Source organism: Acidobacteriota bacterium (assembly GCA_033549365.1).
Lineage (GTDB): Bacteria > Acidobacteriota > Aminicenantia > Aminicenantales > Saccharicenantaceae > JAWSUF01.
The window spans coordinates 1-108791 of record JAWSUF010000010.1 but is presented as its reverse complement, the minus strand read 5'-3'; the positions used below and the strand labels follow the sequence as shown (position 1 = coordinate 108791).

The following is a 108791-nucleotide window of genomic DNA, read 5'->3' as shown; positions in this document are numbered from 1 at the left end:
CGGCAGACCCGCCATGCCCGCCGGGGAAGACCTCGCCCGGGGGCGCCTCTTCGAGAGTTCCGGATTCGCCGGTTGACGCTTTCGGTATCCCGGAACAAGGCCGCTCTTCGGGCCGAAGCCCGGACCGACGGCGTCTTCCCCTTGACCACAAACCTGGAGACAACCTCCCGCAAAGGGGTCCTTCTCATCTACAAGGATCAGCCCTACGTTGAAAAACGCCATGCCCTCTTCAAGACCGAACTCGGAGTCGCTCCGGTCTACCTCAAGAAACCAAGCCGGGTCGCAGGCCTGATTCATGCGACCTTTCTGGCGATGATGGTCGACGCGCTCATCGAACGGACGGTCCGCCGGTCCATGGCCCGACGAGGAATCGACCGGCTGCCGATTCTCCCCGAAGGACGATGGTCGCCGACCCCCACGACGGCCCGCATCCTGGAGACGTTCAGCGATGTGGCCTGGTACGAATTCGAACGCCCCGCGGACCAAGTCGTCTTTCCCATCCGGCTTTCGCCGCTGCAAAAGGATCTTCTTAAGCTTCTTGAAATGGATGCATCTGCTTATCGCTGAGTGATAGAATGGACGGCGAATTAAATGCCGATATTCAGCCCCGGCTTCGTGCGGAATGTAGGCTACACCCGCGACCTATATTGTTTTATAGTTGACGAAAAGGGAGAGGGATCATGGGAAAATTCTTGAAATGTCCTCGCTGTCATTCCGATAATCCCGAGTCCTCGCGGTTTTGCAATGACTGCGGATCCAGTCTCGATGGCAAGGCCGCGCCGGACCCGAAAGTCCAACCGTCCTTCACGAAAACGCTCGATACGCCCACGCCCGCGCTTAAGAAAGGGACGCTCTTCGCGAACAAATACAAGATCGGCGGCGAGATCGGCCGGGGCGGCATGGGGGTCGTGTTCAAGGCCGAGGACGCGAAGCTCAAGCGCTCGGTCGCTCTGAAGCTTCTCCCCCTCGAACAGTCGCAGTCCCCCGAGGCCAAGGAACGGTTCATGCGCGAGGCCCAGGCCGCGGCCGCCCTCGACCACCCCCACATCTGTACGGTCTACGAGGTCGAGGAGCAGGACGGCCAAATGTATATCGCCATGGCCTTTATCGACGGGATGAGCCTCAAAGCGAGGATCGTCCGGAAGCCGCTCGAAGTCGCCGAAGCCATGGACATCGCCCTGCAGGTCGCCGAAGGGCTGGGGGAAGCCCATCGCAAAGGCGTCGTCCACCGGGACATCAAACCGGCCAACATCATGCTGGCCGCCCGGGGCGGGGTCAAGATCATGGATTTCGGGCTGGCCCGGCTGGCGGGCGCCGGGGACTTGACGCGAACGGACGCGGTGATGGGCACGGTCGCCTACATGTCGCCCGAACAGGCCTTGGGCCAAAAAGTCGACCACCGCACGGACATCTGGTCTTTCGGATGCCTGGTTTACGAGATGCTGGCCGGCCAGGGCCCGTTCCAGGGCGGGCACGAGCAGGCGGTCTTTCAGGCCATTGTCCACGGCGAGCCCGAGCCGATCGCGGCTCTGCGGAGCGACATCCCGGCCGGCCTCGCCGGGGTGCTGGAGCAATGCCTCCAGAAAAGCGCCCTCAACCGTTATCTGGATTTCCAGGCCCTGATCCAGGACCTCAAGGCCGTGGATCTCCGTGTCATCGCCTCGGCGCCCGCACCGTCTTCGCATAAGCCGTCCACATCCATCGCCGTCCTACCCTTTACCAATATGAGTTCGGAGAAAGAGCAAGACTATTTCGCCGAGGGAATCGCCGAGGAGCTTCTGAACGCCCTGGCCCATATACACGACCTTCGGGTCGTGGCCCGTACCTCGGCTTTCGCTTTCAAAGGCAAGGACATCGACATCCGGGAGATCGGCCGGAAGCTCAACGTCAAGTCCGTTCTCGAGGGCAGCGTCCGGAAGGCCGGGAACCGCCTGCGCATTACAGCCCAGCTCATCAACGTCGAGGACGGGTTCCATCTCTGGTCGGAGCGCTACGACCGGGACATGGCCGACATCTTCGCCATCCAGGACGAGATCACGACGGCCATCGTGGACAGCCTGAAAGTGACCCTGAAGGTCGGCGAGAAGACCGCCCTTCGGAAGCGCTCCACGGAGAATATTGAAGCTTACAACCTCTATCTCCAAGGCGTTCATTTCTGGAACAAGAGAACACCCGAGGGAGTGAAGAAAGGCATGATATACTTCCGGGAGGCGATTGAAAAGGACCCCGGCTTTGCTCTGGCCTACGCGGGGCTGGCGAACAGCTACAATGTCATCGGCTATTACGGTCCCTTGTCTCCCAGGGAAGCGTTTCCTCAAGCCAGAGACCTGGCCCTGAAAGCGCTGGAATTGGACGAGTATCTGGCCGAGGCCCATACCGCGCTGGGCACGGCTCTCGGGACTCATTATTGGGACTGGGCGGGCGCCGAAAATGCATTCAAGCGGGCGATCGAGCTCAATCCGGGCTATCCCTCCGCCCGCCAATTATATGGGATATTCCTGATGTTTGTCGGCCGCTATGATGAAGCCATTCAAGAGCTCAGAAAGGGCCAGGAACTTGATCCGGTGTCCGCCTCGATAACCTGGGTTTTGGGAATCGCTTTTGCCCATGCTAGGCATTATGACCGGGCCATCCGGGAATACAAAAAGGCGATGGAACTCGACCCGGCCGCGTATCTACCGTATTTATGGACGGTATTTCCTTATTCAATGAAAGGAATGCATGAGGAGGCCATCGCCGCCGCTAAGAGGATGCTGGAGCTTCTGGGAGAAGAGATATCGCCCTGGAATACCGTGCTCGCTCAAGTCCATGCTGCGGCGGGAAATCAGGATGAGGCCAGGAGGATCCTTACCGAGGTCATCGCTCTTTCGGAGAAAAGGTATGTATCGCCGGCATATATCGCAGGTGTCTATAGAGAACTCAATGAAAGAGATAAGGCCTTTGAATGGCTGCATAGGGCCTATGAGGAGCGTGACCACTGGCTTCTTACGATCATAGCCCGTCCCGGCCTTGACAACTTGCGCGAGGACCCGAGGGCCAAAGCCCTGCTCAGGAAAATGGGACTGGAGTAGATCCATCGATCCGGGAATTTTGCAACCTATTGAAGGAGGAGGCCAGCTCCTTGACCTTCGAAGTTCATTATTGTTAAAAATTTCATTTGGGGAGGTGAGACTCTAGGAAAATCGGCCAACCCGGGCGGCCCGGCCTGTTTATCGGGCCGCCGCCGCGCTTGACACCGCTTGTGGGCCGAAATATCGTTATTGAATGAAAAACCTGTATCTGGCCATCATGGCCTTGTTAGCCGTTGGATGTTCATTGCAGCATGAAAAAAAAGAAATGGACCTGCAGCAACTATCTCAAGAATTCGTCGATCCCCCTGTTTCTTCAAGACCCGGAGCTTACTGGTGCTGGCTGAATGGTGATGTCACCAAAGAATCCATCACCCGTGACCTGGAAGAGATGAAAGCCAAAGGGATGGGAAGGGCCGAGATTTGGGATGTCGCCGCCATGTTCAATCCAGACGAAGCCTTCGGGGTGGGGCCTGAGTTTCTGGGTGATGAATCGGTCGATCTGATTCGCCACGCCCTGGCTGAAGGGAAACGCCTGGGGCTCTCCATTGGCATGGTTGCCTCAAGCGGCTGGAACGCAGGCGGTTCATGGGTGGAACCCCACTGGGCATCGAAAGCGCTGTATATTTCGGAACTGAACATTTCCGGACCACAATCCTTCTTCGGTGCATTGCCCTACCCTGCATTTCCTGCACGCAGTCCGAAGGATGAATCCGGACTACCGGTTTTCTACAAAGAAATAGCCGTGCTGGCAATCCCGAACAATCCGGAGAAAAAGATACATGACCTTTCAGATATTGTCATCCTTAACGATCGTTATGATGGGATGGTTTTAAATTGGGATGTGCCTGAAGGCGACTGGAACATACTAAGGGCTGTCTGCTCCAACACAGGACAACACCTCATCGTTCCCAGTCCCAACTCCAATGGACTCTTTATTGACTTTCTCGATCCAAAAGCAACCATAAAGCATTTCGAATATATCCTGGGCCGCCTGGGCATTACCAGGGAGAATGACACTGAATCAGGATTGGACTACCTTGAATTTGACAGCATGGAACTGGATCAGGCAATACCCTGGACTGATGTCATGGACAGCATTTTCAAGGCCCATCACAATGATGACATCATCCCATATTTACCCGCTTTCGCAGGATGGGAATTACCAGGTGGCAATGATGATTTTCTCTATCAATTCAGAAAAACGGTAAGCGATCAACTTATTTATAGTCATTATACCACCGGTCGCGACTTTCTTGCTGAGTTTGGCCTCGACCTGGTTGCCGAGGCGGGAGGACCCGGTCCGCCGATCTGGAACTCCTGTCCGGTCGATGCCCTGAAAGCCCTCGGCCATGTTAGCATCCCGCGTGGTGAGTTCTGGAAACGCTACCGGCTCAATATATTTCTCGTAAAGCAAATTGCCAGTGCTTCAAACATCTACGGACTTAACCTTGTTGATGCTGAGGCCTTTACCACCTGGAGGAGGTGGACAGACTCCCCTTATGCATTGAAGAAATGGGTCGACCGTGCTTTTTGTGAAGGCCTGAACATGGTTACCATCCATACGTTTGCCAACACACGACCGGAGCATGGGTTTCCCGGCAGGTCATATCATGCCGGTACCGACATCAATCCCACGGCAACCTGGTGGGATAAGGCAAAACCATTTATGGATTACCTGGCCAGATGTTCACACATCCTGAGGCAAGGGAAATTCGCTGCTGATGTTTTGTATTATTATGGTGACAAGGCCCCGAACTTTTTTCCGGAATTACAAGGCGATCCCGGCAAGCCCCGGCTGGAAGGCCTCAGTCACGGATATGATTTTGATGTGGTCAATACCGATGTGATCCTCAACCGCCTGGAGTCTTCAAAAGGCAGGTTGGTACTGCCCGACGGCATGAGCTACAGCTTATTGGTGCTTCCCGACAGGGAGGATATCCCCGAAGAAGTGGTGAGAAAAGTTGAAAAGATGATGGCTGACGGGGCCAATGTGTTGATCCAGAGTCCGGATATCGCAAGTAGAATAGGAGGAAATGCATTCCGGAACATCAGCATGGATGAAGCGCTGAATCGTTTATCCATTGCCAAAGACTTCACTGCCAACTCCCTTGCATTCGATTATATCCATCGCAGGGGCGGCGATGTGGAAATCTATTTTGTCACAAATACAACCGATGAAAATGTCGCTGAAACCTCTGTTTTCAGAACAACCAACCGCCAGGTTGAGCTCTGGGACCCGGTAACAGGCAAACAATATGTCATGAAAGACGCCGTCAGTAAGGATGGGAAAACAACCATAAACCTGCATTTACCACCCTATGGCTCCTGCTTTATTGTATTCAGTCCTCAAAAACGGAAGCTCGAAACTTACGCCGGTCTGGTTGAAGGGCCGGCAACAGAGGTTGAAGGCCCCTGGACACTGACCTTCCCGGAAGGTTGGGGAGCCCCTGCATCTGTCACACTCAACGACCTGATTTGCTGGACTGAACATGAAGATGAAGGCATCAACCATTTTTCTGGTACCGCCACCTATTCCAACAATTTGCATTTTACGCAAGAGGTGCTTAACGGCAACAAAAATATCACCCTCGATCTTGGAGAAGTCTTGGATGTAGCAGAAATCTTTATCAATGGTGAATCTGCCGGGGTGCTCTGGACACACCCCTACAGCTTGAATATTAAGGACTATTTAGAGCAAGGAAACAACGACCTCAGGATAGAGATCACCAATCTGTGGATCAACCGCCTGGCCGGAGATATGCATCTGCATCCGGAAGAGAGATTCACCAAAACCAATCATCCCTTTATAACACGTGATTTTTCAAATTGGTGGGCCGATGCGGCATTCAGGGTTCAGCGATCAGGCATGATGGGGCCGGTTACCTTAATCAAACACTAACCTGAATTATCTTATTCTTTGCCATATATTTAATCAAAAATATGGTGAGCTGGTCGGAGTCGCTCGAAGCGACCATCGAGGGCGATTCCTCCGGGTCCTTAAATGAGGCCCATTTTCGTCAGGGCGGTCCGGCCCGGATCGTCCTGGGGATCCTCGCCCGGAAGATAAAGCCGGACGCCGCCTTTCGACGGCCGGATGACGATTTTTCCCTCCTCGGCCAGGCGGGTTGTCGTCCGGACGGGGTCTTCGCCGTGGTAGTACATTTTGAAGGCGGCGTTGAATCCACTGAAGACGGAGTGGATTCCCTTGAAGGATCCCGTCCGGAGCTTTTCGACGGCCAGTTTGACGAATTCCTCATGATTCAATCGACGAGTCATGCGCGTTCTCCCTTCAAGGGAATAGACGCGCCGCGGGCCGCGGCTTTCTCGCTCTCAGAAAGTGTCTTTCTGGACGAAATTCAGGCTGACCTTGTTCCGTCCCCGCCACTTGCTGTGCATCATGAGTTTGTGGGTGCGGTTGACCAGGCTTTCGGGTGTGTCGTATCTCTTAACCAGGCAGGCCCCGATGGAAACCGTGGCGTTCAATGTCTCGGTCTCCGTCATGAGATAGGATTCCGCGACCATGAGTCTCAGTTTGTTGGCCACGATATCCAGGCGGTTTTCCCCGATGTTGTGCAGAAGGACCAGGAATTCGTCGGCGTTCCAGAGGCCCATGACATCAAGATAGCGGATGTTCTTCTGGAGGTTCCGGGCGATGATCCTGAGGATTTTTCCGGCGTTGAAATTCCCGTGTTTTTCCTTGAATTGGCCGTATTGGTCGATATCGATATAGAGAAGGCCGAAGGGGATTCCGAATTTCTTGTATTCTTCCAAACGTTTTTTCAGAATCGTCTCCAGAAAACTCCGGTTGGGAATTCCGATTTCGGCATCCAGAAAGCCGCTGTGTTCCAGAAAAGCCGGGCCGGGGGGGACCATGATCAAAGGGGTGGTCGGGGAGAAGAGGACGGCGGCACCCATGAGGTTTCCGTCGTCGCTGTCGACGGGCAGAATGCGGAGATGAATCGGAATGCGGTAGCCCGCCTTATGGGGTAGAAAGGCATCGACCGTAATGATCGTGCTATCCCGAACGGCTCTTTCGACGGGACAGGCCGAGTCTTCTTTGCCGGCGTTTACCGGCTCCATGTGCAGTCCGACGTCGTCGCTCCAGGATTTCCCCGACATTTCGTCTTCCGAAAAGCCGGTCATCATTTCCGCTGATTTGTTCCAGCCGAGGATTTTGAGATCCTTGTCGATATAACAGATTCCGTCACCGACCTGATCGGACAGAATTCCGCAAAATCGGTGCGAAATGGTTTCGAAAAAGGGATGTGTCTTCAAATCCGACATGGCCGACCTTCCTTTCCCACCATCGATCCAGCTCTCTTATATCAAAGGCAAGGGCCTCCTGTCAAAAACAATCGGCATCATGGTTTCCTAACCTGCATCAGAGTCGCGACTTTGCGGCAAAGAGCAGGAATAATAACAGTTGCGGTCGGTTGACAGGTTGGGGACTGCGTGTTATTCTCGCCCACGCCGAGGGGCAGGCGGGACATGCGAAAAATCATCGGCGGCCGGATCAAAAGCGCCAGGGAGGCGTCCCGGCTCAGCCAGGGAGACTTCGCCAAGGCCGTCGGGCTGTCCGCCGAGTACATTTCCCTTCTTGAAAAGGGAAAACGAACCCCCCGTTTCGAAACGCTGCAAAAAATCTCGGCCTTCCTCAACAAGGACATTTCCTTTTTTTTCAAGGATCGGGAGCCGGGGTTCGGGGCTCTTCTGGGGGATCCCGGCCTCGATCCCGACATCCGTCAGGCCGTGGTCAAATTCCGCCGCTATTGCGAGCGCTACCTCGGACACGAGGACATCTGCGGGCGCCATCTCGATCTTGCCCCCGCCTACGGTGCGACGTCCCCCGAACGCATGGCGGACGAGGAGCGCCGGCGACTGGGGATCGGCCGTGAACCCATCCGCGACATCTTTGCGCTTTGCGAAAGCAACGGCTGCCGCATTTTCAGGCATCCTCTCCCCGAGCCCTCCCGGGTTTCGGCGATTTTCGTCTTCATCCGCGAGAAAAACGCCGCCTTCGCCATGATCAATTCCCTGGAAACGCCCGTTTGCCAGATGCGCATTGCGGCCCATGTCTATGCCCATTTTCTGAAGGACCGCTATGAGACGCCCATCATCGACAAGGACGATGTTTTCGTCGACGAGTATGTCACGCTGTACTCGCCCCGGGAGGCCTCGGCTCAGGCCTTTGCTCTCAGGTTCCTTGTGCCGCCGGACAAGGTGGCGGACATCATGGACAGGGATCTCAAGGTCGGTCGATGCGGTTTCGAGGATGTTCTTTACCTGAAACGATACTTCGGCGTGTCTTTCCGGGACATGTTGCGGGTCTTGAAAAATCTGGGAGGGTTGCCCGGATCGCGTTTTGAGGAATATTTCCAGAGGGACGAAAAAGCCCGCGAAAAGGAAATCTTCAACGCGGCGGCGTCCGGAGGGCGCCGGGGATCCGGCCGGGAAACCCGGTTTCCGGGCCTCGGCCGCTCCATGCCTTCCGACAGATTCAAGCTTCTGGCATCGGAAGCCCGCAGCCTGCATGCCAAAAGGCAGCCCCGGCTCATCGATCTCGAATGAACGGAATGCGCGCCGTCAAGAAGGAGGAAACCATGAGGATGAGTTGTCTCGTCGCCGGTCTGGCGGCCGGCGTCTTTCTGCTTTTCGGATGCTCGGGAGGGCCGGGCAAGACTCCGGCCGCAGATTATGAATGGGTGACCATCGACGAGGATTATGAGCCGCGCGACATCATTGAGGAATTTATCAAGGCGGACACTTTGCGCCAGGGCATTGCTCAGGTCGAGATCCGGAATTACGGCCGGAACGCCGGTGTTCTCAAGGCTTTTCGCGGGGCCCGGTTCGCCGGCCCGAATCCAACGGTCCTGTCCATGACCTGGCCCGGACTCGATGACTGGATGCTCGTGGACATCAAGCACCCTCATGAAACCGGCCGGGAGATCGAAAGAACCATTCTCTATGTCATGGTTCGCGGTCAGTGGATGGTCGGAGACAGCGGAAAACTCGAATTTTAATCGGGACGAAAGGCGGGAGATGAGTATGGGCGTGAAGACGATTGAAAAAGATGTGCTGATCATCGGCGCCGGACCGGCCGGGTTGACGGCCGCTCTCTACACGGCCCGGGCCGGAAAATCGACCCTCGTTCTCGAGGGCCGGGCGGCCTCGCGCATGGCCGTCGGTTACGAGCTGGAGAATTATCCCGGATTTCCCACCATCAGCAGCCTTGAACTTCTTGACAAATTCAAGGATCAAGCGAAGAGCCACGGCGCCGAGATCATGTCGGGAGACGTCCTGGCTCTGTCCCTGGAATCGGCGGAAAAATATGTCACGACCAAGGACAGCTTCATCCAGGCCCGAACGGTTATTATCGCCACGGGAAAGCCCTTTCAAAAGGGGCGCATGATCCCGGGTGAGGAAAAGCTGACCGGGAAGGGCGTGAGTTATTGCCCGATCTGTGACGGCCCCCTGTTCCGGGGCAGGGACGTGGCCGCCTACGGCCGGTCCGAAGACGCCGTTGAAGACGTCCTCGCCCTGCATCAGGCCGGTTGCCGTGTTCATTGGATTCCCGGCGGAAAAGGGGAGGCCTTGACGCCGGAAACCGAAGAGAAAGTAAAAAAAGACGGTATCCGCATCTATCCGGGTGTCGAGATCGCCGAGATTTCCGGATCTGACCGGGTCGAGGGCCTGAGCCTGAAAGGCGGCGAGCCGGCCTCGCTCGACGTCGCTGCCGTTTTTATTTTCCGCGAGATTCCGGCTGCGCCCCTTTTCGAAAAAGCCGGGCTCATTCTCGACCACAAGCAGTGTTTATCCGTGGACCGCTTTCAGAGAACAAACCTGGAAGGCGTCTATGCGGCGGGAGACGTCACCTGCGGAGGTCTTCAAGTCGTCTCCGCCGCCGGGGAAGGCTGCTTGGCCGCGCTTCAGGCCCTCGCCTATTTAAGAAAATAACGGCGGATCAATAGGCCTTCAGTTTTCTTCCGGGAGCGGTCTGTTGAAGCGCCCGGAGCGCCTTGATTTCGATCTGCCGGATGCGCTCGCGGGTCAGATTGAAGTGCCGGCCGACTTCTTCCAGCGTGTATTCGCGGCCGTCGTCCAGGCCGTATCTCATCTTGAGGATGGTGATCTCCCGATCGGACAGGGTTTTTAAAGCTTCGCCGATCTGTTCCTTCAGGCTGACATGAATGACGGTGTCGGGAGGGGAGAGTAGGGCGTCGTCCTCGATGATGTCGCCCAAAGATCCTTCGCCGTTTTCGCCAAGGGGGGTTTCCAGGGACAGAGGGTCCTGAACGGAGGACAGCATCTCCTTGATCCGAACCACAGGGAGATCCATCGCTTCGGCGAGTTCCTCGGGAGTTGCGGGCCGGCCTTCGGACTGAAGAACGGCCTGGGAAATGCGTTTCAGGCGATGCATGGTTTCGGTCAGGTGAACGGGAATCCGAATGGTCCGGCCCTGGTCGGCGATGCCCCGGGTGATGGCCTGACGAATCCACCAGGTCGCGTAGGTTGAAAACTTGTGGCCCCGCCGGTAGTCGAATTTTTCCGCCGCCCGCATGAGTCCGATATTGCCCTCCTGAATCAGGTCCAGAAGCTGCAGGCCCCGGTTCTGATATCTCTTGGCGATGGACACGACCAGCCTCAAATTGGCGGCAATGAGATCATCCCGGGCCCGGTCTCTCATGAGTTTGCCGCGGCCGACTTCCCGAAGGATGTCCCCGGCGTGTTGTCTTTCGGACGGGCGCCCATCGAGAGACAGGCGCTCAAGCCGTTCGAGGATCCGAAGGACGGCCTCATCTTTCCAGTCGGAGCGGAGATCGAGGTCGGCGACAAGATGCATCATGCGGACGACGATTCGGGCGCGCGCCCGGCGGTTCCGGACGGCCGGCCTGACCCCGCGCAGCCGGGCCTCCTCATTTCTGATCCGGCCGAGAATGTCGAGAATCCGCCTCCGGTGAGTTTCCGGGTCTCCGGCGTCCGCACCATCCTCCGGGGTATTGACGAAACGCGACGGCTGTGCTGAGGACTCGCGGATCTCTCTTTCCATACCGGCCAGCTCCTCCAGAGTCAGGCGGGTTCGGGCCAGGGCTTTCTCGAGAATTCTTTCGCCGCGCTCCTTTTTTCTGGCGAGCGCGATCTCCTCATCCCGAGAAAGAAGCAGGATGCTGCCCATATCCTTGAGATAGACCTTGACCAGGTCCGTGCTCTGTTCCAGGCCCTCCGGAGAAAACATCTCTCGGGGGCGTTCTCCCGGCTCGAAACGGGACAATGTCTCCAGGACTAAATCGGGGTTTCGTCTGGAACCGTTCCTGGGGATCACCGTTTCGTGGTTATATGCGAACTCGTTTGCCATTGTCGGCCTCCTCAACATACATATTACATAGGTATACTAGTAATATATGATTTCCGTTGCAAAAATCAAGCTTTTTTTTCATGATATGACCAAAAATTATTACGATGGGGAAAGGCGGATCGTTGCATCAGCCTGATCGGGGCGCGAATTGATCAGGCTAGGAGCCGGCCGGGTCGAGGATTTCGAAGTCCGTATACTCCTCCTCGACGACGAGACGCATGGTTTTCAGCAGAAAACCGGCATGGATTTTCATTTGGGACGCCTTGAGGGCGAGACTTCCGATGCCGGGCTGAAAACGAATATCCATCTCCAGGTGTTTGACGAATCGGGGGTTTTTGGACGGCCGGAGCTCGACGCGGAGAACGTCCAGGGTCTCCCGGTCGATGTAATAGCGGCCTTCAAAGACCTCGGAATCCTTGGCCCGGGCTTCGGCCGAAAGGACCCGGGCGGGGCGTCCGGAGACTTCCGCGTCCGGCAGAAAGGAGAACGAGTATTTTATCCGGTTTTCCCGGGAAAACGGAGCCAGATCGGCGACGCTCATATCCCGCCGTCCGCCGGAACGCTCTCTGTCCCGAGCGGAATCTCTGCGGCGTTCTTCGGCTTTTCGGCGTCGTTCCTCGGCTTCCAGGACGTAGGTCTCCGTGATGTCTTTCGTTGTCCCTTTTTCCGTCTCCAAGACCTCCAGGATCTCTTCTCGGGAAAGGCCCTCAGTGACGGTTGTGATTTTTCGCACAACCGTCGTTTTCTCGGGTTTCCAGTTCTTGTCCATCTCAGTCACGGAGGATCGGACGGCGGCCCGCCAGTTTTTGAGGTCGGAATACGAATCGATGCGGGTCGAGAGCGCGTCGAGAAAATCATCCCAATCGTGATCCGGGTTTTCAGCGTGAGAGCGGACTTCCGGGGCCGCGGAAAGAAGGCCCGCGAGAATCAGGGCTGCGGACAACACGGCGGCGGTCTTCATCTTGTCTCCTGCGAACGCAGATATTATACCACCCCATAATAACGCCGCCGGAAATTCCGGAACCGCTTGTATGCCCGGGGCGATGCCGGGATTTTCAAGACCGCATCAATATCCGGGCAGGCTTGCACGCCTCTTTTTGGTGCTGAAAATCACGTTCTAACGATGATGCAAAACTTTAGAGAAAGGCCAAGTCATGATTTATCAATCAAATACCAAAGCCAAGCAAGGCTTAGAAAATGCCGGCCCGGATGCCCGCCTCGATGAACCGGCCGCGCCAGGGAAAACCGGGCTCGGTGTAGAAGGCCTTGTTAAAAAGGTTGGTCACCCGTAAAAACGGTTCGACGGGCCCGGCCTTCAGGGACACCACGACATCCATGGAGACGAAGGACGGAATTTCAAGCAATTTCTGGGCGTTGAAGTCATACCAGTTGGTTTTCGAATTGATAACCCCGAAGATCCCGGCCCGAAGATTCCGCAAAGGTTCGAAAGCCAGTTCAAAGTTCGCGCTGTGGGCGGGCGTAACGTCCAGGGGGCGGTCGTCGGTCTCGTTCCGGTGGTCGAGATAGGTGTAGTTGACCGTGGTCCGAACGATGTTCCAGTCCTTCTGGGCCTGGATTTCGAAGCCGTTGATGCGGGCTTCCCCGATGTTGAAATACCGGCGCGAGCCGTCGGGCAGGCGCTGGCTGTCGATGAGGTTGCGGAGGCTGTTGGCGAAGACTGCGCCGCTCAGGAAGACGCCGCGGTTGTAGGTGAAACCGAGTTCCCAGCATTGCCCGTATTCGCTGAGAAGATCGGGATTTCCCGATGAGAGTGAATACAGGGACCTCATGTTGGGGAACCTGGATTTCCCGGAGAAGGAGAACCGGAGATCCATATCGTCGATCGGGTAGTATTTCAGGCCGATGAGGGGGTTGACCTTCGTGACGGCTCCCCCTGTATCTTTATGCAGGGAATCAAGACTCAATCCCCCGATGATTTGCCATTTTTCGCTCAGTCTGAAATGATCTTCGAGACCCGCGGAATAGACTTCCTGGGAGAACTCGATCCAGGGAAGCCCGACATCGTCCTGTTGGCGGGCGACGTCCCGCTGGGCGTACACGCTGGCTTTCAGGCTGTGCCGGTCCGACAGAAACAGATCGGCCAGCGCGAAAAGCCCGGCGTTCGAGTTGTCGAATGTGCTTTCGAACTGACGCCGTGTCATCTGGGCGTCTCTGAACTGTTCGAGGATGTTGAAGTAATTGACGGAATAGGCCCGGAAGCGAAGTGTGGAGCGATCGCCGAGAGCCGTGAATCCACCTGCGCTCAGAGAGGTTCTATTCCAGTCCTTGAATTTCCAGTACCGGGCGCGTCCGAACAGGTCGGGCGGCATGCCGTAGTCCGAGCTATAGGTCCCGACGGAGGCCATGATCTCCGTCCGTTCCGAAGGATTGTAATAGACCTTCGCACCGAGATTCAGCCGCCGGTAATAGGTGTTCGTCCGTGGCACAAGTTCGCCGTTGTCATCGACGTAGTCGAATCCTTCGGAGTCCTGGTAGAGGGCGCTTCCCGAAAATCCCCAGTCTCTCCATGTGAATGTCGAATCCAGGCCGAGGGCTTGAGTTTTTCTGTTTCCGGTCGAGGCGTTGAGGGTCAATGTCGGCTTGGCCGAGGGCCGACGGGTGATGACGTTGACGATGCCGCCGAGAGTGTTGGGTCCGTAGAGGACGGAGGACGGTCCCTTGGTGACCTGGAGGGACTGGATTCCCCCGGCCGAAACGGTTTTGATGTCGAAGTTTCCGTAATAGGGTTCGGAGACCGGGACGCCGTCCACAAGGAGGGCGATCCGCCGGGAATCGACGCCGCGGAGTTTCAGATTGTACTCTTCTTTCGATCCCACGGTGACCATGGCGCCCACCGCGTGCCGGACGACGTCGACGAGGTCGCGCGGGCGCATCAGAGTGACGGTTTCGGCCCCGACAGTGGTTACGGTCGAAAGCGGCGCTTCGCGGGGCGCCTTGCCGACGACCAGGATTTCCTCGGTGATCCGGGTTTGGGCTTCCTGCTCTTTCGGGTCCTTGGTTTTTTCTTTCGAGGCGGGAGTCTCTTGCGGTGCGGCGATGCCCCAGATCAGAAGGACGGCGGCCAGACACAGGGGGAGTGGTTTGATGGTGCGGAGGGTAATCCCGAACATGATATCTCCTTTTCAAATATGGAAGGATGAGCCGTTTCCCGCTCATCCCTGTCGGTCAAAGGGCATAGCCCAAGAGGCTTTAGCGCCTTTGACTCGGAGCGAAAGCGAATTTATCAAAATGTGACGCAGGTGTCAACTTGCGCTTCGATTTTGCGTGGCCGGCTTAGGATCCGGCGGGGGACTCATAGAAAACGGCGTCTTCTCCGTGCTTCCGAATCAATTCGTCGAGTTCATCGAGGATGAGATCCCGCCTCTTCAAGACGGCCTGGATCTCCTTGGGGTTGAGGTATTTGCCGACCGAAGTCCGGATTGTTTTGGCATCGAGTCCGCGGAGGCGCTCGACAAAATTCCGGGGCAGGGGGGCGATCGGTTTCCGGCTCATGCCTTTATCGCCGTACACGAGCTGATCGACATAGAAGTTGTGCGTGCGGAACGCACGGGAGTGATCGAGCAGGATCACGCGCCAATCCGCCGTATAGGCGATGTTCTCCTGGGTGCGGTCGATGTTGGCGATCAGGCAGTCGAAGGCATTGGCCAGTCGCTGCCTCCTGTCGCATGCGTCCTGCCGGTCTTCAGGAATCTCCCGGTCCTCGCTGTTGAGGGCGCGCTTGGTTGTCAGGCCTTCGACCCAGTATTGGAATGAACCTTTTCTCATGCGGAAACGCCGTTCCACGGTCGGCGGAATCATTCCCACCCCGAGATGGTCATCCAATCGGTAGGCGGCGATTTCGTGGCGCCAGCCCTCATGGAAATCCGAATCTCCGGCGGACGGATCTTTCCAGATGCCGGAGATTTCCCGGTCTCCAAGGCGGACATGCATCCGCAGAGGCTTGGTGACGCCGATCCCGACCTCTTTCCAGTGAAGAATTTCGCCTTTCAGCAGAATGTCTTCGATCTTGGCCCTCTGCGCCAACTCTTCAGGCGTAAACTGGGGAATGACGGAGGCCGGGATTGCGCTCAGAAAAAACACCACGATGCCGGAAACAATGAATCGTTTGATCATTTGATGCCCCTTATCCATTCGACAATATAAAACCGCATATCCCGGATGTCAACCACTCTGTCTTGTCTTGACATCATCCGGTGTGCCGAATACGATGAGGGATCGCCGGGGATTCCCGCGACCTGCTGCCGGGAACCCATCGCATGAGGAGGCCGGAATGAACCTGAGCGCCCTGGATATTCTTGTTTTTATCGCCTTCTTTGCCGTCGTCCTCGGTGTCAGCATGTTCAAGAGCCGCCGCGAGGAAACGGGGGAGGATTTCTTCCTGGCCGGCCGGGGGCTTGTCTGGCCCATGATCGGCCTGTCCCTGATTGCGGCCAACATTTCCACCGAGCATTTTGTCGGCATGGCCGGACAGGGTGCGGGCATCGCCGGGATGGCCATCGCCAGCTATGAATGGATGGCGGCCATCACCCTTGTCGTCGTGGCTTTTTTCTTCCTGCCGAAGTTCCTCAGAAGCGGCATCTTCACCATCCCCGAATACCTGGAGTACCGGTATAATGCCGCCGCCCGGGCCATCATGGCGTTTTTTACGATGGCCATCTATGTCGGGGTCACGATCGCCGCCGTGATCTATTCGGGAGGGCTGACGCTTCAAACGCTGTTCGGCAACATCGAGAATCCCGGCCACCTCCTTTACGGTGTCCTGACCATCGGGATCATTGCCGGCCTCTACACGATCTGGGGCGGTCTCAAGGCGGTCGCCTGGGCCGATCTCTTCCAGGGTTCGGCTCTCATCATCGGCGGCGTCATAACCATGATTCTGGGTTTTAAGGTCATCGGCGTCGGGGAGTTTTTCAGCCACAATGCCGACAAGTTGCACATGATTCTGCCCCGGGATCATCCGGTGCTTCCCTGGACGGCGCTTGTGATCGGCCTCTGGATTCCGAATTTCTATTATTGGGGTCTCAACCAATACATCACGCAGAGGACCCTGGCCGCGAAATCCCTGCGCCAGGGACAGTTGGGCATCATTTTCGCCGCGCTGCTCAAGCTCATCATCCCCTTCATCATCATCTTCCCGGGCATCATGGCTTTCCAGCTTTACGGGGACCGGATGACCGGCTCGGGAGGAACGGACGCCGCTTATCCTCTCCTCATCCGGAACCTGGTCGGTCCCGGCGCGCGGGCCTTCATCTTCGCCGCGATCAGCGGCGCCGTGATCAGCTCGCTGGCCTCCATGCTGAACTCCGCCTCCACGATCTTCACGATGGATCTTTTCAAGCGCCATCTCAAGAAGGACGCGACCCAGAAAACCCTCATCCGGACGGGGCGGATTTCGACATTCGTTTTCGTTTTGATCGGATGCGCCATCGCGCCCCAGCTCGGGAATCCTGCTTTGAAGGGCATCTTCACGTACATTCAGGAATTCCAGGGCTATATTTCTCCGGGTATTCTGGCGGTCTTTGTCTTCGGAATGATTTCAAAACGGGCGCCGGCCGCCGCCGGAGTCACGGGCCTGCTTCTCAGCGTGCCGATCTACGGCTTTCTTCAGTGGCAGTTCAAGAGCGTGGCTTTTCTCAACCGGATGGCCCTGACTTTCGTCGTCATCCTTGGCGTCATGGCCGTGATGACTCTCATCCGCCCGCTCAAGACTCCCAAGGTCATGCCCGTACGGCAGAATTTCGACATGAAGCCGACCCGCTCCGTCTTCTGGCTCGGGATCTTCGTCGTGGCGGCGACGATCGCCCTCTATATCATCTTTTGGTAGGGTTGCGGCGCTTTTCCAAATAGCGCTGGTGATACTCTTCCGCCCGGTAGAAGTCCTGGGCCGGCACAACCTGAGTGGCCACGGGCTTTCGCCAACGCCCGGAGGCGTTGAGTTCGGCGATCTTCTTCAGGGCGGCCGCCTTCTGGAATTCATCGTGGAAAAAGACGGCCGACCTGTACTGGGATCCGACATCCGGACCCTGGCGGTCGACCTGGGTCGGGTCGTGGAGGCTGAAGAACAGGTCGAGGAGTTCCTCGTAGGTCGTTCGGGCCGGATCGAAGACGACCTCCACGGCTTCGGCATGGCCGGTCCTGTCCGAGCAGACCTGGGCATAATTGGGATTCGGGACATGCCCGCCGGAATATCCGACTGCGGTGTCGACGACTCCCGGATGACGCCGGATCTTGTCCTCGACGCCCCAGAAACATCCGGCGGCGAACGTCGCTTTTTTGGGACCGGGTTCGGCTTTTGCGCATGTCACGGCCGCTTTATCCGGCGGCCTGGATCCCGGCCCGTTTCCGCCCGCGGCCGTGTCCGCATCCCCGGACTGAAATTCAAGAGCTTCTGAATTGATGCAATAGCGCAGATGCGTCGGTCCCGGCCCGTCGTTGAAGACATGGCCCAAGTGGGCGTCGCAGACGGCACACAGGACTTCGGTTCTGTCCATCAGGAGAGACCGGTCCCGACGGTGGGCGATATGTTCGGTCCGGATCGGCGCCGTAAAACTGGGCCAACCCGAACCGCTGTTGTATTTGGTTTCGGAGGAAAACAGCGGCGTGCCGCAGCCCGGGCAAACGTAAAGGCCTTTTTCGTAGTGGTCGTTATGTTTTCCCGTAAAGGCCCGTTCCGTGCCCTTCTTGCGCATCACGCGGAACTGTTCCGGGGTCAGAATCTTTTTCCATTCGTCCTCGGATTTTATGACTTTGTCCATCACTTGGGGATCTCCTTCCGGAAGGGACGTGGTGTTTTTGAGATCGGCATGGATGAGGCTGTTCATGCCCCTCCAGCCGGCCAGGCTGAGCAGAACGGCGGCGGCGACGGCCGCGATATGGATACGGCGGATCATCGGTCCTCCTGTTGTTTATAAATCCTATATAAACAGTATACATTAGAGGCAGGAAAAAGCAACCCGGGCGGTTTGCCGGCATCAGACTCCGACAACCGCTCTAGTCTTGGGACTTCTCGGCCTTGGGATCCTCCGGCTTCGGTTTTCCGTCCTTGAGAATCAGATCTCCGGCTCTTTTCTTCAGGTGGTCCTTAAGATCGAGGTGAGACACGCCTTCGCGGAGCCAATCGGGCGCTTCGCCGCCGAGGAGATGGTGGTCGAAAAATTCCCGCATGCGGACGCCGTAGTCTTTCCGGTTGGGCGGTTTCCGGAGGCCGTGGTTTTCCCCGCTGTACTGGAGCATGACGACGGGCTTTTTCAGCCGCCGGAGGGTATTGAAGTATTCGATGCCCTGGTTCCAGTCGACCGCCCCGTCCTTGTCGTTGTGAAGGAGGAGCAGCGGGGTGACCACCTTTTCGGCGAAGTAGACGGGTGAATTGCGGGCATAGGCTTCAAGATTCTCCCAATAGCCGCCGGTGAATCGGCCCTGGCTGCTTTCGAAGATCGGCTGGTTGGCCGATCCCGTATTCCAGTAGATCGAGCTGTACATGGAAATCATATTGGTGAGGGGCGCTCCGGCCGCGGCCGCGGCGAAAGCGTCGGTCTGGGTGATCAGAAACGATGTCTGGTAGCCGCCCCAGGAATGGCCTTGAAGACCGACCCGCGTCTTGTCCACGACGCCCGTCGCGACGGCCGCGTCGAGGGCCGGCAGAACACACCATACGGCCGACATTCCCGGATCATTGATGGTGTAGACGATGTCGGGCATCAGAACGGCGTAGCCCCGGCTTGTGTAGGCCGCGGCGTTAAAGCCATAGGGACTCGGCATCAGATAGCGATTGAGGGATTGAGAGAGTTTTTCGTAGATGTAGACCAGGGTCGGATAGCGTTTGCCCTCCTCATAGCCGGCGGGCAGGAAGAGCGCCGCCTGAAGCCGGGCCCCTTTGGCGCTTGTGTAGTCGACGAGCCTGGCCCCCGAGGACCATAGGAAATCCGATTGTTGCGAATTGGCCTCCGTGAGCCGCCGGCCGTTTTTCAGCATGGCGCCGGCGGCATAATAATCGGGAAACGTTCCGGAAGTCTCCCGGGTGTAGAGATAGACGTCCGCTTTTCGGGCTTTCTGGAGACGGCTGAAGACGGCGTCGTCCCAGAGAAGCCGGGCTGCTCCAGGACGTCCCATTTCGATCCGGGCGATCCCGGTTTTTTTCGTCCATTCTCCGTAAACCGAGAAATACTGGGGAACGGCCGGATCGATGCCCTTTTCTTCGGGATCCAGCCGGATGCGGCTCTGGTACCGGATTTGTCCGGCGCGGCCGTCCGCGGTCAGATTGACCGCGCGCCCTTTCCCGGCCGGAACGTTCCAGACGTCCCATCCATCGGAGAGAAGAACGGAGAGGCCGTCTTTGGTCCAGCCGACGGGCGGTCGCGGCGGGTCGATGACGTTGTGGTCGTCCTCTTCGTTGACGAAGGAGACGGGAACCTCCGCGGTGATGTTCACCGAACGCCCTGATGGCATGTCATAGACATGGAAGTGGCGGTCCCTGAAGTAGAGAAGACGCGTTCCGTCGGGCGACGACCCGAAATACCAGCGGCAATTTTCGATCGCTTTTTTTCTTTCCCCGGTCGCCATATCGACGGCATAGACGTCCTGATGCCGCCGTCCGTCAAGATTGCCGTCAAGCTCATAGGGCGAGTTGTCGAGACCCACGGCCCACCGGTCCCGCGGCGCCGCCTCGATGCGCCGCAGATCATCGTCCGCCAGCCGGATGAATCGATTCTCTTTGGCCCGATAAACGGACAGGAAGCTGAACGCGGCGTCCCGCCTTTCCTCGACTTGTTGTTGGGATTGGAGGCGCCGGTCGAGCCAATGCCAGACGACCAGGCCGGGAATCTCCTCATCATCCAAAGCCGCGACCGGAGTTTCGGCTTTTTTCTCTTCGCTTGCAGGCGCCGTCCCGGCTTTTTTCTTTGCTTCGGCGATGCCGAAAACGAGCCCGTCCAGGCTTTCCGTCCAGCGCGGTGCGCGTTGGGAACTGATGGTCATGCCGGCGGGGAAGGCGGGATCGTCTTTCGGATCGTAGTGGATCTTCCGGATTTTATTGGTTCCGGCCTCGAAGCCCGAAAATCCCAGGACGGCCTGGAGCTTGTCCTCGAAGGCTTTGTCCTCGACGCCTTTCAGAAAAGCCAGCCCTTCACCCTTTTCAGACCAGGTCAGCCCTTTATAGAATGCCTTGCCGCTGTCCAGCGCGAAGAGCGCACCTGTCGTCATGTCGCGGATCTGGACGCCGTTTCCTTCGCCACCGAACGTGTCCACGACCAGGGCCAGCCTGCGCCCCTTGCGGTCGAAGGCGAATTCCGCGATGTTACCGAGCACAATGTCTTTTCCGGATCGCAGTTCACGAAGAACGAGATCGGAGCCGGTCCAGGCATCTTTTTCCTTTTCCTGACTCTCGGGAACATATTTATGGAGGGCCAGCCACCCCGGATTTTCCCCGGAGAAGGAAAAGCCGCGGATGGCCTGGAATTCTGTTTTTTCTCCGGAAGCCAATTCGACCAGGACGGCCCGGGTTTGGATACGCTTTCTTTCCTTTCTCAGTTTTTTGGCCTCCGACGTTGTCGGATGGGCGAGGAAACACAACCATGTTCCATCCTCGGAAAAGGCGATATCCCTTCCGGAAACGAAGGAGGGAGCATCGCCGGCGGGGAAACGCCATTCCCGGTCGTCCCGGATTCTCCGGGCGACGACCTCGGAATCGCCCTCAACCGGGCTCAGGCGATAAGCCAGCCAGGTGCCGTCCGGTGAAATCGTCGGCGCTCCGATCGATTTCCAGGCCAGAATGTCCTGAAGTTCCAGGGGGCGCGGGCGGCCCGGCGCCTCTTCGGTTTGTGTTCCTGCGGCGGTTGCGAAGAAGAAAGAGAAAATCAGAACCATGAAGACTGCGAAATTCCTCAAAGATTTCATGAGAGGCTCCTTTGCGGGATGGCGGTCGGGAATGACTTCATAACGACTTCGGAAACTTTAACAAAGCAGGGATCGCCTGTCAAAGACAGGCGCTATCAGGAGGGAACGGATTTCATGTATATTAAAAGTCATGAAACCGGAATTGTGAGGAAAAGAGGAAACGGGAGGCCGTATGAAAGGAAAAAATCTTATTTTGACGATGGCGGCCGCGACGGCCGGACTTGCTTTCTTTTTTCTGACCGTCTCCTGTGCGACTCTTCCCGGCCCGGGACCGTCCCCGCCGCCCGATATCGAGGAGCGGCTGACCGAAGCCGACGCCCTCCTGGAACGCGGGGCGTATGTCACCATCCGCGAGGCCGCCCGGATCTATGCCGAAGCCTATGCCTTTCCCGGCCTCCGAGGCCGTGCGGCCGCGCCGTTTTTCAAATCCCTTCTTCTCCTTTCGCTCCGTGAAGGAGAGATGGGGATGAAAGGCCTCCGGAATTTCGAGGCGGCGCGTCGGGTTTTTGAGGCCAACGCCTCCCTTGCCGGTTATCGGCCCTATCTCGAAATGGCCTGGCTTGTGCCGAAGAGTACGCGAGGCATCATCACCGAGATCGATATTGTGCCGGAATTCGAAACCGATTTCCAGGAGGTCCGGAAAAGAGTCTTGGTCATGGAGGAGGACCTCGCCGCCCGGTCGCTCGCGGACGAGTTCTTGGGCTATATTTTTACGGCCTGGAAATGCTCCCAGGGGATCTTTGCCGAACGGCGGATCGATCCGGCGGCCTATGTCGAGGCTTTTCCCGGGTCGATGCTCCTTCTCTATCGGAATGCCGTCTGCGGCGGAGAGGACCCCGAGGCTCTCAAGGGCCTTCTCACCCGGGAATCCGCCTTTTATGAAGCGCACTACCATCTCGGTCAGGAGGCTCTTCGCCGGGGTGCCGTTCTCGAGGCCGAATCCCATCTCCTCCGGGCCTTCGAGGGCATTCCCGAGTCGCCCCAGACACGAATCCTTCTGGCCGCTCTCTATTTTGCGACGGAAGAGATTGAGAAGAGCCTGGAGTTTTATGATCTGACGCTGGACATCGAGCCGGGCTATCGGGATGCGCTGCTCGGCAAAGCCGTCTGCCTGAGCGCCATGGGAAAACACGAGGAGGCGATCGCGGTCCTGGAGAAAAACCTGGAAATGGGATTCTACCTTGTCGGGGAGAGCCATTACTGGATCGCCCGGAACCTCTCGGCGCTCAAGGAACCGGAAAAAGCGGTCGGACACATTCAGGAATCCAAGGGCCGCCTGCCGACCAACACCGAAGTCTTCGGCCTCTCCGGCCGCCTGAATCTCGAGCTCGGGCATCTGGACAAGGCCGCGGCCGATTTTCTCGAGGCGCTCGAATACGGCCCCAGGAATACCGATGCGCTGTTCGGGCTGGCCAACATCCGGGCCCGGGAAAGCGCCTGGCTTGAATCGGCCGGATGGTTCGCCAAGGCCGCCGCGGCCACGGAAAGCGGCCTTCAGGCCGGCCGGGCCCGGCTCGGTGAAATCGAGAGCGCCCCTCTGGCTGAAAACCGGAAGTCCCGGATGCGGACAAAACAACAGGAAAAAATACGCAAGCTCGACGAGGCGCTGGCCGGTGCTTGGTACGGAGCCGCGGCGGGCTATGCCAACGCCGGGAAAAAGGACGACGCCCTGTCCGCCGCCGAGAGGGCCGCCGCTCACCCCTCATATAAGGAAAGAGCCGAGGCTCTCGCCGCCAAACTCCGTTAAAGCGTATCGACTTTGAAGTTTCCGCCGCCCTGGTGCTTGACGCTGTAGAGCAGGGCATCCGCGGCGAGGCGTTTCATGCATCTTAAAGAATATTCATTTTCCGGCCGATTTCAACATTTTTCTATGCCGAAGTCATGAATCGCAATCCGCGATGTCACAGGGAACCCTTTCGCGGCAGTTGATTTCCGGTCGCGGGATGCATACAATAGGCGAACCCGGAACACGCGCCTGTAGCTCAGTGGATAGAGCGACGGACTCCGGATCCGTAGGTCAGAGGTTCGAATCCTCTCAGGCGCGCCATCCGATTCCCTTCATTTGTCTGTTCTTTGCGGCTTTGATAAACTATCGACAGGAGGGCGGCATGAAAAAACTCAGTCCCTGGATCATTTTCGGCATTATTCTGATTGTGATTGCGATCATTGTTTTGATTATTTTTCTTTTGTTTTCGGAGGTCGAGACGGCCGAAGAGCCTGAAAACGGGCGGCCCGCCGCGCTTCACCCTGCGGAGCCCGACGGGAATCTTTTCATGTGGGCTTCGAAAAACGCGACAAACGCATCGTGGGGAACGGCGATGTTGATGCGGGCGTATCCCGCCGTCTGATCCTTCCGTGTTTCGGTGAAGGCGGCCAGAGAGATGGCGCCGATCCGGGACTCCAGAAGTTCCTCCGGGGTCCGGTTGATGATCGCGAAAATCCCCAGGCATTTTGCCTCCCGGTAAAACTCCGCAGCCAGTAAACCGCGGGTTTCCAGAAAAGCGAGATTTTTTGCGGTGTGTTCCGCGGTCGCCGTCCGGTAGGTCTCGGCCGCGGCCCTCCCCTCAGGGCGGGCCAGGAAATGCTCGATGAAGGCCTGGGCGATGTTGTCGACACCGTTTGTGGGAAGGGCCAGGCGCAGGGAAAACTCGGACAGGAAGTCCGGGTCGGAGGCGTGAACGAAACCGACGCGCAGTCCGCTGAGGCCGAGAGACTTGCTGAAGCTTTCGACGATGACGACGTTTTCAAGCCGAGCCAGGGCCTCATAGAAACCGTCCGAGGGGTCGAGAAAAAGACGGCGGTAGGGGCAATCGACCAGAACGGCGGCCCCGGCCGCTCCCAGATTGGCCGCCGTATCGATGACCCGCCCCGCGGGCTGAAGAGAGCCGAGGGGATTGTCGGGATCGCAGATCACCACGGCGGAACCGGTGAATCGCTCCGGCCGGACGGTGAATTCGTCGAGAGAGGCATAATAATCCCAACTGCGGTTCCGTATTTGCAGGATCTTGCGGTATGTTCCCCAATGAAATTCCGGAAGAAAGACCTTGTCGACATCCAGGATTTGAAAGGCGATATCGAGTCCCATGGAACCCCCGGGGGTGACGATGATGCGCTCGGACCGGGTTTGCCCCGCGAAATAGGAGGCGTTGACGGCCGTCTTGAGATCTTCGCGGCCGGTCGAGGGCGGATAGGCTTGAAGTTGAGGGGCATTGAAAGGAATGAAAGGCAGGGCGGATTGAAGGTCGATGGGTCGAACGCCGGGGATGCCGCGTTCGAGACGCAGGAACTCCACATTCCGCTCCCGGCTCATCCGGGTGATTTTCTGAGACAGGGCTACAATGGCCGAGGGTGTCGCGCCGCTTTTCAAAATTTTCATGGCGGCATTGTATCATCGGATTCGGGGGCCGGACAATGGAAATCCAGGCCAATGCGTTGTGTTCTCCTCCGGCCATCGGCTATAATCGGAAAAACGAAGGACATGTCGTGAAAAGCCGAAAACGGGTGATCGTTTCCGCCGGGTTATTCCTGACGGTCTGTGCTATCGGTGTGGGCGGCTTCAAAATCCTCGGTGGGGAATCCTGGTCTCTTCTCGATGCCGCCTATATGACCGTAATCACGGTGGCCACAGTGGGATATGGGGAGGTCCACGATCTTACCGGAAATCCCGGAGCTCGCCTTTTCACTCTCATCTACATTATCCTGAGCTTGGGCACGATCGCCTTCGCCGTGACCTCCATCACGGCTTTCATCGTGGAAGGGGAGCTCAAGAGTCTCCTTGGGAGAAAACGCATGGACAAGGACATCGGCCGCATTTCCGGCCATATCATCGTCTGCGGTTCGGACGAAACCGCGGAAACCGTTATCCGGGAGCTCCGGGCCACGGGACGGGATTTCGTCGTTGTGGACGTCTCGGCGGAGCGGATGGAAAAGTTTATGGAATCCGGACGGTTCCTTCATATCGTCGGCGATCCCGCGGACGACGACGCGCTCCGTCAGGCAGGGATCGAGAGGGCACGGGGGATCATCCTCTCTCTGCCGACCGATGAGGCCAATCTCTTTGCGGCCGTCTCCGCCCGAAGTCTCAATCCCCGGCTTCGCATCATCGCCAAGGGCATCGATGTCCGATCGCACGATAAGATCAGGAAAGCCGGCGCGGATTATGTCGTTTCCCCGGACTATATCGGCGGCATGCGGATGGTCTCCCAGATGGTCCGGCCCGCCGTTGTCTCTTTCCTGGACAAGATGCTTTACGGAAAAGACCAGGTCCTTCGCGTCGAGGAATCGGTGATCCCCGAGGATTCGCCGCTTGCGGGCCGCACACTGGCCGACTCGGGCCTCAAGGCGGTTCCCGGGGCCCTTCTCGTTTCCATGCGGAAGGCGGACACGGAAGAATTCCGTTTCCAGCCGCCGGACGACACGAGTCTCAGTCCCGGAGATGTTCTCGTTTTCATCGCCACCGCCGAAGGATTGTCGGCGGTCAGGAAGACGGCCGGATCAGGCTGAGGGATCCGAGAGCCGGCCTCGCGGTTATCAATTGACTCTCCGGATTTTTTGTTCATAATATTGAGGAAGATCATGAACAAGACAATGAAAACCGGGATCGCCGCCTTTGTTGCGCTTCTATTGACGGCGTCCTGTTCCGTGGAAAAACTGGCCTTGAAAAAAGTCGCCGGAATGATGACGTCGCCGGGATCGGGGGGCGTGTTCACACAGGACAATGATCCCGAACTCGTCGGAGACGCCCTGCCCTTCGCCATCAAGCTCTATGAAACGCTCCTGACCTCGCTTCCCGATCATGAAGGGCTGCGTCTGGTGACGGGCAGTCTCTATATCACCTATGCCAACGCCTTCATCCAGACCCCCGCGGACATGACGCCGAAGCGCGATCTGGAAACCCGGGAGTTCCTGTTCCGGCGGGCCAAGAATCTTTACCTGCGCGGCCGCGACATCCTTCTCGTTCATCTTGAAAAAAAGAACCCCGCACTCCTGGATCAGCTCAAGAACCGCCGATACCGTGACGCGCTGGCCGTGTTCGGACGGCAGGACGCCGGATTTCTGTACTGGACGGCGCTCGGCTGGGTCGGCGCCTTCGGCTCCGACCCCTTCGACATGAAATTCGGCCTGACGCTTCCACAGGCCGCCTCGCTGATGGAAAGAGTGCACCAGGTCGATCCCGGTTACGACCCGGCGGCCGTGGAGCTTTTCTACATTTATTACTACGGCTCTCTTCCAGAATATATGGGGGGAGATCTGCAGAAGGCTCGCGAGCATTTCGAACGGGCCAAGACCGTGTCGGGAGAGACCAACACCTCGCATCTCGTGGCCCTGGCCGTGACCGTCTGTGTCAAGGAGCAGAACGCCGCGGAGTTCAGGGATCTTCTCTCCCAGGTCCTGAAATTCGATGCCGACCGGCTTCCGGATAACCGCCTTGTCAATGTCCTCAACCGCCGAAAGGCCAAATGGCTGCTTGATAACATCGACGATTATTTCATCGAGCTTGACGGGAATTCCGACCCGGCCGGACAGGAAGATATTCAATGAAAAAATTCATGATTCTCTGCACGGCCGCAATTCTTCTGATTGCGGCCGCGGCCGACCTTCGGGCGGCCGTCGTCATCAAGATCGGATCCGTCGCCCCGGCCCGATCGCCCTGGGACCGGGCGCTTCAGGAAGTTGCCCGCGAGTGGGAAAAGATCTCCGGCGGGCAGGTTCAGGTCAAAATCTACCCCGGGGGAATCGCCGGAACGGAAATGGACATGATCCGCAAAATCCGCCTGGGCGCGCTCCAGGGCGGGGTCTTCACCAACATGGGCATCACCAAGATCGAACGATCCGTCCTGGTTCTCAACCTCCCCTTTATATTCGATTCCCAGGAGGAATTCGAATTCGTCTTCGATCGCATGAAATCGGTCTTTGAGAAAGAGATCGAGGACAAGGGATTCAAGGTCATTTTGTGGACACTGGCCGGATGGGTTCACTTTTTCGCCAAGGACCCGGTCATCTACCCGGACGATCTGAAAAAATTTAAAGTGAGCGTCACTCAGGGCGACCCGGAACTGGAGCAGATTTGGAAAAAGTCCGGATTCCAGGTTGTCCCGGGCGATATCAAGGATTTTATGGTGCAGCTCCAGAGCGGGGCGGTGGGCGCCGCCTATTTGCCGGCGCTTATCGCGGGATCAGGGCAGTATTTCGCCCTTATCCCGCATATGCTGTCGATGACCTTGGCGCCTCTTGTCGGCGGCATGTTCCTCAGCGATCGGGCCTGGGAAAGCATTCCCCGCGAGTTCCGGCAGCCGATGATGGATGCCGTCGAAAGAATATCCCGGGATCTCTACAAACAGACCATGAACCTCGAAAAGGAAGCCCTGGCCACCATGAAGGAACATGGACTGGTCGTCCATGACCCGCCGGACGACGCCATGGTCAAGTGGCGGGAGGTGTCCGCCCAGGGCGTCGAGGATCTCATCGGCCGGGCTTTCCCCAAGCCGGTCTACGATGCGATGATCGGGCATATCCGGGAATACCGAAAAAACCGTGGCCGGTAAAATCATCCGCGCCGGCCGTCTCTTCGAAGATGTTCTTGTCGCTCTCTGTCTTGTTTTGCTGGCCGTCCTGTTGATCGGCGAAGTCGTCGCCCGCAAGTTTTTCAACACGGGCCTGCCTCATTCGACCGCCTATATCCAGCACCTCGTTTTGGCCGCGACCTTTATCGCCGCCGCCGTCACGTCGCGGGAGAAAAGGCACCTGTCACTGGCCATTGACTGGAAGCTTCCAAAATCCGTCCAATCGGTCCTGGATATTACAGCGGCCGTTCTCTCGGCCGCCCTGGCCGCGGCGTTCGCCTTCACCGCCTGGTCCTTCGCCGGCATGGCCTTCGGTCCGGGGGAAAAAATCGGATTCATCCCCAAGCGCCTCATGGCCCTGGTCATGGTCGCGGGATTCCTTCTGATGAGTCTCCGTTTCGTCACCGGACTCGAGTCAAAAAAACGTCGGTTTTGGGTTGCGGCCGTCGCCGTGCCGCTGGGAATCCTCTTTGCCTTCGGGCCTTTCTCCCAGGTCCTGGGCTCCGCCCGCGAAACCTGGCTGGGCCCCCTGGCCTCGATCCAGGAAATCCTCCAGCCGATTCTGGCTTCCCTGACAACTCCCCTGATTGTTCTTCTCGTCGTCATGGCCTTTTTCGGCGTCCCGATTTTTATTGTCCTCGGCGGCATCGGGTTTTTTCTGTTTGTCCATGCCGGACAACCTCTGGAAATCATTCCCAATCAGGCTTACACCGTGCTGACCGGTCATGCCATCCCGGCGATTCCCCTGTTCGCCGTGGTGGGCTTCCTTCTTTCGGAAAGCAAGGCCGGGGAGAGAATGGTCCGGTTCTTTCAGTCCCTTTTCGGCTGGATTCCCGGCGGACTGACCATTATGGCCGTTCTGGTCTGCGCCTTCTTCACGACATTCACGGGATCGTCGGGTGTGACGATCCTGGCCCTGGGCGGGCTTCTCTCCTTCATTCTGATCGATGCCGGCTATCCCAAGAGATTCGCCGTCGGACTTCTCACGGCCTCGGGCAGCATCGGACTCCTGTTTCCCCCGAGCCTGCCCGTGATCATCTACGGCGTGACCGCGCAGACCAGCATCAAGGACATGTTTGTCGGAGGGATCATCCCCGGCTTGATTCTGGTGTTGTCCGTGGCCGGAATCGGGATCGTGTATTCCATCAAGAAGAAAATTCCGCGGCCGCCGTTCCAGCCGGGCCAAGCGATTGTTTCCCTCGGACAGTCGGCCTGGGAGCTCATCCTTCCGGTCGGCGTTTTCGGACTCTATTTCGGCGGGATCACCAACCTTCAGGAGAGCGCCGCCCTGGCCGTTCTCTATACCGCCTTCGTGGAGATTGTCATCAAGCAGGATCTGAGCTTGAAAGATCTCCGGCGGGTGGCGGCCAAATGTGTCCCCATCATCGGAGGCGTTCTGATTATCCTGGCCCTGGCCAACGGGCTCTCCTATTACATCATCGATGCCCAAATTCCGACCCGGCTCAGCGCCTGGGTCGAATCCTCGATGCTGTCCAAATACGCTTTTCTTCTGCTCCTCAATCTGGCCCTGCTGCTGGTCGGGTGTTTTATGGATATCTATTCCGCGATTCTCGTGGTCGTGCCCCTGATCATCCCCCTGGGTCAGGTTTTCGGAATCGACCCCGTGCATCTCGGCGTCATTTTCCTGGCCAACCTGGAACTCGGTTATCTCACCCCCCCCGTCGGCATGAACCTGTTCCTGGCCTCCTACCGATTCAACGAACCCATGCCGCGCGTCTACCGCGACGTCCTGCTCTTCATGGCCGTCCGGATCCTGGCGGTTCTCCTCATCACCTATGTTCCGTTTCTGACCCGGGCCCTTTTGTGATCGAGGGAGACCGATCAGAGATCGAGCCGTGGATTGAAAATGCCGGTGATTCTTGAACCGAACGTGTACGACAGTCCGATGTTCGCGCTGAACTGATACGAGGTCGCCCTGCGGCGTTGTTCCAGAAGAATTTCTTCAAGCGACAGATCGGTTTTCGGGATGGCCGCAAGATCGTTGATGAGATTGAATCGGGAACTGAGGCTGAGCGACAATCCGGCCACGATCCGGAGATTCAAATTGGCGGACAACTCCGTTCTGTTGGATCGGATGTCATGGAAGTGGTGAAATCCGACCAGACTGGCCCGGACATCGCCCCAAGGCTGCCTGAAAGCGGCTGAAGCCACAAGCGCCTGTCCGAAAAGGACCTCCCGGGTCTTGTCGAAGATCGTTTCTTCCACATAGTCGTAATATCCCGCTCCGATTCTCCAGGCCAGCGTTATCGAACGCCGGGTGGCTTGATCGTAGGGAAAAAGGCTGTATTCAAGGGCGGGGGAAAGGACGGCGCTGAAGTTCATATTGTCGAACGTGCTGATGAAAATATCTCCGAAAACACCGGCCGCCCAGTGGTCGCTGAGACTGATAATGTGATAACTGTCGAACCCTCCCCGGACGGTTGTCGACGTGATGGTGCCGTCGTCGGTCACATAATTTCTTTCATTGTAATTGCCGTAAGGGCGCAGCCGCGTTCGGGACTCCCGGGTGATCCTGTCGGCGAACAGGCCATACCGGATATGGAGCGAGTTTCGGGTCTCCTCCCTGCTGAAGTTGCCTCCGCCGTAGATCTCGAAGACCCAGGCGTTCCACGGGTCCTTCAAGGGCTCCTCTTCGTCGGCAGGCCCAACGAGAACCGCGTCATAGGTGACCCGCATCCTGCGGGCCGCGCCTGTTTCGGCCAGATAGGGGGTGAGCCCCATTTTGATCATCTCCGTGTATTCGCGGCGAGTCATATCGGAGGAGTTCGAGGCGGGGGCCCAGCAATTCAGTTCGTAGTTTTTATCCTTGAAGTTCCCATAGCCGATAAACGAGATGCAGTACGTCTCCCCGGTTGCGCCGACCCGATGGCGTGAGATGATGATATGGACGTCGGCCAGCTCCTTGTCCCGGACGTAATCCACGACGGGAATTTCCTGCCGGATGAAATCCGCATCGATGGATCTCTCGACGTCGAGAAACACATTCAACCTTTTGGTGTTGTTGATCGTCTGATTTTGGGCCGATATCGCGTTTCCGGCGAAACCGACGACCACGGCAAAAAGAATCGCAGCTTTTAACTTCATGATCTCCGTCCTTTAAACCATCATTATAGCAAACCCGTCACCGTTTCGGGGAAAAACCGAGCGTTTGACATCGGAGTGCGACTTGTCTAAACTAAGGGGGATTTTTCGGCCCGTTAGCTCAACTGGTAGAGCAGCAGACTCTTAATCTGCGGGTTGTAGGTTCGAGTCCTACACGGGTCATTCCCCTCATTTCCCCGTTAAGGTTTCCGAGTTCGAGCCGGGTTTTCCGTTCTATCCCGAATAGTAAATGCCGGCGCCGGGTCCGAGGGGAAGGTTGAGCACGACCCAGAGGATCAGCAAGATCGACCACAGGATGGTAAAGACGATGGAGTACGGCAGCATGGTTGAGATCAGGGTGCCGATGCCGGCTTTCTTGTCGTATTTGGCGAAATAGACGATGATCAGCGCAAAGAAACTCATCATGGGCGAAATGATATTGGTCACGCTGTCGCCGATGCGATAAACCGCCTGGGAAAGCTCCGGCGAATATCCCAAAAGCATGAACATGGGAATGAAGATCGGCCCGAGGATGGCCCACTTGGCCGAAGCGCTGCCCATGAACATGTTGATAAAGCCCGACAACACAATGAACATGAGGAGAAGCGGAATCAGGCCCAGGTTCATGTTCTGTATGCCCGCGGCCCCTTTGATGGCGATGATGAGTCCCAGGTTGCTCCATCGGAAATAGGCCACGAACTGGGCGGCGAAGAAAACAAGCACCATGAAGGGGGCCAGAGTTTTGAAGCTGTCGACCATGCCCTTGACCACGTCGGCGTCGGATTTGAACTTGCCCGTGATGAATCCGTAGATGACGCCCATGGATCCGGCGAAGAAAAAGAGAAAGGCGATGAAACCCTTGAGAATCGGCGAGCGCAACAGCGAGTTGTCCGGACCGCGCAGGAAACCTTCGGAAGGGATGAGTCCGATCAAAAGCAAAATCAGCCAAAGGCCGATCACCGCCAGCACCCATCTGAGCGCCTTTCTCTCTTTTGATGAAGGAGGTTCGAGCGCCTCGGCCTTCACATCGCCCTGATACCCGCCCAACCGCGGCTCAATGATTTTTTCCGTGACCCATGTTCCGGAAACGGCGATGATGAACGTGGAAGCCGCCATGAAGAAATAATTGGCGGTCGGAAGAACATAATAGGCCTCGTCGAGAATTCTGGCCGCTTCGGTGGAAAGACCCGCCAGCAGGGGATCGATGGTGCCGATAAAAAGATTGGCGCTGAAGCCGCCCGAAACCCCGGCGAAAGCGGCCGCCATGCCTGCGATGGGATGGCGCCCCACCGAATGAAAAATGACGGCTCCCAGGGGAATGATCAGCACATAACCCAAGTCGGACGCGATGTTGGAAAGAATTCCGGAAAACACGATGACGAAAGTCAGAAGCCGGGCCGGGGCTTTGAGAACCATGAGCCGGATGGCCGCGCTGATCAGCCCGCTGCTTTCGGCGATGCCGATGCCCAGAAGCGCCACCATGACGATTCCCAGTGGCGCGAAGCCGGTGTAGTTGTCGACCATTTCAAGAATGATCCGATGAAGACCGTCCTTGGAAAGGAGGTTGACGATGTTCACCTCCGCGCCCGTTCCCGGGTGCACGGCCGTCCAGCCGAGACGGCTGCCGAGCATGGAAAACACCAGGGCCGAAACGGCCAGGCCGGCGAAAAGACTGGCCGGGTGCGGCAGGGCATTGCCCGCACGTTCAACGAAGCCCAAAAATTTTCCGAATCCGCCTTTTTTTCCGGTCTTCTTTTTCGAAATGGTCTTCATGACATGGTGAGCGAAATCATAAGCGGAGGTGCGCGGGATGTCAATATCGCCCGGCCGGGTTTTTCCGAATCGAGGATATCTGTATAATGATGAACCGTGCACCCTCGAATCGTCTATGATCTCGCCGTGTCCCTCGATTGGGAATACGATTGGGATTTTGTCCGGCTCATCGAAGCGTCCGCCCGGGCCCACGGACTGACCACATATGTCGTTCACCCGGGAAATCTCGATGCCGCCCTGGCCGAATGGGATGCCGGAAAGATCGACTTCCGTGTGCTTTTCGACCGGGCGGCGGCCACGTCTCCCGAGTTCGTTCCGCTCCAGAACAGGATGTTGGGGTGCGGCCGCAAGGTCATCGATTCTCTGAACAGGCTTCGCTGGGCTTCGGACAAGGCGACCATGCACCTCGAATTCATCAGCCGGGGGGTCCGGACGCCTCACACGGTGATCCTTCCCGATCATCGTTCCGTCCCGGATATCGAGATCGACCCGGAGGACATGGAGCCGCTAAGAGCGCCGTTTTATATCAAGCCGGCCAATACGACCGGAGGGAGCATCGGCGTGATCCGCGGGGCGCGGACGCCTGATGATGTCCGTAAGGCCCGCCGGACCTATCCCAACGACAAGTACCTGATCCAGGAATGCATTGAGCCCGAGGAGCGGGACGGAAAGCGGTTTTGGTTTCGGGGCTACCACGTTCTGGGCAGATTTCTGGCCGCCTGGTGGAATGACGTCACGTTGCTCTATGCGGAACTGACTCCGGAGGATATCGAGACCTACGACCTCATGCCGCTCTTTGCCGTAGTTCAAAAAATCGCCGGAATCTGCCGTGTCGGTTTTTTCTCGACGGAGATCGCCCGGGACCTCGAGGGCCGCTATGTCGTCGTGGACTATGTCAACGAATCCTGCGATATGAGACTTCAGTCCGTTCACCCGGACGGCGTACCGGATGCCGTGGTCCGAGCCGTGGCCGGCCGCATCGCGGAACATGTTCGGGACATGGAACGGGAAAGGAGACGGTCGTGAAAATGCGCGGATTTCTGGCCCTGCTGGTCCTGGGTGTTGTTGTTGTCTATTTCATCTGGTTTGCCAAAACGGGGACTGAAAGCGGCATCGAGGCCGAGATCGGAGCCTTCGACAGGTCCCGCGAAGATTTGACGCGGGCCAACCTGTCGGCTCTTGCCCAACAGATTGCGGCCTATGCGGCGTCGCAGGGCGATCTGCCACGCAACTTGGCCGCTTTCGAGCGCGGCATGCGTCCCGGATCCGGCCTTCTCGACGGCTGGGGAAAGCGGGTTCGGTACGAAAAAACCTCCGAGGACGGCTTTCGACTGATCTCGGCCGGTTTCGACGGCGTGTTTGGAACCGACGACGATATTGCATTGGATTATTAACTCCGGTTTTCCGGTTTGCTGGCGGCATTCCCGACGGGACATTGCATTTTTCCCGGATTTCTGATATTTTACCGGAAATCCGTAAATGACGACTCAAGGAGACATTGTTCTGTGGAGACCTTTGGAAATGTCGACAGCAAATTCCGATTTATCATCCTGGCTTCGAAACGGGCCAAACAGATTCTGAAAGGCGCCAAGCCCAAGATCGAATTGAAATCCCGGAATGCCGTCCGGATCGCCCAGGCCGAAATCATGGAAAACCTTGTGGAATATGAGATCCTTCCCCTGACCGCCGATGATTCCCGCGAGCCGGAAGACCGCGTTTTGGGTGAAGATGGAATTCCCGACGATATCGGCGACGGCGATGCCGACGACCACGTTGTCGCGGGGGCCGGAGACGACGACGTAGAGGATGAACATCCCGAGGAGGACCCGGCCGCCGATTCCGAGGACTCCGACGAAGACGACTAATCCCTGTCCGCCGCCCGAATCTTATTCCGATCGGCGGTCCAGACCAAGCAGACGGATATAATCGAGGGTGATGAAATCTTTTCGGGAGTAGCCCAAGGCTCGGGCGAAGCGGACGATCTCATGCCGCCGGCCCTCGAGTTCCAGGAAAATCCCCGCCGCGGTTTCGTCCAGACAGATTTTCAGGCGTCCCTTGCGGAAAGCCGTCCGATGTTTGGCGTAACGGATGACGGGGCGGAATCCCAGGGATTTCAGGATTTTTCTCATCTGCCCGCGATCGTGGAGGCCGGTTTCGTACTCTTCCCTCACTTTGAACGAGCGGGCCTTTTGAAGCGGTCCCTTGAATGTCATCCGGGTTTTTTTCCCGACCGTTCTCAACCTCAGGGCCGCGCCGGCCTCCTTGAGATGTCCCTCCGGAGAATCATAGAGGATGTTCTCTTCGAAAAGACGCTCCCTTTCCAGGACGGCCCCCGCGGCAAGAAGCTTCCCCCGGATCTGCCGGAGATCGGCGACGGCCAGCTTGACTTCGGTCTCAATCACGGCCGCATCTTATCATCGGCCCGAGGGTTTTTCAAACGGAAACAAGCGAAAAAAATTCTCCGTTGTGATTTCGGCCGTTTCGGCCGGCGTCAGGTTCTTGACCCCGGCCAGAACTTCAGCCGTCACGGCCGCAAAAACCGGCTCGTTTCTCCGGACCCGTTTGCGGAAAGGCGCCGGCGTCAGATAGGGGGCGTCCGTTTCGACCAGAAGGCGGTCGGCGGGGATTCGAGCGGCCGTCTCGCGCAAAGCCGAGGCGCCGGGAAAGGTCAGGATTCCGGAAAAAGAAATGAGGAAACCCCGGGCGATCATGTCCTCCGCGACGCCCGGATCCTCGGTAAAACAATGAAGAATCCCGCCGCGCGAAAAGCCTTCGGCTTCGACGGCTTCACGGAGCGCATCGCCCGAGTTGCGGCTGTGGATGACGGCGGGGAGACCGAGCCTTTGGGCCAGCGCCAACTGTCTGCGGAACACGGCGGTCTGGACTTCCGGAGGAGACAGGTTGTAGTGAAAATCCAGCCCGATTTCGCCGACGGCCCGGATCGCGCCGTTTTGGGCAAGATCTTCGATTTGCCGCTCATGGGCGTCTCGGAATGACGAGGCCTGATGGGGATGGACACCCGCCGCGGCGACAACGGCATGATTTCGGGCCATGCTCAAAACTTTCTCCAGGCTTTCCGGGTGAATCAGATCCGCAGGGCAGAGAATGGCCCGGAGACCGGCCTGAAAGGCCCGCCGGATGACGTCATCCCTGTCGGTATCGAATTCTTCCATGTCGAGGTGGGCGTGGGAATCCACCAGGCCGGATGCGTCGGGGATTTCCTCGGGATCGATCATGTGTTTCAACCTGTCATGCCCGTTCCGGGAGAAAAAAAAAGCCCGGAGGGCGGCCACCCTCCGGGCTTGGGCATATCTTTGTCGTCGTTCCCTCCCGTTATTGGGTGAGTTTCATTTTCAGAGTTCTCAACGGCACCGCGCCGTGGTTGAGAAGGGCCTTGAGGAAGTCCCGGGCTTCGAAATCGGCGCCCTTGACGGCTTTGTAATCCTTCTCAAGGTCGAGGATTTCCTGAAAACCGATATAGGCCAGAGCCGCATCTCCCGGGTTGAGGAGGATGTGATTCCACTTGTTTTCGGCTTCCGCTTCAGTCTGGAATCCCCGGCGGGTCATATAAGTGACGACCTGCTCCTTGGTCATTTCGCCCTGATGGATATTGAGTTCCATCTGGAAGTCGATGACGTTCTTGAGCATGAGCTTGAGCTGGTTCAGGCGGACCCGCAGATCGAAATCCTTATACCCGTTGGTCACGAGCATTTCTTCGATGTACACGGGCCAGCCCCTTAGAAGGGCCTGATTGGGGGCGGCTTTGCGAACGAGAGAGCCGGTCTTGAAGTTGACAATGGCGGGAACGAACATTCCGGGGAAGACTCTCTGCACGGTGAAGAAATCGATGAAGAAATCGTTATATTCCCGGAGGAAGGCTTCGGCCTTTTCGGCGCTCCAGCCTTCCGGAATGGGAGCAATCTGGAACGTGGAGGAACCGGCGGCCTGGAAAGGCCCGGGAAGGATCAACCGATTCATGGCGATGCCCCGGAAATAGGCCGGCATGGTCTCGATGGCCAGCGTGTCGGCCGGAAGCTCGACGAGATTCTTTTCCGTAAGGAACTGCCGGACGCCGTCGGCCGCCTTTTGGATTGCGGCGATGAATCCGTCCCGGGGGGCGTGTTCGGTCTGGATCTTGTTGAACACATTCTGGATGATGTAGTCCCTCATTTCCTCTTCAGGCTTCTGCAGCCGTTCGATGTCGATTTCGGGATACATGATCTTATGGAAAGAGATGGCCACAAGCAGCATTTCCCGGCGGATGTTGTTGAAGTCGGCGCGGGACCGGGCCACAAGTTCGTCCTGGGTCAGGTTGCCCTGGACCAGGAGACGCATCAGGCGGGTGTGGGCCTCCGCCCAGCGGAAATTTCCGGTCGAACGGGGGAGGACTTCGGTCTTGAGAAAGTTCAGGTAATCTTCGAGAGCCGCGACGGCCTTGGCCTGCTCCACGGTGAAGGCGGCGGAACCGGCGGCGCCTTGGGCCAGTGCGGGGGCTTCGTCCCGGAAGAAGGCGAGAATCGCAGGCATTTGCTCGATGGCGGTCTCGGTGTAGATCTGGGCCGGTGTTTTCAAATTGTCTTTGGCCCGCCGGACCAGATTCGGAATCTGTTTGCATCGTTCCGCGGCGCTCTTGACGCGGGCATCCAGGGGCGCGAAGTCTCCGGTCAAAACGCTGTGGACGCTGTTGATGAAAATCGCGTTGTAATACAGGGGGTTGTATTCCCAGGGCAGGAGGTTTTCGAAATCGATGTAAACCCTCTCGAGGGCTGTCACCATGATGTCATAATCGATCTGGCCTTCGGGAGAGAGCTTGGTCTTGTCGATCTTGGCCACGATTTCCTGATTGAAGCCGTCCAGCGCATCATGGAACCTGTCGACCGCGCGGCTGCTGAAATCCTCGAGCGTATCATTGTACTTGTAGTAGCCGGCCAGGGTCCCGGACGTCGGGAAAAACTTGAAATAGGCATCAAAGTAGTTATCCAGGAATTTCTTGAACTTGCCGTCCTCGGCCGTCTGTTGGGCCGATAGCGTGTTCCAGCCGAAAGCGCATACGGCCAGCATCGTCAGAAAGATCATCATTTTCTTCATTGGCTCCTCCTGTCCAATATCGTCGATTTCCTGAAAAATCCTAGCATAGAACCGTTGTCCCGCGCAACCTCATCCTCATTTTGCCTACCAACGGATGAGGGCCGAGGCCCAGGTGAAGCCCGATCCGAAGGCCGTCAGGGCGACCAGATGGCCTTTCCGGATCCGGCCCGTCTCGATCGCTTCGTCGAGAGCAATGGGAATGGAGGCCGAGGTTGTGTTTCCGTAGCGGTCGATGTTGCGAATGACTTTTTCGACGGGGATCCCGAGATTCCGGGCGACCATTTGCGAAATCCGGTCATTGGCCTGATGGGGAATGAGAATGTCGACATCTTCCACGGTCAACCCATTGCGGTCGAGGGCGGCCCGAACCGCCTCGGGCATGCGCTGAGAGGCGTTCTTGAAAACGTTTTTACCGTCCATTTTTGGAAAAAATCTCTTTTCGTCGAAGAATTCGACCTGGAAGGTGGGGTTGTCCCGCGGGCTCGGTTTTTCCATCCAGAGATCCCGGACGAACCGGCCGTCCGAGTAGAGGTGCGTCGAAAGCAAAAGGGCGCCGTCTTCCGGCCCGCCCGGTTCGAGGATCACGGCGCCGGCGCCGTCGCCGAAGAGGACGGCCATGTCGCGGCCGTCGTCGGAATAATCCAGATTCGAGGACTGAACTTCGGAGGCCACGAGAAGGATTTTTTTGTAGGTTCCGGCCCGGATGTATTGATCGGCGGCCGACAGGGCGTAAATGAATCCGCTGCATTGGTTCCGGACGTCGAGCGCCCCGATCGAATCCAGTCCGAGTCCGGACTGGACCTGGACACCGATGCCGGGGAAATAGTGATCGGGAGAAAGCGTTGCGGCTACGATGAAATCGATCTCCCGGGGATCGACTTCCGCCGAGGCCATGGCCCGCCGCGCGGCTTCAACGGCCAGCTCCGAGGACCCCGTTCCTGGATCGGCATGGCGGCGTTCGACGATGCCGCTTCTCTGGCGGATCCATTCGTCCGAGGTGTCCATGCGTTTTTCGAGATCGGCGTTGGTGACGACCCGGGAAGGGACATAACGGCCGGTTCCGGTGATGACGGTGTGGAGACTCATGCCGGAAATTATATGAAAGAAAGAATAAAAAGGAAAGAAAAAAAGTGAGGTCGTCTTGACGGGCGGAATTTCCAGGGATATCCTTATCTTGAAATGAAGACGCTTCTCTCTCTTCCGTCGGCCCGTGCCTTGGCCGCTGTTTTTTTCGCTTTCGCCCTGTCGATCCCTCTCGGCGGCGATGATCTCCTGAAAGTGGAGGGATCCATCCGTCCCCGGCGGCTGGCTCCCGAACAGGAAGGCCGCGTCGTTTTGAAATTGAGCATCCCTCCGGATATCCTCATCATTCCCCAGCCCTACTTCATCATTGAATTCACCTCCGTTCCCGAAATCGCGTTTCCCAAGACATTTTTCACGGCCTCGGACCTCGAAATGGAAGTCAGGGAAGATGAGGACGTGCGCTACCTGGTCATTTCGGTGCCGATTGAAATCCCCTTCCGGGTTCTGCCCGCCGCCCGCAGGGGAAGCCATGTTCTTGAAGGGCGGATCCGTTACTTTGCGCTTTCGACGACCGAAGGCTGGTTTCTGAAAACGGCTTCGAAGTTTTCCATCCCGTTTGTCACCACCTCGCCTGCGCCGAGAAAAAAATAGAACGCGGCCCGCGTTAAAGGAGGTTGTTTTTCCGGTACCAGCGGAGGGTTTTCTCAAGACCGGCTTGCAGGCTCCAGGCGGTTCTGAAACCAAGAAGGCGCTCCGCCTTGGAAACGTCGGCGACCCACCCCGGTTGGCTCATGTCGCGGATCTTGCTGCGATTGAGTGCATCCCTGCGTCCGGTGATTCGGGAGAGCGCCTCGCTCAGTGCGGCGGCCAGGTGAACGCCGGCCCGGGGCAGTCGGAGATGACGGCAGGTCCGGCCCAGGATGCGGGAAGCCGTTTCTCCGATTTCATCCCAGGTCACCGGATCGGGAGACGCGATATTAAAGATCTCTCCGCTGGGGAGATCCGTTTGAAAGGCGAGATCAAGTGCGGTCACAAGATCGTCGACCAGACAGAGGCTGAGAAGCCTCGCCCGTCGGCCGTAGCAAGGAATGATCCCCCGGTTGACGATTCGGAAATATTTCAGGAAGTCCTCGTCCCGGGGGCCGTAAACGGCCCCGACGCGAAGAATGGCCAGAGGGAACATCGAGGCGTGGTCGAGGGCCACCTCTTCGGATTCGAGCTTGCTTTTTCCATAGGGGGAGACGGGCTTCGGCGGATCGCTTTCTTTCCGGGGCGATCCATCCGGCAACGACGGGCCTCCGGCGGCCAAGCTGCTCAAGAGGACGATCCGGGGACGGGCCGGGAGGCCGGCCAGGGCGGTGAACAGTCTTGCCGTTCCTTTTCGGTTTACGGTATAATAATCTTCTGTTTTCAAGGCTTTTGTCAGTCCGGCCAGGTGAAACACGCCGTCCAGATCCGGGGGAAGGGGCGGCGGATCGAGAATATCGCCCCGGTGAAAACAGATTCCCGGGATCTCTTGAAGGTGGGGGGCCTTTTTCGGATCCCGGACGAGCGCGTGGACTCTGACCCCGGGTTTCGCGGCCAGCGTTTCGACGAGATGGCCGCCGATGAATCCGGTCGCGCCCGTGATGAGGATGTTCACGGGCGGCATTTTATGTCAAGACATCACCGCGGTCAACGGACAGGGACGGCGCGAAGCCGGGTTGAACGATTCGTCCGGACCGCCGGAACCGCGAGGAGGACGCATGAACGGATTGAACGTCGGTTGGGTTTCCCGGCGGGCGTGGGCCTGGATTCTGCTTCTGGCCGGGTTGTCCGCCCCCGCGGCGGCCGTTGCCGAGATCATGCCTCTCTCGCAGATCCAGCCCGGGATGACGGGCAAGGGACGGACGGTTTTTCAGGGTGAACGCATCGAAGAATTCGATGTCGAAATCCTCGGCGTCATGAGAAATGTTCAGCCCCGGAAAAACATGATCATGGCCCGATTGAGCGGAAACGGCCTGGAAACGACCGGCGTCATCAGCGGCATGAGCGGCAGTCCCGTCTATATCGACGGCCGGATTGTGGGTGCGGTCGCCTACAGCTTTGCTTTTTCCAAAACTCCCCTGGCCGGTATCACCCCCATCGAGGAAATGATGGCCATGGACTCCGCAACATCCGGGGCTGCAAGTTCTGCGCCGGCCCGGTCGATGACGACAATTCCGTCCATGACCTTGGAAGACCTGGCCGCCGCCTACCTGTCCACGGCGCCTCCCCTTGCGCCGGTTCCGCCGGTCGAACCGGACGGACGCGGGATGGCGCCTCTTCACCTGCCGCTTGTCGTCAGCGGGTTTTCTCCGCAGGGTTTCGAGAAGGCCCGCGGCTTTTTCGCCGCCGCCGGATTTCACCCCTTGATGGGAGGCGGGGGACAAATCCCCGTTCCGTCGGCCAAGCTGCCTTCCGCGCCGGCTCTCAGACCGGGCGATGCCGTCGGCATCCAGCTCATCGGCGGTGATCTCGATGTCTCCGCTGTCGGAACGGTGACCCATGTCGACGGATCCCGCGTCCTGGCCTTCGGCCATCCGTTGTATAACCTCGGTCCCGTTGATTTGGCCATGACCCGGGCCGGCGTCCTGGCCGTGGTGCCCAGCCTTCAAACATCCTTCAAGCTGGCGACGAGCGGAGAGGTTCTCGGTTCCTTCTCTCAGGACAGCGCCGCGGGGGCCGTCGGAGAAATCGGGCGCATGCCCCGGCTCATTCCCGTCAACATCAGCCTGCAGAGGTCGCCGACGTCCCGCCGGGAATTCAAACTGAAAATGATCCGCGACAGAATTCTGACTCCGGCCCTGCTCAATATGGCCCTTTACTCCCTGCTGACGGGCGAAGAGCGGAACCACGGCGATCTGGCTCTGGAGTTCGACGGCGAAATCTTCCTTGACCGGGGAGGCAGCGTCAAGATCGAGGATCTCTTTTCAGGAAACTACAATGCTGCCGTGACCAACCTTTCGGGCCTTATGGCCGCGGTGGTCTATTTTCTTTCCAACAACGAGTTCCAGGATGTCGGCATTTTCCGGGTGGACATCAACATCCGCTCCACCCAGGAGGCGCGCTTTTGCCAGATCGAGAAGGTTCTTCTCGACAAGTATGAAGTCTCCCCGGGCGAGAGGATCGGCATCCAGGTGCATTACCGGGCGCACGGCCGGGAAAGCCGCGTCGAAGAGGTCCAGGTCCAGGCCCCCATTCTTCCGGCCGGTTCACAGTTCCATCTGATTGTCGGCGATTCCGCCGCGATGCAGAGTGTGGAACGCAGCCAGTACCGGACCCAGGAATTCGTCCCCCGCAGTCTGGATCAGCTCGTTCGCATCCTGAGCAACCTCCGGAAAAACAACCGCATTTATTTCAAGATCACGGCTGCCAAGCCCGGACTGTTTCTCAAAGGCGAGGAAATGCCCAACCTGCCGCCGACATTGAAGACGATGTTCGCATCGCCGCGCGCCGCGGCCTCGTCGGCGACCGATCTCAGCCGGTCCACTCTCAACGAGTACCAGCTCCCGGTCCCCTATGTGGTTCGTGGATCGGCCGTCATTCCCGTTCAAATCCGCCGTTAGGAGACCCACCATGAAAAGACGTCTTGTGATGGGATTGTCATGGGCGGCCCTGGCCTGCCTGACCCTTTTTGCCGTCACGCCCCGCTTTTGGGAATTCCGGTCCATGCCGGATTTCCTGAAAGGGAAATTCGACGGCGTCTCCGTTTCCCCTGAGGGGCGGATCGCGCTGGCGCCCCGGATCGAAAACTTGGCCGCGCCGGCCGAGGAATTTTACCTGTCCTTTCTGACAGCCGCGGACGGCGGCCTGTTTCTCGGAACGGGCCACGGCGGAAAAGTTTACCGAATCGGGAAGAACGGTGAGGCCGAGCTCTATTTCCAGACGGCCGAGATGAATGTCACGAGCCTGGCCCGCGACGGGAAAGGTGTGGTTTTCGCGGCCACGTCGCCCAACGGAAAAATCTACAAGATCACGGCGAAAGGCCAGGGGCAGGAATTTTTCAATCCCGGTGAAAAATACATCTGGGATCTGATGTTCAGGGAGTCCGGGTCTCTCCTGGCCGCGGTGGGGGAGAGGGGCGGAATCTATGAAATCACTCCCGAGGGACAGGGCAAGATCCTGATGAGGTCGGATGAAAACCATGTCCTGTGTCTTTTGAGCTCGGGCAAGGCCGGAGGGTTGCTGGCCGGGAGCGGGGGCGGCGGCGTTGTCTATCGGGTTGCGGCCGACGGACGAAGTTCGGTCGTCTACGAATCCCCCTTCGAGGAAATCCGCTCCCTGGCCGTCGACGGTCAGGGACGGATCTATGCGGCGGCCGCGGGAACGCGCTCGAAAATTCGAAAAGAGGATGCCCCGGCCATTTCTCCGCCGGTTCCGCCGGCTGTTTCAGGCGGCGCCGTTTCGGTGTCCATCAGCGTTTCCGCTTCTCCGGAAACTCCGTCCGGACCGCCCGCTCGGACCGGGGAAGGCGGCGCCGTCTTCCGCATCGCTCCGGACGGCGTGGCCCGAAGCCTTTGGAATTCCGAAGACGAGATGGTCTATTCCCTGATATTGAGAGAGGACGGAACCGTTCTCTTCGGAACGGGTCCCCAGGGCCGGATTTATGCTTTGGATGGGGACGGCCGGGCATCGCTCTGGCACCAGAAGTCCTCGGAACAGATCTATCTTCTGATTCCCGACGGACCGCGGACCTATATTCTGGCCAACAATCCCTGTTCTCTGGATCTTATGCATTCCGCCCAGGGCGCCGCCGGCGAATACATGGGATCGGTCCTGGATTCCGGCACGGTGTCCTCGTGGGGCCGGGTGGAATGGGATGCCGACGTGCCCTCGGGCACGACTCTCCAGGTCCAGACACGGAGCGGAAACACCCTTGAACCCAACGCGGCCTGGAGCGACTGGTCGCCTCCCTACCAGAAAAAAGATGAGCCGATTCTGAGCCCCCGGGGCCGCTATCTCCAGTATCGCGTCCTTTTCAAATCGACATCCGGAAATGTTTCCCCGGCGCTGAACAGGATCCGCCTGTTTTATCTCCAGACGAACATCGCTCCGGTGGTCCGAAGCCTGGAGATCCTTCCGCCGCACGAGGTGTTCATCAAGCTCGGCGATCAGGACGAGGTCATTCACGGCGTCGAGCCCCATTTGCCCGGACCTCCCGTCTCCGGGACGCCGTCCCGGGGTTTTGCCATGACCAAGAAAGCCGACCGGAAAGGTTTCCAAACGGTGGTCTGGACAGCCTCTGATGAAAACGACGATTCCCTGATTTATCGCCTGTTTATGAGAAAGGATGGGGAGACCGCCTGGAGAAAAATTCAGAACGCGTGGACGGAGAGCCTTTATACGTTCGATACCATGTCCTTTCCCGACGGCATCTACCATTTCAAGGTCGAAGCTTCGGACGCTCCCTCCAATCCCCCGGGAACCGAACTTGCCGGAGAACGCATCAGCCGGGCCTTCGTCATCGACAACACCGCGCCTGAGATCGTCAATTTCAAGGCCGCCCGAAATCGGGATGGTCTGGAGGTCTCCTTCGAAGCTCAGGACGCCTTCTCACATATTGAAGACGTGCGCTACCAGATCCGCCCGGACGCCTGGCGGGTGGTTTTTCCGGTCGACGGCATCTCCGATTCGCGCCGCGAGGCCTTCAAGTTCACCGTCAAGCTGCCGCCGGGCGCCGACAACATGATCGTCGTCAGGGTTCGGGATGCGGCCGGGAACGTCAGTGTCTTCCGGCAGGTTTTCTGAAGCCCTTCCTCTCCATTGACAGGCCGATCGCAGAATGATTACAAATAAGAACATGACCGTCGAAAGCCTGACCGTTTCCGCACCCGGACGCATCTGCCTGTTCGGGGAACATCAGGACTACCTCGGCCTGGCCGTCATTGCCGCCGCGATCGACCGGAGAATCGTCATCCGCGGAAGGCGGCGCGAAGACCTTGCGGCGTCTTTCGATCTTCCCGATACCGGCGAGACCGATGCCTTCTCTCTCGGGCGGGAGGTTCCCTATCTCAAAGACCGGGATTATTTGAGGAGCGCGGCCAATGTCCTTCGGCGTTCGGGCGCCGTGTCGCCCCGCGGTTGGGATCTCCATGTCCACGGGAGCATCCCCATCAATGCCGGAACATCGAGTTCCTCGGCGCTCGTCGTGGCCTGGGTCCGGTTTCTCCTGGAGGCCGCAAGCGATGCGAGGGCCGGTGATCCCGCAACCGTCGCCGAACTGGCCTATCTGTCCGAAGTGGCCGAATTCGGCGAACCCGGCGGCCGCATGGACCACTATGCGTCAGCCCTGGGCGGGGTTCTTCGGATGCATTTCGTTGAACCGATGACCATCGCCCCGCTCCCGACTCCTCCGGGGGAGTTTGTTCTGGGGAATTCGCTCGAAAAGAAAGATACGACGGGCATGCTGGCCCGAATCAAATCGGGAGTCCGGCGGGGTGAGACCGAGGTCGGAGGACACATCCCCGGCTTCTCTCTCCGTTCGGCGCTGACGGATGACGTCGAGGCGGTCATCTCCCGTCTGGATTCGGATGCCGCCCGTCTCTTAAAGGCCGCGCTGCTCAATCGGGATCTCACGGAAGACGGCACCCGTCTTTTTATGGAGGACACATTCGACGCCGTCCGCTTCGGCGCGCTCCTGACCCGCCAGCAGGATATCCTGAGGGACGGCCTCGGCATCTCCACGCCCCGGATCGACGGAATGATCGACGCGGCGCTGGCCTCGGGCGCCCTGGGTGCGAAAATCAACGGCTCGGGCGGCGGCGGCTGCATGTTCGCCTACGCGCCGGGACGGGCCGAGGTTGTAGCCGAGGCGGTCCGCCGTACGGGCGCGGAGGCCGTCGTCGTCCGTATCGACGAAGGAGTCCGGCGGGAACCGCCCGCCTCACGGATAATGCAGGAGGACGCATGATCAACGCGACGCAAATCCGCAAAGGCATGCTCATCATCATGGACAAAGAGCTCTACCGCGTCATGGAAGTCTCGCACATTACGCCCGGCCGCCTCAAGGCCAAGGTCCAGACCAAGCTTCGGAACATCCGGGACATGTCCCAGATGGAATACCGCTTCCGCTCGGAGGACCGGGTCGAACCGGCTTATCTCGAGGAAATCGAGATGGAGTTTCTCTACAAGGAGAACGACGGCTACATTTTCATGAATCTGGAGAACTACGAGCAGATCAAGCTCGACCGCGAGACGATCGGCGATGGCGTCAACTTCCTGACGCCCAATATCGTCATCAAGGTCGAGCGTTTCGAAGGCCGGCCCGTCGGCGTCAGCCTGCCCACCGCGGTCGAACTCGAGGTCGTCAACACCGAGCCAACGATCAAGGGCGCCACGCAGTCGGCCATGTACAAGCCGGCCGAGCTGGAGACGGGGATCACCATCCAGGTGCCGCCGTTCATCAAAACCGGCGACCGCATCCGCGTCGACACCCGCGACAACTCATACCTGGAACGGGCCAAAAAATAACCCGACCCATGAACGACGCAAGCGTATCGCCCGCGGCAGGCCGCATCGGAACGGACGAATCGGGCAAAGGCGATTATTTCGGACCGCTTGTCATCGCCGGGTTTTTTCTTCCGGAAGGCCAGGAGGCCGTTCTCGCCGAAATGGGGGTGCGGGATTCCAAAAGGATGACCGACAACCGCGTCCGCGAGACGGCCGCCGTGCTGCGGCGCGGATACCCGCACGCGGTCGTGGCCATCGGACCGGAGAAGTACAATCAACTTTATGCCAAGATGAAGAATCTGAACCGGCTTCTCGCCTGGGGTCACGCGCGGGTCATCGAGAACGTTCTGGAGCATGTTCCGGCCGGACGGGCCGTCACCGACCAGTTCGGCGACGCCTCGCTGGTCAGGAACGCACTCATGGCCAAGGGGCGGACGATCGAACTCGAGCAAAGGACCGGGGCGGAAGAGGATCCGGCCGTGGCCGCCGCCTCCATCCTGGCCCGGGACGAATTTCTCCGGCGTCTCCAGGCGCTGTCCGCCGAGGCCGGCATGGATCTGCCCAAGGGAGCATCGGCCGCCGTCGAGGAGGCCGCCGTGCGCCTTGTCCGCCTCCATGGTCCCGATTCCCTGGAGTGCTATGCCAAGACCCACTTCCGCACGACCCGGCGCGTGCTTGGGTTGAAATAGCGTGATCCCGTTACTTAAAGTTGCGCTTCTGATCGCCGTCTTCCTGGTTCTGCTCCGGAAAAAGGTCGATCTCGGCCTTGTCCTGGCCTTGAATACCGCGCTGACCGCTCTTCTTTTCGGCATGGACGTTTCCGGATTCGCCGTCTCTCTCTGGAGCGTCCTGTCCTCTCACGAGACGCTCGTCCTTGTCGCGATCGTTGCGCTGGTTCTTTACATCGGCGCCTACCTACAGAACGGCGGACATTTCCGGGTGATGCTCGACGCCCTGAAAAACCTGGTGCGTGAGCCCCGCTTGACCCTCGCCGCACCCTCGGCCTTCATGGGTCTTCTTCCGGTTCCGGCCGGGGCGATGATGGGCGCGCCCATCGTGGAGGAGGCGGCGAAGCGGTGGGGGCTTTCCCCGGCCTGGAAAACGTTTCTCAATTATTGGTTCCGCCACATCTGGGAGTACAGCTGGCCTCTCTATGTCAGCCTGCTCATGACCGCGACGATCACCCGGATTCCCATCAAGACCTTGAGCCTCGTCCAGTTCCCGTTCACGCTCCTTGCGGCCGGGACAGGCCTCGTCATCCTCTTCCGCGGCGTTCCTGCACTGTCTTCCGAGGAGAACGGGGGAAAACCCTGGCCTGAAATCCGTCGCATCCTGTTCAGTCTTTGGCCCGTCCTCCTCACGATCGTCCTGGTCTTCGTCTTCCGCCTGAGCATCGAGGCCGGTCTCGGTGCGTCTTCGCTTTTGGCGTTTGCCCTGTCTCGGGAATCGATGCGGGACCGGACCCGAACCCTGCTTCGAAGCCTGTCCCCCAGAATCATCCTCCTCGTTTTCGCCTTGATGGCGTTCAAAGGAGTTCTGGAATCTTCGGGCGCCCTGGAGGCCTTGGCCGGGACGCTGCGGCCCGGCGGTGTCTCGGCTTATGTTCTTCTCTTCGCCGCGCCTTTCAGTGTCGGGCTTTTGACCGGCATGAACCAGGCTTATGTCGCTATCGCCTTCCCGCTTCTTCTCCCGCTCTTCGGCGAAAGCCGCATGGATCTCGTTCCCGCGATTTTCGCCTTCGTCAGCGGCTTCGCGGGCATCCTTCTCTCTCCCGCGCACTTGTGTCTGGCCCTGACCGTCAACTATTTCCGGGCCGATTGGCGGGATGTCTACAGGCTGCTTGTTCCGGCCGTGGCCGTCGTCTTTTCCGCGGCGCTCATCCTGCTTGGTGTCTCATTCCTGTGATGGGCTCACCGAAGCGGCGGGGAATAACCCGCTTTTGCATCCTCGATGAAGCTTATGGCCGGCGACACTCCTGCCCGGCATGATTATCATCTAAAGCGCGACACTCGCCGCTTGAACCACGTGTCGATTTCGGATTTGAATGAGAAGACTCGGGAGCGGGCCGAATAGGGGTCAATACGCCTCACCTTTTTTGTCGCGCAAATTGGAAATAATAGGAAAAAAATGGAAATAACTTGTTTTTTCTATCCGGGTCTTGACGCCCGGACCTCTCGATCTTATCTTAAATTCGCATCAATCGGTGTGATAGGGGCATGATCGATCGATGAGGATTGTGAATCGGAAATGTCATCCCTCTTGGGGAGGAGGTCGGCAAAACTTAAAAAGGGAGGTGTTTCATGAAAAAACAGGTTTGTTCGTGCTTGCTCATGATTCTCATCGGTTTCGGGATCGTGATGAGCGTTTTGAATTTCAGCACAAAAGCCTATGCCGGTCAAAGTACTGTATATGGAACAACAACTAAGGGAGAATATCTTCTTCAGACTTCTTGGTGGCATCTGAACAACAGACACTTGGGAGGTGACTATTATTGCGTTGACGATGAGAGTAACTGTGCGATAGTTTTCGCTAACTGAACACTGAAAAGATCTCCTCCCCATGAGATCATCATTAAGAAAGAGATCATCACAATGAGAAAAATGTTTTTCATAGGTTTGCTTTTGATTTCGGTGAATCTCTGCTTTTCCTGGGAGGTTAAACTTATTAAAACCATTTCCATCGATGAGCAGGCCTTGTTTGTTGCGGGCTTTTTTGTGGTTATGGAAGACGGGAATCTTCTTTTTCCGGATATCAGAGATAAAAACAATCAAATCAAGGTGTTCAATGAAGAGGGCAAGCTAATCAAGGCTTGGGGAAAAATGGGACCCGGGCCTGACGAATTCGGCGGCCTGGGTTTTCTCGATTATCAAAGCCCTTACTTGGCTGTTGCGGATGCAGGCAAACATCGAATCCATGTGTTTGAAAATATCAAGAATGACGAGTTTATAAAGATAAGCGATTTTCTTACCTGGGAAATCAATGACCACATCAAGATTTACAAGAAAAATGTTTTAATCAATGGATACATCGTTTCACCGAAGGGGGAAGGGCATGTGCTGTTTATGAGAGATTTCGGCGGCAAGAAGACAAAATATATTCTGCCTCGTGAGAAGCGTTTTGGGGCCATGTCGGCGCGAGAATACGAAAGAACAAAAGAAGCGGTTTCAGGCATATCGTCCATAGCCTTTATTGATATTTATGAAGATACGGCTTTCTATGTCAGCGATGTGAGACTCGGGATCGCAAAGATCAACTTGAGGTCAAAGACAATCGACTTCATCGGAAAGGAGCCGAAGAATTTCCGAGCTTTGGCCATGAACAAGAAAACAAGAGAAATGTTGCTGAATCCTCAAGATGGAGTTGATATCATTGGGGATATTCTGACAAAGCATTCCTTTGTCAGCGGCATCTTTGCGGATAAGGATTTCGTGGGTGTCTTGTATGTCAACAGGGAGAAAAACATCGACGGTGTGCTCTATTTTGCGCCCCACATTCAGATCTACGACCATTCCGGAAACCTGTTGCATGAACAGCCGCTTCCTCAGTTTTATTCCGAGGAGAGGTTTACCCCATTGTATTATCAAAAGGACAAGCGCCGTCTTTATCTGTGCTCAATCATCCACGGGCTGGATGCAACAAAGTATGTCATTTATCAGTTTTCCATCGATCCATGAGAAAAAAGACTATTTCTTTCATGCTTCCCTGCGTGGGCTTGGAAGATGTTCAAGGACAAGACCGGGATGTGCGCCGCTTGAACCACGTGTCGATTTCGGACTTGAATGAGAAGACGCTGGAACGGCTATTGACAACCGGGCCTCTAGAATTTATCTTCTAACCATCCTGAAGGCAGCAATTATGAGTATGGGGTGACATGAGCGATTCTGGATCCCGGCGCACAGTTGGATCCATACACTGTCGTTCTGGACCGACAAAGGAATGTGCTTTACAGCGAGGATTGTACCGGGGAAAAAGATGTCGTTAAAGACATCGAGAAAATTCTTACAAGGAATGCTCCATGAGACCTCACAATCTCCTCATACCGTTTATTCTGGCCTTTCTGGTCTGTTCCGCATTCGGGAGCGAGTCGCTCCCCGAAAGAGAGATTCCCATTACCCTATTATTCGAGTTTGATAAGCGAAATCCGAAGCCTAATCAAAGCTTCACTTTTGCGGCGAGAAGATATTTGGATACAGATCACAAGCGTTGTGTATACGTCCTGGACAAAGAGAATCATCGCGTCCTCAAGTATACGGAAGATGGGACCTTCATAACCCAAATCGGGAGCATCGGGAAAAACGCCCCTGATCTCTATTATCCAACGGCCATCAGAATATCCGGAGACCATCTCTATATCGTCGACGGAGGGATATGGATAAAAAAGTATACGTTGGACGGGCAATTTGTTTCGCGAATCGAATCGCGCCGCCCGAGGGAAATCATAGATTGCCTCGACGTTGAACAAGGCCGGGTCTTCGTCAACCTTCGGAAAATCTCAGATGACTTCAACCGGCACAAATTGATAACGGTTTTTGATTCAAGCGGAAAAAAGGTCGCCGAGTTTGGAGATGTTCTGTCTTGCCTGAATATCTATGCTTTCCGCGTTTTCAATAGAACTAGCTTTTCTATCGTCGACGGGAATCTCATAGGAACATTTGTAAGTCCCCCCGTCATTTTTAGGCATACGACTTCAGGCAAAAAGATTTATCAAAAAGACCTGCGCGAATTGGGCCTCGATGTCATAAGGAGAATCACGGAAGAAGCGGTCTGCATGAATATCTATGACACTCCGGAACGCCAAATATCCCCGGAGGGACATATTCGCTCCGCCAATTATTGTCGGGGTTTTGATGTCGACGAAAAATCCGAGGCGTATTATGCGGTGGGGGGTGAGCTCGAAATACCGCCTGTTATTTACCGTTTCGACCGGCAGGGCATGCCCCGTGAGAGTATCAAGCTGAAGCTCGGCATAAATGATGTGGCGGCCGTGGGAATCTTCATCAATCGCGGGCTGAAGACACGGTATGGAGTCGGACATGTCTTGGAAGGAGATACGGCCTTCAAGCCGTTTTTCTTTAAATTTTAACTGGGAGGTTTTGTGATGTTAAAGAGGATTCTTTCCGGAGTCCTGGGGGCAAGTGTCTTGCTGTTGTTTGTTGTGCTTGTGCCAAATCATTCAGCTGGCTCAGAAGCTTGTTCAGAGACCATAACCTGCTCAAACGGTATCACCTACGGGTGCGTGGCTTGGGGACCTGAGCATACGTGCACTAAAGATGAAGATGCCGGCACCATTTCCTGTTCATGGGCAGGTGGGTCGATGACTATAGAATGCCCCCTAGCCGTTTAGCCGTTCATTGAAGAGAAGTAGTGAGCAGCCGAAAGGCCGCTCACTGCTTTTATCAAAATGAAGACAATCAAGCCCGCCTTCGCGGTTATGTTTCTTGTTTTAGGGGCATGGTCTTGCGTTTCGCAACAGGAAAACGATTGGAAGCCTCTCCACGGCACCGTGGATATTGAATTCACCGAAAACGATGTTGTCATCGATTACGAATGGGGACGAACCCATCTCCTGGCGCGGATCCTGGATCTTAAGATTGACCAAGACGAAAACATCTACCTGGCCGATGCCAAGAGAGCCGGCGTTATCAAGATATCGCCCTCGGGGACCTTGCTGGCGGAAATCGGCGGCCGGGGGCAAGGGCCGGGCGAATTCCGGGAACCGAGCCGCCTTTTTCTATCCCGCCGTAACGATCTTTACGTTTTCGACAGCCAGTCGCGGAAAATCGTCAAGTTCGACGATCGGGGCGCCTATGTCAATAGGATCCCGATAAGAAACATATCCGGTTTCCCCCCTCCGGTATGGACGGATTTCTTCGTCGATTACCGCGGACACACATTTTTGGTTTATCGTGAATTGATCTATGACAAGAGTTCTTTTCATTCCGTCTTCGAAATCGATGCCCGGGGCAACAGTGTGAGAACGGTTGCCCGTTTTCTCGAGGAAAGCATGGAGAAGGGCCTGTCTTCCGGGGGCGGCGTGATGGGCAGTGCAATCCACCAGTATACCCCCCGGGTTTTCCTGTCGTCTTCGGGTCCGCACTTTTATTTCGGGTGCAGCGATGACAGCCGGATTATCATGATGAACAACTTGGGGGAAGAGGTACAAGTCGTCGTGATCGCGGATAAGACCGTGCCCATAAGCGCCGAGGAAAAAAAGCACTTCGAGCACGCGTTTCGCAACCATCCCGGCATGTTGAAACTCCCGGATGCCCGGCCCCTTTACTCGAATCTTCTCTGCGACGAAACGGACAGATTGTACCTCGTCCGGACAAAATCGGTACTGGATAAAACCCCCGGGGCGATCATCGACGTCCTGTCCGCCGAAGGAGACTTCCTCTCGCGCATCCGATCGCCGATCGCGCCCCACGCCGTGCGGTTCGGCAGGATCTATGCCGTTGAACTCAACGATCTCGGCGAATACCGCATCCTGAGTGCGGAAATCCCCGGCGTTTCATCCTGGAAAGACTGATTTCGCAAGACGGAAGCCTCCAGGATCACGTTTGGCGAATGGGGTGTCAATCAACGCGCGGGATTTGCGAGGGTGAACGGCGCAGAGGCTTACTTTTTCAGGCGGTTGGCCCAGGCATCGAGAAGGAGCACGGTGCCGCAGCCGGCCAGGGCCAGCAGGAGGGCGGCAACGATCTCCATGTTGAAGGCGCCGCCGACGAAGGCCTCCGGCAGGATGTTTTTCTGAACCGAGGGAACCAGTTGGCCGTGCCGGTCGGTGACGAAGGCCAGGTCGAGTTTCCATGGCCAGACCTTGCGCAGGCTGCCCAGCATCAAACCCGTCAAAACGGCCACGGTCGCGTCATGGTATCGCTTGAACAGCCAGCCGAGAATTTGGGCGAACGATACGATGCCGATGACCGCCCCAGCGCCCACCAGGGCGATCGTCTGCAGGTCGCGCTGGTTGACGGCGCTCAGGACCGCCTGGTACTTGCCGAGCAGGACGAGGATGAAGGCGCCGGAGATTCCCGGCAGGATCATGGCGCAGATGGCCACGGCGCCGCTCAGAAAGAAAAACCACCAGGTCTCGGGCGTTTGAACAGGGACGAGACCGACGATCACGTAGGCGCCGGCCGCTCCGGCGATCATGGCCGCAGCCAGCGGGACTGTTCGTTTTTGAAGCCGTTTGCCGACGACGACGATCGAGGCCAGGACGAGGCCGAAAAAGAAACTCCAAATCAAAACGGGCTTGTTGACGAGGAGCCATTCCAATCCCCGGGCCAGGGTCAGAACGGCCAGAACAATCCCGAGGCTCACGGCGGCCAGGAACGGCCAATTCAGGATCCTCAGCATCTCGCGGATGTTCAGGCGGAGCGCCGCCCGCAGAAACGGAGGCCGTCCGACGGCCCGGATGGACTGGATCAATTCCTCATAGATGCCCAGGATAAAAGCCATGGTTCCGCCGGAAACGCCCGGCACGACGTCGGCGGATCCCATGCAGAAACCGCGAAAGACGAGTCCCGGGTATTCGCGCAGGGATCGTGTCCGGCGGTCATCGCCGTTATCACGCGGCGCATGTCCCTCTCCATCTCCATGTCCGGTTTTTTGGGTTGTGTCGGATGCTGTGGGCGGCATGAGCTTGGGATTCTCCTCGGCTGAACGTTCGGTCCGCGGCGCGGCGGACGCCCATCATGCCGCAAACGGCGAATCGAAGTCAAGACGGCCGCTTGAAAGAAAGGCCCAAATCGCTTATCGTGATCTCATGATCGAAAGTGACATCAGCGGGACGACGCGCCGCCTTTATTTCGAAGATCCCTATCGAACGGGATTCGAAGCCGAGGTCGTGGAAAAATCCGTCCGTGACGAACATCCCGCGGTCGTTCTCGCCGAAACCTGTTTTTATCCCGAATCAGGCGGGCAGCCCGCCGATAAGGGGACGCTGAACGGGACCGAGGTCCTGGACGTCCGTGACGAGAGCGGCCGAATCGTCCATGTTCTCGCCAAGGATCTCGACGGGACCCGCGTGAGGGGAGAGATCGACGGCCGGACGCGCTTCGAGCGCATGCAGCAGCACACCGGGCAGCACATCCTGTCCCAGGTATTCGTCGAGATCCTGTCCGGAGAGACCCGCTCCTTCCACATGGGCGACGACGTCTCGACGCTGGAAATCGGAATCGGAACCGTTTCCGATGAGGACGTGGATAGGGTCGAGGATCGGGCCAACGCGGTCGTTTTCGAAAACCGGGATGTCAAAACATATTGGGTCGACGAAAACGACGTCGATCGGGTTCCGTTGAGGCGGCCTCCGAAGAAGTCGGGGACGCTCCGTATCGTCGAGGTCGACGGCTTCGACTTTTCGGCCTGCGGCGGAACCCACTGCCGCAGAACGGGCGAGGTCGGCCTGATCAAGATTCCGGGGTGGGAGAAAATCCGGGGCAACGTCAGGTTCCGGTTTGTCTGCGGCTTCCGGGCCCTTCGCGACTATGCGGAGAAGACCCGGGGCCTGCGCCGTGTGGCAGGACTGTTTTCGACCTCGGAGAGCGAGGCGCCCGACTGTGTCGTCAAGGCCCTGGATGAGGCGAAAGAGGCGAAAAAGGCGCTGCGCCGGCTGGAAGACGGTTTGGCGGCCTTCGAGGCCCGCGACATGTGTGCCGAGTCTGACGGCCCCGTCGTCCGAGCCGCCTTCTCCGACAAGTCGCCGGAGGCCGTCCGCGCTCTGGCCTTGAACATCATTCGCGGCGGAGGGCATGCCGCCGTTCTCGGCTTGGCCTCACGGGACGTCGCCCGGCTCTGGCTGGCCGCGCCGGAATCCCTCGGCCTTGATGTGCGCAAGGCCGTGCCGGCCGTTGCCGCGGTTGTTCCCGTCAAGGGAGGAGGACGATCCTCTCTTGTTGAACTGGTCCTCGAGGATGCCCGCTTCCTGGAAAAAGCCCTCGATGCCGCCGCCGCCGAACTCCTGAAGTTCCTTTATTCGTAGCGGAGGGATTCGATGGGATCGAGCCGGGAGGCTTTCTGGGCGGGAAAGATCCCGAAGAAGAGCCCGATCGAGATCGAGACTGTGAGCCCCGCGACGACCGACCAGGCGGAGACCGTGGCCGGAAGGGGCGTCGCGGCCCGGACGAGCATGGCCAGGCCGAAGCCGATGACGACCCCGATGATCCCTCCGATCCCGGTCAGGAATATCGCTTCGATGAGAAATTGTTTCAGGATGTCGGCGGACCGAGCCCCGATGGCCTTGCGGATCCCGATCTCTCGCGTCCGCTCCTTGACCGAAACCAGCATGATGTTCATGACGCCGATGCCGCCGACGAGAAGTCCGATGGAAGAAATGACGATCATGACCAGGTAGGCGGCGCCGGTCAACTGATTATAGAGATCGACGAGGGTGTCCTGGGTGAAGACCGCGAAGTCGTCCGGCTGCCCGAAACGGACCTTGCGGCGCTGTCTCAGAAGGTTCCGGATTTCTTCGATGGCCGCGTTCAGCTCCTCCGGCCTCCTGGGGACGGCGGCGATCTCCAATCCTTCGGGATTGTACGGGAAATATTTCATCAAGGTTGTTAGGGGCATGCCGACGAAATTGTCACGGCTCTGGCCGAACATCTGGCCTCTCTTTTCAAGGACGCCGACGACGGTGAAATTTTCAGGTCCGATCCGGATCTCCCGGCCGACGGCGCTCGTGAAAGGGAAGAGGGTTTCGGCCGTTTCGAAGCCCAGGATGGCGCTCCGGGCGCTGCGGGTAATTTCGGATTCGGTGAGAAACCGTCCTTCCTGGGGGAGATAGAGAGCGTAGACCGTGGGCCAGTTCTCGTTCATGCCGATGATGATGGCGTTTTCACTGGTAATGTTGCCGGCCTTGACGGGAATGGGCTGAAAAATATCCGCCGTCATGGAAACGGCAACGGATCGCACGGAGGGACATTCCTCCTGGATGGCCATGGCGTCTTCAAAGGTCAGGTCCCGGCGCCGACGCTCTTCCTCGCTTCGTTGTCCCATCTGGACGGGATCGTATTTGCCGACGAGAATCAGATCGGCCCCCGCCGAAGCCAGCTCCTGGAGGAAGGATCGGTTGAGTCCCTGGATGACCGAAACCATCCCGATCACGGTCATGACGCCGATGACGATGCCCAGGACCGTAAGGAGCGAACGCATCTTGTTGGTCCGGAGGGATTCGACGGCCATCCGGAAGACCTCGCGGATGATCTGGAGTCTCACAGTTCCGACCTCAGGGCTTCCACGGGATCGAGCTTGGCCGCCTTGTTGGCCGGGTAGATCCCAAAAAACAGACCGACGCTCCAGGACATGACGATGGCCAGGATGATGGATACGGGTTCAACGCGCGAGGGCATGGCCGTTGCCGCGGTGACGATGCGGGCGACGCCGATTCCCAGAAGGATGCCGATGAGGCCTCCGACGGCGGCGATGATGGACGATTCGAGCAGGAACTGCAGAAGAATGTCCTTACGGCGGGCTCCGACGGCCATCCGGATGCCGATCTCCTTGGTTCTCTCCGTCACCGAGACGAACATGATGTTCATAATGACGATGCCGCCGACGAGAAGAGCGATCGAGGCCACGGCGATCATGGCGAAGTAGACGCCCGACGTCGCCGACTTGTAGATCTGAATGAAAGTCTCCGACGTCTGGAAGGAAAAGTCGTCGGGATCCTTGTAGGTCCGCTTTCGCCAGGCGCGGAGGAGCGTCCGCACCTCCTCCTGGGCCTGGATCATCTTTTCCTGGGAGGCGGTGTGGATGTTGATGTCAAGAGAGCGGCGGGAGCCGTAAATCTTTAAAAACGTCGTGATCGGAATGCGGACGTAGTTGTCCTGGCTGAATCCCAGGATTTTTCCCTTCCTTGTCCCGACGCCGATGACCTGGAAATCGCGGTTTCCAACCTTGATGCGGCGGCCCACGGGATCGATGCCCTGAAAAAGATTTTCCTCGACGTCCGCCCCGATGATGCAGACCATCCGGGAGTGGCGCTCATCTTCGATCTGAAGATGGCGGCCTTTTTCGAGTTCGAGGGTCGAACCGATGAGATGATCGACGGAGGTCACGCCCCGGACCTGGGTGTCGCGGACGGACCGGTTGCGGAATTTCACCTCGCGGCTGGTGCCGGTCGAGGCGCCCACAAGTTCGCAGGACCGGCAGGACTCCCGGAGAAAACGCATTTCTTCGAGCGTAAGGTCGCGCCGTTTCATCTGGTCGGTGAAGTCCTTGAGGGACATGTTCATCATCGAGAATTTGGAGATGGAGAAATCATTCGCTCCATAGAAGGCCATCTTGGTGTAGACGTAGTTGTTGAGCCCCTGGATCACGGAGACGACGGCGATGATGGTCAGCACGCCGATGATGACGCCCAGGAGAGTCAGGAACGTCCGCATTTTGTTGGCGCGCATGGACGATACGGCCATCTCCAGGGATTCGGTGATATGCATTCGGGCCATGTTTCCCAATACGAACCGGAATGGAAAAAGTTCAGCCCGTCTTGACTTTGCCTGTCCGGGGCCGCACAATGATCGCTGAGGAGGGCGCCATGGCCAAAAGAAAGACTCCGGAATCCCCGGCGCGCATCAGCGCCTGCCTGTCTTTCGATGCGCCGGGGCCGCAAAACACGGACCGGACGCTGGCCTGGGCGGCCCGGTGCGCCGGAGAACTCGGCGTGGGCCGGGTTCTCGTCGCCACGACCTCGGGGAAAACGGGCGTCAAGGCGCTGGAGCACTTTCCCGCCGATCAGCTCGTTGTGGTCACTCATTCCACGGGCTTCTCGGGCCCCGATGTCCAGGAGCTCGAAGAAAAACACCGAAAGCGGATTGAAGCCGCCGGCGCCGAAATCCTGACCTGCCAGCACGCCTTCGGCGGCGTGGGGCGGGCCGTGCGCCGGAAACTGGGCACGTACGAACTCGATGAAATCATGGCCTACACACTTCGCATTTTCGGCCAGGGAACGAAAGTCGCCGTGGAAATCGCCCTCATGGCGGCGGATGCCGGACGGGTTCCGCACGGCATCCCCTGCATCTCCATCGGGGGAACGCAATCCGGAGCCGACACCGCGCTTCTTCTGCAGCCCTGTCCCGCCCAGTCTTTTTTCGACATGAAAGTGATGGAAGTTTTGGCCCGTCCGGCCTGGAGAATCCTTCCGGATCCGCCGAAAAAGGGGATGAAAGCATGAGACGAACATTGTCCGGAATCTTTGTCGCCCTCGCTTTTATGGCTGTTCTGTCGCTTCCGGCAGAGGCCGGATTCTATCTCGGTCTTCAGGGAGGGGTTTCGTCCCAGAAAGCGAAGCTGGACGGAATATCCTTTGACCGGGACCAGACGTTTCTCTACGGCGCCCGTGCCGGTGTGAACGTCCTGGCGTTGGCCTTTGAAGTTCAATGGCTCCAGGCGGCCCACAATCTTGATTTTCAGGATATCACTCCGGAAATGTGGAAAAACCGCAAATTGGACTACAGTCATCTGGGTCTTTGTGCCAAATTTTTCCTTCCCATGCCCATCCTAAGTCCCTATCTGACTTTGGGATATGGGTATTATTGGGCGCATATCCCCGGCGTCGAAACCGAAAAAAAGACGGGATTTAACGCCGGCGCCGGCCTGGAAATCCGGCTGGCCCGGAAATTCGCCCTTGCCGCGGAAGCCCGCTATCACCGCGTGGGACTCGGTTTGGAGGAGGGCAAACTCACGCTCGGCAACCTGGCTCTAACCGGAGGATTCAACATCTATTTTTAGGGTCTGAAGAGATGACGGTCCGTTTAAATAAGTACCTCTCGATGGCCGGCGCGGCTTCCCGCCGGGAAGCCGACCGGTTGATCGTCGAGGGAAAGGTCAAGGTTAACGGCCTTGTGGTCACGGAACTGGGAACCAAAATCGATGAAGAGACGGACAGGGTGGAGGTCGGCGGCCGGCCGGTCAGCCGGGAAAAGCTCGGCGTGACCGTGCTTCTTCACAAACCGAAAGGCTTTGTCACAACCGTTAAAGACCCCCTGGGACGGCGGACGGTCATGGATCTTCTTCCCCAATTGAAAACCCGCGTCTTTCCCGTGGGCCGGCTGGATGCCGACAGCACGGGCGTTCTGCTTCTCACAAACGATGGGGAACTGGCCTTCCGTCTGACCCATCCGCGCTACGAAGTCAAAAAACGTTATGTGGCACAAGTCGACGATGTGCCCACGGACGAAAGCCTGGCGAAGCTGAGAAAAGGCGTATTCCTGGAAGGCCGGCGCACGGCTCCGGCCAAGGCCGATATCCTCTGGAGGGCGGACGGACGGAGTATCTTGGCTCTCGAAATCCACGAGGGCCGCAAACGAGAAGTCCGAAAAATGATAGAGGCCGTCGGGAGCCGGGTCCGCGAACTGAAGCGGACGCATTTTGCCGGGCTGACCGCGAAGGGATTGAAATCCGGGGACTGGCGTTTTCTGACAGAAGGGGAGACGGCCCGGCTCAGGAAGGTCGCCGGTCTCGACGCGCAGGAGAGCCGCCCGAAAAAAAACGCCGCCTCCCGCAAAAAACGAACCTAACCGGCCGTTGCCGGATTCCCCGTAAAACCTTGACGAGACTGGAAAGCTGGTGATATACAGAAACCGCAATTCATGAAGGGAGGACCCATTGAGAATCGCCGTTTGCATCAAGCAGGTTCCGGATACCGCCGATGTCAAGATCAATCCAGAGACCAACACCCTGATCCGGGAGGGGGTGGCCAGTATCACGAATCCCTTCGATGAATACGCTCTGGAAGAAGCGCTCCTCCTGCGGGAAAAGCATGGAGGCGAAGTCCATGTCGTCAGCATGGGGCCGCCCCAGGCCGTCGAGGTTCTGAAAAGCGCCCTGGCCGTCGGTGCGGACAAGGTCCACCTGGTTTCGGACAGGGCCTTTGCCGGCGCCGACACGCTGGCCACGGCTTACGCCCTGGCCCGGACGATCGAGCATATCGGCGGCGCCGACCTCATTCTCTGCGGCAAGCAGGCCATCGACGGGGATACCGCTCAAGTCGGTCCGGGAATCGCGACCCGCCTGGGCATCCCGCAACTCACATATGTCTCGAAAGTCGCAGAACTCGACCCCGAAAAAAAGACCATCCGGGTCGAACGCCTGCTCGAGCACGGCCGGGAAATTGTGGAATCCTCCCTTCCGGCCCTGCTGACCGTCGTCAAGGACATCAACAAGCCGCGCCCGCCTTCGCTCATGGGCATAAAAAGAGCGGCTCGGACCGAAATCCCCGTGTTGACGGCCGGGGATATCGGCGCCGACGAAAATCGGATCGGACTCAAGGGTTCGCCGACCTGGGTGTCGAAGATTTTCACGCCGGAGGCCCGGAGCCGGGGCGGAGAGATGCTCAAGGGCGATCCGCAGGAGGCGGTCTCCGCCCTTGTCGACAGGCTGATGGACACGAAATTCGTCAAGTGAGGATGAGGAGAAACCCATGGCCGAATTGAAAATCGACGCCGAAAGCTGCACCGGTTGCGAAGCCTGCATCCCGACATGTCCCTTCGGAGCCCTGAGCATGAAAGACGGAATCGCCGAGGTCGACGACGCCTGCACCTTCTGCGGTGCCTGCGTCGACGTCTGCCCGGTCGGGGCCATCGTTCTCGAAAAGGAGGAGAAAGCCGCCGCCGCCGATATGTCGGCCTACAAGGATGTCTGGGTCTTCATTGAACACGAAGAAGGCCGGGTTTCCGCCGTTTCATTCGAGCTTTTGGGCGAAGGACGGAAACTGGCCGACGACCTGGGCTGCCGGCTGTGCGGCATGCTGTTCGCGGATGCCGGGGCCGCGCCGGGATATGCGGCCGAGGCGGTCGCCCATGGCGCCGAAGCCGTCTATGTCATGGAAAGCCCCCTGCTCACACAATACCGCACGGATCCCTATGCCCGGGCGGCCGTCGAGTTGATCCGGAAATACAAACCTGAAATCGTTCTTTTCGGAGCCACGGTCCAGGGCCGGGATTTCGCAGGGGCCGTGGCCACGACTCTGGAAGCGGGATTGACGGCGGACTGTACCGGACTGTCCATCGATCCCGAAACGAAATTCCTCAAACAGACCCGCCCGGCCTTCGGCGGAAATATTATGGCCACGATTCTCGACTATCCTCAATACCGGCCTCAGATGGCCACGGTCCGGCCCAAAGTCTTCGCTCTGCCTCCCCGGGACCCGTCCCGGACGGGAGACATCATTACGGAAACCCTTCAAATGACCGAAGAGGAGGTCCGGACCCGGATCGTGGAGTTCATCAAGGGAGAAGAGACCGTCAATCTCCCCGATGCCGAAATCATCGTTTCCGGGGGCCGGGCGATGGGAAGCGCTGAAAACTTCGCCGTCCTCCGGGAACTTGCCGATGTTCTCAAAGCCGCCGTGGGCGCTTCCCGGGCGGCCGTCGATGCCGGCTGGATTCCCTATAAACATCAGGTCGGGCAGACCGGACGGACCGTCCGGCCCAAGATTTATGTCGCTTGCGGGATTTCAGGTTCCGTCCAGCACCAGGCCGGAATGAAGACCTCCGACGTCATCATCGCCGTCAACAAGGATCCCGACGCGCCCATTTTCCAGATCGCGACTTACGGCATCGTCGGCGACCTGTTCGAAGTCGTCCCTCTCCTCACACGCGAACTCAAAAAGCAGCTCAATCGTTAAGCGTCTTTCGGCTTGTCGGACGGTGCGGCGGCGGAAAAATCCTTCCAGGAGCGGGCCAGCCTCTTGAGCTCCTCGTCGACGAGCCGGTTGACCGTTCCTTCCTCGAATCGCCCGTCCTCAATGCGGGCGCCCGCCGGAACGCCGGAAAGGATCTCGATGCCCTCATCGATGGTTTTGACCGGGTAAATGTGGAACTTTCCTTCGGCCACGGCTGCCACGACATCCCGGCGGAGCATGAGATTGCGGATGTTCTGGGGAGGGATGAGAACACCCTGGCTTCCCGTCAGACCCTTGGCCCGGCAGACGTCGAAGAACCCTTCGATCTTTTCGTTGATGCCCCCGATGGGCTGAATCTCGCCCTTCTGGTTCAGGGAACCGGTCACGGCGATGTCCTGGCGGAGAGGCAATCCCGACAGACTGGACAGGATGGCATACGCCTCCGTCGATGAGGCGCTGTCGCCGTCGACACCGGCATAAGACTGCTCGAAAGCCAAAGAGGCCGACAGGGCAAAGGGTTTGTCGGCGGCGAATTTTCCCCGGAGATAACCCGAAAGAATGAGAACACCCTTGTTGTGAGTGCTTCCGCTGAGGTCGGCTTCCCGCTCGATGTTGATGACCCCGGCCCGGCCCACGGAAGTCCGGGCCGTGATCCGCGTCGGTTTCCCGAACATGAATTGGCCCATGTCGTAGACGGACAGCCCGTTGACCTGCCCGACGACGGTACCCTCCGTGTCGATGAGAATCGTGCCTTCCTCGATCATCTCCTGGATCTTGTCCTCGATCAGGCTGACGCGCTCGAAGCGCTCCCGGACGGCCCGCTCGACGTCGTCGCTTCCGACGAGGGTTTTGCCTTCCTGAGACGCCCAGTAGCTGGATTCGCGGATGACGTCGGCAATGACGTGAAAGCGCGTGGACATCTTTTTCTGACGGCCGGCGATCCGGGTTGCATATTCGACGAGTGCCGCCAGGCCGTCCCGGCTGAAGGCCAGAAGATTGTCCTCCCGGCAGATTTTCTTCACAAAGCGCACATAGTTGTGGACGGTTTTTTCGTCGCGGGGGGTTTCGGAATCGAACTCGGCCTTCATCTTGAAGATTTTCTTGAAATCCTCGTCCAGGAAATAAAGAAGGTTGTAGAGGCGGGCGTCGCCGATCATCACCACCTTGACGTTGCAGGGCACGGATTCCGGCTTGAGACGCGAGGTCGAAATCAGATACATGGACAGGTAGTTCTGGATTTCGAACAACTGGGTTCGGAGAGTTCTCTTCATGGTTGTCCAGACCCCGGGTTCGACAAGGGCGTCGAGCGCGTTGACGATGAGATACCCGCCGTTGGCCTTGAGAAAAGAGCCGGCCTTGATCCGGGTGAAATCCGTCTGGCCGATGCCGAACCGGCTGTAAGCGAATTCGATGGATCCGAACAGGTTGAGGTAGGTCGGATTGTTCTCCATGATCACGGGGGCGCCGTCGAGTTCGGAATTGTCGACCAGAAGATTGGCCCGGAAGGCCAAAAATTCATCCCGGGGTTCCGGATTCATGTCGTCTTTTTCTTTTTTCTGCGGCTTGAAGAGCTCGATCGTTTGGATGAGATTCTGCTCCACCTCGGACAGATATTCCTCGATCTTGGGCACCGGGAAACGGGTTCGGATTTCATCGACGCTGCCCTTGATCAGGGGCGTGATGGATTCCTCATCCCAATTTTTCAGGAGGGCCCGGGTTTCTTCATCGATCTCGCGGAGTTTGACGAAAACCTCCTCGAGTTTGACCGTCAGTTTTCCATATTTCTCCTTGAGAGAGTCGAGAGCGGCCTTTTCGAATTTCTTCTCCTTGACCATGGCCTCGAGCTTCGGGAAGGGTGTCGGCTCGCCCTCGATGACCGGAATGAGGTCGGGCCTTGTGAACAGACCCACCTGCACCTGAATCACGTTGAATCCCTCGGCGGACACTTCGTCTTCGAAGGCCTGAAGAATGTCTTTCTGTTTTTTCTGCTGGCCCTCGACGATCATGTCGCGCCGTTCGGAGTAATACTTGCTCTTGAGAAGCTCCGGGATGTTGGCCTTGAGCATGTCGATCAAGCGGTCCAGGGCCTGCCCGAAGGATCGGCCTTGTCCGGCCGGAAGGGTGATCAGGCGCGGCTCGTCGGGGTTTCTGAAATTATTGACATAGAGGATGTCGTCGGGGATATCCCCCTTGGTGCGGAGCTTTTCCAGGAGACCCTTGATGGTTGTTGTTCTCCCCGTTCCGACCAGCCCGGTGATGAAGATGTTGTAACCCAAACTCTTGATATCGAGACCGGTCCGGATGGCCTTGAGGGCCCGCTCCTGGCCGATGATCTCTTCACAGGGAGTGGCCTCATCGCTTGTCTCAAACGGGATGATGTCCGGGGTGCAGACCCACCGCAATTCGTCCGCGGTCAGCTCCGGGAATCGGGTTTCAGGCTTGTTCTGATTCATGGCGTCTCCTCGGATGGAAATGACGGATTCCTACTACTTAACACAAACGGCGTCCGGCCTCAAGGCGTCCCCGTGCAAATCGGAAGGAGTTCTGCTACAATAAGCCCACTTCGAAATCAGGAAGGTGACAGAGTGAGCGACATCCAAGTCATCCGGGTTGCGACGCGGTCCGAATTTCGGGAATTTCTCAAGTTCCCGAAAACCGTCTACCGGGAAGATCCGAACTGGGTGCCCCCGTTGTTGATGGAGATGAAGGAAAAGCTCGACCGGAACCGCCATCCGTTTTTCGAGCATGCCGAAATGGATCTTTTTCTCTGCCGTCGCGGCGGGACGACGATCGGGCGGATCGCCGCCGTGATCGATGACAACCACAACGCCTACCAGAAGGAAAAAACCGGGTTTTTCGGACTGTTTGAATGCCTGGACGATCCCGAGGCGGCCCGCGCTCTTGTGAATGCGGCCGCGGACTGGGCGGCGACGCGAGGCATGGAACGCCTCCGGGGACCCGTGAACCTGTCCCTCAACGATGAATGCGGCCTTCTGATCGACGGATTCGACTCACCCCCCGTCATCATGATGCCCTACAATCCCCGGTATTATGCGGACCTTCTGGAATCCTGCGGCCTGGCCAAGATCAAGAATCTTTTCGCTTATGCCATGAAAAAAGAGGACGGCGTCGAGCCCCGGGTTCGAGGCCTCGTCGATAAGATCCGGTCCGAGAACAAATTCGCCCTGCGTAAAATCAATCTCGGCGATATTCAGGAGGAAGCGCGCCGCATTGCCGTGATTTACAACGAAGCCTGGTCGAAAAACTGGGGGTTTGTGCCCTGGACCGAAAATGAAATGAAACACATGGCCGCCGGCTTGAAAAAGCTTGCCGACCCCAACCTCGTCATTTTCGCGGAATATGAGGGGCAGCCCGTCGGATTCGCTTTCGGCCTGCCGAACTACAATGAAATTCTCATCCGGATGAACGGCCGGCTTTTTCCTTTCGGCATTTTCAAGCTGTTGCTGGGCCGGAAAAAGATCAAATGCGTCCGGGCGCCCGTTTTCGGGGTGACGGAAGCCTTCCGGAACACGGGTCTGAGTTACCTGCTGTTTGACGAACTCTATCAGGCGTCCTGGGACAGGGGTGCCGACTGGGGAGAGATGTCCTGGATGCTCGAAGACAACGACGCGGTCAATCGATTCTGTCTGTCCCTCGGCGCCCGGCAATACAAGATCTACCGCATTTATGAAAAACCGATCGAAGCTCGCGGCTCAGTCCGCGGACATTGGGGGGAGGAACCCGCATGAAGATCTATGAAGGGACTCTTCAGGCCGGCGGTTTGAACATCGCCGTCGTGCTCAGCCGTTTCAATGCGTTTTTGTCCGACCGGCTTCTTGAGGGCGCCCTGGACGCTCTTCGCAAAATGGGCGCGGACGACGGGAATCTTGCCGTCTACAAGGTTCCGGGATCCTTCGAGGTTCCTGTTGTCGTCAAGAAAATCGTGTCTCGGAAAGACAAGAATGACAAACCTGTGGACGGGGTCATCTGCCTGGGCGCTTTGATCCGTGGAGATACGCCGCATTTCGACTACATCAGCGCCGAGGTCACCAAGGGCCTGGCCCAGATCTCGCTGGACACCGGCATTCCCGTCGCCTACGGCATTCTGACCGTGGACACCATCGAGCAGGGAATTGAGAGGGCCGGAACGAAAGCGGGCAACAAGGGCCATGATGCCGCGCTCGCCCTGGTCGAAACCCTGACGCTGCTCAAGAAAGCCGGACTGGACTGAATCGGGTTCGGAAGACCTTAAGATGGGAAGACGCAGGCGGGCCAGGGAGTATGCCTTACAGATCCTGTTCCAGATGGAATTCGAGACCGGCGGCGCCGATGAGGTTCTGCGGATGTTCTGGGAACGGGACGATCCGCCTTCCCAGCCCATCCGGGAGTATGCCGAATGGCTTGTCCGGACGGTTCTTGAAAACAGATCCGACTTGGACGGATTTCTTCAGGAAGCATCGGACAACTGGCGGCTGTCCCGGATGGCCGTCGTCGACCGGAACATTCTCCGCATTGCCGTCTGCGAATTGCTGACCGCACCGGATCTTGTCCCGGCCATCGTCATCAACGAAGCCATCGAAATCGCCCGGAAGTACAGCGGCGACCAGGCCGCGGTTTTTGTCAACGGCGTCCTGGATGCCGTGCGGAAAAAAAAGGATGAGAGCGATGACTCAGAAAAAGGATAATCCGGAAAACCCGGCAACGCCCGGCGAGGCCGGCCTGACGGACCAGGAACAGGCCCGGCGGGAAAAATTGGCCAAACTCGCCGAACGCGGCATCCCGCTTTTCCCTCATAAAGCGGAGATCACCCATACGGTGGACGAGATCGTCCGGGAGTTTTCGCAACGGGAGCCCGATATCCTGGACCGGGAGAAGACCCGCGTCGCCGTTCCGGGCCGCATCATGACCGTCAGAAAAATGGGCCGGGCGACGTTTTTTCACATCTCGGACAGCCGTTCCCGGCTCCAGGCCTATCTCCGCGAGGATACCGCGGGAAAAGAAGCCTATGAGATGTTTTCCCTCCTGGACATCGGAGATCTGGTCTGTATCGAAGGTCCGGTGTTCAAAACCCGGACCGGGGAACTGACGGTTCTCTGCGAGAAGCTGGTTTTTTTGGGGAAGTGTCTGCACCCGCTTCCGGAAAAGTGGCACGGTCTGCAGGACGTCGAGATTCGCTATCGGAAAAGGTATCTGGACATCCTCATGAACCCCGAGGTCGGCGAAATTTTCCGCCTGCGCAGCGCGCTCGTCTCCCGGATTCGAAAGTTTTTCGACGACCGAGGCTACATGGAAGTCGAAACGCCCATGATGCACGTCCTGGCCGGCGGCGCCCTGGCCCGGCCGTTTCAAACGCATCACAATGCCCTCGATCTGGATCTCTATCTTCGGGTCGCTCCCGAATTGTATCTCAAGAGGCTCGTCGTCGGCGGCTTCGACAGGGTCTACGAGATCAACCGGAATTTCAGGAACGAGGGAATCTCCTCGGAACACAACCCCGAATTCACGATGCTCGAGTTCTACCAAGCCTACAGCGACTACGACGACATGATGAATCTGACCGAAGAACTCTTGACGGACTTGGCCCTGTCGGTTCGGGGTTCCGATGAGCTTCCTTATGGAAATTGCACTGTTTCGCTGCGCCGCCCCTTCCGGCGCCTGTCCTTCATGGATGCCCTGGCCGCCCATTCCGGTTTATCCCCGGAAAAGCTCCGGGACCGGGCCGCTGTCATCCAAACAGCCGCGGCTCTGACACCTGATACGGCCGGATTGACCTACGGCAAGGCTCTCGACGTCATTTTCGACAAGCGCGTCAAGCCCGGCCTCGTTCAGCCGACCTTCATCACTCACCCGCCTCGGGAGATTTCTCCCCTGGCCAAGGCCTCCCGGGAGAATCCCGATACGGCCGAGCGTTTCGAACTCATGATCGCCGGCATGGAGGTCGCCAATGCCTTCTCGGAGCTGACCGATCCGGCCGAGCAAAAACGCCTCTTTGAAGAGCAGGCCGAAGCCCGGCGGAGGGGCGATGAAGAATCCCACAGCGTCGATCTCGATTATGTTGAAGCTCTGGAATACGGCCTGCCTCCCACGGGAGGCGAGGGTATCGGCATCGACCGGCTGGTCATGCTGTTTTCCGGAAAACCGTCCATCCGGGAAGTCATTTTGTTTCCGTTGTTGAGGCCCCGCTGAGAGGCGTCATGTCCCATTATTCCTTTTTCATCGCCCGGCGCTATCTGACGGCCAGGCGGAAACAGGCCTTTATCTCCGTCATCACCTTCATTTCCATGCTGGGCATCGCCATCGGGGTCATGGCCCTCATCATCGCCATCGCCCTGATCACCGGATTTCAGCAGGATGTCCAGGATAAGATCCTGGGCACGACGTCCCACCTGATGATCTCCGACCTGATGGGGGAGGGGATTGCGGATCATCGCACCATTATGGACAAGGCCGGGCGGGTTCCGGGAGTCGTATCCGTCTCTCCCGTGGCCTACAGCACGGTCTTGATCACAGGGCCCGCGCAGACGTCAGGCGTCTTGTTCAAGGGCATCGATTTCGAGGCGGAAATGGCCGATGCTCCCTGGCTGAGACGTCTGGATATGGGCCGCCTTCCCGAGTCCGGGACTCCCGAGGAAATCCTGCTCGGCAGGGAGGTCGCCTTCCGGCTGGGCGCCGGGGTGGGGGACATCGTCACCGTCATGCCGGCCCGTTCGCGCATCTCTCCCATCGGGCCGATCCCGAAGCTGAAACGGTACCGGGTTTCGGGTCTGTTCAACGCCGGCCTCTATGAATTCGATGCCTCGACGGTTCTGGCTTCGCTGGAGACGGCTCAAAGTCTTCTCGAACTCGATGACAAGGTCAGCTACCTCCATGTCCGGATCGACGATATTTTCAGGGCGGACCGGATCGGAGAGGCGCTGCGGGAGGTCCTTCCTCCGACGATCTATATCACAACCTGGATGGAGCTCAACCGCTCCCTCTTTTCGGCCCTGAAACTCGAAAAAACGATTTTATTCCTGACCATCACCCTCATCGTCATCGTCGCGGCGTTGAACATCATCGCGACATTGATTCTGATGGTCATGGAGAAAACCCGGGACATCGGCATTCTCATGGCCATGGGGGCCACCGCGGCCGATATCCGGAAGATTTTTTTCCTTCAGGGCGCCATGATCGGCTCTCTCGGCACCACGGCCGGCGTTCTGTTGGGGCTGGCCTGGTGCTGGGCGGCCAACACGTTCGAACTCATCCGGATTCCCGTCGACATCTACCAGATTTCATTCGTTCCCTTCAAACTCCGCGGCCCGGATTTGGCCCTCATCGTCGGCGTGACGGTGGGCATCAGCCTCTTGTCCACCCTGTTCCCGGCCGGCCGGGCCTCCCGGGTGGATCCTGTGACGGCGTTGAAATATGAGTGACATTCTGAGAACGGAAAAATTGGGGAAACACTATCCCATGCCCGGCGGGGGAAGCCTTCGGGTTTTCGAGGATGTCGATTTCACCCTGAAAAAAGGCGAATTGGCCGCGGTGATGGGAGCGTCGGGCGCGGGCAAAACCACCCTTCTCAATCTCCTCGGCGCCCTGGATCGGCCTTCCCGCGGCCTGGTTTACCTGGAGGGAGAAGACATTTTTTCCGGAACCGATCGGGACATCGCCGCGGCCCGGAACCGGAAAATCGGTTTTGTTTTTCAGTTCTTTCATCTCCTTCCCGAGTTCACCGCCCTGGAAAACGTCGCCATCCCGCTCATGATTCGGGGTGTCCCGAAAAAAAAGGCTCTGGATACCGCAAAAGAACTCCTGCGGGAAGTTGCTCTGGAGAGCAAGTTTCCCTGCCGGCCGGCCCAGCTTTCGGGAGGAGAACAGCAGCGGGTGGCCGTCGCCCGCGCCCTGGTCAATGCTCCGCGGATTCTTCTGGCCGACGAGCCGACCGGAAATCTGGATTGGAAAACCGGAGAAAATGTCCTGAGACTGGTCCTCGATCTTCATGCCGGCAAGGGGCTGTCGTCGATCATCGTCACCCATAACGAGAGAATCGCCCGATCCTGCCACAGCGTCTATGTCCTTGAGGAAGGACGCCTGAAACGATCCGCGGTCTGAAGGCGTTATAAGGGAAGAGGCGTTTTCGACCGTTCCGATCGGTCCTTTTGAAAAAAGAAAACCGATATGGTATAAGGATGTGAACATGAGAAGAGTACTTTTCGCCGCCGTGTTTATCCTTTTTCCCCTGTGGGTGTCCGCTCAGGAATCGGTTGAAAGAATCGATGTGGAAGGAAACACCCGGGTCACACGGGAAACCATCCTTTACTACATTTCCATGAAAGAGGGCGACCCGTTCAACCCGAATCTTCTGCGCCGGGATTTCCGGGTTCTGTGGAGCACGGGATTTTTCTCCGACATCCGGATCGAGGAGGAGGACGGCGAGAAGGGCAAGATCGTTCGGATTGTTGTCGAGGAGAATCCGGTGATCCGGACCGTGTCGTACAAAACGGGCCGGAAAGTCAAAGAGGACGATATCGTCAATAAACTCAAGGAAAAGGACGAATACCTTCTGCCGTACTCCTACTTCAGCCAACATCGGGTCCAGAGAATCCGCCAGACGATTCAGGATCTGCTTCAGGAGAAAGGACTCCCCGCCGCAACGGTCGATATCGAGACCGCCCGGAGAGGCAATAACGAGGTCGAAATCAACTTCAAGATCGACGAGGGGCCGAGAATGAGGGTCGGCGAGGTCGTCTTCGAAGGCCGGACGAAAATCCCCGGAAGCTATCTCCGGGAGGCCATGAAGGAAAACAAGGTTCACAGCTTTTACTCATGGATCGCCGCCAAGGACGTCTTCAAGGAAGGCCGGGTGGAAAGCGATCTGGCTTTGATCCGGAAGAGGCTCCAGGAACACGGTTACATGGAGGCCATTGTCGGGGAACCTCGTTTCGAGGAGATCGAAAGACGGACGGTGCTTTTCCGCCGGCAGAAGATGATGCGCATCATTATCCCCGTTGAAGCCGGATATCTCTATCGGGTCGGCGAGGTCAAGGTGGACGGCAATAAAGCCCTGTTGACGGGTTATCTCCGCAGCCTGGCCAAGTTCGATACGGGTGACATCTACAGCACCAAGGTCCGGGAAACCGCCATTGAAAAAATGGGAGAGATCTACCGCGATTTCGGGTATCTTTATGCCAACATCATTCCCGTCGAAAGCCTTGACCCCCGGAAAAAAATCGTCAACATCACCTTCAATGTCTACGAGGGCGAGGTCGCCTATCTCAACAGGCTGGAATTCCGCGGCAACCAGTATACCAAGGACAAGGTCATCCGGCGGGAGATGCTCATCCGGGAGGGAGATCGTTTCAGTCTGGCCATGTTCAAGGACAGCATCCTGCGGATCAAGCAGCTTGGGCTTGTGGATCTGGAGAGGGATCCCGATATCCAGCCGAATCCCGAAGATCCGACCCAAATCGACGTCACCGTCAATGTCAAGGAACTGCAGAGGAACAACATTCAATTCACGGCCGGTTACAGCGGCTATGAGGGTACGTTCGTCGCTTTGAGCTACTCGACGGTGAACTTTCTCGGAGCCGGGGAAACTCTCGATCTGACTCTCCAGCACGGCAAAAGGATCCGCAATTACAGCTTCGGCTTCACCGAACCCTACCTGTTCGACAATCCGATCACGGCGGGTTTCAATATCTTCAGCCGCAAGATGTTTCTGCCGGGGTTGTACAACCAGGACAGCAAAGGCGTCGATGTGACCGTGGGGGCGAGGATTTTCGGTTACTGGCGGACGAATCTGACCTACAGTTACCAGGATATCAATATCACCCTGCCGGGATCTCAAGGCTCGATGTTCGATTCCGGAGAATCCGGTGCTCCCATGTTCGATCCGGTTTATCAACAGATGTTCGGTCTCGGAAAATACAAGGTCAGCTCCCTGATGCCCATGATTTTCCGATCGACCATCGACAGTCCTCTGACGCCGTCGCGCGGGACCATGTATTCGGCCTCATTGAAATTCTCGGGTTCCTTTCTCGGAGGGGAAATCAGCCTGATCAAACCGCGCCTGGAATTCACCCGCTTCCAGCCGTTCATCTCCAATCACGTCATCGGGGTGCACGCCGAATACCAGTTCGTCCGATCCATCCGGGGATCGGAGATCCCCTTCTGGGAGAAATTCTATCTGGGAGGGGAACGATCGGTCCGGGGATACGAGATCTACACGATCGGACCGAGAAGTGAACGGGGAACCGTGATCGGCGGCGAAAAATCGCTGGTTCTCAATGCGGAATATATCATTCCGGCCGGGGGACCGCTCTATGCGATATTTTTCCATGACAGAGGCGTCGCTCTTTCCAATGACAGGACGTTCAACTTGAGAAATATGTACACATCGACGGGCCTCGAAGCCCGGATCTTCGTCCCGGCGCTGAGAGTTCCCTTCCGCCTGATTTTCTCGTATAATAGCCCGAAAATCCTCCGCGACGAATCGAATTTCGCTTTCCGGTTCGCCGTGGGAACGACGTTTTAATCGCAGATTGACCAACCTGAAAACAACAAGGAGGAAACAATGAAACGACCTGCGACACGAATTCTGGCCCTGGCCGTTTTTACCGGCCTGATCCTGGCCAACGGCTTCGCCCAGACGGCAAAAATCGGCGTGCTCAACTCCAATGAAGTGCTCGAGAAATCGGCCGAAGGCAAAAAAGCCATTGCGCAGCTCATGGAGAGAAACAAGAAGCTCGAAGACTCCATCACCAAGATCGACGACCAGATCCGCCAGCTCGAAACGCGGTTCAATACCCAGAGAATGACTCTCACCGAAGAGGCGGCCCTGCAGCTCAGCGCCGATATCCAGAAGAAAAGAACGGACCGGACCCGGATGGCCGAAGACGGAAGCCGGGAGATGCAGGATCTTCAGGTCCGGCTTTTCACCCGGCTCCAGAATGAGCTTCTGCCCATCATCGAGCAGTTGGGCAGGGAAAAGGGCATGGATCTTATTCTCGATCTGGAAAAGAGCGGCGCCGTTTATTTCAGCGATGCCATCAATGTGACGGACGAAGTGATCCGCAGGTACGACGCGTCCAAGGCCGGACGCTGACCGCCGGACCATGATCAGCATCGAGGGAATTCTGGGTTTTCTTCCCCACCGTTATCCGTTTCTTTTCGTTGACAGAATCCTGTCCCTCGAACCGGGCAAAAGCATCGTCGCGCTGAAAGGCGTCACGGTGAACGAGCCCTTCTTTCAGGGCCATTTTCCGGCCCGGAAGGTCATGCCCGGCGTCTTGATGGTCGAAGCCATCGCCCAGGCGGGAGGCGTTCTGCTGTACCATTCCGTTGAAGAACCCGAAAAGAAGTTCGTCGTCCTGAGCAAGATCGACAACATGAAGTTCAAACGCATGGTCGTTCCCGGAGACTGTCTTCGGCTCGAAGCGGAGATCGTGAAATTGAGAGCCAACTTCTGCCATATCCGGGGCCGGGCGACGGTCGAGGGCGACCTGGCGGTTGAAGGGGACATTATGGCCGCGCTTCTGGATGCGGCGGCGCGTGATGAGTGATCCTGACATTGTCATCCATCCCGCGGCCGTCGTCCAATCCGGCGCCCGGTTGGCGTCCGGGGTTGACATCGGTCCTTACTGCGTGGTCGGGCCCGATGTCGAATTGGGCCGGAATGTCAAACTCGAGGCCCATGTTTCCATTTGCGGGCACACCCGGATCGGGGACGATTGCCGCTTCGCCCCCTTCACCTCCATCGGCACGGCGCCCCAGGACGTCGGATACAAAGATGAACCCACCCGGGTGGAGATCGGCGCGGGCAACGTTTTCAAGGAATTCATCACCGTTCACAGGGCCACTGTCAAGGGAGGCGGCGTCACGCGAATCGGCGATCGAAACTATTTCATGGCCTACAGCCATATCGCCCATGACTGCCTGATCGGAAACGAGACCATCTTCACCAATGCCGCGACCCTGGGCGGACACGTCGAGGTGGGGGATTACGCCGTCATGGGCGCCTTCTCCGGAGTCCACCAGTTCTGCCGGATCGGAAGATACGCCTTCATCGGCGGTTTCACCGTTCTGACCCAGGACGTCCCGCCTTTTATCCGGGTCGCCGGCATGCGTCCCACTCATATCTATGGGCTGAATGCCGTCGGGCTCCGGAGACGCGGGTTTACGAAAGAGCGGGTCGGGGCGCTTTCCGACATGATCAAAATCCTCTTCTTTTCCGACTTGAACACGACTCAGGCCGCCGACCGCATCGCAAAGGATTTTCCCCCCGGTGAGGACCGGGACGAACTTCTGACATTTCTCGGATCCTCGAGAAGAGGCATCATTAAAAAGGCCGGCGGTCGATGGGATCCCGAATCGGAATAGTCGCCGGTTCGGGCCGATTCCCCGGCCGGGCCGTCGAGGAAGCGCTCAAGCGCGGATTGGATTGCGCCGTCGTTTCGGTCTCCGGAGCGACTTCCAAGGAATTCCCTGTATCCAAAGACGTTTTCCTGGCCGCCGGTCCCGGCGATCTGGAAAAAATCACGTCGTTCTTCAGGGACCGGGACATCAAGGACATCCTGCTGGCCGGAAAAGTGGATCCGGGAATCCTTCTCGATCCCGCGGCCTTGGATCGGGAGGCCCGAACTCTATTCGAAAGTCTGGGGTCCGAGAGGGGGCCGGAGGTCGTCCTTCAGGTCCTGATCGAATATCTGGCACGGCAGGGATTCCGGGTGATCGATCCGCGACCTTTTCTTGAGCCCTATTTCTGCGGGCTCGGTGTCTTGACGGCCGCGACACCGTCTCCACGGATTCTTCGGGACATGGAGTTCGGCTGGACCCGGGCCAGGACGCTGTCCGACCTCGATGTCGGACAGACCCTTGTCGTCCGGCAGGGCATGGTTATTGCCGTTGAAGGCCTCGAAGGCACCGACAAAACCCTGGAAAGAGCCGGAAAACTGGCCGGTCCGGGAATTGTCGCGATCAAGGTGGGACGGACGCGTCAGGATCCCAGGATCGATCTTCCCGCAGTCGGGTTGGAAACGGTCCGGATTCTGATTGATGTCCACGGTGCGGCTCTCTGTTTCGAGGCGAAAACGGTTCCTTTTTTTGACAGGGAGGAGGCCGTGAGGCTGGCCGATGAGGCCGGCCTGGCGATTGTCGCCCGCTGAATACGGAGGCATTTTGAGCAAGATAAAAATCGGCATCGTCGGCGTCGGCTACCTGGGAACCCAGCACGCCCGGATCTTATCTTACCTGGAAGGCGCGGAACTGCGCGCGGTGGCCGACATCGATTTTCAGAAAGCGCTGCAAATTGGAAACCGTCACGGTGTCAAGTACTTCGAAAACTACGAGGAGATGATCGACGATATCGATGCCGCCATCGTGGCCACGAATACATCGGACCACTTTGCCGTCACGTTGCGCCTGTTGGAGAACGGAAAACACGTTTTGGTGGAAAAACCCATCACCGAGACGGTTGAGCAGGGCGAAAAACTCATCGCCGCGGCCGAGGCCAACCAACTGATCCTTCAGGTCGGACACCTGGAACGTTTCAATCCCGCGGTTGAAGCCGTGGAAAACATGATTTCGGATCCCCGCTTCATCGAAGTTCAGCGTTTGGGATCCTTTTCGGCCCGGTCTCTCGACATCGATGTCGTCCTGGATCTCATGATCCACGACCTGGATATTATCCTTGCGCTGATCGGCGATGAGGTGGTGTCCATCAAGTCCTCGGGCATTCATGTCCTCTCGGAAAAAACCGACATTGCCAACGCCCGCCTGGAGTTTCGGTCGGGATGTGTGGCCACGCTGACTGCCAGCCGGGTTCACCAGGGAAAGGTCCGGAAGCTGAGGATCTTCGAACCCACGTCCTATTATTCCATCGATTACATCGACCAGGAAGTCAAGGTTTTCCCGCTGGACGGACGACAGACGGATATCAAGACGCTCAAGATTCAGAAGGAAGAGCCTCTCAAAAAGGAATTGCTGAACTTCCTGGCCTGCATCAAATCGGGCCGTACCGAGAAAGTCAGCGGGTATGAGGGGTTGCGGGCGTTGCGGCTTGCGCACCAAGTCATCAACGAAGCCGAAGTCTAGCCGGGACTGTACGTTAAAACACCGGAGATTTTAATTCTTTCCTATTTCCGGTGTTTTAACCCTTCGGGCGTGCCGATCTCACCGCATCGATTTCGTCGCGGCCTTTTCGACGTAGCTTAACTACGCCTTCAAAGTCCGCTCCTCATCGCTGAGGCAATCTCGACCCGCGCACAGCCCCGGCGCCGAGGCCGTGCGCTGAAATGCCATTTTTTTCTCTTAATAATAATGGCATTTCAGCCCTTCGGGCGTGCCGATCTCACCATTCCGGCTTCGTTGAAGCCCACTCGACGTAGGTCAACTACGCCTTCGTGGGCCTCTTCCTCGCCGGAACGGCAATCTCGACTCGCGTACAACCCCGGAACCGGAGTGGACGAGACTCGCCGGAGCTCGGACACGTCTTGTGAAGGGATTCACCCGAGCCCGAAAAGCGGAAGCCGACGAAGCGTACGGCAATCTCGACTCGCGCACGGCCTCGTCTGCCGGGACTGTGCGTTAAAAGAGCCGGGTCAGCGGGCGACTTTGATGATCTGGCCGCGTTTCGGCGTGTCCTTGAGATCGTACGCGTTGACGACGGCGAATTTCGGCCGGACGTCTTCAGGCATCCCGGCGGCGGCAAAAATGGCATTGAGCGGGGTCTTCCCGTCGGCCGTCACCAGGCGAATCCGTATCGGCTGCCGGTCGATGTATCTCCGGTCGGTCAGCTCCCGGAATGACGCCACGGCACTCTGGAACGTTCCTTCGTACTTGGGAAATCCCGACACCGAGCTCAGTGCGGAAAATGTGTAAATGAAATCTTTTTTCCTGACAAAGGACAAGCGGACACGCAGAGCTTCCTGTTCGCCCTGGGGCACATCGTAGGTCCGGTGGATGAAGGTCAGACCGCTGATGCTTCGAGGACCCTCCTCCCGGATCAGTTTTCGGCCCTCGATTTCCTCGGCTTTTTTCCCGGCGTATTCCTCGACGGCGAGCCCGGTTTTTTCGAGTTGCAGGAGAAGGGCGGCGTTCTCATCCTTGGAAACCATGGCCACGCGCGAAGGGGTGTTCTGCACGGTCCATCCCTGGGGGATCGCAACCTGGAACCGGAGGTCGGGGTGATAGAAGACGGCGTTCTCGACATAGCCCTGCCGGGGATCTTCTCCATAGATCATGTTATCGATGCGGCGGAGGTAGGCATCCTGATTGATGGGCAGGCGGGCGTCGTCCTCTTCGATCATGGCCTGGACGTTTTTGATCCGTTCTTTGGTCAGGGGATGCGTGGAGAGAAATCCCGGCAAAGCGTGGCGGTTTCCGGACAGGTCGCCCAGCTTCTCGAGCGAACCGAAAAAGCCGACCATCTCGGCGGGATTGTATCCGCCGCGCCGTGCGTAATCGACGCCCAGGGCGTCGGCTTCCCTCTCATCGTCGCGGCTGTATTTCAGAAACAGGAGCTGAACGCCGATCCCGGCCACGCCCGCGACCTTGGCGAAGGTTTCGCTCAAGGCGCTGCCGACGGCCAATCCGGCCTGAACGAGGATCATCCCGCTCAGTTTCCGTATGCTGTGGCGGGCGTTGACGTGGCCCAGTTCATGGCCGAGGACCGTGGCCATTTCGGCCTCCGAGATCATCATGGCCAGAGCGCCCCGGGTGATGTAGATATAACCGCCGGGGACGGCGAAGGCGTTGACGACGGGGGTGTCGAGAACGGCAAAATGATAGGTCAGGTGCGGCCTGTGAGTGTAGGGCGCCAGGGCCGCGCCGACCGAGGCGAAATAGGCGTTGAGCTTGGGGTCGTCGTAGACGCCGAATTGACTGCGGATTTCCCTGTCGGTCTGCTCGCCCAGAGCGATTTCCTGGGCCTCGGAAAAGAAGCTGAGTTCCTTTCGTCCGGAGACCGGATTGACGGCGCAGGCGGCCAGGAGAACGACGAGGACCGCGCATCCAAGAATCTGAAGGCGAGGTCTTGTGCGCGCCGTCATTTCATTTTGAAGAAATCGTTGTCGAGGCCCTTGTTGTAGCTCACCTGGGAGATGTTCATTTTCAGGAATTCGGAACCGTCCTGCATGATGGTCATGGCGAAAGCGACCATGGTGTCGTCAACTTTCCGGTAATCGGAGAACAGCGTCTCGCCTTCGACTTCCATTCCCACCTGGTTTTGGGTCTTGGCCTTGGCCTTGTGGACGAGAAAAGTCTCGGGGTCGATGTAAAGGATGGAAGAGTGGCCGTCCGCCAGGGTTTGCTCGATGACGTAATAGTCCTTGCCGTCGAGGGGTTCTTTGTCTTTCAATGTGTACGAGATTCCGTGTTTCTCCGGGTTGAGCAGAGAGTCATTGCCCATGGCCTGGCGCTTGAAGTCCGCGGCCTGGCTTTCGGGAAGCTCCTCGGCGACTCCCGTCATGGGGTTGATCATCCAGGCCTTCTCTCCATCGAACGCCTGGGTGATGACCATGCCCATGAACTCCATGTCCATCCGCATCTTGTCCGGCTCCTTGAGATACATGGTCAGGGATCCGGAAAAACCCATCTGGATCATCTCCAGGCTTCCACTCATGGTCGTGTCGGTGATCTTTTCCAGGTTTTTACGGCCGCCCTGGGCGTCGATCATCTTTTCCAGGATATCCTGGGCTGTCTGGGCCTGGGAGAACGAGGGCATCATCGCGGCCGTCAACAACACGGTCAGAACGAAGACAAAGCTCTTTTTCATATAAGTCTCCTTCAGATGAAAATCTCAGGATTTACTACGGATATTCTACGATAAAGTTTCCGCACGGTCACCTCTCCCCGTCGGATAGGGGCGGCCGGCTCCGGTGGAAGGAGATGCGGATGCGGTCGCGGACCTCTTCTTCGATGCGGGCGGAGGCATATCGGGCTTGGGACAGATAGCGGACATGGGCCCGAAGGTAGATCAGGCCCTGTTCGCAGATCGCGTTCAGCCAGGGCCCCACGGCGGTTTCGTCCATGACTTCGGGGGTCTGTTCGACAAAGGTGATCCGACTCCGGAAGGTCATCCGGTTTTCCTGGGAGGATCGGCGCTCGGCATAGAGATTCCATCCGTCATAAAGCTCCAGATAACCGATGTGAGGCTGCCAGCGCTCGGCCCAGCGCCGATACCGGTCGGTCAATCTCCGGTTGGTTTCCAAAAATCGCTCGTCGGCCGACATGTCCCGGGTGATGAACCCCATGAGTTCCCGGGCGGCCTTTTCCCAGGGAGCGTAGATCGGCAGAGCCAGCATGCGGTAATAGGCGAACCAACCCCTCGGAATCCAGTAATCTCGGAAGAGAAAAGGCGAATAATTGGAAAACGGCTGGACCCATTCGTGGGAGGGGTAACCGTGAAGGTTCAGGTGGATATCGGGGAGCCAGGTCCTGAAAATGTGAGGCCGGACCAGCGCCTCGGGCAGCAGGTCGCCGGCCGAACCCGCCTGGTAGCCGATATCGACGCCCAGGGCGCCGTAACGGCCGGCGTGCAGGCTGTGCAGGGGGGCGATCTTGTGGAGTTCACGGACCAGGGCCGCACCGTCCGGATTTTCCATCGGTTGAATGACGATGTTGATTTTTTTGGCCGTATCCCGGTAAGCCTTGTCCCTGGCGATGAGTTCGGCGAATTTCAAGCTGTAGTTCGTGGCGGCGACCTCGTTGGCGTGCTGGCGGGCGGTGAGATGAAGAGTGGGCTTGAAAGTGATCAGTCGGGGAATGGAGACATAGCGGTCGAGGGGCGTGTAAATCTCGATAATGGGAATATCCCGTTTTTCAAACGATCGGCCGGCGATATGGGTTTTCAGAACGGGAAACCGGCCGAGGCGTTCGACAATCTCCAGACATGTTTCGGGATCGATGATCTCCGTCGTCGGGACCAGGCTTTCCTGGAGTTCGGGCGGCGGATGCGGCGCGGCGGAGACCGGCTCGACTCCGACGACCGGAATCGTCTCTTCCTTTTCCAGGTCCTTGTGGCGGATCCGGGCCCGGATCGACGCCAAATCCGGATACGCAAAGGTTTCGGCCGCCAGGCTTTTTGCGGAAAGCTCCCTCAGCGATCCCAGGATATCGATGAGATCGCGGTATTCTTTTTCGCGTTCGAACTCGATTTCGACGAACAGGCTCTCCAGTTGGTCCCGCCAGCCGCTGTAAAGAAGGCCGGGGACGGACATCTTCATGGGTTTGAGAGCGGGAAAGGCGAGCGTTCTTGCGGCCGGCTCGCGGTTTGTCTCCTTCCAACGGACTTCGAGTTCGGGAGTCCGGGCGGCCCAATCCTCGAAAACGACGGAGACCGAGCCGGGCCGGCCTTCCCGTGAGGCATGAATCATGGGCAGGACGTTGCCCGGCGCGGATGACCGCGAGGCGTCCGGGGGAAGGTCGTCGTCATCAGGATCGAAACCGGTGATGCCCCGCAGGAAATCCAGCGTGTCGAAGTAGATCTCGTCATGCAGGGCCTCGAGGGAGCTGACGATTTCCTCGTCGAGTTCGTGGCGGAAATCGGGCTCGCTGAAGCGGGCTTCGACAAGGAGCCGTTTGAAGTACGGTTGCTTGGAAAACGTGGGAGCATTTTTTGTTTTCTTCTGGATAAAGGCGTTGAGGGGTCGGAGGACCTCTTCCTGGAAGAAGTCCCAAAATTTCTCCAGGTCGGTTTGGAGAGACCTGTCCAGAAGGATGTCTTTCCCGCTCCGAACGGTCAGCCAGCCCGTCGTGACCGTGGCCGATCCCCACTCGGGCAGAATGTTCAGATACGGGATCTCCCGCAACCTGGGCTGGAAACTCTGTTGAAGAATAAGACCGTTTCTGGAATCGTAAACCGAAACTTCGTAGACCGGATCGGCGGCATCCTTGATTTCGACCGCGATGCGATCCAGAGGAACGTCAAGGTCACGGGACAGAATATCATCCACGGGATAGAGTTCCTGAAGCCAGCGCGAAGGTTCGGAATAGAATCTTTTCGGCCGGGAGCGGTCTTCCTTGACAGCGGCCGCCCGTATGACAATCCGGTGAACCGGCTTGTCTTTGAGCAGGGGCAGAATCCGTTCGTGCAGCCAGAAAAACCCGGGTTTGTAGGCCGAAAGGACCTCAACCTGGGGATCCCGTACGCCCTTTTCGATCAGGAGATCCGCGATGCGGCCCTCGACCTCCCGGCGGACGGCCGGCGATTCGCTGACGCCTGCGCTGACCTTGAGATCGGCGGGGACACTTTCCAGAGCTTCGATCGTTTCCCGGACGGCGGTGAGAAGGTCGTCCACCTCCCAGACGAAATCCTTGTCTTTGCGGAAGACGGTTTTGCCGTCCCGCAAGGAGGCGCTCTCGAACGAGAAGGCGCCGGGCCGGAGGTCTTTTTCCATGCGATCTTTGAGAAACGATTCGAAATCGGGATTGGCCGCCGGGAGAACCAGACGCAATTCCAGCGATTCCAGATTTCTGTTTTTTAATTCTTCGATCAGTTTTTCGGCCTGAAGAAGAAAATAGGCTTCGGCGCCTCCCTTCTCCCCCTTGAGAAGCGATTCGAAATCCCGGGCGACGTTCTCCAGAGCCGGTTGTCCGGATTCGAATTTTTGGAGATGCGGAAACGTCCTTCCCATGTAACGTAGAAGTTTGTTCAATGCCGACCGGTCGGTTGCGGTCAGGACCAGGGCGTGGGATTTCCCGAAGGCTCGAGGAACGATCCGGACGAATCCCTGAGCGTTTTCGAGAACGGGGATGCTGAGCCGTCCCAGGCGGACCAGATCACGGGTCAGGGCGGTGTCGCCAACCAGAAGAGGTGCGGTCAGGGATTTCGGACTCCTGACTTCGGAATCCAGCATGACGGTCGGGAAAGAAGCCCCGGCCGTCGACAACATGAGACGCGTCGTCAAATCCGGCAAACCGGAAACGGGAACGGAGGCGGGGATGATGACGGATGCGACCAGGTCGTCGGGAATGCCGTCGTTCTCGACATCGGCATAAACGCCCTTGACGGTGAACACGTCCCTGAGATCGAATTCCCGTTCGGAAGCCGTCCGGGGCGGCTGGCGGAAGGCGGGTGTCAGAAGTCTTTTCACGGCTCCCATCCGGGGCAGGGAAACGTGCAGGGATTTTCTTCCGTGACGGAGCTCAAAGTCGATACGGGCGCATCCCGGATAAGACAGGAGCTCGGTTCTCTGTCCCTTCAGACGCTGGCTCTGCAGGATGTCGAGCATTCTGTAGGCTTTTTTCTGGTCGTCCTCGTCCGGGAAGTGGATTTCGACAACGAGCCGGGCGATTTCTCCGGAATCGAAGGATAAAACGTCGAGCGGCGATCCTTCCGGCGGCCGGCCCGGAAAGTCATAGACCGCTTCGCGAAGAATGGTTCTCTGGAAGAGGATATTCTCCGCCGCCAGAAATTCTTCCAGGTCCTTTTCCAGTTTCATGTAGGTCGGGCCTGTTTCCCGGCCCCAGATCTCCCAAAAATACGGCCAGCGGAGAAAGAAAGCCCGGCCCGTCTTCAACAACGCGTCCTCCGAGCCGGCCAGACAGGCGATCCCCCTGCGCCCGCCGTGGGTGAAGAGAAAAACGCGCCCCTCGTTCGGACCCAGTTTTTTGAGATCGATCCTGTTGTCCCGGGCGATTTCCTGAACCCATCGCAACCGGGAGCCGATGAGAATGGGAATGGCGTGACCCGGCCGTCCGCCGGCTTCGGATTCTTTGCGGACAAGATCGAAATCCAGAGCCAGGCTTTCCAGGTTGGCCCGGGCGGCGATATCGGCGGCCAGGGCCAGCTCGACGGGGGAGGCTTCGTCGGGAATGATAATGGAGAGGGCGATTTTTTCTCCGAAGCCGTCGCCGTCCATATCCAAAATGCCTTTGCCGGGGGCAAAGACCTGGGAGAGGCTGGAGACATCCGCCGCCAGCGGCAAAATTCCGCAGATCAACACCGCAAGAATGGGAAGGGTTTTTTTCACGACCGTCTCTCCTTTGCCCGGCACTCAAGGCATTGTAACATCATCCGCGCGCAGCCTGTCAAATCCGATGACTTTATCTACAACAGGTTGTGGGGGGCTTTGTTCTTAGCAGCATATATTGATTTTTTACTTGACAACAGTCCCTTTTCTCCCTATAATATTATCAGAAAATTAGTCAGCGAGAACAAACAATGAGTTTCAGGCATATCCGGTACTTTATCATCTTGTTTATGGCCATCTTTTTCCTGGCCGGAAGCCCACCGGAATTCGGGCAGGAAAACGAGTTTTTTCACGGGTTCCTGATTCCCAAACCGGTGATCAGCATCGGCTTGGGAGACAATCTTCAGGATATTCTGATCCGATCCTCCTCGGGCATGACGATCTATGAAATTCACGGCGGATACACCCTTCTCGCCGAGGACGCCGACGAGGTCCGGGTGCGGGGGGCCGGGGGCAAACTTGCCGAAAAGTATGTTCTTCTCGCCGGCCAGGCCAAGGAGCGGCGGGAAGCGGATCTTCTGGCCGAAGACCTCAAGATGCGGACAAAGGCCAGGATCTATGTCGAGGAAGACCGGCAGGCCGATATCGGCGGAGTCTTTCAGGTGAAAGTGGGGGATTTCCTGACTCGCGGCGAAGCCCTCGAAGCCCTGACCGCCCTCAAGAAGCAGGATTTTTCCGACATCTGGATCATTCGGGAGATCCTCGGCGAGCGGGAAACCCGGCCGAACTGGATTCTCCTTGACGGAGAAATCAAGCCCCTGAGCGCCGAAACGGTGCTTTACTTCGTTCCCAGTCATCCCGAGAGCTTTCTGTCCTATAACGGACGAAGCTACAGAGGGTTGTTTATCCTTAGGGGGACAAGGAAGGGCGTTGTCCTCGTCAATCTGTTAAATCTTGAGGATTACCTCAAGGGGGTGGTTCCCGGGGAGCTCTCTCCCTACCAATTCGGCAAAATTGAAGCCCTCAAGGCTCAAGCCGTCGCCGCCCGGACCTATGCCATGAAGAACCTCGGCCAGTACCGGGATCTGGGCTACGATCTGGTCGATACGCCCCGATCCCAGCTTTACGGAGGAATGAGCGCGGAGCACCCGCTGAGCACCCGGGCCGTCGAAGAGACCGCCGGGGAAGTGATTCTTCACCGGGGCGAGCTCATCAACGCCCTCTACACCAGCACCTGCGGCGGTATGACCGAGGATGTGGAGAATGTCTTTTCCGGCAGCCCCTCACCCTACCTGAAAAGCACGGAATGCACATATGAAAAACAGGCCGAATGGCTTGTCGAAGGCTGGAAAGGACCTGCGGTCATCGAAGCGGGCGGGCGGAACATTTCTCCCGATATCGCGTTTCTTGCGGCTTGGGGAATCATTCCTTTCTCCTCAGGCGCCGCGTTTTTTGCCGAAGAGATTCCTCCCACGGAGGCCGCGGACTGGATTTCCGGAGCCCTGAAAACCCTGGGGATGAACGGCGATGCTTATGACCCGGGTCCGGATCCTCTGAGCTTCGCAAACCTGGCGAAGATGATCGTTCGCTCGTTTCGTTGGCGGGACCGGGTGGAGAAGCTCATGCTTGCCGGCGAAGTGAATTTCGTTTTGCGCGATTCTCCATCCGTTTCGGCCGAGGATCGGCCGGCTCTGGCCTATCTTCTCCAGGCCGGTTTCTTTCCCTCTTTGAGGCAAACAGGCGATCTCGACAAACCGGTGACCCGGGCCGATCTCGCTCTCAGCCTTTCGCGGATCATCGCTTCATTGAAGGAGCCCTGGCAGCAGGGCGTTTTCCGCGGGCGGGACAAGGAGACGGGCATTTTCGAGATGTCCCGGGGTTCGGAAAACATAACGGTGACAGCCGTTCCCCAGCCTTTTCTGATACGGAATCTCGACGGCGACCGGTCGCTGGCCTCACACCTTGTTCTTCTGGGAGGAGAGACTCTGCGCTGGTTTGAGAAAGAAGGTCGTGCTCCCGTCATCGAAGTGGTTTTCCCCGTGCAATCGAACGTCCTCGACCGGACATCCCGCTATCATCGATGGCAGGTCCGGAAATCGATCCGGGAAGTCGAGGCCTTGATCAATCAGTTTCACCCATCCTCGGACGAACTTCTCGATGTCGTGGTCCGCAAGCGCGGCAAGTCCCGCCGGGCCGTGGAAATCGCCGTCCGGAGAAAGGGCGGGGATCTCACGGTCCGGGGTCTCAGAGTCCGGTACGTGCTCGGCCTCCGGGACACCCTATTTGTCATCGACCGGGAATACGACGCCGACGGACGCGTGACACATTTCACTTTCTCGGGTCGCGGCTGGGGACACGGCGTCGGTCTCTGCCAGGTCGGCGCTTACGGTATGGCCCTGTCCGGCGCCTCCTATAAGGATATCATCAAAAAGTATTACACCGGTGTGAAAATCGACAGGCTCTGATTCTTCCCTTTGCTTTTTTCCCGTCTCCGTCTTACAATCCTAAACTTGGATTTGGAAGATGAAACGACCGACTGAACCTGTTCCCTTGGCGACGGCCCTCATCCCCATCCTGTTTCTCATCCCGGCCCTGGCGGTCACGATCATCATGTTCAAGCTGCCGGCCCATATCCCTCTTGTCTGCGCTTCAGCAGTGGCCGCGGCCGTTGCCATGTCGCGGGGGCATCCTTGGCAGACGGTCGAAGACGGCATGATCCGCGGCATCACCCTGGCTCTGCCCGCTGTTCTGATCCTGCTTGTCGTGGGGATCATGATCGGAACCTGGATTCAGGGTGGAATCGTCCCGGCCATGATCTATTACGGGCTCAATCTTCTTTCTCCGGGCCTCTTTCTGGCCGCCGCTTTTGTCACGTGTACGGTGGTCGCCCTCGGCACAGGATCTTCCTGGTCCACGGCCGGAACGGTCGGGGTGGCCCTTATCGGTGTCGGCGGCGGGATGGGCATCCCGCTGCCCATGGTCGCCGGAGCGATCGTTTCCGGAGCGTATTTCGGCGATAAAATGTCGCCGCTTTCGGATACCACGAATCTGGCGCCGGCCGTTTCGGGAACCGACGTTTTTTCCCATATCCGGCACATGGTCTACACCGGTCTTCCGGCCTATCTCATCGCGCTTGTGCTCTACGTCATCCTGGGCTTGAAATTTTCCTCCGGCAATCTGGAAAGCGGAGGCATCGACCTCATTCTGCGGACGCTTCAAGACAACTTCACCATCCATCCGGTTCTTCTGGCCCCGCCTCTCCTGATCATCGTCATGGTCGTTCTGAGGATCAAGCCCCTGCCCGCGCTCTTCGGGGGAACCGTGATCGGTTCGATTTTCGCCGCGGCATTTCAGTCCCGGGGGTTGCGGGAAATCGTCGATGCCGCCCAAACGGGATTCCCCTCGGCCACAGGGGTTGCGGCGGTTGATGATCTCCTCACCCGGGGAGGTCTGGAGAGCATGATGCCCACGGTCGGACTTGTCATCTGCGCTCTGTCTTTCGGCGGAATCATGGAGAGGACGGGGATGCTGGGCGCCGTTGCGGCCGCACTTCTCCGCAGGGTCAAACGGCCCGGGGGTCTGGTGGCCACGACGGTTTTCAGTTCTCTGGGCATGAATATCGTCGCCTCCGATCAATATCTGGCTATCGTCATTCCCGGCCGGATGTACAAAGAGGCCTACGACAAAATGGGACTTCATCCAAAGAATCTCTCCCGTGCTTTGGAGTCCTCCGGGACGCTGACTTCTCCGCTTATTCCCTGGAACAGTTGCGGGGCATTCATGCATGCCACACTGGGCGTCAGCCCCCTGGCCTATCTTCCCTATGCTTTTCTCAACCTGCTCATTCCCCTGATCACGATCGGATATGGTTACGCGGGAATCTCCATGGCCCCCGCGGAGGGCCCGGTGGAATTGCAAAAAAACGGCGGATCCGGCGCAGCCGGCAAAACAGGAGAACACCATGAAAAATAGCGGACTGAATGCCGACAAAACCGAAGCCCGGGAATACCAGACCCCGTCATCCGGGATCTTTTTCAAGGCGGACCGTGTTCTTTGTGAAAAGACGACGGCTTTTCAACAAATCGAAATCATCGATAATAACGCCTTCGGGCGCGTCCTTCTGCTTGACGGGCTGGTCCAGACCACGGAAATGGATGAATTCAACTATCACGAAATGCTGGTCCATCCGGCTTGCTCCTCCCATCCGGCACCCCGCAATGTCCTGGTTATCGGGGGAGGGGACGGAGGCGCGTTGGGCGAGGTTCTCAAGCACCCGGTGGAAAAGGCCGTCCTGGTCGAAATCGACTCCGGCGTCATTGAGGCCTGCCGGGAATTTTTTCCCTGGCTCGACAATGCGCTGAAGGACCCCCGGTCCGAACTCGTCATCGGCGAAGGAAACGCTTTCGTCCGGGATACGGATCTCCGCTTCGATGCCGTTCTTGTGGATTCTTCGGATCCCGTCGGCCCCTCGACGGTGCTTCACGATGAAGGCTTCCACGCCGGACTCAAAAGAATTCTCAACCCCGGGGGTGTCATTGCCGCCCAGGCCGGTTCTCCTGTTCTTCACCTGGACGCCCTGACCGCAAAGAGCCTTTTCCTGAAAAGGCTCTTCAAATATTCCCGCTACTATCTGGGTTCCGTCCCGACATATCCCGTGGGGACGTGGTGCTACCACTTTCTTTCCGACGCCGTCGATCCGCTCGCCGTGAGGGACCTCCGCATTCCCTCCGGCCTCAAGTATTACAACGCCGAAATCCACAAGGCCGCCTTTGCCCTTCCCAATTATCTCCGTTGCTTGGCTTAGGGAAAGACTAGCGCTTGTTGAGGGCGCCGAGCATGTCCTCGGTCATGCGGGCCAAGTCGTAATCCGGACTCCAATCCCATTCCTCACGGGCCGCCGTATCGTCGATCGAGGCGGGCCAGGAATCGGCGATGTCCTGCCGGAAATCCGGCTCGTAGGTGCAGACGAAGTCGGGCCGATGTTTTTTGATTTCCGCGGCCAGCTCGCCGGCCGAGAAACTCATGGCCGTCACGTTAAAATTCGCGTGGTGGCGGAGCCGCCCGAAGTCCGCCTCCATCAAGTCGACGATGGATTTCAAACAGTCGGGCATGTACATCATGGGCAGTCGCGTGTCTTCTTTCAGGAAGCATTCGTACCGGCCGGTCTTGACGGCTTCGTAAAAAATGGCCACGGCGTAGTCCGTCGTTCCGCCGCCGGGAAGAGTTTTGTGGCTGATGATGCCGGGGAAACGGCAACCGCGGACATCCAATCCATATCTCCGGACATAATAATCGCAGAGCATTTCTCCCGCCACCTTGGTGACGCCGTAGATCGTCCGGGGATCGAGGACGGTGTCCTGGGGTGTCGACTCGCGGGGAGTGGCCGGCCCGAAAACGGCGATCGAACTGGGACAGAACATGCGGACGCCGTCAAGCCGTCGGGCCGCTTCGAGAACATTGTAGAGGCCGTCGATATTGACCTTCCAGGCTTTATCGGGTGTTTTTTCTCCGGAAGCGGAAAGGATGGCCGCCATATGATAAACACCTTCCGGGCGGTGCTTTTGAAAAAGCGCCGCAACGGCATCGCCGTCCGTGACATCGAGACGTTCGAAAGGAATGCCGGCCGTGTTTTTCGGATCGGGAAGAGCGATATCCGTGGCCAAGACATGATCGGCACCGTGCTTTTCGGCCAGAAGCGCCGTCAATTCGGAACCGATCTGGCCGGCGGCTCCCGTCACAAGGATTCGTTTCATCTGAGCGGCCATGGACACCTCGATATGTGGAGTCAAAAAAACAAGGCTATCTTATATCCCGGGTGGCGGGGGGAAGTCAAATTTCCCCTGATCCGCATGTTTCGGTATAATATCAACCGGGATCCGCCCGGAGTCGAAAATGCGGAGGTTGTAAACGCGGAGATGTCGAAATCGCGCATCGCCCTTGTGACGGGAGCCGGCCGGGGAATCGGCCGAGCCGTGGCCCTTCGTCTGGCCGGTGAACCCGAAATCACGGCCGTCGCGATTCATTTCCGGAGCATCGCCCGGGATGCTGAGACGACGGCCGCCGAGGTTCGAAAGCTCGGCAAGGAGGCGGAGACCTTCAAGGCTGATTTCACCCAAGCGCCGGCCGCCGCCGCGATGATTGCGGATGTCGAAACCCGCCTCGGCCCTATCGATATTCTTGTCAACAATGTCGGGCCGTTTTTCCTCAAACCTTGGGCGGAGCTTGAAGACGGCGACTGGGAAAAGGCCTTCAACGACAACCTCCTTTCGACCTTCCGAGCGGTCCGGGCCGTGCTGCCGGGGATGAGATCGCGGCGATGGGGCCGCATCGTCAACCTGGGATTCAGCCGGGTCGGGCAAAACGTCGCTTTTCCCAATATCGCGCCCTACGCCGCGGCCAAGTCGTCTCTCCTCATTCTGACCCGGACGGCGGCCGTGGCCGAGGCGGATCGCGGCATCACCGTCAACATGGTCTCTCCGGGTCTTATTGAAGGCGGTGTTCTTCCCGCCGGGGCGAAGCTCAAAGCCATGGGTGTCGGAAAACCGGCCGATGTGGCCGAAGCCGTGGCCTTCCTGGCGTCGGACAGAGCCGCGGCCGTGACCGGAACGAATCTCATCGTTTCGGGAACCTGGAAAATGTGATCATTCGGCCCCCGGGCTTTTTCGGGGATGGTATAATAAATAAGTCAAGGGAATAACGATGAAGAGATGTCTTGTCTTTGCCTCGGGACTTTTTTTGGTCCTCGGACTTGCCGCCCAGGACATCCGCCATGTGAGCCGGGTGGTCAACATCGAGATCCCCGTGAGGGTTTTCAAGGGCGATGTCTTTATCGAGGACTTGAACCTGGACGATTTTGAAGTCTTCGAGGACGGCGTGCCTCAAAAGATCGAGGCCGTCTATCTGGTGAAAAAGACCCATGTCGAGCGCAGCCAGGAGCGTTCCAAATTCAATCCGGCCACCGGGCGCCATTTCTATCTTTTCTTTGAATTGAGCGATTACGATCCGAGAATCGGCGGCGCTTTGGAGCATCTCGTCCGGAATGTTCTCATTCCCGGAGACAACCTGGCCATCGTCACACCCATGAAAACCTACCGGATGAAAAGCGAAACCTTCGAAATTCTGGGGCCGGACAGGGTCATCAGCCAGCTTGTCGGGCTGATCCGGAGGGACGCCATGGTGGGCAATTCCCTCTATCGCGACACCCTGAAGGAATTGACCGGATTGTCCCGGGCCATGGCCTCCGCGGTGTCGCTGGCCGCCCAGGACCCCGCCAATCCCACGAACCGGATCGTCGAAATGACCGCAACGTCCTCGCCTGTGGATCCCTCGGTCACGGTGGACGAGCTGCTTCAGAGATACGCCGATGTTCTGGAACGCATCAACCGGATGAGATCCGTCGACCAGAAGAAGCTGTTGGAATTCGCCTCCCATCTTCGGGAACTTGACGGCCAGAAGGCGGTGTTCCTGTTCTATCAAAGGGAGTATATCCCCAAAATCGATCCCAAGATCCTCAACACCTACAGCAGTCTCTACATGGACCGCCCGGACATTCTCCAGACCGTGGCCGGCCTGTTTGATTTTTTCCGCCGGGAATCGAGCCTTGACGTGGATTTTGTCAAGAAGGCCTTCGCCGCCGCCTCGACAGCGGTTCACTTCCTGTTCTACTCCCGTCCCATGGAATCCGTTCCCGGAGTGATCATGGAAGAGCAGTCCGAGGATATCTACGCCCCCTTCATCGAGATGGCTCAGGCCACCGGCGGCTATTACGACGCCTCATCCAACCCGCTGATGCTCATGCGGAACGCTTTGACGGCCTCGGAAAACTACTACCTGCTGTATTACATGCCCAAGGAATTGACGGCTGACGGCCGGTTCCGGTCCGTCGAGGTCAAAGTCCGAAGCGGCGGTTATCGGGTCAGCCATCGCGCCGGCTATATCGCCGACTGATTCCGCCGATCCCTTATCTTAACGGCAATCCCGGCCCGCCCACAACTCAACTTTCCGTGAGAGTGCGGGTCTGAAGGCGTTGCAGGATTTCGGGAATCACAGGCTGGGTTTTTCGGCGGCCTTCCTCGATCATGGATTTGGCCTTGTGGAAATCGAAGATGCTGGCCGAATGGAGGGCCGGACGGATCAAGAACTCCGGCGGATGTTTTTCGAGGGTATTTTTCGTCAGTTGATCCTGCATCAGAAAAACCGAATTTTCGATGACGTCCAGGATATTCGGCCGGGTCGGGGCCAGCTTGTCCAGCCAGCTCTTTTTCCCATAGAACTTCATGGCCGAACGCTTTTCGCGGATGAAATGGTGGTTCAGGTCCACCGCGATCACGATATCCGCACCCAGGCGGCGGGCCACGGTCACCGGAAGAGGATTGATGACGCCGCCGTCGACCAGATAGCGTTTTCCGATCCGGGCGGGTGTGAAGATGCCGGGAATCGAGATGCTGGCCCGAATCGCTTCGATCATATCGCCCGTCTTGAGAATCACCTCGCGGCCTGAATACAAATCCGTAGCCGTGGCGGCGAAGGGAATGCGGCAACTCCGGAAATCCGGGTCCGGGATGACGTCTTTCAGGAGGGTTTTGATCTTTTCCCCGTCGAAAAAACCGCGTTTGGGAATCACCGGATCGAAATGCCGGATCACGTCATTCCATTTGATTTTCAGCAGGTAATCCGTGAATTCCTTCCAATCTCCGGCCGAGTAAACCGCTCCCATGACAGAGCCGATACTTGTGCCGGCCACGCAATGGATGGGAATTCCGGCTTCCTCGAGTCCGTTGATGACTCCGATATGAGCACAGCCGCGGGCGCCTCCGCCTCCAAGCGCGAGTCCGATCCTGGGCGTGCCGCGGCGGCCGCCGTTGTTCATTTTCGTCCTCTATCCCGACTCAACTCCGGATCTCCCGAGACCACGGCTTCACTCGAAGCCGGGTTGAACCGTTTTCATCATGAGGCTCCTTCTTGATCGGATATTATATCACTTCCCGTGAGGTCTTTCTTGAATTGGACGAGCGACGGCATGTGAATGTATATTTTATCCATGCCCAAAATGAAACGGCGTCCCATCCGTTATGAAGCGGCCCCGGATATCCAGGCGCTTTTCCTGGATATCGTCCGGACTCTGGATCTCCGCCATATCGACAGGGACAGGGTCGTCTGTCTCCGGAGCCGGGGATCGTCGGCCCGGCGGACGATCGCCCGGTGCCACGGTATGAGCAAGGTCCTCCAGATCGCGATGGGAAACAAGGCCTTCTACGTTCTCGAATTCCTGTCGGAGAGGTTCGACAAGCTGGGGGAAAAGGAGCGCGAGGAAACGGTCATTCACGAACTGATGCACATTCCCTTGAATTTCGGCGGCGGGTTCCGGCGCCACGACCGCGTGACGGCCAAAGCCGTCACCGCCATGCACGACCGCTACCGGAAGGCGAAAATGCGGAACGCGCCCTGAATCCCGGAACGGCAGGGCTTTTCAGGGGGAAGGCGTGATCACCCAACCCTGAGGACTTTGGCGCCCCTGATTTTTCTTTCCCGGATTTCCACCAGGGCGTGATTGGCGTCCTTGAGACCGAACTCGACGACTTCCGGCCGGATCGGAATTTCGGCGGCCAGTTTCAGAAACTCCGCAACGTCCGACCGGGTCACGTTGGCGGTGCTGACGATGGATTTTTCCATCCAGAGATCGTAGGCATAGTCGAGATCAAGAAGTTCGTCTTTGTCCGCGTCTTCTTTACCGATGGCGTTGATGACAAGCCGTCCGCCTCTTTCAAGATGCCGCAGAGACCGGACGATGGGTTTCCAGGCCGGCGTGGTGTCGATCACGGCCTGCAGACGTTCGCCGGGATCCTCCTCGATGTCTCCGGCCCACGCGGCGCCCAGCGCCAGGGCAAGCTCTCTCTGCTCGGAACTCCTGGCGAAGACAAAAATCCGGGATCGGGGATGGGTTCGGCGAACAACCTGGATGACCAGATGTCCGGAAGCGCCGAACCCGCTCAGGCCGAGATTCCCGCCGTCTTCCAGACCCGCGAGTTTCAATGACCGAAAACCGACAGCTCCGGCGCAGAGAAGCGGAGCCGCCTCGGAATCCGAAAAGACACCGGGAATCGGATAGGCGAATTCCTCGGGGACGACCATGGCTTCCGCATAGCCTCCGTCGGCGTCGCGGCCGGTGGCCTTGAAATCCGGACAAAGGTTCTCTCGGCCGCCGCGGCAGAAACGACAGTTTCCGCAGGTCGAATAAATCCAGGCGACACCCACCCTGTCTCCGGTTTTGAATCGAGAGGCTTTCGGACCGTTTCCCGCCACAGATCCGACAACTTGGTGGCCGGGGATCACCGGAAATCCGGGCGGCGGCGTCCGGCCCTCGATCTCATCGATTTCCGTGTGGCAGACACCGCAGGCGGAGACGCGGATGAGGATTTCGCCCTCGGCCGGACTCGGATCGGGAACATCCCGGAACGACAGGGGATTGCGGTTTCTTTTCAAGTCGCCGAGGCCGGACAATATCATGGCTTTCATGTTCGCGGCTTTCGTTTCGGTGATATTTTAAGTATAATACCACAATGCTGCTGGAATGTTTTCCCCCGCCCCCCGTCGGGCAGACCTCAATCCGGAGAAAAAACCATGCTGTCGAAGCAGGACACTTTTATCAAGGATAGACTTCCTCCCCGCCTGGCCAGGCTGGAAGACGTGGCCTACAATTTCTGGTGGTCGTGGAACCGGAGCGCCCGGGACCTGTTCAAGGCCGTTGATCGGATGCTCTGGTTCAACACACGTCACAACCCCGTTGTCATCCTCCGCGAAGTCTCTGATGAAAGGCTCAAGCAACTGGCGGCGGATCCGGCTTTTCTCCGTCGAATGGATGCCGTTCTCCTGGAAATGGATCGGCACTTGAAAGAATCGGAACACTGGTTCCATGCCAATTTTCCAAATCATGCCGGGGGACCCATCGCCTATTTTTCCGCGGAGTTCGGTCTTCACCGGTCTCTGCCGATCTATTCCGGAGGTCTCGGCGTTCTGTCCGGAGACCATCTGAAGGAAGTCAGCGATCTCGGGCTTCCCCTGATCGCCGTGGGATTTCTCTATGAGCAGGGCTATTTCCGCCAACACATTCAGCCCAGCGGCTGGCAGGAGTCCGTATACCCAAAGCTTTCGCCTGAGAAAGTCGCCCTGAGACCTCAGCTCTGTGAAAATGGTGAATGCCGAACCATCAACCTCGATGTCGGAGATCGCGTTGTCCATCTCCAGGTCTGGAAAGTCGATGTCGGCCGAGTGCCGCTTTACCTCATGGACACCGACCATGACGGCAATGCCCCCTGGGATCGTGAACTGACGGCCCGTCTCTACGGCGGCGACCAGGAGATGCGCATTCAGCAGGAGATTCTTCTCGGCATCGGCGGTGTGCGCATTCTCCGGGCCTTGGGCCTCGAACCCTCCGTCTGGCACATCAATGAGGGACATTCGGCCTTCATGCTCCTCGATCGCCTCCGCGAATATATCGCCGCAGGAAAAAGTCTCGCGGCCGCCAAAAAACTCGTCGCCGAGTCGACCGTCTTCACGACCCACACTCCCGTCCCCGCCGGACACGATGTTTTCCCCTATCATCTCGTCGAAAAGTATTTCCATCGTTTCCGCGAGGACCTCGGCCTGTCGCATGACGCCTTTATGGACCTGGGCCGGACCAACGGCGAGCATGTTTCGGGATTCAACATGACGGGACTGGCCTTGAGGCTTTCAGGGCGGGCCAATGCCGTCAGCCGTCTTCACGGCGAAGTCTCCCGGAGGATGTGGCATGTCCTCTGGCCGAAAAAAGAGGAAAAGGACGTTCCCATCGGTCATGTGACCAACGGCGTCCATGTTCCTTCCTGGGTCGGAGAATCCATGCACGCCCTTTTCCGCAAGCACATCGACCCCGATTGGCTGGACAAGCAGAACAACGGAACTTTCTGGGAGCACATTGAGGACATTCCCGATGAGGCGCTCTGGAACGCCCACCAGGATATGAAGCGGAAGATGCTCTCCACAATTCGAGAACGCGCCCGCCGGCAGCGCATCGAAAGAACGGCGTCGCCGGAACAGATTCTGGCCTCGGGCATTTTCCTCAACCCCGAAGCGCTGGTTGTCGGCTTCGCCCGCCGTTTCGCGACGTACAAGCGTTCGACGCTCATTTTCAGGGATTTCGATCGTCTGCTCCAGCTCGTCCACGACCGCGACCGTCCGCTGCAGCTTGTTTTCGCCGGCAAAGCTCATCCGGCCGACGACCCGGGCAAGAGGCTTCTTCAGGAAATATACGGAATTGCCATGAGTCCCCGCCTGGGCGGCCGGATCGCCTTCGTCGAAGACTACGACATGCAATTGGCCCGATATATGGTCCAGGGCGTTGACGTCTGGCTGAACACCCCGCGCCGGCCTCAGGAAGCCAGCGGAACGAGCGGTATGAAAGCGGCCCTCAACGGTGTGCTCAACCTGAGCATCCTCGACGGTTGGTGGGCGGAAGGATACAACGGCCGGAACGGCTGGTCGATCGACACCGGCCGGGAATGGCCGAACCATGAGGAACAGGATGCCGCCGAAGCCGCGGAGCTCTATCGCGTTTTGAGCGAGGAAGTCGTCCCGCTTTTTTATCAACGCGACCTCTCCGGTATGCCCCGGGGGTGGGTGTCGATGATGAAAGACGCCATCCGCACGGCCGGGGCGCGTTTTTCCGCCCGGCGCATGGTCCAGGAATACGCCCGGAAATACTATTTCCCGTCCTTGCCGAAATCCGGTTCTTCCCGCTCCGGCAAGCCGAAAACTTAGTCGGCCACCCGGATTTCGACTTCCGCAACCGACCAGGGATGGGAAGAATGTCCGCCCCTCTGCGTGATGCGGATGAACCGGGCGCCCCGTCCGTCCAGTTTCAGGCTTTGGACTGGATCAAGGGGGGCATGGACCAGATTCAGGGCAAAATCTCCGGCCGAATAGGCGAATTCGTGGGGCCACCAGTCCTTTCCGTCCAGGGAAGTTTCGACCAGCATATCGACGGCGAACGTGTGATAGTTTTGCAGGCGCAGCAGGACGCGTGTCACGTGCCGGGCCCGGTCCAGTTCGAATTGGAGATAATAGCCGCTTCGCCGGGGACGGATGGTGCTCCAGACGGTTGCCGGGTCGCCGTCGGCCAGGGCATCCAGACTTTCCGCCCCGATGTTCGATCGGGCCGTCCATTCTCCGGCGTCGAGCGGCCGGTCCTCGGGCTCAACCGAGGGCGGGCGTTCCGGGCGGATGATCTCGAAGACATGGTCTTCGCCCAAGCCCTGAAATTCCCGTCCGGCTCTGCCGGTCGGATAGCGGAAAACGCGGACGGGTCTTGCGTACGCGGAAAATTGTTCATCCAGACGGCGAAAGGTGTTTTTCACCCGGCTCTCGCCCCATGATCCGGGCCGGAAAATGATATACCGGACTTCGAGGGCATTCAGGATATCAAAACTGGGCCACGACGGAAAACCGAGAAACACGCTGCGGATATACCAGGCCGCCGGAGGGATGAAGCCGCTGTAGCCGTTGACGATGGCCTTGCCGTGAAAAAGGGAAAAGTACATGGGAATGGCTTCGGCGCTTACGGCGGAATAAAAAGGAATTTCGGCCACCGCAAAATCTCCCGGTTGGTTTCGGAGCCATTCATATGTCGGCGGAATGTCCCGTCCGACGGGGATGAAGGTTGTCCTCACGGGAACGGCGAGATATTCGGCGTTTAGAAAAACAAGAAGACATCCGGTCAAGACCGCGCGGGATCGCGTTGTCCGGAACTTCGACACCAGGGCTTTCAGCCCGAAACCGGCCAAAACGGACAGCCCCAGCATGATGAAAACGGTGTACCGTGCGGGCTCACGGATCCCCTTGAAACCGGGGACGAAATCGTACAACCAGGCGAACGGTGAGACGAGCCGGCCCTGGTCCGGCGTGTCGAAAGGGGACAGGCCGTTGAACAGAAATTCCCGGCCGAATGAAAGGAAAAGGGCCGCATACGCCAATCCGAGATAAAGATAAACGGCATCCCCGCTCTCATTCTTTTCGGAATTTCGGAGCCGGTAAAAAACCAGTGAAACGGCCAGCAGAATTCCGGCACCGCAAAGGGCGATGAAGGCCGGCTTGGCTTCGTTGTTTGCCGAGATTTCGGCGAAACCGGCCGAGAGGCTGCCGCCCCCCGTCAATAGAATCGCCGCGGCTACGGCCGCCCCGCCGGCCGCCACAACCAGAAGGGCGATGCGCAAACCGATCGGCGTGAAGGACAAAACCCGGTGCTTGACGGCCAGGCCGACTGCGGCCAGAGCCAGGGCCAGAAGTCCGGGAAACAGATATCGTTCGCCGGCGCCCAGGCTATGAGTGGCGGCGCCCCACATGACATTCGCCGGCCAGGCGGCGAAAAAATTGGCGAGGTCGGCACCGATCTCAAGTTCACGCTGGAAACGAAATGTCCGGAACAAGCGGAGGTAGGGAATCGAAAACAGAAACAGAACCAGACCTGAAACCGCGGCCGGAGGCAGGAGCTGAATAAAAAACGGAACTTTGTCCCGAGGGGGACGCAGAAAGACATAGAGAGGGAAAATGACGGCCAGGAGGGAAAGCAGGAACAACCCGTAATAGATGCAGGCCAACCCCTGCAAGGTGACGAAAAGCGAAAAAAGCACGGCGTTTTTCATAACCGGGCGCTCGAAATATTTGTGCAGATAAAGAAAGGCCAGGGGAATGAACCAAGCGTTGATCAACTGGAGGTGGGCCACATGCTGCATCTGATAGGAACAGAAAGTATAGATGATTCCGCCGGCGATGCCCGAAGTCGCGGATCGGGTGAGATGTCTCACAAGAAGAAAGGCGGCGAAGCCGTTCAGAACGAAGGCCAGGAAAAAAATGAAGTTATAAGCCAAAACGGGATTGCCTGAAATCCAGGCCGCGGGCAAAGCCATGACGGCCAGGGGAAAAAGATGTTCCGAGTAACTGACGGTGTCCGGGTGGGGATGAAAGACATTGCCTTGGAAAAGCCGGAACGGATCGGAAACGGCCTGGTTTCCCGTATGAGACAAAATCCAGGTATTTAAAAGACAGTCCAGGGGATCGTTCAGAGCCCTTGCGGGATGGAGGCTGAGGGGCAGCAAGTGGACGAAGGTCAGGGCGGCGAAAAGCAGGATGACCGCCGCTTTGACCACGGCCTCATGTTTCAATATCCGGCCTCCGGAATGAGACGACACCGCCGCGCTTGTAGGCTTGGGCGAAGACCCGATACCTTCGGGCGCCTTCGGCGATGCGTGCGATTTCGGTCTCGGTCAGTTTGCGGGCCACACGGGCCGGCGAGCCGAGGATGAGCGAACCTTCGGGGAAGGTCTTTCCGGGCGGGACCAGGCTTCCCGCACCGACGATGGAATTCGGGGCGATGGACGCGCCGTCGAGGACAATCGCGCCCATGCCGATGATGCAATTGTCGCCGATCCGGCAGGCATGGAGAACGGCGCTGTGGCCGACCGTCACGTCGCGCCCGAGAATCGTCGGCCCGTCGTCTTCCACATGAACGGAGCAATTGTCCTGGATGTTCGAACCCGGACCGATGACGATATCGGCCAGATCGGCCCGGATCACGGCGTTGTACCAGACGCCGGCTTCTTCTCCGAGAATGACACGGCCGATCAGGCGGGCGCCTTCGGCCACGAAGGCGGTGGGATGAATGTCCGGCCGTCTTTGTCTGAAATCGTGCATGGGATTCAACCTCCGATTCCAATCGTCATTCTGAGGAAGGGACCGCCGAGCCCGAGGTCGGGTCCGTTGGAGAGATAGTAGGAGTCATTGTGGATCCGAATCTCCCAACGGTTTGCGGCAGGTGTGTGAGAGTAACCCCCGCGGATTCCGAAAACAAGAAAAAAGCCCGACCGGTCGTCCCGCCTCCCGCCGATCCGGACCCAGCGATCGACGCCCAGGGAGGCCTGCAGCATGAAAAAAGCGTTTTCCAGGGTCGTCCCCACTTCGGGGAATCCGATCAGCCGGTCGAAATCGCCCGGAAAATCCGTGCGCTGGATTTTCCAGCGGAAAACTCCGCCTCCGATTCCCAGAAGAGGATAGAGGGTCCAGTCCGGCGAGTCCAGAAGATCGTATCCGATTTGAAACATGCCGTAGCCTCCATCGAGGAGGGAATCGTATCCGCCGCCCGACCGGCGTGGACCGATGAGACCGTAACCCTCACCGCCGAGAACCAGGCGCCGGCTGAAAAAGAGTCCCCCTCCGCCGACGGCCCAGAAATCCGTACCGTGACGGGGATAATCGACGGGGCTTCTATCCAGACGGGTCTGAAATTCTTCGATTTGAACATGATGCCATCCCGTCCCGAAATAACCCAGACTCCGGCTTGAGGCGCCGGATGAGCCTTCGGCGAAGAGAGCGCCTGCGGCCAGACCGGCTCCGATGACCGATAGAACCCAAACGGTTTTTTTCATTTCGGACCTCCTCGCCGCCGGTAAATCCGGGCGGCTCTTCTTAAGCCTTTTCAACGCGTATTATAGGCGATCCGTGGTCATTCCTGAAGTCTTTTGCGTTGAATTCCCGGGACCGATGTCATACAATCGAACTTTCTGCGGAGGTTGCCATTGAAAAAGACCCTGCCTGAGATCACCATTGCCGCGGCGCTTATTCCGGTCCTGTTTCTCATCGCCTCCCTGGCGGTCACCATCGTCGTCTTCAAGGAATCGGCCCATATCCCGCTCATCTTGTCGGCGGCCGTCGCCGCCGTCGTCGGCATCCTCCACGGCCGGAAGTGGAAGGACATCGAGAAGGGGATGGTCCACGGCATTACGCTTGCGCTCTCGGCCGTTCTCATCCTGATGATCGTCGGAACCATGATCGGCGCCTGGATCCAGGGCGGGATCGTTCCGGCCATGATTTTTTACGGATTGAAGGTTCTTTCCCCCGGCATTTTTCTTGTCGCTACTCTTCTCATCTGTTCCATCGTCTCCATCGGCACGGGTTCGTCCTGGTCGACGGCGGGGACGGTCGGAGTGGCCCTGATCGGAGTGGGACAGGGCCTGGGTGTCCCGATCCCCATGACGGCCGGCGCCATCATCTCCGGCGCCTATTTCGGAGACAAGATGTCGCCGCTTTCCGACACCACGAATCTGGCTCCGGCCGTGGCCGGAACGGACCTCTTCACCCATATCCGACACATGCTGGCCGTGGTCGTTCCGGGGTATGCAATCGCGTTGATCATCTTCGCCGTGCTGGGCACTCGATTTGCCGGAGGCCGGATGGAGACGGGGGATATCGATTTCCTCCTCAACACGATCGATGCGAATTTCTTCATCCATCCCATCCTGCTGCTTCCGCCTCTTCTTGTCATTGTGATGGTTGTCTTGAGAATTCCGCCGCTGCCCGCACTGCTGGGAGGAACGATCATCGGCGGGATTTTCGCCGTTGTCGCCCAAACCGCCTCTTTGGCCGAGGTCGTCCGTGCCGCTCAATCCGGTTTCGAATCCGCGACGGGGGTCGCCATGGTGGACGAGCTTCTCACCCGGGGCGGTCTTGAAAGCATGATGTCGACCGTAGCCCTGATCATCTGTGCCCTGTCGTTCGGCGGCATTATGGAACGAACGGGCATGCTGGAAGTTCTGGCCGCGGCGCTCCTCAAGAGGGTCCGGTCCACGGGGTCGCTTGTGACGACGACCGTCCTGAGCTGCATCGGCATGAACGCCGTCGCCTCCGACCAGTACCTGGCCATCGTCATTCCCGGGCGGATGTATAAAAAGGCCTACGAGGATCGAGGTCTTCATCCAAAGAATCTGTCCCGCGCCCTTGAAAACTCGGGCACCATGACCTCGCCGCTCATTCCCTGGAACAGTTGCGGCGCCTTCATGCATGCCACCCTAGGCGTCAATCCGCTTCTCTATCTGCCGTTTGCCTTTTTCAATTTGGCCGTGCCGCTCATTTCGGTGTTCTACGGATATACAGGCATCACCATGGCTCGGGCGGAGCCCGCCGATGACGTTGCGACCGGGAAATAACGAAAGGATTCGCCTTCCCCAGGCCTTCGGAATTTCCGCGCCGGGATTTTTCCGGAATGCGATATCCGGAGCCGATGCGATCGTTATCGACGGGGGTTGCGCATGACGGCTCTGGATACGGCCGTCATTGCGTCATATTTCGCCGCGGTTCTCGGCCTCGGAGTCATTTTCCGCAGGCGTGCCGCCCGCAATCTCGACGCCTATTTCCTCGGCGGCCGGCGGCTTCACTGGCTGACGCTGGCCATGTCCGGATCGGTGTCCAATTTCGACATCACCGGGACGATGTGGATCGTCTCCATCCTGTTTGTCCTCGGCATGAAGTCCATGTGGCATCACTGGATGTGGGGATTCCTGATGGGGGCCTTCTTTCTCGCCTACATGGGGAAGTGGGTCCGGCGCTCCAATGTCATGACGGCCGCCGAGTGGATGGAGACCCGTTTCGGCGGCGGGACGGCGGGAAAAACCGCCCGGACCGCTTATGCCCTGATGGCCGTTTTGACCCTGGCCGGTTTCATCGGTTACGCTTTTCAGGGGATCGGAAAATTCGCCGCAACCACGATTCCGACGGAGTTCCTGGCCCGCCTGGTCCCATCCGGCTGGACGGCCGGACTGCTGACCGAACACAAGGCCGCTTTTCTGGCCGTGGTCATCATCGGCGTGACAACCGTTTACGTTGTCATGGGGGGGTTGTTCAGCGTTGTGGCCACGGACGTCCTTCAGACGGTTGTCCTGACCGCAAGCAGCATTCTCATTGCCGTGATCGCCTGGAACCGGACATCCCCGGAAACGATGGCCCGGCTACCCGGAGATTTCGCAAGTCTCAAGGTTCCCTGGAGGATTCCTGAATTTCAAGGCACATCGAACGCCGCCTTCGAGTTTTTCGGGGCCCTTGTTGTGATCTGGGTTATCAAGGGCCTTCTGATGAACGCCGGCGGCCCGGCTCAAATGTACGACTTTCAGCGGTTTCTGGCCGCCCGCAGCGACAGGGACGCGGCCAAGGTGGGCGCGGCCTGGAGCCTTTTTCTTGTCGTCCGATGGGCCCTGGTCATGGGCATTGTCGTTCTGGCCCTGACCGGAACCCGGGAGTTTTCCGATCCGGAAAAAGTCATGCCGGTCATTCTAGGAGATATCCTGCCTGCGGGAGTCAGAGGTGTCGTGATTGCCGGACTTCTTGCCGCCTTCATGTCGACCTTCAGTTCCACGGTCAACAGCGGCGCGTCTTTTCTTGTCCGGGATCTCTGGCTGCCTTTCGTCCGGCCTGGGGCGGGGGAGCGGGAAGCCGTCCGCTGGAGCTATGCGGCCACGGTTTTCATCGTTGTTCTGGGTGTCGCCATCGGTCTCCAGTCAAGCTCCATCGCCGAAATCTGGAACTGGCTGATGGTGTCGCTCGGGGCCGGAGTCATCATTCCGAACGTCTTGCGCTGGTATTGGTGGCGGATGAACGGCTGGGGATATGCCCTGGGGATGCTGGGAGGCATGGGGCTGTCCATCGTGACTCTGTTTTTCAAGGATATGCCGGTTTTCGTCTCTTTTCCCCTGATCGTATCGGTCTCGTTCCTGGCATCGGTTGTCGGCTCCCTTGCGACACGGCCCACCGGACCCGAGGTTCTGGCGCGGTTTTTCCGATCCGTCCGTCCTTTCGGTTTGTGGAAGCCGGTCCGGGAAAAATCCTGCCTGTCAAAAGAGGGGCGGACTCGGCCGTCGGAAAAGCCGTCCCTGGCCATTCTCAATGTGGTTTTGGGGATGACGGCCATATTCGCACTCTACTTGGCCCCGATGTATCTTGTGGGGCATTGGGCCGGGCGGGCGCTGTTATGGCTGGGAATCGGAACGGCCGCCGTCCTGGTTCTTTGGCGGACCTGGTACCGGAATCTTCCCGGCGACGACGGTCTTTCGGTTTAGCCGCGGCGTTCGGGGCTCAGGTTCCGATGTGGATCTGGTCCTTGAGCTGGCGGAATGTCTCCAGGACGCGGTCGATCTGTTCGTCGGTGTGGGTCGCCATGTAGCTTGTGCGGAGCAGTGAGTAATTGGGCGGAACGGCGGGGGGAAGAGCGACATTGGTGTAGATTCCCGCGCTGAACAGGATTTTCCAGGCTTTCATGGTGTCCATCATGTCGCCGATGACGATCGGCACGATGGGTGTCTGGCTGTTTCCGATGTTGTAGCCCATGGCCCGGAGCTCGGTCCGCATTCTTTCCCCGACGGCGTTGACGCGCGTGATGCGTTCCGGTTCCTCTTCGAGAACGTCCAGGCAGGCCAGGACGGCGGCGACGTTGGCCGGCGGGAGGCTGGCGCTGAACATGAAGGGACGGGCGAAAATCTGGATCCAGTGGATGGCTTCGGTCGGTCCGCCGATGAAACCTCCGACCGAAGCGAAGGACTTGCTGAACGTCCCCATGACCAGGTCGACGTCGCCGACACAATCGAAGTGATGGGCCGTGCCGCGGCCTCCGCCGAGAACACCCAGGGAATGAGCGTCGTCGACCATGAGGCGGGCGCCGTATTTTTTGCAGATCGGAATGATGTCGGGTAGGGGGGCGATCTCTCCGCCCATGCTGAAGACGCCGTCCACGATCACGAGCTTGCCCGGTTCCTCCGGCAGGGACGCCAGGATGCGGGCGAGGTCCTCCGGATCATTGTGCTTGAAGTAGCGGGCATGGACATTTTTCTGGACCTTGGCCATGCGCACGCCGTCGATGATGCTGGCGTGGACTTCCTTGTCGGTGACGATGATGTCGTCTTTGTCCATAATGGCCGGGATCGTCCCGATGTTGACCTGGAAGCCGGTGCTGAAAACCAGGGTGGCGTCCTGGCCGACGAAGCGGGCCAGGCGTTCCTCGAGCTCAAGATGCATGTGGAGGGTGCCGTTCAGGAAGCGGGACCCCGTACAGCTCGTGCCGAATTTTCTGATGGCTTCCCGGGACGCTTCGACGACTTTGGGGTGATTCGTCAGGCCGAGGTAGTTATTCGATCCGATCATGAGGAAGGGCTTGCCCTCGATGATGACCTCGGTCCCCTCGGCCTTTTCAATTGGGATGAAATAGGGGAAGATACCCATGGCTTGGGCTGTGCGCGGATTGAGCGGATAGCCGTATTTCTGCGCAACCTGAGGGTCGGAATAGAATCCCTTGCATTTTTCGAAAAGATCCATCGGTCCTGCTTTCGCCGGCGGGCCGCCTCTTGAATCCGGGAGACGGACTCTCCCCACCGGATGCGACGCCTGCCGCTTCCGGCTCCGCCGTAAGAAAATTCGGTCCTAACTATAGAAAATCCCGGTTCGAAAGTCAATTCCGGTTGACAGACGTTCCTGTCGGAGACTACCATGCGCATGGATTTCCATCATCGATTTGAGGAGGCCATGATGAATCGTTTCCCGAGGACTTGCCTTGCCGTCGCGGCGATATTTCTTTTCGCGGCGCCCGCTCTTCAAGCCGTGAATGTCAAGGACACGCTGCTTCTTTCGCAGCCGGCCATCGGGCCCGACCGCATCGCTTTCGTCTATGCCAACGACATCTGGACGGCCGGGCATGACGGTGCGGATGTCCGGCGGCTGACCACGGACATCGGTGTCGAATCCAACCCTATGTTTTCCCCCGACGGATCGCTCATTGCCTTCAACGGCCAGTACGACGGCAACACGGATGTCTTTGTCGTGCCTGCCGGGGGCGGAGTTCCGGTCCGCTTGACCTGGCATCCCGGGGCCGATATCGTCCAGGGATTCACTCCGGACGGAAAAGCCGTCCTCTTCACGTCGACCCGCATTTCGGAAAATCGCGCCTACGGGCGTCTCTTTTCGGTTCCGGTCTCCGGCGGCCCTGTCGAGATGCTGGAAATTCCCTATATCGCCCGTGCGGCCATGTCCCCCGACGGCGGTCATATCGCTTACAATCCCTTCGGTGACAACTTCCTCCAGTGGAAAAATTACCGGGGGGGAACGTTTTCCCGGATCTGGATTTTTAAGCGAAGCGACCATTCCATCATCCACGTGCCCCAGCCCGAAGGCCGCTCCAACGACGCCGGCCCGATGTGGCTCGGCGGAAAGGTCTATTTCCGCTCCGACAGGAACGGCGAGTTCAACATTTTTTCCTTCGATCCGGCCTCGGGTGAGGTTCGCCAGAGGACGTTTTTCGAGGATTTCCCGGTCCTCATTGCCTCTGCTGGGGCCGGAAAAATCGTCTTCGAGCAGGCCGGGGCCTTTCACATGCTCGACGTTGATAACGATGCGATCCGGCGGCTCACAATCGGCGTCGCCGCCGACCTTCCCGAGGTTCGGGAGCGTTTCGCCAAGGGCGGCCGCTGGATCCGCAATGCCGCGGTTTCGCCCTCCGGGGCCCGGGCGGTTTTTGAGTTCCGGGGCGAGATTGTCACCGTCCCGGCCGAGAAGGGCGATCCCCGGAACCTGACCCGGACTCCGGCCGTTCACGAGCGTTCGCCCGTCTGGTCGCCGGACGGACGTTCGATCGCCTATTTCACGGACGCATCGGGCGAATATGAGCTCTGCGTCCGGAGCCAGGACGGCAAGGACAAGGGCCGGAGCTTCAAGCTCGGCGGGTCCGGTTATTACGGGTCCCCGGCGTGGTCTCCCGACGGAAAGAAAATCGCCTTCGCCGACAATTCCCTTTCGCTCTACTGGATCGATCTTGCGACCGGCGCCGTAAAAAAGATCGGCTCGGAATATCTCTATCAGCCCGGCGGGCAGGCCCGGCTTCATTCTTCCTGGAGCCGGGATTCCAAGTGGATCGCCTGCACATTCAGCACTCCGACTTATTTCCGGCGGGTTTTCGTCTATTCCCTCGATCAGGATGAGCTTTTTCCGCTGACCGACGGTCTGAGCGACGTCTCGGAACCGGTTTTCGACCCCTCTGGAAAGCATCTCTATTTCTTCGGCTCCACGGACGCCGGCCCCGTTCTTCAGTGGTTCGACATGTCGAATGTGGATATGCGGGCGACGCAGTCGCTCTACCTGGCCGTTCTGCGCAACGACCTGCCCAATCCTCTGGCCAAGGAGAGCGACGAAGAGAAGGGCGTATCGCCCCAGGATCCGAAAGCCAAGCCGGAGAAAAAAGACGACGCGCCGGCCGCCGTGCCCGTCCGCATCGATTTTGACGGCTTCGACCGCCGAATCGTGGCCGTTCCCGTCCAGCCGGGCGTCTTCCGGAACCTGCAGGCGGGAAATGACGGAAAAATCTATTTCCTCGAGGCCGCCCCTCCGCTCAACCCCGGCGTCCCCGGATCGAGAGAAACGTCCCTACGCGTCTATGATCTTGCGGCCCGAAAAGATGAGGTCCTGGCCTCAAATATCGACGCTTTCATGTTGACCGGAGACAGGAAAAAAATGCTGGCCGTCTCCCGGGGGACGTGGAGCATTCTTCCCGCCGCCGGCAAGCCCGAGCCCGGAAAGGGCAAACTCGACACCGAGGCGATCGAGGTCCGGGTCGATCCGAGGGCCGAATGGCGCCAGATGTTCGACGAGGCCTGGCGGATCAACAGGGATTACTTTTATGATCCCGGCTTCCATGGCGCCGACTGGACGGCCATGAAGGAGAAATACGCCGTCTTTCTGCCCCACCTCTCCTGTCGCGGCGACCTCAACCGCGTCATCCAGTGGATGTGTTCGGAATTGGCCGCCGGCCATCACCGTGTGGGCGGCGGAGACGTTCCCGGACAGCCGACCCGCGTTCCGGGCGGCCTTCTCGGCGCCGATTTCGAGATCGCCGACGGACGCTACCGGTTCAAGAAAGTCTATGGCGGCCTCAACTGGAATCCCGAACTCCGCTCTCCGCTCACTGAACCCGGCGTGGACGTCAAGGTCGGCGAATATCTGCTGGCCGTTGCCGGGCGCGACTTGGCGCCTCCGGACAACCTTTATGCCCGGTTCGAGAACACATCGGGAAAGATCATCGAAATCACGGTCGGACCGAATCCCGACGGAAAAGGCTCGCGTGTCGTTCAGGTCGTTCCGATCAACGACGAATTCGCGCTTCGCAACCGGGACTGGGTCGAAAGCAACATCCGCAAGGTCCATGAGGCCACGGACGGCCGGGTCGCTTATGTCTATGTTCCGAACACGACGACGCTCGGCCACATCTATTTCAAGCGGTATTTCTTCCCCCAGGCCGACAAGGATGCCATTATTGTGGACGAGCGGTTCAACGGCGGGGGATCGGTCGCCGATTACTACATCGATTGGCTCCGGAAGCCGGTCATTTCCTACTGGGCCATGCGCTACGGCGCCGACCTCAAGACGCCGAGCGCCTCCATTCAGGGACCCAAGGTCATGCTCATTAACGAGTCGGCCGGTTCCGGCGGCGATCTCCTGCCCTATATGTTCAGGAAGTTCGGAATGGGCAAGCTCGTCGGAACGGCGACCTGGGGCGGTCTGGTCGGAACGCTGGGATTCCCCGTGCTGATGGACGGAGGGATGGTGACGGCGCCCAACCTGGCTTTCTGGGACGAAGGGGAAGGCTTCGGCATCGAAAACGTCGGTGTGCCGCCGGATATCGAGATCGAGCAGACGCCCGCCGACGTCATCGCCGGCCGCGATCCACAACTCGAAAAGGCGATCGCGCTCATGCTGGAGGAACTCGAAAAGAATCCGCCTGTGACGCCGAAGCGGCCGCCGTTCCCGATCCGCGTCCGGAGGTGAAACCGTTTTGATCAGTTCTTCTTGAAGCTGACGGCCAGACTGCCGCTGCCCTCAGCAAGGATGCGGGTTTCGAAATCCGGAAGGCTTTGCATAAAGTCATGGTACTCGGCTGTGCCGCCGCCTCCGCCCCGCCGGCCCCATCGGCGCTCGGTGACATTGTGGGCGGAGATGCATCCCCCCGGAAGGATTTTCGGGATGAGCGCCTTGGCGTAATTCGTGTACCATTCCTTATCGGCGTCGATGAACACGAAATCGAAGGGACCTTCGAGCTTCGGGACGAGCTCGTGGGCGTCGGCCAGGCGGGCGTCGATGAAATTTTCCAGACCTGCAGCCTTGAAGTTGGCCAGGGCTTGGCGATATCGGCCCTCGTCGATTTCGATGGTTGTGAGTTTTCCTCCGGTTTTGCTGAGGGCCCAGGCGATATAGATGGCCGACCGTCCCGTCGAAGTTCCGATCTCGAGCGCCTTCGTGTAGGAGTTTTCGAGGACGATTTGATACAGCAATTCCCCGTCCGAGGCGGGGACATTCATGTCCCACCAGCGGATGTTCGTGTTGTTCAGGAAAGCCCGCACCCGGGCGTCGAGGTTCCTTTCCTCTCCGGCTGAAGATAAAAGACCGGACACGATGAAAAAACCCAAAAAAGCCGCAACTATTCCCTACATTCCGCACGAAACAATCTTGAAATTGAGGAATTATTATTGAACTTATCATCTTTAATATCAGCTGGATAGCTTACTTGTAGAAAACAGCCCTTTCTTTGATTTCCGCCAGCAATATTTGTTTTTGGCGATTTTCGATGGCGCGAAGCCGATTCAACGCCTTTCGCCAGTTTCGGTAGCGATCTCCGGCTTTATGCATCCGGACCTCGTCGGCACGGCGTATCAACTTGCACCGCCTTCGTCCTTGAACATCTTTAAAAAGGAAGATTGTTTGTGGATGTCCTTGACCTGAGAGACACGTACACCGGGGATTGCCGCATTTTCGGCGCACGCGGGAGACCGATCCGACGGCCAGTTCGTGAGGCGAGGAGAGAAGGCGGATCAAACAGCGGCGTTCCCGCTCGAGGCTTGACATTTCGCTTGACAAGGCCATGGTTCTCGTATATGTATAGCATAGATATGTATACAAGGCAAGCGAGCGGTTGTCGGAAAGTTCGCACGCCGGGCGGCCCGGCCTCGCTCCAGATCCATCTCCTCGGACCCCATCCCATCCTTCTCCATTTTCTGGCCAAGATGTCGTTTCCCTCGATCGTCGGCTCCTGTCTCG

At 58.1% G+C, this 108791-nt stretch carries 86 protein-coding genes, 2 tRNA genes and 1 riboswitch; of the genes, 56 read left to right on the top strand and 32 right to left on the bottom strand.

Features of this window, described 5'->3' with window-relative positions; translation table 11 throughout:
* The 3 genes from SCM96_12795 to SCM96_12785 form a co-directional block, all read left to right on the top strand.
* A partial coding sequence (locus SCM96_12795) for a hypothetical protein (protein ID MDW7761495.1) occupies nucleotides 1-567 on the top strand: 567 nt, incomplete at its 5' end.
* Between the two features lie 113 nt (nucleotides 568-680).
* Nucleotides 681-3071 (top strand): protein kinase, encoded by a 2391-nt coding sequence (locus SCM96_12790; protein MDW7761494.1) that lies wholly within the window; start codon nucleotides 681-683, stop codon nucleotides 3069-3071.
* A 193-nt stretch (nucleotides 3072-3264) separates the two neighbouring features.
* Nucleotides 3265-5970 (top strand): glycosyl hydrolase, encoded by a 2706-nt coding sequence (locus tag SCM96_12785; GenBank protein ID MDW7761493.1) that lies wholly within the window; start codon nucleotides 3265-3267, stop codon nucleotides 5968-5970.
* Between the two features lie 98 nt (nucleotides 5971-6068).
* Here SCM96_12785 and SCM96_12780 read toward each other — a convergent pair whose 3' ends face one another.
* Entirely contained in the window at nucleotides 6069-6347 is a 279-nt protein-coding gene (locus SCM96_12780; GenBank protein MDW7761492.1) for a hypothetical protein, read from the bottom strand.
* Nucleotides 6348-6401: 54 nt separating this feature from the next.
* The gene (locus SCM96_12775) at nucleotides 6402-7355 is read right to left on the bottom strand and encodes a diguanylate cyclase (protein ID MDW7761491.1); all 954 of its coding nucleotides are present in this window, start codon (nucleotides 7353-7355) and stop codon (nucleotides 6402-6404) included.
* Between the two features lie 204 nt (nucleotides 7356-7559).
* On the opposite strand from SCM96_12775, the gene SCM96_12770 reads away from it, so the two are divergent.
* The 3 genes from SCM96_12770 to SCM96_12760 are packed head-to-tail and all read left to right on the top strand — an operon-like array spanning nucleotide 7560 to nucleotide 10025.
* The gene (locus SCM96_12770) at nucleotides 7560-8639 is read left to right on the top strand and encodes an XRE family transcriptional regulator (GenBank protein ID MDW7761490.1); all 1080 of its coding nucleotides are present in this window, start codon (nucleotides 7560-7562) and stop codon (nucleotides 8637-8639) included.
* Between the two features lie 32 nt (nucleotides 8640-8671).
* Nucleotides 8672-9091 carry a hypothetical protein gene (locus SCM96_12765; protein MDW7761489.1) on the top strand — a complete coding sequence of 140 codons (420 nt, stop codon included), beginning with the start codon at nucleotides 8672-8674 and terminating at the stop codon, nucleotides 9089-9091.
* Nucleotides 9000-10025 (top strand): FAD-dependent oxidoreductase, encoded by a 1026-nt coding sequence (locus tag SCM96_12760; GenBank protein MDW7761488.1) that lies wholly within the window; start codon nucleotides 9000-9002, stop codon nucleotides 10023-10025. The genes SCM96_12765 and SCM96_12760 overlap by 92 nt, the downstream gene beginning before the upstream one ends.
* 7 nt (nucleotides 10026-10032) lie before the next feature.
* Here the strand turns inward: SCM96_12760 and SCM96_12755 are convergent, their stop codons facing one another.
* The 4 genes from SCM96_12755 to SCM96_12740 all read right to left on the bottom strand — a co-directional run bounded on the left by SCM96_12755 (nucleotide 10033) and on the right by SCM96_12740 (nucleotide 15558).
* A complete protein-coding gene (locus SCM96_12755) occupies nucleotides 10033-11424 on the bottom strand; it encodes a sigma-70 family RNA polymerase sigma factor (protein ID MDW7761487.1) in 1392 nt (463 codons plus the stop codon).
* A 157-nt stretch (nucleotides 11425-11581) separates the two neighbouring features.
* A complete protein-coding gene (locus SCM96_12750; protein ID MDW7761486.1) occupies nucleotides 11582-12385 on the bottom strand; it encodes a hypothetical protein in 804 nt (267 codons plus the stop codon).
* Between the two features lie 229 nt (nucleotides 12386-12614).
* Nucleotides 12615-14555, bottom strand: a complete 1941-nt coding sequence (locus SCM96_12745; protein ID MDW7761485.1) for a TonB-dependent receptor plug domain-containing protein — start codon at nucleotides 14553-14555, stop codon at nucleotides 12615-12617.
* A riboswitch (molybdenum cofactor riboswitch) is annotated at nucleotides 14545-14666 on the bottom strand. (Overlaps the previous gene by 11 nt.)
* Before the next feature lie 52 nt (nucleotides 14667-14718).
* Nucleotides 14719-15558: a hypothetical protein gene (locus SCM96_12740; protein MDW7761484.1), complete on the bottom strand. Its 840-nt coding sequence runs from the start codon at nucleotides 15556-15558 to the stop codon at nucleotides 14719-14721.
* A gap of 157 nt (nucleotides 15559-15715) precedes the next feature.
* On the opposite strand from SCM96_12740, the gene SCM96_12735 reads away from it, so the two are divergent.
* Nucleotides 15716-17269 carry a solute:sodium symporter family transporter gene (locus SCM96_12735; GenBank protein ID MDW7761483.1) on the top strand — a complete coding sequence of 518 codons (1554 nt, stop codon included), beginning with the start codon at nucleotides 15716-15718 and terminating at the stop codon, nucleotides 17267-17269.
* Here SCM96_12735 and SCM96_12730 read toward each other — a convergent pair.
* Together SCM96_12730 and SCM96_12725 are read right to left on the bottom strand one after the other, a co-directional pair.
* Nucleotides 17256-18335: a bifunctional methionine sulfoxide reductase B/A protein gene (locus SCM96_12730; protein MDW7761482.1), complete on the bottom strand. Its 1080-nt coding sequence runs from the start codon at nucleotides 18333-18335 to the stop codon at nucleotides 17256-17258. The two genes, SCM96_12735 and SCM96_12730, sit on opposite strands and share 14 nt — an antisense overlap.
* Before the next feature lie 100 nt (nucleotides 18336-18435).
* On the bottom strand, nucleotides 18436-21336 hold the full coding sequence (locus tag SCM96_12725) for a prolyl oligopeptidase family serine peptidase (protein ID MDW7761481.1): 2901 nt from the start codon (nucleotides 21334-21336) through the stop codon (nucleotides 18436-18438).
* Nucleotides 21337-21508: 172 nt separating this feature from the next.
* On the opposite strand from SCM96_12725, the gene SCM96_12720 reads away from it, so the two are divergent.
* Both SCM96_12720 and SCM96_12715 read left to right on the top strand, forming a co-directional pair.
* Entirely contained in the window at nucleotides 21509-23083 is a 1575-nt protein-coding gene (locus tag SCM96_12720) for a tetratricopeptide repeat protein (GenBank protein ID MDW7761480.1), read from the top strand.
* A gap of 224 nt (nucleotides 23084-23307) precedes the next feature.
* A tRNA-Arg gene (locus SCM96_12715) sits at nucleotides 23308-23383 on the top strand.
* A gap of 195 nt (nucleotides 23384-23578) precedes the next feature.
* On the opposite strand, the gene SCM96_12710 is transcribed toward SCM96_12715, so the two are convergent.
* The gene (locus tag SCM96_12710) at nucleotides 23579-24712 is read right to left on the bottom strand and encodes a pyridoxal phosphate-dependent aminotransferase (GenBank protein ID MDW7761479.1); all 1134 of its coding nucleotides are present in this window, start codon (nucleotides 24710-24712) and stop codon (nucleotides 23579-23581) included.
* 107 nt (nucleotides 24713-24819) lie between these two features.
* On the opposite strand from SCM96_12710, the gene SCM96_12705 reads away from it, so the two are divergent.
* From SCM96_12705 to SCM96_12690, 4 genes are all read left to right on the top strand, one after another.
* Complete coding sequence (locus SCM96_12705; protein MDW7761478.1) at nucleotides 24820-25839, top strand: potassium channel protein; 1020 nt, start codon at nucleotides 24820-24822, stop codon at nucleotides 25837-25839.
* 72 nt (nucleotides 25840-25911) lie between these two features.
* Nucleotides 25912-26877: a TRAP transporter TatT component family protein gene (locus tag SCM96_12700; GenBank protein ID MDW7761477.1), complete on the top strand. Its 966-nt coding sequence runs from the start codon at nucleotides 25912-25914 to the stop codon at nucleotides 26875-26877.
* Nucleotides 26874-27881 carry a TRAP transporter substrate-binding protein DctP gene (dctP, locus tag SCM96_12695; protein MDW7761476.1) on the top strand — a complete coding sequence of 336 codons (1008 nt, stop codon included), beginning with the start codon at nucleotides 26874-26876 and terminating at the stop codon, nucleotides 27879-27881. The genes SCM96_12700 and dctP overlap by 4 nt, the downstream gene beginning before the upstream one ends.
* The gene (locus SCM96_12690; GenBank protein ID MDW7761475.1) at nucleotides 27871-29727 is read left to right on the top strand and encodes a TRAP transporter large permease subunit; all 1857 of its coding nucleotides are present in this window, start codon (nucleotides 27871-27873) and stop codon (nucleotides 29725-29727) included. The genes dctP and SCM96_12690 overlap by 11 nt, the downstream gene beginning before the upstream one ends.
* Before the next feature lie 14 nt (nucleotides 29728-29741).
* Here SCM96_12690 and SCM96_12685 read toward each other — a convergent pair whose 3' ends face one another.
* The gene (locus SCM96_12685; protein MDW7761474.1) at nucleotides 29742-31004 is read right to left on the bottom strand and encodes a hypothetical protein; all 1263 of its coding nucleotides are present in this window, start codon (nucleotides 31002-31004) and stop codon (nucleotides 29742-29744) included.
* A gap of 107 nt (nucleotides 31005-31111) precedes the next feature.
* On the opposite strand from SCM96_12685, the gene SCM96_12680 reads away from it, so the two are divergent.
* Nucleotides 31112-31184: transfer RNA gene (locus tag SCM96_12680), tRNA-Lys, on the top strand.
* Between the two features lie 51 nt (nucleotides 31185-31235).
* On the opposite strand, the gene SCM96_12675 is transcribed toward SCM96_12680, so the two are convergent.
* Nucleotides 31236-32774, bottom strand: coding sequence for an AbgT family transporter (locus SCM96_12675; protein ID MDW7761473.1), 1539 nt, complete (start codon nucleotides 32772-32774; stop codon nucleotides 31236-31238).
* A gap of 96 nt (nucleotides 32775-32870) precedes the next feature.
* On the opposite strand from SCM96_12675, the gene SCM96_12670 reads away from it, so the two are divergent.
* The 3 genes from SCM96_12670 (at nucleotide 32871) to SCM96_12660 (ending at nucleotide 34639) form a co-directional block, all read left to right on the top strand.
* The gene (locus SCM96_12670) at nucleotides 32871-33800 is read left to right on the top strand and encodes a hypothetical protein (protein MDW7761472.1); all 930 of its coding nucleotides are present in this window, start codon (nucleotides 32871-32873) and stop codon (nucleotides 33798-33800) included.
* Nucleotides 33797-34168, top strand: coding sequence for a hypothetical protein (locus tag SCM96_12665; protein MDW7761471.1), 372 nt, complete (start codon nucleotides 33797-33799; stop codon nucleotides 34166-34168). The genes SCM96_12670 and SCM96_12665 overlap by 4 nt, the downstream gene beginning before the upstream one ends.
* A gap of 111 nt (nucleotides 34169-34279) precedes the next feature.
* Nucleotides 34280-34639, top strand: coding sequence for a DNA-directed RNA polymerase subunit omega (locus tag SCM96_12660; protein MDW7761470.1), 360 nt, complete (start codon nucleotides 34280-34282; stop codon nucleotides 34637-34639).
* Between the two features lie 21 nt (nucleotides 34640-34660).
* Here the strand turns inward: SCM96_12660 and cyaB are convergent, their stop codons facing one another.
* The 4 genes from cyaB to SCM96_12640 all read right to left on the bottom strand — a co-directional run bounded on the left by cyaB (nucleotide 34661) and on the right by SCM96_12640 (nucleotide 38948).
* The gene (gene cyaB, locus SCM96_12655; protein ID MDW7761469.1) at nucleotides 34661-35176 is read right to left on the bottom strand and encodes a class IV adenylate cyclase; all 516 of its coding nucleotides are present in this window, start codon (nucleotides 35174-35176) and stop codon (nucleotides 34661-34663) included.
* Between the two features lie 12 nt (nucleotides 35177-35188).
* Complete coding sequence (locus SCM96_12650; protein MDW7761468.1) at nucleotides 35189-36010, bottom strand: TatD family hydrolase; 822 nt, start codon at nucleotides 36008-36010, stop codon at nucleotides 35189-35191.
* A 97-nt stretch (nucleotides 36011-36107) separates the two neighbouring features.
* Entirely contained in the window at nucleotides 36108-37862 is a 1755-nt protein-coding gene (locus SCM96_12645; GenBank protein MDW7761467.1) for a DUF885 domain-containing protein, read from the bottom strand.
* A gap of 84 nt (nucleotides 37863-37946) precedes the next feature.
* Complete coding sequence (locus SCM96_12640) at nucleotides 37947-38948, bottom strand: beta-ketoacyl-ACP synthase III (protein MDW7761466.1); 1002 nt, start codon at nucleotides 38946-38948, stop codon at nucleotides 37947-37949.
* 93 nt (nucleotides 38949-39041) lie between these two features.
* On the opposite strand from SCM96_12640, the gene SCM96_12635 reads away from it, so the two are divergent.
* Entirely contained in the window at nucleotides 39042-39536 is a 495-nt protein-coding gene (locus SCM96_12635; protein ID MDW7761465.1) for a hypothetical protein, read from the top strand.
* Nucleotides 39537-39549: 13 nt separating this feature from the next.
* Here SCM96_12635 and SCM96_12630 read toward each other — a convergent pair whose 3' ends face one another.
* Nucleotides 39550-40527, bottom strand: coding sequence for an NAD(P)-dependent oxidoreductase (locus SCM96_12630; protein ID MDW7761464.1), 978 nt, complete (start codon nucleotides 40525-40527; stop codon nucleotides 39550-39552).
* Nucleotides 40528-40630: 103 nt separating this feature from the next.
* On the opposite strand from SCM96_12630, the gene SCM96_12625 reads away from it, so the two are divergent.
* The 10 genes from SCM96_12625 (at nucleotide 40631) to SCM96_12580 (ending at nucleotide 52881) form a co-directional block, all read left to right on the top strand.
* Nucleotides 40631-42472, top strand: coding sequence for a SpoIVB peptidase S55 domain-containing protein (locus tag SCM96_12625; protein ID MDW7761463.1), 1842 nt, complete (start codon nucleotides 40631-40633; stop codon nucleotides 42470-42472).
* Between the two features lie 10 nt (nucleotides 42473-42482).
* Nucleotides 42483-44654, top strand: coding sequence for a hypothetical protein (locus tag SCM96_12620; protein MDW7761462.1), 2172 nt, complete (start codon nucleotides 42483-42485; stop codon nucleotides 44652-44654).
* A gap of 52 nt (nucleotides 44655-44706) precedes the next feature.
* Entirely contained in the window at nucleotides 44707-45816 is a 1110-nt protein-coding gene (locus SCM96_12615; GenBank protein ID MDW7761461.1) for a galactokinase family protein, read from the top strand.
* Nucleotides 45813-46376 (top strand): elongation factor P, encoded by a 564-nt coding sequence (gene efp, locus SCM96_12610; GenBank protein ID MDW7761460.1) that lies wholly within the window; start codon nucleotides 45813-45815, stop codon nucleotides 46374-46376. The genes SCM96_12615 and efp overlap by 4 nt, the downstream gene beginning before the upstream one ends.
* 8 nt (nucleotides 46377-46384) lie before the next feature.
* A complete protein-coding gene (gene rnhC / locus SCM96_12605; protein MDW7761459.1) occupies nucleotides 46385-47044 on the top strand; it encodes a ribonuclease HIII in 660 nt (219 codons plus the stop codon).
* Between the two features lies 1 nt (nucleotide 47045).
* The gene (locus tag SCM96_12600; protein MDW7761458.1) at nucleotides 47046-48260 is read left to right on the top strand and encodes a DUF401 family protein; all 1215 of its coding nucleotides are present in this window, start codon (nucleotides 47046-47048) and stop codon (nucleotides 48258-48260) included.
* A gap of 395 nt (nucleotides 48261-48655) precedes the next feature.
* On the top strand, nucleotides 48656-48892 hold the full coding sequence (locus SCM96_12595) for a hypothetical protein (GenBank protein ID MDW7761457.1): 237 nt from the start codon (nucleotides 48656-48658) through the stop codon (nucleotides 48890-48892).
* 54 nt (nucleotides 48893-48946) lie between these two features.
* Nucleotides 48947-50029, top strand: coding sequence for a hypothetical protein (locus tag SCM96_12590; GenBank protein MDW7761456.1), 1083 nt, complete (start codon nucleotides 48947-48949; stop codon nucleotides 50027-50029).
* Between the two features lie 341 nt (nucleotides 50030-50370).
* Nucleotides 50371-51438: a 6-bladed beta-propeller gene (locus SCM96_12585; GenBank protein ID MDW7761455.1), complete on the top strand. Its 1068-nt coding sequence runs from the start codon at nucleotides 50371-50373 to the stop codon at nucleotides 51436-51438.
* A 420-nt stretch (nucleotides 51439-51858) separates the two neighbouring features.
* On the top strand, nucleotides 51859-52881 hold the full coding sequence (locus tag SCM96_12580) for a 6-bladed beta-propeller (protein MDW7761454.1): 1023 nt from the start codon (nucleotides 51859-51861) through the stop codon (nucleotides 52879-52881).
* Between the two features lie 89 nt (nucleotides 52882-52970).
* Here the strand turns inward: SCM96_12580 and SCM96_12575 are convergent, their stop codons facing one another.
* Nucleotides 52971-53993, bottom strand: coding sequence for a DUF368 domain-containing protein (locus SCM96_12575; protein MDW7761453.1), 1023 nt, complete (start codon nucleotides 53991-53993; stop codon nucleotides 52971-52973).
* Between SCM96_12575 and SCM96_12570 the strand changes: the two genes are divergently transcribed.
* Nucleotides 53992-55335 (top strand): alanine--tRNA ligase-related protein, encoded by a 1344-nt coding sequence (locus SCM96_12570; GenBank protein MDW7761452.1) that lies wholly within the window; start codon nucleotides 53992-53994, stop codon nucleotides 55333-55335. The two genes, SCM96_12575 and SCM96_12570, sit on opposite strands and share 2 nt — an antisense overlap.
* Here the strand turns inward: SCM96_12570 and SCM96_12565 are convergent.
* On the bottom strand, nucleotides 55326-56570 hold the full coding sequence (locus tag SCM96_12565) for an ABC transporter permease (GenBank protein MDW7761451.1): 1245 nt from the start codon (nucleotides 56568-56570) through the stop codon (nucleotides 55326-55328). The two genes, SCM96_12570 and SCM96_12565, sit on opposite strands and share 10 nt — an antisense overlap.
* On the bottom strand, nucleotides 56567-57802 hold the full coding sequence (locus SCM96_12560; protein MDW7761450.1) for an ABC transporter permease: 1236 nt from the start codon (nucleotides 57800-57802) through the stop codon (nucleotides 56567-56569). Before SCM96_12560 ends, SCM96_12565 begins: the two co-directional genes overlap by 4 nt.
* Nucleotides 57803-57891: 89 nt before the next feature.
* On the opposite strand from SCM96_12560, the gene SCM96_12555 reads away from it, so the two are divergent.
* The 5 genes from SCM96_12555 (at nucleotide 57892) to SCM96_12535 (ending at nucleotide 61980) form a co-directional block, all read left to right on the top strand.
* Nucleotides 57892-58527, top strand: a complete 636-nt coding sequence (locus SCM96_12555) for a pyruvate kinase alpha/beta domain-containing protein (GenBank protein MDW7761449.1) — start codon at nucleotides 57892-57894, stop codon at nucleotides 58525-58527.
* Nucleotides 58524-59084 carry a porin family protein gene (locus SCM96_12550; protein ID MDW7761448.1) on the top strand — a complete coding sequence of 187 codons (561 nt, stop codon included), beginning with the start codon at nucleotides 58524-58526 and terminating at the stop codon, nucleotides 59082-59084. The genes SCM96_12555 and SCM96_12550 overlap by 4 nt, the downstream gene beginning before the upstream one ends.
* Nucleotides 59085-59095: 11 nt before the next feature.
* Entirely contained in the window at nucleotides 59096-59872 is a 777-nt protein-coding gene (locus tag SCM96_12545; GenBank protein MDW7761447.1) for a pseudouridine synthase, read from the top strand.
* Nucleotides 59873-59960: 88 nt separating this feature from the next.
* Nucleotides 59961-60758, top strand: a complete 798-nt coding sequence (locus tag SCM96_12540) for an electron transfer flavoprotein subunit beta/FixA family protein (protein ID MDW7761446.1) — start codon at nucleotides 59961-59963, stop codon at nucleotides 60756-60758.
* Nucleotides 60759-60774: 16 nt separating this feature from the next.
* Complete coding sequence (locus tag SCM96_12535; protein MDW7761445.1) at nucleotides 60775-61980, top strand: electron transfer flavoprotein subunit alpha; 1206 nt, start codon at nucleotides 60775-60777, stop codon at nucleotides 61978-61980.
* Here the strand turns inward: SCM96_12535 and SCM96_12530 are convergent.
* The gene (locus tag SCM96_12530; GenBank protein MDW7761444.1) at nucleotides 61977-64430 is read right to left on the bottom strand and encodes an AAA family ATPase; all 2454 of its coding nucleotides are present in this window, start codon (nucleotides 64428-64430) and stop codon (nucleotides 61977-61979) included. The two genes, SCM96_12535 and SCM96_12530, sit on opposite strands and share 4 nt — an antisense overlap.
* Nucleotides 64431-64562: 132 nt before the next feature.
* On the opposite strand from SCM96_12530, the gene SCM96_12525 reads away from it, so the two are divergent.
* The 12 genes from SCM96_12525 to SCM96_12470 all read left to right on the top strand — a co-directional run bounded on the left by SCM96_12525 (nucleotide 64563) and on the right by SCM96_12470 (nucleotide 76050).
* Nucleotides 64563-65726 (top strand): hypothetical protein, encoded by a 1164-nt coding sequence (locus SCM96_12525; protein ID MDW7761443.1) that lies wholly within the window; start codon nucleotides 64563-64565, stop codon nucleotides 65724-65726.
* Entirely contained in the window at nucleotides 65723-66208 is a 486-nt protein-coding gene (ribH, locus tag SCM96_12520) for a 6,7-dimethyl-8-ribityllumazine synthase (GenBank protein ID MDW7761442.1), read from the top strand. The genes SCM96_12525 and ribH overlap by 4 nt, the downstream gene beginning before the upstream one ends.
* A 22-nt stretch (nucleotides 66209-66230) precedes the next feature.
* A complete protein-coding gene (nusB, locus tag SCM96_12515; GenBank protein ID MDW7761441.1) occupies nucleotides 66231-66662 on the top strand; it encodes a transcription antitermination factor NusB in 432 nt (143 codons plus the stop codon).
* Nucleotides 66643-68163: a lysine--tRNA ligase gene (lysS, locus tag SCM96_12510; GenBank protein MDW7761440.1), complete on the top strand. Its 1521-nt coding sequence runs from the start codon at nucleotides 66643-66645 to the stop codon at nucleotides 68161-68163. The genes nusB and lysS overlap by 20 nt, the downstream gene beginning before the upstream one ends.
* An 8-nt stretch (nucleotides 68164-68171) precedes the next feature.
* Nucleotides 68172-69392, top strand: a complete 1221-nt coding sequence (locus SCM96_12505) for an ABC transporter permease (GenBank protein ID MDW7761439.1) — start codon at nucleotides 68172-68174, stop codon at nucleotides 69390-69392.
* Nucleotides 69385-70071 (top strand): ABC transporter ATP-binding protein, encoded by a 687-nt coding sequence (locus SCM96_12500; protein MDW7761438.1) that lies wholly within the window; start codon nucleotides 69385-69387, stop codon nucleotides 70069-70071. Before SCM96_12505 ends, SCM96_12500 begins: the two co-directional genes overlap by 8 nt.
* A gap of 85 nt (nucleotides 70072-70156) precedes the next feature.
* Nucleotides 70157-72493, top strand: a complete 2337-nt coding sequence (gene bamA / locus SCM96_12495) for an outer membrane protein assembly factor BamA (GenBank protein ID MDW7761437.1) — start codon at nucleotides 70157-70159, stop codon at nucleotides 72491-72493.
* 39 nt (nucleotides 72494-72532) lie between these two features.
* Nucleotides 72533-73063, top strand: coding sequence for an OmpH family outer membrane protein (locus SCM96_12490; protein MDW7761436.1), 531 nt, complete (start codon nucleotides 72533-72535; stop codon nucleotides 73061-73063).
* 10 nt (nucleotides 73064-73073) lie between these two features.
* Nucleotides 73074-73520, top strand: coding sequence for a 3-hydroxyacyl-ACP dehydratase FabZ (fabZ, locus tag SCM96_12485; GenBank protein ID MDW7761435.1), 447 nt, complete (start codon nucleotides 73074-73076; stop codon nucleotides 73518-73520).
* Entirely contained in the window at nucleotides 73513-74337 is an 825-nt protein-coding gene (lpxA, locus tag SCM96_12480) for an acyl-ACP--UDP-N-acetylglucosamine O-acyltransferase (protein MDW7761434.1), read from the top strand. The genes fabZ and lpxA overlap by 8 nt, the downstream gene beginning before the upstream one ends.
* Complete coding sequence (gene lpxI / locus SCM96_12475) at nucleotides 74316-75122, top strand: UDP-2,3-diacylglucosamine diphosphatase LpxI (GenBank protein MDW7761433.1); 807 nt, start codon at nucleotides 74316-74318, stop codon at nucleotides 75120-75122. Before lpxA ends, lpxI begins: the two co-directional genes overlap by 22 nt.
* Before the next feature lie 13 nt (nucleotides 75123-75135).
* Entirely contained in the window at nucleotides 75136-76050 is a 915-nt protein-coding gene (locus tag SCM96_12470) for a Gfo/Idh/MocA family oxidoreductase (protein ID MDW7761432.1), read from the top strand.
* 506 nt (nucleotides 76051-76556) lie between these two features.
* Here SCM96_12470 and SCM96_12465 read toward each other — a convergent pair.
* The 3 genes from SCM96_12465 to SCM96_12455 form a co-directional block, all read right to left on the bottom strand.
* Nucleotides 76557-78005 carry a M48 family metalloprotease gene (locus SCM96_12465; protein MDW7761431.1) on the bottom strand — a complete coding sequence of 483 codons (1449 nt, stop codon included), beginning with the start codon at nucleotides 78003-78005 and terminating at the stop codon, nucleotides 76557-76559.
* The gene (locus SCM96_12460; protein ID MDW7761430.1) at nucleotides 78002-78730 is read right to left on the bottom strand and encodes an outer membrane lipoprotein-sorting protein; all 729 of its coding nucleotides are present in this window, start codon (nucleotides 78728-78730) and stop codon (nucleotides 78002-78004) included. The genes SCM96_12465 and SCM96_12460 overlap by 4 nt, the downstream gene beginning before the upstream one ends.
* A gap of 67 nt (nucleotides 78731-78797) precedes the next feature.
* On the bottom strand, nucleotides 78798-82928 hold the full coding sequence (locus tag SCM96_12455; protein MDW7761429.1) for a M14 family metallopeptidase: 4131 nt from the start codon (nucleotides 82926-82928) through the stop codon (nucleotides 78798-78800).
* A 191-nt stretch (nucleotides 82929-83119) separates the two neighbouring features.
* On the opposite strand from SCM96_12455, the gene SCM96_12450 reads away from it, so the two are divergent.
* The 3 genes from SCM96_12450 to speE are packed head-to-tail and all read left to right on the top strand — an operon-like array spanning nucleotide 83120 to nucleotide 87672.
* The gene (locus tag SCM96_12450) at nucleotides 83120-85333 is read left to right on the top strand and encodes a SpoIID/LytB domain-containing protein (GenBank protein ID MDW7761428.1); all 2214 of its coding nucleotides are present in this window, start codon (nucleotides 83120-83122) and stop codon (nucleotides 85331-85333) included.
* 58 nt (nucleotides 85334-85391) lie between these two features.
* Nucleotides 85392-86840, top strand: coding sequence for a Na+/H+ antiporter NhaC (gene nhaC, locus SCM96_12445; GenBank protein MDW7761427.1), 1449 nt, complete (start codon nucleotides 85392-85394; stop codon nucleotides 86838-86840).
* Nucleotides 86830-87672: a polyamine aminopropyltransferase gene (speE, locus tag SCM96_12440; GenBank protein MDW7761426.1), complete on the top strand. Its 843-nt coding sequence runs from the start codon at nucleotides 86830-86832 to the stop codon at nucleotides 87670-87672. Before nhaC (SCM96_12445) ends, speE begins: the two co-directional genes overlap by 11 nt.
* Nucleotides 87673-87679: 7 nt before the next feature.
* Here speE and SCM96_12435 read toward each other — a convergent pair whose 3' ends face one another.
* Nucleotides 87680-88621, bottom strand: a complete 942-nt coding sequence (locus SCM96_12435) for an NAD-dependent epimerase/dehydratase family protein (GenBank protein ID MDW7761425.1) — start codon at nucleotides 88619-88621, stop codon at nucleotides 87680-87682.
* A 162-nt stretch (nucleotides 88622-88783) separates the two neighbouring features.
* Between SCM96_12435 and SCM96_12430 the strand changes: the two genes are divergently transcribed.
* Together SCM96_12430 and SCM96_12425 are read left to right on the top strand one after the other, a co-directional pair.
* Nucleotides 88784-89509 carry an SDR family oxidoreductase gene (locus SCM96_12430; GenBank protein ID MDW7761424.1) on the top strand — a complete coding sequence of 242 codons (726 nt, stop codon included), beginning with the start codon at nucleotides 88784-88786 and terminating at the stop codon, nucleotides 89507-89509.
* A 58-nt stretch (nucleotides 89510-89567) separates the two neighbouring features.
* A complete protein-coding gene (locus SCM96_12425) occupies nucleotides 89568-90815 on the top strand; it encodes a hypothetical protein (protein MDW7761423.1) in 1248 nt (415 codons plus the stop codon).
* A 46-nt stretch (nucleotides 90816-90861) separates the two neighbouring features.
* On the opposite strand, the gene SCM96_12420 is transcribed toward SCM96_12425, so the two are convergent.
* Nucleotides 90862-91737: a patatin-like phospholipase family protein gene (locus SCM96_12420; GenBank protein ID MDW7761422.1), complete on the bottom strand. Its 876-nt coding sequence runs from the start codon at nucleotides 91735-91737 to the stop codon at nucleotides 90862-90864.
* 171 nt (nucleotides 91738-91908) lie between these two features.
* On the opposite strand from SCM96_12420, the gene SCM96_12415 reads away from it, so the two are divergent.
* A complete protein-coding gene (locus tag SCM96_12415; protein ID MDW7761421.1) occupies nucleotides 91909-92316 on the top strand; it encodes a putative metallopeptidase in 408 nt (135 codons plus the stop codon).
* Nucleotides 92317-92354: 38 nt separating this feature from the next.
* Here SCM96_12415 and SCM96_12410 read toward each other — a convergent pair whose 3' ends face one another.
* Nucleotides 92355-93383 carry a zinc-dependent alcohol dehydrogenase family protein gene (locus tag SCM96_12410; protein MDW7761420.1) on the bottom strand — a complete coding sequence of 343 codons (1029 nt, stop codon included), beginning with the start codon at nucleotides 93381-93383 and terminating at the stop codon, nucleotides 92355-92357.
* A gap of 105 nt (nucleotides 93384-93488) precedes the next feature.
* Between SCM96_12410 and glgP the strand changes: the two genes are divergently transcribed.
* Nucleotides 93489-95663 carry an alpha-glucan family phosphorylase gene (gene glgP / locus SCM96_12405; GenBank protein ID MDW7761419.1) on the top strand — a complete coding sequence of 725 codons (2175 nt, stop codon included), beginning with the start codon at nucleotides 93489-93491 and terminating at the stop codon, nucleotides 95661-95663.
* On the opposite strand, the gene SCM96_12400 is transcribed toward glgP, so the two are convergent.
* The 3 genes from SCM96_12400 to SCM96_12390 are packed head-to-tail and all read right to left on the bottom strand — an operon-like array spanning nucleotide 95660 to nucleotide 99322.
* Nucleotides 95660-98062, bottom strand: coding sequence for a discoidin domain-containing protein (locus tag SCM96_12400; GenBank protein MDW7761418.1), 2403 nt, complete (start codon nucleotides 98060-98062; stop codon nucleotides 95660-95662). The genes glgP and SCM96_12400 overlap by 4 nt on opposite strands.
* The gene (locus SCM96_12395) at nucleotides 98052-98591 is read right to left on the bottom strand and encodes a gamma carbonic anhydrase family protein (protein ID MDW7761417.1); all 540 of its coding nucleotides are present in this window, start codon (nucleotides 98589-98591) and stop codon (nucleotides 98052-98054) included. The genes SCM96_12400 and SCM96_12395 overlap by 11 nt, the downstream gene beginning before the upstream one ends.
* A gap of 5 nt (nucleotides 98592-98596) precedes the next feature.
* Entirely contained in the window at nucleotides 98597-99322 is a 726-nt protein-coding gene (locus tag SCM96_12390) for a hypothetical protein (GenBank protein MDW7761416.1), read from the bottom strand.
* A 150-nt stretch (nucleotides 99323-99472) separates the two neighbouring features.
* Between SCM96_12390 and nhaC (SCM96_12385) the strand changes: the two genes are divergently transcribed.
* Nucleotides 99473-100879 (top strand): Na+/H+ antiporter NhaC, encoded by a 1407-nt coding sequence (gene nhaC, locus SCM96_12385; GenBank protein MDW7761415.1) that lies wholly within the window; start codon nucleotides 99473-99475, stop codon nucleotides 100877-100879.
* A 102-nt stretch (nucleotides 100880-100981) separates the two neighbouring features.
* Nucleotides 100982-102781, top strand: a complete 1800-nt coding sequence (locus tag SCM96_12380; protein MDW7761414.1) for a hypothetical protein — start codon at nucleotides 100982-100984, stop codon at nucleotides 102779-102781.
* Between the two features lie 16 nt (nucleotides 102782-102797).
* Here SCM96_12380 and SCM96_12375 read toward each other — a convergent pair whose 3' ends face one another.
* Nucleotides 102798-104030: a pyridoxal phosphate-dependent aminotransferase family protein gene (locus SCM96_12375; GenBank protein ID MDW7761413.1), complete on the bottom strand. Its 1233-nt coding sequence runs from the start codon at nucleotides 104028-104030 to the stop codon at nucleotides 102798-102800.
* Nucleotides 104031-104237: 207 nt separating this feature from the next.
* Between SCM96_12375 and SCM96_12370 the strand changes: the two genes are divergently transcribed.
* Entirely contained in the window at nucleotides 104238-107525 is a 3288-nt protein-coding gene (locus SCM96_12370; GenBank protein MDW7761412.1) for a PDZ domain-containing protein, read from the top strand.
* Nucleotides 107526-107536: 11 nt separating this feature from the next.
* Here SCM96_12370 and SCM96_12365 read toward each other — a convergent pair whose 3' ends face one another.
* Both SCM96_12365 and SCM96_12360 read right to left on the bottom strand, forming a co-directional pair.
* Nucleotides 107537-108148 carry a class I SAM-dependent methyltransferase gene (locus tag SCM96_12365; GenBank protein MDW7761411.1) on the bottom strand — a complete coding sequence of 204 codons (612 nt, stop codon included), beginning with the start codon at nucleotides 108146-108148 and terminating at the stop codon, nucleotides 107537-107539.
* A gap of 109 nt (nucleotides 108149-108257) precedes the next feature.
* Nucleotides 108258-108599 (bottom strand): DUF6788 family protein, encoded by a 342-nt coding sequence (locus SCM96_12360; GenBank protein MDW7761410.1) that lies wholly within the window; start codon nucleotides 108597-108599, stop codon nucleotides 108258-108260.
* Nucleotides 108600-108791: the final 192 nt, after the last annotated feature.

Bases quoted from the DNA above. Each gene is read 5' to 3' on its own strand.
- SCM96_12790 (MDW7761494.1), top strand. From the start codon at position 681: ATGGGAAAATTCTTGAAATGTCCTCGCTGTCATTCCGATAATCCCGAG.
- SCM96_12785 (MDW7761493.1), top strand. From the start codon at position 3,265: ATGAAAAACCTGTATCTGGCCATCATGGCCTTGTTAGCCGTTGGATGT.
- SCM96_12780 (MDW7761492.1), bottom strand. From the start codon at position 6,347: ATGACTCGTCGATTGAATCATGAGGAATTCGTCAAACTGGCCGTCGAA.
- SCM96_12775 (MDW7761491.1), bottom strand. From the start codon at position 7,355: ATGTCGGATTTGAAGACACATCCCTTTTTCGAAACCATTTCGCACCGA.
- SCM96_12770 (MDW7761490.1), top strand. From the start codon at position 7,560: ATGCGAAAAATCATCGGCGGCCGGATCAAAAGCGCCAGGGAGGCGTCC.
- SCM96_12765 (MDW7761489.1), top strand. From the start codon at position 8,672: ATGAGGATGAGTTGTCTCGTCGCCGGTCTGGCGGCCGGCGTCTTTCTG.
- SCM96_12760 (MDW7761488.1), top strand. From the start codon at position 9,000: ATGAAACCGGCCGGGAGATCGAAAGAACCATTCTCTATGTCATGGTTC.
- SCM96_12755 (MDW7761487.1), bottom strand. From the start codon at position 11,424: ATGGCAAACGAGTTCGCATATAACCACGAAACGGTGATCCCCAGGAAC.
- SCM96_12750 (MDW7761486.1), bottom strand. From the start codon at position 12,385: ATGAAGACCGCCGCCGTGTTGTCCGCAGCCCTGATTCTCGCGGGCCTT.
- SCM96_12745 (MDW7761485.1), bottom strand. From the start codon at position 14,555: ATGTTCGGGATTACCCTCCGCACCATCAAACCACTCCCCCTGTGTCTG.
- SCM96_12740 (MDW7761484.1), bottom strand. From the start codon at position 15,558: ATGATCAAACGATTCATTGTTTCCGGCATCGTGGTGTTTTTTCTGAGC.
- SCM96_12735 (MDW7761483.1), top strand. From the start codon at position 15,716: ATGAACCTGAGCGCCCTGGATATTCTTGTTTTTATCGCCTTCTTTGCC.
- SCM96_12730 (MDW7761482.1), bottom strand. From the start codon at position 18,335: ATGATCCGCCGTATCCATATCGCGGCCGTCGCCGCCGCCGTTCTGCTC.
- SCM96_12725 (MDW7761481.1), bottom strand. From the start codon at position 21,336: ATGAAATCTTTGAGGAATTTCGCAGTCTTCATGGTTCTGATTTTCTCT.
- SCM96_12720 (MDW7761480.1), top strand. From the start codon at position 21,509: ATGAAAGGAAAAAATCTTATTTTGACGATGGCGGCCGCGACGGCCGGA.
- SCM96_12710 (MDW7761479.1), bottom strand. From the start codon at position 24,712: ATGAAAATTTTGAAAAGCGGCGCGACACCCTCGGCCATTGTAGCCCTG.
- SCM96_12700 (MDW7761477.1), top strand. From the start codon at position 25,912: ATGAACAAGACAATGAAAACCGGGATCGCCGCCTTTGTTGCGCTTCTA.
- dctP (MDW7761476.1), top strand. From the start codon at position 26,874: ATGAAAAAATTCATGATTCTCTGCACGGCCGCAATTCTTCTGATTGCG.
- SCM96_12685 (MDW7761474.1), bottom strand. From the start codon at position 31,004: ATGAAGTTAAAAGCTGCGATTCTTTTTGCCGTGGTCGTCGGTTTCGCC.
- SCM96_12675 (MDW7761473.1), bottom strand. From the start codon at position 32,774: ATGAAGACCATTTCGAAAAAGAAGACCGGAAAAAAAGGCGGATTCGGA.
- SCM96_12650 (MDW7761468.1), bottom strand. From the start codon at position 36,010: ATGATCGATCCCGAGGAAATCCCCGACGCATCCGGCCTGGTGGATTCC.
- SCM96_12645 (MDW7761467.1), bottom strand. From the start codon at position 37,862: ATGAAGAAAATGATGATCTTTCTGACGATGCTGGCCGTATGCGCTTTC.
- SCM96_12640 (MDW7761466.1), bottom strand. From the start codon at position 38,948: ATGAGTCTCCACACCGTCATCACCGGAACCGGCCGTTATGTCCCTTCC.
- SCM96_12635 (MDW7761465.1), top strand. From the start codon at position 39,042: ATGAAGACGCTTCTCTCTCTTCCGTCGGCCCGTGCCTTGGCCGCTGTT.
- SCM96_12625 (MDW7761463.1), top strand. From the start codon at position 40,631: ATGAACGGATTGAACGTCGGTTGGGTTTCCCGGCGGGCGTGGGCCTGG.
- SCM96_12620 (MDW7761462.1), top strand. From the start codon at position 42,483: ATGAAAAGACGTCTTGTGATGGGATTGTCATGGGCGGCCCTGGCCTGC.
- SCM96_12615 (MDW7761461.1), top strand. From the start codon at position 44,707: ATGACCGTCGAAAGCCTGACCGTTTCCGCACCCGGACGCATCTGCCTG.
- efp (MDW7761460.1), top strand. From the start codon at position 45,813: ATGATCAACGCGACGCAAATCCGCAAAGGCATGCTCATCATCATGGAC.
- rnhC (MDW7761459.1), top strand. From the start codon at position 46,385: ATGAACGACGCAAGCGTATCGCCCGCGGCAGGCCGCATCGGAACGGAC.
- SCM96_12595 (MDW7761457.1), top strand. From the start codon at position 48,656: ATGAAAAAACAGGTTTGTTCGTGCTTGCTCATGATTCTCATCGGTTTC.
- SCM96_12590 (MDW7761456.1), top strand. From the start codon at position 48,947: ATGAGAAAAATGTTTTTCATAGGTTTGCTTTTGATTTCGGTGAATCTC.
- SCM96_12585 (MDW7761455.1), top strand. From the start codon at position 50,371: ATGAGACCTCACAATCTCCTCATACCGTTTATTCTGGCCTTTCTGGTC.
- SCM96_12570 (MDW7761452.1), top strand. From the start codon at position 53,992: ATGAGCTTGGGATTCTCCTCGGCTGAACGTTCGGTCCGCGGCGCGGCG.
- SCM96_12575 (MDW7761453.1), bottom strand. From the start codon at position 53,993: ATGCCGCCCACAGCATCCGACACAACCCAAAAAACCGGACATGGAGAT.
- SCM96_12560 (MDW7761450.1), bottom strand. From the start codon at position 57,802: ATGGCCCGAATGCATATCACCGAATCCCTGGAGATGGCCGTATCGTCC.
- SCM96_12555 (MDW7761449.1), top strand. From the start codon at position 57,892: ATGGCCAAAAGAAAGACTCCGGAATCCCCGGCGCGCATCAGCGCCTGC.
- SCM96_12550 (MDW7761448.1), top strand. From the start codon at position 58,524: ATGAGACGAACATTGTCCGGAATCTTTGTCGCCCTCGCTTTTATGGCT.
- SCM96_12545 (MDW7761447.1), top strand. From the start codon at position 59,096: ATGACGGTCCGTTTAAATAAGTACCTCTCGATGGCCGGCGCGGCTTCC.
- SCM96_12535 (MDW7761445.1), top strand. From the start codon at position 60,775: ATGGCCGAATTGAAAATCGACGCCGAAAGCTGCACCGGTTGCGAAGCC.
- SCM96_12530 (MDW7761444.1), bottom strand. From the start codon at position 64,430: ATGAATCAGAACAAGCCTGAAACCCGATTCCCGGAGCTGACCGCGGAC.
- ribH (MDW7761442.1), top strand. From the start codon at position 65,723: ATGAAGATCTATGAAGGGACTCTTCAGGCCGGCGGTTTGAACATCGCC.
- nusB (MDW7761441.1), top strand. From the start codon at position 66,231: ATGGGAAGACGCAGGCGGGCCAGGGAGTATGCCTTACAGATCCTGTTC.
- lysS (MDW7761440.1), top strand. From the start codon at position 66,643: ATGACTCAGAAAAAGGATAATCCGGAAAACCCGGCAACGCCCGGCGAG.
- SCM96_12505 (MDW7761439.1), top strand. From the start codon at position 68,172: ATGTCCCATTATTCCTTTTTCATCGCCCGGCGCTATCTGACGGCCAGG.
- SCM96_12500 (MDW7761438.1), top strand. From the start codon at position 69,385: ATGAGTGACATTCTGAGAACGGAAAAATTGGGGAAACACTATCCCATG.
- bamA (MDW7761437.1), top strand. From the start codon at position 70,157: ATGAGAAGAGTACTTTTCGCCGCCGTGTTTATCCTTTTTCCCCTGTGG.
- SCM96_12490 (MDW7761436.1), top strand. From the start codon at position 72,533: ATGAAACGACCTGCGACACGAATTCTGGCCCTGGCCGTTTTTACCGGC.
- fabZ (MDW7761435.1), top strand. From the start codon at position 73,074: ATGATCAGCATCGAGGGAATTCTGGGTTTTCTTCCCCACCGTTATCCG.
- lpxA (MDW7761434.1), top strand. From the start codon at position 73,513: ATGAGTGATCCTGACATTGTCATCCATCCCGCGGCCGTCGTCCAATCC.
- lpxI (MDW7761433.1), top strand. From the start codon at position 74,316: ATGGGATCCCGAATCGGAATAGTCGCCGGTTCGGGCCGATTCCCCGGC.
- SCM96_12465 (MDW7761431.1), bottom strand. From the start codon at position 78,005: ATGACGGCGCGCACAAGACCTCGCCTTCAGATTCTTGGATGCGCGGTC.
- SCM96_12460 (MDW7761430.1), bottom strand. From the start codon at position 78,730: ATGAAAAAGAGCTTTGTCTTCGTTCTGACCGTGTTGTTGACGGCCGCG.
- SCM96_12450 (MDW7761428.1), top strand. From the start codon at position 83,120: ATGAGTTTCAGGCATATCCGGTACTTTATCATCTTGTTTATGGCCATC.
- nhaC (MDW7761427.1), top strand. From the start codon at position 85,392: ATGAAACGACCGACTGAACCTGTTCCCTTGGCGACGGCCCTCATCCCC.
- speE (MDW7761426.1), top strand. From the start codon at position 86,830: ATGAAAAATAGCGGACTGAATGCCGACAAAACCGAAGCCCGGGAATAC.
- SCM96_12435 (MDW7761425.1), bottom strand. From the start codon at position 88,621: ATGAAACGAATCCTTGTGACGGGAGCCGCCGGCCAGATCGGTTCCGAA.
- SCM96_12430 (MDW7761424.1), top strand. From the start codon at position 88,784: ATGTCGAAATCGCGCATCGCCCTTGTGACGGGAGCCGGCCGGGGAATC.
- SCM96_12425 (MDW7761423.1), top strand. From the start codon at position 89,568: ATGAAGAGATGTCTTGTCTTTGCCTCGGGACTTTTTTTGGTCCTCGGA.
- SCM96_12420 (MDW7761422.1), bottom strand. From the start codon at position 91,737: ATGAACAACGGCGGCCGCCGCGGCACGCCCAGGATCGGACTCGCGCTT.
- SCM96_12415 (MDW7761421.1), top strand. From the start codon at position 91,909: ATGCCCAAAATGAAACGGCGTCCCATCCGTTATGAAGCGGCCCCGGAT.
- SCM96_12410 (MDW7761420.1), bottom strand. From the start codon at position 93,383: ATGAAAGCCATGATATTGTCCGGCCTCGGCGACTTGAAAAGAAACCGC.
- glgP (MDW7761419.1), top strand. From the start codon at position 93,489: ATGCTGTCGAAGCAGGACACTTTTATCAAGGATAGACTTCCTCCCCGC.
- SCM96_12395 (MDW7761417.1), bottom strand. From the start codon at position 98,591: ATGCACGATTTCAGACAAAGACGGCCGGACATTCATCCCACCGCCTTC.
- SCM96_12390 (MDW7761416.1), bottom strand. From the start codon at position 99,322: ATGAAAAAAACCGTTTGGGTTCTATCGGTCATCGGAGCCGGTCTGGCC.
- SCM96_12380 (MDW7761414.1), top strand. From the start codon at position 100,982: ATGACGGCTCTGGATACGGCCGTCATTGCGTCATATTTCGCCGCGGTT.
- SCM96_12375 (MDW7761413.1), bottom strand. From the start codon at position 104,030: ATGGATCTTTTCGAAAAATGCAAGGGATTCTATTCCGACCCTCAGGTT.
- SCM96_12370 (MDW7761412.1), top strand. From the start codon at position 104,238: ATGATGAATCGTTTCCCGAGGACTTGCCTTGCCGTCGCGGCGATATTT.
- SCM96_12360 (MDW7761410.1), bottom strand. From the start codon at position 108,599: ATGTCAAGCCTCGAGCGGGAACGCCGCTGTTTGATCCGCCTTCTCTCC.